89 protein-coding genes, 5 tRNA genes, 6 rRNA genes, 1 other RNA gene, 3 pseudogenes and 1 riboswitch (2 of these 105 running past the window's edge) are annotated in these 115,343 nt (G+C 54.2%); of the genes and pseudogenes, 30 read left to right on the top strand and 74 right to left on the bottom strand.

Annotation, left to right across the window (positions count from 1 at the left end):
• The 17 genes from WG219_05700 to WG219_05620 all read right to left on the bottom strand — a co-directional run.
• Positions 1-2,194 carry the 5' portion of an MlaD family protein gene (locus WG219_05700; GenBank protein ID WXL26957.1) on the bottom strand. It extends 110 nt beyond the left edge of the window, so 2,194 of the gene's 2,304 nt are visible here — the first part of the coding sequence; its start codon is at positions 2,192-2,194; the stop codon falls past the left edge of the window.
• Complete coding sequence (locus tag WG219_05695; GenBank protein ID WXL26956.1) at positions 2,187-2,810, bottom strand: paraquat-inducible protein A; 624 nt, start codon at positions 2,808-2,810, stop codon at positions 2,187-2,189. Before WG219_05695 ends, WG219_05700 begins: the two co-directional genes overlap by 8 nt.
• Positions 2,797-3,456, bottom strand: coding sequence for a paraquat-inducible protein A (locus WG219_05690; GenBank protein WXL26955.1), 660 nt, complete (start codon positions 3,454-3,456; stop codon positions 2,797-2,799). The genes WG219_05695 and WG219_05690 overlap by 14 nt, the downstream gene beginning before the upstream one ends.
• A gap of 243 nt (positions 3,457-3,699) precedes the next feature.
• Positions 3,700-3,815 (bottom strand): 5S ribosomal RNA (rrf, locus tag WG219_05685).
• Between the two features lie 128 nt (positions 3,816-3,943).
• Positions 3,944-6,833: ribosomal RNA gene (locus WG219_05680) — 23S ribosomal RNA — on the bottom strand.
• Between the two features lie 233 nt (positions 6,834-7,066).
• Positions 7,067-7,142: transfer RNA gene (locus WG219_05675), tRNA-Ala, on the bottom strand.
• 30 nt (positions 7,143-7,172) lie between these two features.
• Positions 7,173-7,249, bottom strand: a tRNA-Ile gene (locus tag WG219_05670).
• A 65-nt stretch (positions 7,250-7,314) separates the two neighbouring features.
• Positions 7,315-8,849 (bottom strand): 16S ribosomal RNA (locus tag WG219_05665).
• A gap of 360 nt (positions 8,850-9,209) precedes the next feature.
• Positions 9,210-9,325 (bottom strand): 5S ribosomal RNA (rrf, locus tag WG219_05660).
• Positions 9,326-9,454: 129 nt separating this feature from the next.
• Positions 9,455-12,342: ribosomal RNA gene (locus WG219_05655) — 23S ribosomal RNA — on the bottom strand.
• A gap of 233 nt (positions 12,343-12,575) precedes the next feature.
• Positions 12,576-12,651: transfer RNA gene (locus WG219_05650), tRNA-Ala, on the bottom strand.
• A 30-nt stretch (positions 12,652-12,681) separates the two neighbouring features.
• Positions 12,682-12,758: transfer RNA gene (locus tag WG219_05645), tRNA-Ile, on the bottom strand.
• A 65-nt stretch (positions 12,759-12,823) separates the two neighbouring features.
• Positions 12,824-14,358: ribosomal RNA gene (locus WG219_05640) — 16S ribosomal RNA — on the bottom strand.
• Together the 16S, 23S and 5S rRNA genes with 4 tRNA genes alongside form the textbook arrangement of a ribosomal RNA operon.
• Before the next feature lie 627 nt (positions 14,359-14,985).
• Positions 14,986-15,798, bottom strand: coding sequence for a CDP-diacylglycerol--serine O-phosphatidyltransferase (pssA, locus tag WG219_05635; protein ID WXL26954.1), 813 nt, complete (start codon positions 15,796-15,798; stop codon positions 14,986-14,988).
• Positions 15,799-15,950: 152 nt separating this feature from the next.
• Positions 15,951-16,967 carry a ketol-acid reductoisomerase gene (gene ilvC / locus WG219_05630; protein WXL26953.1) on the bottom strand — a complete coding sequence of 339 codons (1,017 nt, stop codon included), beginning with the start codon at positions 16,965-16,967 and terminating at the stop codon, positions 15,951-15,953.
• A 44-nt stretch (positions 16,968-17,011) separates the two neighbouring features.
• Positions 17,012-17,503, bottom strand: coding sequence for an acetolactate synthase small subunit (gene ilvN / locus WG219_05625; GenBank protein WXL26952.1), 492 nt, complete (start codon positions 17,501-17,503; stop codon positions 17,012-17,014).
• 2 nt (positions 17,504-17,505) lie between these two features.
• Positions 17,506-19,236, bottom strand: a complete 1,731-nt coding sequence (locus WG219_05620) for an acetolactate synthase 3 large subunit (protein WXL26951.1) — start codon at positions 19,234-19,236, stop codon at positions 17,506-17,508.
• A gap of 411 nt (positions 19,237-19,647) precedes the next feature.
• Here WG219_05620 and WG219_05615 point away from each other — a divergent pair, with 411 nt between their 5' ends.
• Positions 19,648-20,088: a DUF4124 domain-containing protein gene (locus tag WG219_05615; GenBank protein WXL26950.1), complete on the top strand. Its 441-nt coding sequence runs from the start codon at positions 19,648-19,650 to the stop codon at positions 20,086-20,088.
• A 6-nt stretch (positions 20,089-20,094) separates the two neighbouring features.
• Here the strand turns inward: WG219_05615 and WG219_05610 are convergent, their stop codons facing one another.
• From WG219_05610 to mrcB, 3 genes are read right to left on the bottom strand one after another with little or no spacing between them, the layout of a single operon-like run.
• Positions 20,095-20,427, bottom strand: coding sequence for a YqcC family protein (locus WG219_05610; protein WXL26949.1), 333 nt, complete (start codon positions 20,425-20,427; stop codon positions 20,095-20,097).
• Entirely contained in the window at positions 20,427-21,134 is a 708-nt protein-coding gene (locus WG219_05605) for a tetratricopeptide repeat protein (protein WXL26948.1), read from the bottom strand. Before WG219_05605 ends, WG219_05610 begins: the two co-directional genes overlap by 1 nt.
• A 16-nt stretch (positions 21,135-21,150) precedes the next feature.
• A complete protein-coding gene (gene mrcB, locus WG219_05600) occupies positions 21,151-23,466 on the bottom strand; it encodes a penicillin-binding protein 1B (protein ID WXL26947.1) in 2,316 nt (771 codons plus the stop codon).
• Positions 23,467-23,581: 115 nt separating this feature from the next.
• Between mrcB and WG219_05595 the strand changes: the two genes are divergently transcribed.
• The 3 genes from WG219_05595 to WG219_05585 all read left to right on the top strand — a co-directional run bounded on the left by WG219_05595 (position 23,582) and on the right by WG219_05585 (position 25,968).
• Positions 23,582-25,144, top strand: a complete 1,563-nt coding sequence (locus WG219_05595) for an AAA family ATPase (protein ID WXL26946.1) — start codon at positions 23,582-23,584, stop codon at positions 25,142-25,144.
• 71 nt (positions 25,145-25,215) lie between these two features.
• Positions 25,216-25,572, top strand: coding sequence for a pentapeptide repeat-containing protein (locus WG219_05590; GenBank protein ID WXL26945.1), 357 nt, complete (start codon positions 25,216-25,218; stop codon positions 25,570-25,572).
• Positions 25,573-25,695: 123 nt separating this feature from the next.
• On the top strand, positions 25,696-25,968 hold the full coding sequence (locus WG219_05585) for a TfoX/Sxy family protein (GenBank protein ID WXL26944.1): 273 nt from the start codon (positions 25,696-25,698) through the stop codon (positions 25,966-25,968).
• A 458-nt stretch (positions 25,969-26,426) separates the two neighbouring features.
• Here the strand turns inward: WG219_05585 and WG219_05580 are convergent, their stop codons facing one another.
• From WG219_05580 to rlmE, 15 genes are all read right to left on the bottom strand, one after another.
• Positions 26,427-26,735 (bottom strand): BON domain-containing protein, encoded by a 309-nt coding sequence (locus WG219_05580; GenBank protein WXL27946.1) that lies wholly within the window; start codon positions 26,733-26,735, stop codon positions 26,427-26,429.
• A gap of 338 nt (positions 26,736-27,073) precedes the next feature.
• A complete protein-coding gene (gene pnp / locus WG219_05575; protein ID WXL26943.1) occupies positions 27,074-29,179 on the bottom strand; it encodes a polyribonucleotide nucleotidyltransferase in 2,106 nt (701 codons plus the stop codon).
• Between the two features lie 211 nt (positions 29,180-29,390).
• On the bottom strand, positions 29,391-29,660 hold the full coding sequence (gene rpsO, locus WG219_05570; protein WXL26942.1) for a 30S ribosomal protein S15: 270 nt from the start codon (positions 29,658-29,660) through the stop codon (positions 29,391-29,393).
• A 150-nt stretch (positions 29,661-29,810) separates the two neighbouring features.
• Positions 29,811-30,728: a tRNA pseudouridine(55) synthase TruB gene (gene truB, locus WG219_05565; protein WXL26941.1), complete on the bottom strand. Its 918-nt coding sequence runs from the start codon at positions 30,726-30,728 to the stop codon at positions 29,811-29,813.
• 3 nt (positions 30,729-30,731) lie between these two features.
• Positions 30,732-31,136 carry a 30S ribosome-binding factor RbfA gene (rbfA, locus tag WG219_05560; protein ID WXL26940.1) on the bottom strand — a complete coding sequence of 135 codons (405 nt, stop codon included), beginning with the start codon at positions 31,134-31,136 and terminating at the stop codon, positions 30,732-30,734.
• 108 nt (positions 31,137-31,244) lie between these two features.
• Entirely contained in the window at positions 31,245-33,767 is a 2,523-nt protein-coding gene (gene infB, locus WG219_05555; protein WXL26939.1) for a translation initiation factor IF-2, read from the bottom strand.
• Between the two features lie 29 nt (positions 33,768-33,796).
• On the bottom strand, positions 33,797-35,278 hold the full coding sequence (gene nusA, locus WG219_05550) for a transcription termination factor NusA (GenBank protein WXL26938.1): 1,482 nt from the start codon (positions 35,276-35,278) through the stop codon (positions 33,797-33,799).
• 47 nt (positions 35,279-35,325) lie between these two features.
• Positions 35,326-35,787: a ribosome maturation factor RimP gene (rimP, locus tag WG219_05545; GenBank protein ID WXL26937.1), complete on the bottom strand. Its 462-nt coding sequence runs from the start codon at positions 35,785-35,787 to the stop codon at positions 35,326-35,328.
• A 292-nt stretch (positions 35,788-36,079) separates the two neighbouring features.
• Positions 36,080-36,165, bottom strand: a tRNA-Leu gene (locus WG219_05540).
• 22 nt (positions 36,166-36,187) lie between these two features.
• Positions 36,188-36,580, bottom strand: a complete 393-nt coding sequence (gene secG, locus WG219_05535; protein WXL26936.1) for a preprotein translocase subunit SecG — start codon at positions 36,578-36,580, stop codon at positions 36,188-36,190.
• A 5-nt stretch (positions 36,581-36,585) separates the two neighbouring features.
• Positions 36,586-37,341 (bottom strand): triose-phosphate isomerase, encoded by a 756-nt coding sequence (gene tpiA, locus WG219_05530; protein ID WXL26935.1) that lies wholly within the window; start codon positions 37,339-37,341, stop codon positions 36,586-36,588.
• 65 nt (positions 37,342-37,406) lie between these two features.
• Positions 37,407-38,744: a phosphoglucosamine mutase gene (gene glmM, locus WG219_05525; protein ID WXL26934.1), complete on the bottom strand. Its 1,338-nt coding sequence runs from the start codon at positions 38,742-38,744 to the stop codon at positions 37,407-37,409.
• A gap of 14 nt (positions 38,745-38,758) precedes the next feature.
• Complete coding sequence (folP, locus tag WG219_05520) at positions 38,759-39,610, bottom strand: dihydropteroate synthase (protein ID WXL26933.1); 852 nt, start codon at positions 39,608-39,610, stop codon at positions 38,759-38,761.
• An 8-nt stretch (positions 39,611-39,618) separates the two neighbouring features.
• Positions 39,619-41,538, bottom strand: a complete 1,920-nt coding sequence (gene ftsH / locus WG219_05515) for an ATP-dependent zinc metalloprotease FtsH (GenBank protein WXL26932.1) — start codon at positions 41,536-41,538, stop codon at positions 39,619-39,621.
• A gap of 167 nt (positions 41,539-41,705) precedes the next feature.
• The gene (gene rlmE / locus WG219_05510; GenBank protein WXL26931.1) at positions 41,706-42,329 is read right to left on the bottom strand and encodes a 23S rRNA (uridine(2552)-2'-O)-methyltransferase RlmE; all 624 of its coding nucleotides are present in this window, start codon (positions 42,327-42,329) and stop codon (positions 41,706-41,708) included.
• A gap of 102 nt (positions 42,330-42,431) precedes the next feature.
• On the opposite strand from rlmE, the gene yhbY reads away from it, so the two are divergent.
• Positions 42,432-42,743 (top strand): ribosome assembly RNA-binding protein YhbY, encoded by a 312-nt coding sequence (gene yhbY, locus WG219_05505; protein ID WXL26930.1) that lies wholly within the window; start codon positions 42,432-42,434, stop codon positions 42,741-42,743.
• A gap of 56 nt (positions 42,744-42,799) precedes the next feature.
• On the opposite strand, the gene WG219_05500 is transcribed toward yhbY, so the two are convergent.
• The 8 genes from WG219_05500 to grpE form a co-directional block, all read right to left on the bottom strand.
• A complete protein-coding gene (locus WG219_05500) occupies positions 42,800-43,210 on the bottom strand; it encodes a DUF4149 domain-containing protein (protein ID WXL26929.1) in 411 nt (136 codons plus the stop codon).
• Between the two features lie 7 nt (positions 43,211-43,217).
• Positions 43,218-43,694 carry a transcription elongation factor GreA gene (greA, locus tag WG219_05495; protein ID WXL26928.1) on the bottom strand — a complete coding sequence of 159 codons (477 nt, stop codon included), beginning with the start codon at positions 43,692-43,694 and terminating at the stop codon, positions 43,218-43,220.
• The gene (gene carB, locus WG219_05490; protein WXL26927.1) at positions 43,691-46,912 is read right to left on the bottom strand and encodes a carbamoyl-phosphate synthase large subunit; all 3,222 of its coding nucleotides are present in this window, start codon (positions 46,910-46,912) and stop codon (positions 43,691-43,693) included. The genes greA and carB overlap by 4 nt, the downstream gene beginning before the upstream one ends.
• Before the next feature lie 36 nt (positions 46,913-46,948).
• Entirely contained in the window at positions 46,949-48,085 is a 1,137-nt protein-coding gene (gene carA, locus WG219_05485) for a glutamine-hydrolyzing carbamoyl-phosphate synthase small subunit (GenBank protein WXL26926.1), read from the bottom strand.
• A gap of 210 nt (positions 48,086-48,295) precedes the next feature.
• Positions 48,296-49,099: a 4-hydroxy-tetrahydrodipicolinate reductase gene (gene dapB / locus WG219_05480; protein ID WXL26925.1), complete on the bottom strand. Its 804-nt coding sequence runs from the start codon at positions 49,097-49,099 to the stop codon at positions 48,296-48,298.
• Positions 49,100-49,159: 60 nt separating this feature from the next.
• Positions 49,160-50,290 carry a molecular chaperone DnaJ gene (gene dnaJ, locus WG219_05475; GenBank protein ID WXL26924.1) on the bottom strand — a complete coding sequence of 377 codons (1,131 nt, stop codon included), beginning with the start codon at positions 50,288-50,290 and terminating at the stop codon, positions 49,160-49,162.
• Positions 50,291-50,412: 122 nt separating this feature from the next.
• The gene (gene dnaK, locus WG219_05470; protein ID WXL26923.1) at positions 50,413-52,329 is read right to left on the bottom strand and encodes a molecular chaperone DnaK; all 1,917 of its coding nucleotides are present in this window, start codon (positions 52,327-52,329) and stop codon (positions 50,413-50,415) included.
• Positions 52,330-52,427: 98 nt separating this feature from the next.
• Positions 52,428-53,000: a nucleotide exchange factor GrpE gene (gene grpE, locus WG219_05465; GenBank protein ID WXL26922.1), complete on the bottom strand. Its 573-nt coding sequence runs from the start codon at positions 52,998-53,000 to the stop codon at positions 52,428-52,430.
• Positions 53,001-53,152: 152 nt separating this feature from the next.
• On the opposite strand from grpE, the gene recN reads away from it, so the two are divergent.
• The gene (recN, locus tag WG219_05460) at positions 53,153-54,826 is read left to right on the top strand and encodes a DNA repair protein RecN (protein WXL26921.1); all 1,674 of its coding nucleotides are present in this window, start codon (positions 53,153-53,155) and stop codon (positions 54,824-54,826) included.
• Positions 54,827-54,887: 61 nt separating this feature from the next.
• Here recN and fur read toward each other — a convergent pair whose 3' ends face one another.
• Positions 54,888-55,292, bottom strand: a complete 405-nt coding sequence (gene fur, locus WG219_05455; protein ID WXL26920.1) for a ferric iron uptake transcriptional regulator — start codon at positions 55,290-55,292, stop codon at positions 54,888-54,890.
• 98 nt (positions 55,293-55,390) lie between these two features.
• Here fur and WG219_05450 point away from each other — a divergent pair, with 98 nt between their 5' ends.
• Positions 55,391-55,909 carry an outer membrane protein assembly factor BamE gene (locus tag WG219_05450; protein ID WXL26919.1) on the top strand — a complete coding sequence of 173 codons (519 nt, stop codon included), beginning with the start codon at positions 55,391-55,393 and terminating at the stop codon, positions 55,907-55,909.
• Between the two features lie 53 nt (positions 55,910-55,962).
• On the opposite strand, the gene WG219_05445 is transcribed toward WG219_05450, so the two are convergent.
• Together WG219_05445 and WG219_05440 are read right to left on the bottom strand one after the other, a co-directional pair.
• Positions 55,963-56,280, bottom strand: a complete 318-nt coding sequence (locus WG219_05445) for an RnfH family protein (protein ID WXL26918.1) — start codon at positions 56,278-56,280, stop codon at positions 55,963-55,965.
• A complete protein-coding gene (locus tag WG219_05440; GenBank protein ID WXL26917.1) occupies positions 56,273-56,707 on the bottom strand; it encodes a type II toxin-antitoxin system RatA family toxin in 435 nt (144 codons plus the stop codon). Before WG219_05440 ends, WG219_05445 begins: the two co-directional genes overlap by 8 nt.
• Before the next feature lie 267 nt (positions 56,708-56,974).
• Between WG219_05440 and smpB the strand changes: the two genes are divergently transcribed.
• Positions 56,975-57,457, top strand: a complete 483-nt coding sequence (gene smpB / locus WG219_05435) for an SsrA-binding protein SmpB (GenBank protein WXL26916.1) — start codon at positions 56,975-56,977, stop codon at positions 57,455-57,457.
• Between the two features lie 48 nt (positions 57,458-57,505).
• Here smpB and WG219_05430 read toward each other — a convergent pair whose 3' ends face one another.
• The gene (locus WG219_05430) at positions 57,506-58,135 is read right to left on the bottom strand and encodes a LysE family transporter (protein WXL26915.1); all 630 of its coding nucleotides are present in this window, start codon (positions 58,133-58,135) and stop codon (positions 57,506-57,508) included.
• 78 nt (positions 58,136-58,213) lie between these two features.
• Between WG219_05430 and WG219_05425 the strand changes: the two genes are divergently transcribed.
• The 3 genes from WG219_05425 (at position 58,214) to WG219_05415 (ending at position 61,034) form a co-directional block, all read left to right on the top strand.
• On the top strand, positions 58,214-59,179 hold the full coding sequence (locus WG219_05425; protein WXL26914.1) for a 2-hydroxyacid dehydrogenase: 966 nt from the start codon (positions 58,214-58,216) through the stop codon (positions 59,177-59,179).
• Between the two features lie 28 nt (positions 59,180-59,207).
• Positions 59,208-60,203 carry a class I SAM-dependent methyltransferase gene (locus tag WG219_05420; GenBank protein WXL26913.1) on the top strand — a complete coding sequence of 332 codons (996 nt, stop codon included), beginning with the start codon at positions 59,208-59,210 and terminating at the stop codon, positions 60,201-60,203.
• 37 nt (positions 60,204-60,240) lie between these two features.
• A riboswitch (yybP-ykoY riboswitch) is annotated at positions 60,241-60,373 on the top strand.
• A 76-nt stretch (positions 60,374-60,449) separates the two neighbouring features.
• On the top strand, positions 60,450-61,034 hold the full coding sequence (locus tag WG219_05415; GenBank protein ID WXL26912.1) for a TMEM165/GDT1 family protein: 585 nt from the start codon (positions 60,450-60,452) through the stop codon (positions 61,032-61,034).
• A 48-nt stretch (positions 61,035-61,082) separates the two neighbouring features.
• Here the strand turns inward: WG219_05415 and WG219_05410 are convergent, their stop codons facing one another.
• Positions 61,083-61,904, bottom strand: coding sequence for a M48 family metallopeptidase (locus tag WG219_05410; protein WXL26911.1), 822 nt, complete (start codon positions 61,902-61,904; stop codon positions 61,083-61,085).
• Between the two features lie 203 nt (positions 61,905-62,107).
• On the opposite strand from WG219_05410, the gene WG219_05405 reads away from it, so the two are divergent.
• Positions 62,108-64,258, top strand: coding sequence for a methyl-accepting chemotaxis protein (locus WG219_05405; protein WXL26910.1), 2,151 nt, complete (start codon positions 62,108-62,110; stop codon positions 64,256-64,258).
• Positions 64,259-64,324: 66 nt separating this feature from the next.
• On the opposite strand, the gene WG219_05400 is transcribed toward WG219_05405, so the two are convergent.
• On the bottom strand, positions 64,325-64,942 hold the full coding sequence (locus WG219_05400; GenBank protein ID WXL26909.1) for an SOS response-associated peptidase: 618 nt from the start codon (positions 64,940-64,942) through the stop codon (positions 64,325-64,327).
• A 37-nt stretch (positions 64,943-64,979) separates the two neighbouring features.
• Positions 64,980-65,240 carry a DUF2007 domain-containing protein gene (locus WG219_05395; GenBank protein ID WXL26908.1) on the bottom strand — a complete coding sequence of 87 codons (261 nt, stop codon included), beginning with the start codon at positions 65,238-65,240 and terminating at the stop codon, positions 64,980-64,982.
• Positions 65,241-65,453: 213 nt separating this feature from the next.
• Here WG219_05395 and WG219_05390 point away from each other — a divergent pair, with 213 nt between their 5' ends.
• Positions 65,454-66,620 carry a 1-acyl-sn-glycerol-3-phosphate acyltransferase gene (locus WG219_05390; protein ID WXL27945.1) on the top strand — a complete coding sequence of 389 codons (1,167 nt, stop codon included), beginning with the start codon at positions 65,454-65,456 and terminating at the stop codon, positions 66,618-66,620.
• 100 nt (positions 66,621-66,720) lie between these two features.
• Here the strand turns inward: WG219_05390 and WG219_05385 are convergent, their stop codons facing one another.
• Positions 66,721-66,987 carry a hypothetical protein gene (locus WG219_05385; protein WXL26907.1) on the bottom strand — a complete coding sequence of 89 codons (267 nt, stop codon included), beginning with the start codon at positions 66,985-66,987 and terminating at the stop codon, positions 66,721-66,723.
• Positions 66,988-67,192: 205 nt separating this feature from the next.
• On the bottom strand, positions 67,193-67,777 hold the full coding sequence (locus tag WG219_05380) for a YajG family lipoprotein (GenBank protein ID WXL26906.1): 585 nt from the start codon (positions 67,775-67,777) through the stop codon (positions 67,193-67,195).
• Positions 67,778-67,953: 176 nt separating this feature from the next.
• Here WG219_05380 and WG219_05375 point away from each other — a divergent pair, with 176 nt between their 5' ends.
• Together WG219_05375 and mqo are read left to right on the top strand one after the other, a co-directional pair.
• Entirely contained in the window at positions 67,954-68,193 is a 240-nt protein-coding gene (locus WG219_05375) for a hypothetical protein (protein WXL26905.1), read from the top strand.
• A gap of 434 nt (positions 68,194-68,627) precedes the next feature.
• The gene (mqo, locus tag WG219_05370; protein WXL26904.1) at positions 68,628-70,130 is read left to right on the top strand and encodes a malate dehydrogenase (quinone); all 1,503 of its coding nucleotides are present in this window, start codon (positions 68,628-68,630) and stop codon (positions 70,128-70,130) included.
• Positions 70,131-70,185: 55 nt separating this feature from the next.
• On the opposite strand, the gene WG219_05365 is transcribed toward mqo, so the two are convergent.
• Complete coding sequence (locus WG219_05365; GenBank protein ID WXL26903.1) at positions 70,186-70,605, bottom strand: DUF4124 domain-containing protein; 420 nt, start codon at positions 70,603-70,605, stop codon at positions 70,186-70,188.
• 63 nt (positions 70,606-70,668) lie between these two features.
• Complete coding sequence (locus WG219_05360; GenBank protein ID WXL26902.1) at positions 70,669-71,043, bottom strand: tetratricopeptide repeat protein; 375 nt, start codon at positions 71,041-71,043, stop codon at positions 70,669-70,671.
• Positions 71,044-71,192: 149 nt separating this feature from the next.
• Here WG219_05360 and WG219_05355 point away from each other — a divergent pair.
• Positions 71,193-72,011: pseudogene (locus WG219_05355) on the top strand (outer membrane assembly lipoprotein YfiO).
• Between the two features lie 105 nt (positions 72,012-72,116).
• Entirely contained in the window at positions 72,117-73,568 is a 1,452-nt protein-coding gene (gene pyk / locus WG219_05350; protein WXL26901.1) for a pyruvate kinase, read from the top strand.
• Positions 73,569-73,787: 219 nt separating this feature from the next.
• On the opposite strand, the gene WG219_05345 is transcribed toward pyk, so the two are convergent.
• The 3 genes from WG219_05345 to WG219_05335 are packed head-to-tail and all read right to left on the bottom strand — an operon-like array spanning position 73,788 to position 76,660.
• Complete coding sequence (locus WG219_05345; protein WXL26900.1) at positions 73,788-74,561, bottom strand: enoyl-CoA hydratase; 774 nt, start codon at positions 74,559-74,561, stop codon at positions 73,788-73,790.
• Positions 74,562-74,607: 46 nt separating this feature from the next.
• Complete coding sequence (locus WG219_05340) at positions 74,608-75,546, bottom strand: iron-sulfur-binding ferredoxin reductase (protein WXL27944.1); 939 nt, start codon at positions 75,544-75,546, stop codon at positions 74,608-74,610.
• On the bottom strand, positions 75,539-76,660 hold the full coding sequence (locus WG219_05335; GenBank protein ID WXL27943.1) for a GGDEF domain-containing protein: 1,122 nt from the start codon (positions 76,658-76,660) through the stop codon (positions 75,539-75,541). The genes WG219_05340 and WG219_05335 overlap by 8 nt, the downstream gene beginning before the upstream one ends.
• Positions 76,661-76,921: 261 nt before the next feature.
• On the opposite strand from WG219_05335, the gene WG219_05330 reads away from it, so the two are divergent.
• The gene (locus WG219_05330) at positions 76,922-78,445 is read left to right on the top strand and encodes a fumarate hydratase (GenBank protein WXL26899.1); all 1,524 of its coding nucleotides are present in this window, start codon (positions 76,922-76,924) and stop codon (positions 78,443-78,445) included.
• 60 nt (positions 78,446-78,505) lie between these two features.
• Here WG219_05330 and ybaL read toward each other — a convergent pair whose 3' ends face one another.
• Complete coding sequence (gene ybaL / locus WG219_05325; GenBank protein WXL26898.1) at positions 78,506-80,221, bottom strand: YbaL family putative K(+) efflux transporter; 1,716 nt, start codon at positions 80,219-80,221, stop codon at positions 78,506-78,508.
• A 383-nt stretch (positions 80,222-80,604) separates the two neighbouring features.
• Positions 80,605-80,946 carry an FKBP-type peptidyl-prolyl cis-trans isomerase gene (locus WG219_05320; protein ID WXL26897.1) on the bottom strand — a complete coding sequence of 114 codons (342 nt, stop codon included), beginning with the start codon at positions 80,944-80,946 and terminating at the stop codon, positions 80,605-80,607.
• A gap of 157 nt (positions 80,947-81,103) precedes the next feature.
• On the opposite strand from WG219_05320, the gene WG219_05315 reads away from it, so the two are divergent.
• On the top strand, positions 81,104-82,138 hold the full coding sequence (locus WG219_05315; protein ID WXL26896.1) for a DUF4917 family protein: 1,035 nt from the start codon (positions 81,104-81,106) through the stop codon (positions 82,136-82,138).
• Here WG219_05315 and WG219_05310 read toward each other — a convergent pair.
• The 4 genes from WG219_05310 to WG219_05295 form a co-directional block, all read right to left on the bottom strand.
• Positions 82,135-82,434, bottom strand: coding sequence for a ribbon-helix-helix domain-containing protein (locus tag WG219_05310; GenBank protein WXL26895.1), 300 nt, complete (start codon positions 82,432-82,434; stop codon positions 82,135-82,137). The two genes, WG219_05315 and WG219_05310, sit on opposite strands and share 4 nt — an antisense overlap.
• Positions 82,435-82,467: 33 nt before the next feature.
• Entirely contained in the window at positions 82,468-83,049 is a 582-nt protein-coding gene (locus WG219_05305) for a DJ-1/PfpI family protein (GenBank protein WXL26894.1), read from the bottom strand.
• Positions 83,050-83,145: 96 nt separating this feature from the next.
• Complete coding sequence (locus WG219_05300; GenBank protein WXL26893.1) at positions 83,146-83,559, bottom strand: hypothetical protein; 414 nt, start codon at positions 83,557-83,559, stop codon at positions 83,146-83,148.
• Between the two features lie 103 nt (positions 83,560-83,662).
• A complete protein-coding gene (locus tag WG219_05295; protein ID WXL26892.1) occupies positions 83,663-86,569 on the bottom strand; it encodes an ATP-binding protein in 2,907 nt (968 codons plus the stop codon).
• 141 nt (positions 86,570-86,710) lie between these two features.
• Between WG219_05295 and ssrA the strand changes: the two genes are divergently transcribed.
• The 4 genes from ssrA (at position 86,711) to WG219_05275 (ending at position 92,087) form a co-directional block, all read left to right on the top strand.
• Positions 86,711-87,096: a transfer-messenger RNA gene (ssrA, locus tag WG219_05290) on the top strand.
• 184 nt (positions 87,097-87,280) lie between these two features.
• Positions 87,281-88,537, top strand: a complete 1,257-nt coding sequence (locus tag WG219_05285) for an integrase domain-containing protein (GenBank protein WXL26891.1) — start codon at positions 87,281-87,283, stop codon at positions 88,535-88,537.
• Positions 88,538-89,416: 879 nt separating this feature from the next.
• On the top strand, positions 89,417-91,708 hold the full coding sequence (locus tag WG219_05280; protein ID WXL26890.1) for an AAA family ATPase: 2,292 nt from the start codon (positions 89,417-89,419) through the stop codon (positions 91,706-91,708).
• 91 nt (positions 91,709-91,799) lie between these two features.
• On the top strand, positions 91,800-92,087 hold the full coding sequence (locus tag WG219_05275; protein ID WXL26889.1) for a hypothetical protein: 288 nt from the start codon (positions 91,800-91,802) through the stop codon (positions 92,085-92,087).
• Between the two features lie 27 nt (positions 92,088-92,114).
• Here WG219_05275 and WG219_05270 read toward each other — a convergent pair whose 3' ends face one another.
• The 4 genes from WG219_05270 to WG219_05255 form a co-directional block, all read right to left on the bottom strand.
• The gene (locus WG219_05270) at positions 92,115-92,855 is read right to left on the bottom strand and encodes an MBL fold metallo-hydrolase (GenBank protein WXL26888.1); all 741 of its coding nucleotides are present in this window, start codon (positions 92,853-92,855) and stop codon (positions 92,115-92,117) included.
• A gap of 38 nt (positions 92,856-92,893) precedes the next feature.
• Complete coding sequence (locus WG219_05265) at positions 92,894-93,691, bottom strand: sulfite exporter TauE/SafE family protein (GenBank protein WXL26887.1); 798 nt, start codon at positions 93,689-93,691, stop codon at positions 92,894-92,896.
• A 63-nt stretch (positions 93,692-93,754) separates the two neighbouring features.
• Positions 93,755-94,282, bottom strand: a complete 528-nt coding sequence (locus tag WG219_05260; protein ID WXL26886.1) for a rhodanese-like domain-containing protein — start codon at positions 94,280-94,282, stop codon at positions 93,755-93,757.
• 2 nt (positions 94,283-94,284) lie between these two features.
• Positions 94,285-94,602: a metalloregulator ArsR/SmtB family transcription factor gene (locus WG219_05255; GenBank protein ID WXL26885.1), complete on the bottom strand. Its 318-nt coding sequence runs from the start codon at positions 94,600-94,602 to the stop codon at positions 94,285-94,287.
• A gap of 182 nt (positions 94,603-94,784) precedes the next feature.
• On the opposite strand from WG219_05255, the pseudogene WG219_05250 reads away from it, so the two are divergent.
• The 7 genes and pseudogenes from WG219_05250 (at position 94,785) to WG219_05220 (ending at position 99,263) form a co-directional block, all read left to right on the top strand.
• Positions 94,785-95,066 (top strand): annotated as a pseudogene (locus tag WG219_05250) (glutamate--tRNA ligase family protein).
• A gap of 47 nt (positions 95,067-95,113) precedes the next feature.
• On the top strand, positions 95,114-95,341 hold the full coding sequence (locus WG219_05245; protein ID WXL26884.1) for an antibiotic biosynthesis monooxygenase: 228 nt from the start codon (positions 95,114-95,116) through the stop codon (positions 95,339-95,341).
• A 278-nt stretch (positions 95,342-95,619) separates the two neighbouring features.
• Positions 95,620-95,949, top strand: a complete 330-nt coding sequence (locus WG219_05240) for a hypothetical protein (GenBank protein WXL26883.1) — start codon at positions 95,620-95,622, stop codon at positions 95,947-95,949.
• Between the two features lie 97 nt (positions 95,950-96,046).
• Positions 96,047-97,015, top strand: coding sequence for a DUF932 domain-containing protein (locus WG219_05235; GenBank protein ID WXL26882.1), 969 nt, complete (start codon positions 96,047-96,049; stop codon positions 97,013-97,015).
• A 74-nt stretch (positions 97,016-97,089) separates the two neighbouring features.
• Positions 97,090-98,094, top strand: a complete 1,005-nt coding sequence (locus WG219_05230) for a YqaJ viral recombinase family protein (GenBank protein ID WXL26881.1) — start codon at positions 97,090-97,092, stop codon at positions 98,092-98,094.
• Between the two features lie 91 nt (positions 98,095-98,185).
• Positions 98,186-99,130: a hydrolase or metal-binding protein gene (locus WG219_05225; GenBank protein ID WXL26880.1), complete on the top strand. Its 945-nt coding sequence runs from the start codon at positions 98,186-98,188 to the stop codon at positions 99,128-99,130.
• A pseudogene (locus tag WG219_05220) lies at positions 99,102-99,263 on the top strand (DNA repair protein RadC). The gene WG219_05225 and the pseudogene WG219_05220 overlap by 29 nt, the downstream one beginning before the upstream one ends.
• 296 nt (positions 99,264-99,559) lie before the next feature.
• On the opposite strand, the gene WG219_05215 reads toward WG219_05220, so the two are convergent.
• The 7 genes in view from WG219_05215 to WG219_05185 are tightly spaced (at most 54 nt apart) and all read right to left on the bottom strand, a layout consistent with a single transcriptional unit that may run on beyond the window.
• Positions 99,560-105,844, bottom strand: a complete 6,285-nt coding sequence (locus WG219_05215; protein WXL26879.1) for a DEAD/DEAH box helicase — start codon at positions 105,842-105,844, stop codon at positions 99,560-99,562.
• 9 nt (positions 105,845-105,853) lie between these two features.
• Positions 105,854-109,156, bottom strand: coding sequence for an STY4851/ECs_5259 family protein (locus WG219_05210; GenBank protein WXL26878.1), 3,303 nt, complete (start codon positions 109,154-109,156; stop codon positions 105,854-105,856).
• Between the two features lie 48 nt (positions 109,157-109,204).
• Positions 109,205-112,393 (bottom strand): type I restriction endonuclease, encoded by a 3,189-nt coding sequence (locus WG219_05205; GenBank protein WXL26877.1) that lies wholly within the window; start codon positions 112,391-112,393, stop codon positions 109,205-109,207.
• A gap of 54 nt (positions 112,394-112,447) precedes the next feature.
• Positions 112,448-113,113, bottom strand: coding sequence for a PIN domain-containing protein (locus WG219_05200; protein ID WXL26876.1), 666 nt, complete (start codon positions 113,111-113,113; stop codon positions 112,448-112,450).
• Positions 113,114-113,130: 17 nt separating this feature from the next.
• On the bottom strand, positions 113,131-113,631 hold the full coding sequence (locus WG219_05195) for a hypothetical protein (protein WXL26875.1): 501 nt from the start codon (positions 113,629-113,631) through the stop codon (positions 113,131-113,133).
• Between the two features lie 21 nt (positions 113,632-113,652).
• Positions 113,653-114,600, bottom strand: a complete 948-nt coding sequence (locus tag WG219_05190) for a GIY-YIG nuclease family protein (protein ID WXL26874.1) — start codon at positions 114,598-114,600, stop codon at positions 113,653-113,655.
• Positions 114,597-115,343 carry the 3' portion of a restriction endonuclease subunit S gene (locus tag WG219_05185; protein ID WXL26873.1) on the bottom strand. Its footprint extends 597 nt past the window's final position, so only the last 747 of its 1,344 coding nucleotides appear in the window; its start codon lies beyond the right edge, outside the window; it ends in the stop codon at positions 114,597-114,599. The genes WG219_05190 and WG219_05185 overlap by 4 nt, the downstream gene beginning before the upstream one ends.

The following is a 115,343-nucleotide window of genomic DNA, read 5'->3' as shown; positions in this document are numbered from 1 at the left end:
CCGGTGAAGCAAAGGCAATACCGCCCTCGATCAGCGCTTCAAGGGACTCAGTGCGCACCTTAACGCCCTTAAACAGCCCTGCATCCACACCGATGCCACTGGCATTCCAGAAACGGCTGCCAGAACGCACCAGAGGCGCATAACGGGGCTCAATCAGGATATGAATCAGCACACGATCAGAAGTAGGACCGAGTTCGTAACCGGTGACCTTACCCACCGGAATCTCCCGGTAGCTGACCAGTACACCCGGCTTAATCGAACCACGACGCTCAGTGCTTAACACCAAACGCAGCCCCTCTTCACGTACGTTCTCCGCTGGAGGCGCAGCCAGCGCAATAAACTTAGTCTGCACCTGGCCTGGGCGTGCAGCTGGGCGCACCTCAAGATACTGTCCGGTTACTAAGGTACCGAGATTAGCAGCACGGGTCAGGCTCACCTCAGGCTTAACAACCCAGAACTGGGTACCTGCCTGGGTGATCTGCTTCTCAGCCTGCGTAATGCGGGCATGCAGCAATACCGCCTGCAAATCATCGGTGAACTCGACTTTGTCCACCTTACCGACATCAAGCCCTTTGTAGCGGATCGCAGTCCCAGGACGAAGCCCGTCACCATCAGGTACGCGGATGGTGACTGCAGTACCCTTCTCCTGAGCTTTGTCTTGGCTTTCATACAGGTTGAAACGTTGTACACGCTTGGTGATCGGCGCTGCCTTAGCATCTGGCGTGTCGAAAGAAATCCCTCCAGCCAACAATGTCTGCAGCGATTCAGCCTTGACCTCAACACCCGATAAACCACCCTTGAGGGTAATTCCACTGGTATTCCAGAACCGGGTACTCATGTTGATCAAGTGCACATACTCAGGCTCGATATGAACACCGAAAGCCACCTGTGAATTATCACGAGAAAGCTGAACACTCTGCACTGAGCCGACTCGGATTTGTCGGAACAAAATCGGGCTTCCTACCTCCAGCGAACCCCGACTGTCGCTATATAAAGCCAAGTGCATTCCAGGCGCTGAAAGATCGAGCGGTGGCGCCTTGGCACGTGCCACAAACTCACGCCGGGCCGCGCCTCCTTTTTTTCCTGGCCTTACGGCAATGTAATTTCCTTTAACAAGGGCTTCTAGACCGGTAATACCGGCCAAAGAAATCGACGGTTTTACGGTCCAGAACTCGGTACCCTCTATGAGGTAATCCTCGGTACGTGGGTCAAGCAGCAACTCAACGTGGGCACTGGTCAGGTTATCGTCGATCTTGAAGGTTTTCATAAAACCAACCTGTATACCCTTGTACATCACCGGAGTGCGTCCAGGTTCCAGACCATCAAAATCACTCAACTGGAGCGAAACCTTAATCCCAGCCTGCGCAGCCTCAAAATCGTCATATAAACGGAACGGGAACTGAGGATCAGTCGCCGGGCTGTCCTTACGGTTATCAGGAGTGGCAAACGCAATACCACCGGCCACGATGGTGGCCAGCGACTCCGTACGTATGCTGACGCCTGACAGGCCCGCCTGCACAGTAACGCCACTGGCATTCCAGAAGCGTGTGTGTTTACGAACTAGGGAAGCGTACTCAGGCTGGATGAAGATTTTCACTTCAACCTGCTGATGGTCATCCATCAACCTGTAGCTTTTCACCCGGCCAACTTGTATTTGCTTGTAGAAAACAGGACTGTCACGGTTCAGAGATCCAAGCCGCTCAGCTTTCAGTGTGAGGTGCAAACCTGGCTCAGTATCAGCTAATGGCGGCTCGTCTGACAGTGCAGTGAACTTGCGCTTGGACTCACCAGTACCTGGAGTTACAGCAATGTAGTTACCTGACATCAAAGTCTCAATACCGCTGATACCAGCGAGTGAAACCCTTGGTTTGACAAGCCAAAACTGAGTATTTTCACGTAAGTGAGTTTCACTGCTCTTACTCATTTCAACCGTGGCACGAACCCCCTGACGACTACCATCTTCATCCAGTTCAAGCTCAACAACTTTACCCACCGACATCCCTTTGTAGATGACTTCGGTCTTACCTGCTTGTAACCCTTCCCCTGTAGGAAAGGTCACCTCAATCATGATGCCCGCGTCGTTATAGGCCCTCCAGCCCAACCACCCACCGATAGCCAGTGCAATCAGCGGCAATATCCAGATAGCCGACCAACTTGATGCAGGACGAGCTTTAGCCATGGGTAGATCATTCATGCGGGTCATCCAATTCCGTGTTATCCCAAATCAATCGAGGGTCGAACGTAAGAGCAGCCAACATAGTGAGCACCACCACGCTGGCAAAAGCTGTTGCACCGTATCCGGGCAAGATACTGGCGAGGCTGCCGAAATTAACCACGGCAACCAAAACAGCGATCACAAAGATATCCAGCATCGACCAACGCCCAATCCACTCGATAAAGCGGTACATAAGGATGCGTTGCCGTGCGGACATCGGTTGATGACGCTGAACCGAATACAACAACAGCGCGATGCCTACCAACTTAAACGTAGGCACCAAGATACTGGCAATAAAGACCACGGCAGCAATAGGGAACATCCCCAAGTGCACCAACTCAAGCACCCCTGACATGATCGTGTCTGACTGGCCACTGCCCAGTGAATTCACCGTCATGATCGGCAACAGATTCGCTGGTATGTACAGCACAGCCGCGGTGATGAGCAGCGCCCATGTCCGCACAAGGCTATTAGGGCGCCGCGCATGCACATGAGCGCCGCACCGAGTACACAGCTGAGGGTGCGCCTCAGGATCATGGCGGTTAAGCTGGTGACACTCATGGCAAATAAGCAGCCCTGCATCAATGGCTCGCATGCGAGTCCTCCCCAGCCAATGCCTGCCAGATTTGCTGCGGCGACATTGTCACTTCAAGCCAAATCTGCACCAACAACAGCGCCACGAAGCAGCCAAGCCCCAAACCAATACTTAGCTCTGCAAGATCCACTAACTTAACAATAGCCACCAAAATGCCCATGAGGTACACCTCAAGCATCCCCCACTCACGTAGCTGGTGGTAAATCCTATAAAAGAGAAGTCCGTAACTGCGGCCGAAATCCAGCTGGATGCTTAGCAACACCGCAAACTGACAGAGCAGCTTAAGCAGTGGGATAGCCATGCTGCAGAGGAAGACCAAAGCCGCAATTTCACGCATGCCACTATCATAGAGGCCTAATACACCAGACCAGATGGTGTCTTGAGTAGATTGGCCCAACAAACTGAGCTGCATGATCGGTAAAAAATTGGCAGGCACGTACAGCAGAAGCGCAGCGATTACCAACGCCAAACTGCGTTTAATAACCTGGACACGATGGGTATACAGCTCGAAACCACAGCGCGGACATTCCACTCGCTGTCCCACCTCAAACGGCGGCTTACGCAGCAAAAGGTCACATTCGTGGCAGGCGATTAGTTCGTTGAGATTAAGCTCTGAAGTAGGCTCAGGTGTTGCCTGATCAGCCATAGAAGAATCTCTAATGACGGCGTGCTCCTTATGATAGCTGCACACTGACCAGATTACCTGTCGTAACTGAATACAGCAGCAGACAAACGTCCTATTTGATCATGCTAGAACGCACGACTCTATTACGTATTACATCGAACTCGTCATTGCGAAGAACAGAAAAGCTTTTTCAGATGTTGGCGTTTATTCGCAGACAAAGTAAAACCCCCGATCAGTTACCTGATCGGGGGTTTCGGTATAGGTGCTTGACGATGACCTACTCTCACATGGAGAAACTCCACACTACCATCGGCGATGCATCGTTTCACTTCTGAGTTCGGGATGGGATCAGGTGGTTCCAATGCTCTATGGTCGTCAAGCGATTCAGCTGGGATACCGCAGTTAAGCGCTATCCCGAATTGGGTATGTGATTGCTTTGCAGTTGCTGCAAATTTTCGGATTGTTGTCGACTTCAACCGTCTGACACCACAAATTGTTTGGGTGTTATATGGTCAAGCCTCACGGGCAATTAGTACTGGTTAGCTCAACGCCTCACAACGCTTACACACCCAGCCTATCAACGTCGTAGTCTTCGACGGCCCTTTAGGGAGCTCAAGGCTCCAGTGAGATCTCATCTTGAGGCAAGTTTCCCGCTTAGATGCTTTCAGCGGTTATCTCTTCCGAACATAGCTACCCGGCAATGCCACTGGCGTGACAACCGGAACACCAGAGGTTCGTCCACTCCGGTCCTCTCGTACTAGGAGCAGCCCCTCTCAAATCTCAAACGTCCACGGCAGATAGGGACCGAACTGTCTCACGACGTTCTAAACCCAGCTCGCGTACCACTTTAAATGGCGAACAGCCATACCCTTGGGACCGGCTTCAGCCCCAGGATGTGATGAGCCGACATCGAGGTGCCAAACACCGCCGTCGATATGAACTCTTGGGCGGTATCAGCCTGTTATCCCCGGAGTACCTTTTATCCGTTGAGCGATGGCCCTTCCATACAGAACCACCGGATCACTAAGACCTACTTTCGTACCTGCTCGACGTGTCTGTCTCGCAGTCAAGCGCGCTTTTGCCTTTATACTCTACGACCGATTTCCGACCGGTCTGAGCGCACCTTCGTACTCCTCCGTTACTCTTTGGGAGGAGACCGCCCCAGTCAAACTACCCACCATACACTGTCCTCGATCCGGATGACGGACCAGAGTTAGAACCTCAAGGTTACCAGGGTGGTATTTCAAGGATGGCTCCACGCGAACTGGCGTCCACGCTTCAAAGCCTCCCACCTATCCTACACAAGTAAACTCAAAGTCCAGTGCAAAGCTATAGTAAAGGTTCACGGGGTCTTTCCGTCTAGCCGCGGATACACTGCATCTTCACAGCGATTTCAATTTCACTGAGTCTCGGGTGGAGACAGCGCCGCCATCGTTACGCCATTCGTGCAGGTCGGAACTTACCCGACAAGGAATTTCGCTACCTTAGGACCGTTATAGTTACGGCCGCCGTTTACCGGGGCTTCGATCAAGAGCTTCGCTTGCGCTAACCCCATCAATTAACCTTCCGGCACCGGGCAGGCGTCACACCCTATACGTCCACTTTCGTGTTTGCAGAGTGCTGTGTTTTTAATAAACAGTCGCAGCGGCCTGGTATCTTCGACCGGCGTGGGCTTACGTAGTAAATACTTCACCCTCACCGGCGCACCTTCTCCCGAAGTTACGGTGCCATTTTGCCTAGTTCCTTCACCCGAGTTCTCTCAAGCGCCTTGGTATTCTCTACCTAACCACCTGTGTCGGTTTGGGGTACGGTTCCTAATTACCTGAAGCTTAGAAGCTTTTCCTGGAAGCATGGCATCAACCACTTCGTCATCTAAAAGATAACTCGTCATCAGTTCTCGGCCTTGAACGCCCGGATTTACCTAAGCATTCAGCCTACAACCTTAAACACGGACAACCAACGCCGTGCTGGCCTAGCCTTCTCCGTCCCTCCATCGCAGTAATTAGAAGTACGGGAATATTAACCCGTTTCCCATCGACTACGCATTTCTGCCTCGCCTTAGGGGCCGACTCACCCTGCGTCGATTAACGTTGCGCAGGAAACCTTGGTCTTTCGGCGTGCGAGTTTTTCACTCGCATTGTCGTTACTCATGTCAGCATTCGCACTTCTGATACCTCCAGCAAGCTTCTCAACTCACCTTCACAGGCTTACAGAACGCTCCTCTACCGCTCAACTTACGTTGAACCCGTAGCTTCGGTGTATGGTTTGAGCCCCGTTACATCTTCCGCGCAGGCCGACTCGACTAGTGAGCTATTACGCTTTCTTTAAAGGATGGCTGCTTCTAAGCCAACCTCCTAGCTGTCTAAGCCTTCCCACATCGTTTCCCACTTAACCATAACTTTGGGACCTTAGCTGACGGTCTGGGTTGTTTCCCTTTTCACGACGGACGTTAGCACCCGCCGTGTGTCTCCCGTGCTGACACTTGCTGGTATTCGGAGTTTGCATCGGTTTGGTAAGTCGGGATGACCCCTAGCCGAAACAGTGCTCTACCCCCAGCAGTGATACACGAGGCGCTACCTAAATAGCTTTCGAGGAGAACCAGCTATCTCCGAGCTTGATTAGCCTTTCACTCCGATCCACAGGTCATCCGCTAACTTTTCAACGGTAGTCGGTTCGGTCCTCCAGTCAGTGTTACCTAACCTTCAACCTGCCCATGGATAGATCGCCCGGTTTCGGGTCTATACCCAGCGACTAAACGCCCTATTAAGACTCGCTTTCGCTACGCCTCCCCTATTCGGTTAAGCTTGCCACTGAATATAAGTCGCTGACCCATTATACAAAAGGTACGCAGTCACCTAACAAAGTAGGCTCCCACTGCTTGTACGCATACGGTTTCAGGTTCTATTTCACTCCCCTCTCCGGGGTTCTTTTCGCCTTTCCCTCACGGTACTGGTTCACTATCGGTCAGTCAGTAGTATTTAGCCTTGGAGGATGGTCCCCCCATATTCAGACAAAGTTTCTCGTGCTCCGTCCTACTCGATTTCATTGATAAGAGATTTTCGTATACGGGGCTATCACCCACTATGGCGGCACTTTCCAGAGCCTTCTACTAATCTCAAATCAACTTAAGGGCTAGTCCCCGTTCGCTCGCCACTACTAAGGGAATCTCGGTTGATTTCTTTTCCTCAGGGTACTTAGATGTTTCAGTTCCCCTGGTTCGCCTCTTACACCTATGTATTCAGTGCAAGATACTCAGCTTATGCTGAGTGGGTTCCCCCATTCAGAGATCTCCGGATCAAAGTCTGTTTGCCGACTCCCCGGAGCTTATCGCAGGCTACAACGTCTTTCATCGCCTCTGACTGCCAAGGCATCCACCGTATGCGCTTCTTCACTTGACCATATAACCCCAAGCAATCTGGTTACTGTCTCAAACGTGAAGACGACATTCGCCGAAAATTTGCAATTGAGAACTACAAATTTTGCCTTGACCAAACTAATCACCAGTGAAAGTAATTAGTCAGTCACTTCTATCACATACCCAAATTTTTAAAGAACGATTCTTCTAGCCAAAGACCAGAAATCAACATTTCATGCTAAGCATAAATGTTCATTTCTGAACTCTAGTAGAGAGTGGTGGAGCCAAGCGGGATCGAACCGCTGACCTCCTGCGTGCAAGGCAGGCGCTCTCCCAGCTGAGCTATGGCCCCAATGTCTTGAAGCCTGCGCCCCATGAACATTGGTGGGTCTGGGCAGATTCGAACTGCCGACCTCACCCTTATCAGGGGTGCGCTCTAACCAACTGAGCTACAGACCCAATCGTCTTCTGCAATGAATCAAGCAATTCGTGTGGGAGCTTATGAGAAAGCTGATGTCGTCGATTAAGGAGGTGATCCAGCCGCAGGTTCCCCTACGGCTACCTTGTTACGACTTCACCCCAGTCATGAATCACACCGTGGTAACCGTCCTCCCGAAGGTTAGACTAGCTACTTCTGGTGCAACCCACTCCCATGGTGTGACGGGCGGTGTGTACAAGGCCCGGGAACGTATTCACCGTGACATTCTGATTCACGATTACTAGCGATTCCGACTTCACGCAGTCGAGTTGCAGACTGCGATCCGGACTACGATCGGTTTTATGGGATTAGCTCCACCTCGCGGCTTGGCAACCCTTTGTACCGACCATTGTAGCACGTGTGTAGCCCTGGCCGTAAGGGCCATGATGACTTGACGTCATCCCCACCTTCCTCCGGTTTGTCACCGGCAGTCTCCTTAGAGTTCCCACCCGAGGTGCTGGTAACTAAGGACAAGGGTTGCGCTCGTTACGGGACTTAACCCAACATCTCACGACACGAGCTGACGACAGCCATGCAGCACCTGTGTCTGAGTTCCCGAAGGCACCAATCTATCTCTAGAAAGTTCTCAGCATGTCAAGGCCAGGTAAGGTTCTTCGCGTTGCTTCGAATTAAACCACATGCTCCACCGCTTGTGCGGGCCCCCGTCAATTCATTTGAGTTTTAACCTTGCGGCCGTACTCCCCAGGCGGTCAACTTAATGCGTTAGCTGCGCCACTAAAATCTCAAGGATTCCAACGGCTAGTTGACATCGTTTACGGCGTGGACTACCAGGGTATCTAATCCTGTTTGCTCCCCACGCTTTCGCACCTCAGTGTCAGTATCAGTCCAGGTAGTCGCCTTCGCCACTGGTGTTCCTTCCTATATCTACGCATTTCACCGCTACACAGGAAATTCCACTACCCTCTACCGTACTCTAGCTCGGCAGTTATGAAAGCAGTTCCCAGGTTGAGCCCGGGGCTTTCACTTCCATCTTACCGAACCACCTACGCGCGCTTTACGCCCAGTAATTCCGATTAACGCTTGCACCCTTCGTATTACCGCGGCTGCTGGCACGAAGTTAGCCGGTGCTTATTCTGTCGGTAACGTCAAAACAGCAAAGTATTAATTTACTGCCCTTCCTCCCAACTTAAAGTGCTTTACAATCCGAAGACCTTCTTCACACACGCGGCATGGCTGGATCAGGCTTTCGCCCATTGTCCAATATTCCCCACTGCTGCCTCCCGTAGGAGTCTGGACCGTGTCTCAGTTCCAGTGTGACTGATCATCCTCTCAGACCAGTTACGGATCGTAGCCTTGGTGAGCCATTACCTCACCAACTAGCTAATCCGACCTAGGCTCATCTAATGGCGCGAGGCCCGAAGGTCCCCGCTTTCTCCCGTAGGACGTATGCGGTATTAGCGTTCCTTTCGGAACGTTATCCCCCACCACCAGGCAGATTCCTAGGCATTACTCACCCGTCCGCCGCTAAATCCAGGAGCAAGCTCCCTTCATCCGCTCGACTTGCATGTGTTAGGCCTGCCGCCAGCGTTCAATCTGAGCCATGATCAAACTCTTCAGTTCAATACTGCTTGGGTTTTGAGAAAACCCTAAACTTGGCTCAGCAATCGCAAAAACTCTCGAATTCACGAGTGTTACTTGTGATGCTGATAATCATTTGACTAACAGTCTTAACTCACAAGCACCCACAAGAATTGCTTGATTCAGTTGTTAAAGAACGGTTGGTTAAGTCTTTCGTCTCAACCGAGGCGCGCATTCTACAGCAGCCTCATTTCGCGTCAAGCTATTTTTCGAAGAATTTTTCTTTCTACTCAATGACTTACAAGTGACGCTCAACCACTAGGTTTTGCCTTTAGCAAAACATGGTGCTTGTACAAATAGGAAACCCCGATCAGTTGCCTGATCGGGGGTTTCGGTATAGGTGCTTGACGATGACCTACTCTCACATGGAGAAACTCCACACTACCATCGGCGATGCATCGTTTCACTTCTGAGTTCGGGATGGGATCAGGTGGTTCCAATGCTCTATGGTCGTCAAGCGATTCAGCTGGGATATCGCGGTTAAGGCGCTATCCCGAATTGGGTATGTGATTGCTTTGTAGTTTCTGCAAATTTTCGGATTGTTGTCGACTTCAACCGTCTGACACCACAAATTGTTTGGGTGTTATATGGTCAAGCCTCACGGGCAATTAGTACTGGTTAGCTCAACGCCTCACAACGCTTACACACCCAGCCTATCAACGTCGTAGTCTTCGACGGCCCTTTAGGGAGCTCAAGGCTCCAGTGAGATCTCATCTTGAGGCAAGTTTCCCGCTTAGATGCTTTCAGCGGTTATCTCTTCCGAACATAGCTACCCGGCAATGCCACTGGCGTGACAACCGGAACACCAGAGGTTCGTCCACTCCGGTCCTCTCGTACTAGGAGCAGCCCCTCTCAAATCTCAAACGTCCACGGCAGATAGGGACCGAACTGTCTCACGACGTTCTAAACCCAGCTCGCGTACCACTTTAAATGGCGAACAGCCATACCCTTGGGACCGGCTTCAGCCCCAGGATGTGATGAGCCGACATCGAGGTGCCAAACACCGCCGTCGATATGAACTCTTGGGCGGTATCAGCCTGTTATCCCCGGAGTACCTTTTATCCGTTGAGCGATGGCCCTTCCATACAGAACCACCGGATCACTAAGACCTACTTTCGTACCTGCTCGACGTGTCTGTCTCGCAGTCAAGCGCGCTTTTGCCTTTATACTCTACGACCGATTTCCGACCGGTCTGAGCGCACCTTCGTACTCCTCCGTTACTCTTTGGGAGGAGACCGCCCCAGTCAAACTACCCACCATACACTGTCCTCGATCCGGATGACGGACCAGAGTTAGAACCTCAAGGTTACCAGGGTGGTATTTCAAGGATGGCTCCACGCGAACTGGCGTCCACGCTTCAAAGCCTCCCACCTATCCTACACAAGTAAACTCAAAGTCCAGTGCAAAGCTATAGTAAAGGTTCACGGGGTCTTTCCGTCTAGCCGCGGATACACTGCATCTTCACAGCGATTTCAATTTCACTGAGTCTCGGGTGGAGACAGCGCCGCCATCGTTACGCCATTCGTGCAGGTCGGAACTTACCCGACAAGGAATTTCGCTACCTTAGGACCGTTATAGTTACGGCCGCCGTTTACCGGGGCTTCGATCAAGAGCTTCGCTTGCGCTAACCCCATCAATTAACCTTCCGGCACCGGGCAGGCGTCACACCCTATACGTCCACTTTCGTGTTTGCAGAGTGCTGTGTTTTTAATAAACAGTCGCAGCGGCCTGGTATCTTCGACCGGCGTGGGCTTACGTAGTAAATACTTCACCCTCACCGGCGCACCTTCTCCCGAAGTTACGGTGCCATTTTGCCTAGTTCCTTCACCCGAGTTCTCTCAAGCGCCTTGGTATTCTCTACCTAACCACCTGTGTCGGTTTGGGGTACGGTTCCTAATTACCTGAAGCTTAGAAGCTTTTCCTGGAAGCATGGCATCAACCACTTCGTCATCTAAAAGATAACTCGTCATCAGTTCTCGGCCTTGAACGCCCGGATTTACCTAAGCATTCAGCCTACAACCTTAAACACGGACAACCAACGCCGTGCTGGCCTAGCCTTCTCCGTCCCTCCATCGCAGTAATTAGAAGTACGGGAATATTAACCCGTTTCCCATCGACTACGCATTTCTGCCTCGCCTTAGGGGCCGACTCACCCTGCGTCGATTAACGTTGCGCAGGAAACCTTGGTCTTTCGGCGTGCGAGTTTTTCACTCGCATTGTCGTTACTCATGTCAGCATTCGCACTTCTGATACCTCCAGCAAGCTTCTCAACTCACCTTCACAGGCTTACAGAACGCTCCTCTACCGCTCAACTTACGTTGAACCCGTAGCTTCGGTGTATGGTTTGAGCCCCGTTACATCTTCCGCGCAGGCCGACTCGACTAGTGAGCTATTACGCTTTCTTTAAAGGATGGCTGCTTCTAAGCCAACCTCCTAGCTGTCTAAGCCTTCCCACATCGTTTCCCACTTAACCATAACTTTGGGACCTTAGCTGACGGTCTGGGTTGTTTCCCTTTTCACGACGGACGTTAGCACCCGCCGTGTGTCTCCCGTGCTGACACTTGCTGGTATTCGGAGTTTGCATCGGTTTGGTAAGTCGGGATGACCCCTAGCCGAAACAGTGCTCTACCCCCAGCAGTGATACACGAGGCGCTACCTAAATAGCTTTCGAGGAGAACCAGCTATCTCCGAGCTTGATTAGCCTTTCACTCCGATCCACAGGTCATCCGCTAACTTTTCAACGGTAGTCGGTTCGGTCCTCCAGTCAGTGTTACCTAACCTTCAACCTGCCCATGGATAGATCGCCCGGTTTCGGGTCTATACCCAGCGACTAAACGCCCTATTAAGACTCGCTTTCGCTACGCCTCCCCTATTCGGTTAAGCTTGCCACTGAATATAAGTCGCTGACCCATTATACAAAAGGTACGCAGTCACCTAACAAAGTAGGCTCCCACTGCTTGTACGCATACGGTTTCAGGTTCTATTTCACTCCCTCTCCGGGGTTCTTTTCGCCTTTCCCTCACGGTACTGGTTCACTATCGGTCAGTCAGTAGTATTTAGCCTTGGAGGATGGTCCCCCCATATTCAGACAAAGTTTCTCGTGCTCCGTCCTACTCGATTTCATTGATAAGAGATTTTCGTATACGGGGCTATCACCCACTATGGCGGCACTTTCCAGAGCCTTCTACTAATCTCAAATCAACTTAAGGGCTAGTCCCCGTTCGCTCGCCACTACTAAGGGAATCTCGGTTGATTTCTTTTCCTCAGGGTACTTAGATGTTTCAGTTCCCCTGGTTCGCCTCTTACACCTATGTATTCAGTGCAAGATACTCAGCTTATGCTGAGTGGGTTCCCCATTCAGAGATCTCCGGATCAAAGTCTGTTTGCCGACTCCCCGGAGCTTATCGCAGGCTACAACGTCTTTCATCGCCTCTGACTGCCAAGGCATCCACCGTATGCGCTTCTTCACTTGACCATATAACCCCAAGCAATCTGGTTACTGTCTCAAACGTGAAGACGACATTCGCCGAAAATTTGCAATTGAGAACTACAAATTTTGCCTTGACCAAACTAATCACCAGTGAAAGTAATTAGTCAGTCACTTCTATCACATACCCAAATTTTTAAAGAACGATTCTTCTAGCCAAAGACCAGAAATCAACATTTCATGCTAAGCATAAATGTTCATTTCTGAACTCTAGTAGAGAGTGGTGGAGCCAAGCGGGATCGAACCGCTGACCTCCTGCGTGCAAGGCAGGCGCTCTCCCAGCTGAGCTATGGCCCCAATGTCTTGAAGCCTGCGCCCCATGAACATTGGTGGGTCTGGGCAGATTCGAACTGCCGACCTCACCCTTATCAGGGGTGCGCTCTAACCAACTGAGCTACAGACCCAATCGTCTTCTGCAATGAATCAAGCAATTCGTGTGGGAGCTTATGAGAAAGCTGATGTCGTCGATTAAGGAGGTGATCCAGCCGCAGGTTCCCCTACGGCTACCTTGTTACGACTTCACCCCAGTCATGAATCACACCGTGGTAACCGTCCTCCCGAAGGTTAGACTAGCTACTTCTGGTGCAACCCACTCCCATGGTGTGACGGGCGGTGTGTACAAGGCCCGGGAACGTATTCACCGTGACATTCTGATTCACGATTACTAGCGATTCCGACTTCACGCAGTCGAGTTGCAGACTGCGATCCGGACTACGATCGGTTTTATGGGATTAGCTCCACCTCGCGGCTTGGCAACCCTTTGTACCGACCATTGTAGCACGTGTGTAGCCCTGGCCGTAAGGGCCATGATGACTTGACGTCATCCCCACCTTCCTCCGGTTTGTCACCGGCAGTCTCCTTAGAGTTCCCACCCGAGGTGCTGGTAACTAAGGACAAGGGTTGCGCTCGTTACGGGACTTAACCCAACATCTCACGACACGAGCTGACGACAGCCATGCAGCACCTGTGTCTGAGTTCCCGAAGGCACCAATCTATCTCTAGAAAGTTCTCAGCATGTCAAGGCCAGGTAAGGTTCTTCGCGTTGCTTCGAATTAAACCACATGCTCCACCGCTTGTGCGGGCCCCCGTCAATTCATTTGAGTTTTAACCTTGCGGCCGTACTCCCCAGGCGGTCAACTTAATGCGTTAGCTGCGCCACTAAAATCTCAAGGATTCCAACGGCTAGTTGACATCGTTTACGGCGTGGACTACCAGGGTATCTAATCCTGTTTGCTCCCCACGCTTTCGCACCTCAGTGTCAGTATCAGTCCAGGTAGCCGCCTTCGCCACTGGTGTTCCTTCCTATATCTACGCATTTCACCGCTACACAGGAAATTCCACTACCCTCTACCGTACTCTAGCTCGGCAGTTATGAAAGCAGTTCCCAGGTTGAGCCCGGGGCTTTCACTTCCATCTTACCGAACCACCTACGCGCGCTTTACGCCCAGTAATTCCGATTAACGCTTGCACCCTTCGTATTACCGCGGCTGCTGGCACGAAGTTAGCCGGTGCTTATTCTGTCGGTAACGTCAAAACAGCAAAGTATTAATTTACTGCCCTTCCTCCCAACTTAAAGTGCTTTACAATCCGAAGACCTTCTTCACACACGCGGCATGGCTGGATCAGGCTTTCGCCCATTGTCCAATATTCCCCACTGCTGCCTCCCGTAGGAGTCTGGACCGTGTCTCAGTTCCAGTGTGACTGATCATCCTCTCAGACCAGTTACGGATCGTAGCCTTGGTGAGCCATTACCTCACCAACTAGCTAATCCGACCTAGGCTCATCTAATGGCGCGAGGCCCGAAGGTCCCCGCTTTCTCCCGTAGGACGTATGCGGTATTAGCGTTCCTTTCGGAACGTTATCCCCCACCACCAGGCAGATTCCTAGGCATTACTCACCCGTCCGCCGCTAAATCCAGGAGCAAGCTCCCTTCATCCGCTCGACTTGCATGTGTTAGGCCTGCCGCCAGCGTTCAATCTGAGCCATGATCAAACTCTTCAGTTCAATACTGCTTGGGTTTTGAGAAAACCCTAAACCTGGCTCAGCAATCGCAAAAACTCTCGAATTCACGAGTGTTACTTGTGATGCTGATAATCTTTTGACTATCAGTCTTAACTCACAAGCACCCACACGAATTGCTTGATTCAGTTGTTAAAGAACGGTTGGTTAAGTCTTTCGTCTCAACCGAGGCGCGCATTCTACAGCAGCCTCTTTCTCTGTCAAGCGATTTGTGAAAATTTCTTTTCAACTTCAACCACTTGCGCTTTCGATCGCCATTCAGCATCTCGTCAGCGGGAGGCGAATTCTACAGCGTTTAAAAACCCTGTCAACCTGCCTTTCTCACCGCTTTCGATCTACCTGACCGAAACCACCAACAGGATCAAACCACCACCCTGCCAGCCCGGCACATTCTACTCAGCTTTTGCTGAATTGCAACCTCTTAATTTTAATAACTTATTGATTTATAAGAAATTTAATCAAGGGCTAGCGCCGAAGAAGGGGCGCATTATAGAGAGCCAAACAGTAAGGTCAACCACTAATTGAGACCACCCGTAAATTCCCTCAACCTCAAAAGCAAAAGGCCGCTGGAGCTTACGCTCCAGCGGCCTTTTTAGTTCTGCTCAATAACAATCAGGCCGCTTTGTGCCGACGCAAACGCAGAAGATATTGTACCGGCCCCGAAACCGCGTACACCAAGAAGATGATCAACAGAATTCGTGGCGGATCACTGAACACTACGGCAAACAGCAGCACTACAACAAGGATAGCCACAAAAGGCACGCGCCCTTTCAGATCCAGATCCTTAAAGCTGTTGTACTTAATATTGCTGACCATGAGCATCCCGGCAGCAGCCACCAAGACAGCTACAACGAAAGCCATATTGGAGCCCTTGATACCGAAATCACTGAACGCCCAGACAGTACCCGCAACAACTCCCGCAGCAGCCGGACTGGCCAAACCAATAAAGTAGCGCTTGTCAGTACTGCCGATCTGAGTATTGAAACGAGCCAGCCTCAATGCCGCTCCCGCTACATAGATGAAAGCGACCATCCAGCCAACCTTACCCAAACTTCCAAGCGCCCACTCGAACGCCAGCAATGCCGGAGCGACACCAAACGCCACCATATCGGACAGCGAGTCATACTCGGCACCGAAGGCACTTTGGGTGTTGGTCAGGCGCGCAACACGCCCATCGATACCATCAAGCACCATCGCGACGAACACTGCGGCCGCCGCAACATAGAAGTTGCCGTTCATGGCGTTGACGATTGCGTAAAAACCGGCAAAGAGGTTGGCAGTGGTAAACAGGTTAGGCAGTAAATAGATTCCACGATGGCGGACCTTGCGGCCCTCGGCGTCATGGCCTTCTTCAATATGCTCATCAACAGGCAGCAGACTGTCTGCATCGGCACCAGACTGCGACTCATCAGGACGTTCGTTCATGAACTACACCTTGCAGCTAATTTTAAAAATCCACAGGCACTGACAACACATCCGCATCACAGTGCCCGTAACAGTATTGCCCTTTATACCAGAAGCAACGTCGCACCATGAAAAAACGCGGCCTAGGCCGCGTTTTTCTACTGCACCAAAAATTAGTTTTTGGTTTTGTCTACGATTTTGTTTGCCGCAATCCAAGGCATCATCGCACGCAGTTTCTCACCCACAACTTCAATGCCATGAGCAGCATTGTTGCGGCGATAGGCAGTCATGGAAGGATAGTTGGTAGCACCTTCGCTGATGAACATCTTCGCGTACTCACCGTTCTGGATACGCTTCAGAGCGTTACGCATGGCAGCACGGGACTGTTCGTTGATAACTTCTGGGCCGGTTACGTATTCGCCGTACTCAGCGTTATTGGAAATCGAGTAGTTCATGTTGGCGATACCGCCTTCGAACATGAGGTCAACGATCAGCTTCAGCTCATGCAAGCACTCGAAGTAAGCCATTTCCGGCGCATAACCAGCGTCGACCAGCGTTTCGAAACCAGCTTTAACCAGCTCAACGCAACCGCCACACAGAACAGCCTGCTCACCGAACAGGTCAGTTTCAGTTTCATCTTTGAAGGTGGTTTCGATGATACCAGTACGGCCGCCACCAACACCCGAAGCGTAGGACAGAGCAACGTTTTTAGCGTTGCCGGAAGCATCCTGATAAACAGCGATCAGATCAGGAATACCGCCGCCTTTTACGAACTCGCTACGAACGGTGTGACCCGGAGCTTTCGGCGCGATCATGATTACGTCCAAATCAGCACGTGGCACGACCTGGTTGTAGTGGATCGAGAAACCGTGAGCAAAAGCCAGAGTTGCGCCTTTTTTCAGGTTAGGCTCGATTTCGTCACGGTACAGACGGCCCTGGAACTCGTCTGGAGTCAGGATCATTACCACATCAGCAGAAGCAACAGCTTCTTTAACTTCGCTTACTTTCAGGCCATGAGCTTCAGCCTTGGCAACAGAAGTGGAGCCAGCACGCAGACCAACAACGACATCCACGCCTGAATCTTTCAGGTTGCAAGCGTGAGCGTGACCTTGAGAGCCGTAGCCAATGATGGCGACTTTTTTGCCCTGGATGATCGAGAGGTCACAGTCTTTGTCGTAATACACTTTCATGGAAAACTCCTGCTTACCTGGCCTTACAGCCATACATTAATTGGTTAAATGCTAAGTACTTTATCGCCACGAGCAATGCCCGTTACGCCACTGCGTACGGTTTCCAGAATCGACGTCGTGCCGATGGCCTGGATAAAGCTGTCCAGCTTGTCGCTAGTGCCGGCCAACTGGATGGTGTACACGCTGCTTGTCACATCAACGATCTGTCCACGAAAGATGTCGGTAGTGCGTTTGACCTCAGCACGCTGAGCGCCAGTGGCCTTAACTTTTACCAACATCAATTCGCGTTCAACGTGAGCGCTTTCCGACAGATCAACCAGCTTTACTACCTCAATCAACTTATTGAGGTTCTTGGTGATCTGCTCAATCACTTCATCTTGACCAACAGTGGTCAGCGTCAGACGCGACAGCGTCGGGTCTTCAGTCGGTGCCACGGTCAGGCTTTCGATGTTGTAGTTACGCTGGGAGAACAACCCCACAACACGAGACAACGCACCTGGTTCGTTTTCCAGCAGCAGAGAAATAATGTGTCGCATGATCAGGTACGCTCCGTCTTGCTCAGCCACATGTCACGCATTGTTCCGCCGCGAATCTGCATTGGGTAGACGTGCTCACTGGTATCTACTTGGATATCAAGGAAGACCAAGCGGTTTTTCAGAGAAAATGCCTCTTCCATTTTCGGCTTCAGGTCTTTCAGATCCGTAATACGGATACCGACATGACCATAAGCCTCAGCCAACTTGACGAAGTCAGGCAGGGATTCCATGTAGGAGTGGGAGTAACGGCTGTTGTATTGCATGTCCTGCCATTGGCGAACCATGCCCAGCGCACCATTATTCAGGTTGATGATCTTGACCGGCAGATCGTATTGCAGGCAAGTCGACAGCTCCTGAATATTCATCTGGATACTGCCCTCACCCGTCACACAGGCTACGTCAGCATCCGGGAAATTCATTTTAACCCCCATGGCCGCAGGGAAACCAAAGCCCATGGTGCCTAGACCGCCCGAGTTGATCCAGCGGTTTGGCTTGTTAAAACGGTAGTACTGAGCAGCAAACATCTGGTGCTGACCAACATCAGAGGCAACGAATGCATCGCCGTTGGTGACTTCACACAGTGTTTCGATAACAGTTTGTGGCTTGATGATGCTGCCATCGCCCTTGTTGTAAGGGAACAGTCCGCGATCACCGCGCCACTCATCAATTTGCTTCCACCAGGCAGCCTGCACTTCTTTATTCGGGGTTTCACCGATTTCTTTAAGAATTGCGACCATCTCGGTCAGCACGCTGTCGACTGGACCAACAATTGGAATGTCGGCTTTTACCGTTTTGGAAATGGATGCAGGGTCAATGTCGACGTGAATGATTTTGGCATTCGGGCAGAACTTGGCCGCTGTCTCGCCATTGATTACACGGTCATCGAAACGAGCACCGACTGCAAAGATAACATCAGCATGGTGCATGGCCAGGTTCGCGGTGTAGCTACCGTGCATCCCCAACATACCAACGAACTGACGGTCAGTACCCGGATACCCACCCAAGCCCATCAGGGTGTTGGTTACGGGTACATTGAGCATACGCGCAACTTCTGTCAGCGGCTCAGAAGCATTACCCATAATCACGCCGCCACCGGAGTAGATGATCGGGCGTTTAGCCGCCAACAGCATTTCAGCCGCTTTGCGAATCTGACCTGAATGGCCACGCAGGGCTGGGCTGTAGGAGCGCAGCTTCACTTTTTTCGGATACGAGTACTCGAACTTTTGAGTCGGATCACCCATATCTTTTGGAATATCAATCACCACAGGACCTGGACGGCCAGACTGGGCGATATAGAACGCCTTTTTGATAACTTCTGGGATTTCCGAAGGATGCTTGATGATGAAGCTGTGCTTCACGATCGGACGGGAAATACCGACCATGTCGGTTTCCTGGAATGCATCCGTACCCACCATGCTGCTATTCACCTGCCCCGAGATGATAACCATCGGGATGGAATCCATGTAGGCAGTGGCAATACCTGTGATGGCATTGGTCGCACCCGGGCCAGATGTCACCAGTACAACACCGGCTTTACCGGTTGCACGGGCATAACCATCAGCCATGTGAGTAGCAGCCTGCTCGTGACGCACCAGGATGTGAGTTACTTCATCCTGTTTGAACAGAGCGTCGTAAATATGCAGAAGGGCACCACCTGGATACCCATAGATGTACTTAACGCCTTCGTCACGCAACGAGCGGACGACCATTTCAGCGCCAGATAAAAGCTCCACGTTGTTCACCTCTAAAACGCTAGAAAACCGCTCACTCAAAGAGACGGCCCAAGATAGGTTTACTGCCAGCAAAGCATGAGCGACGGTGGTCGCCGACTACGTCAGCTACTACTGAGCAAGTATTGGGAATGCTCCTAGGTGTTGCGGAGCTTTCCCACCCAGCGCGAGGTAACGCGTTGCGGGTGTAACAGGTCGGCGCGGGTAGCACCTCATGTCTACTGAGCTAAAGCCTGCTTGCGGCGGACTCCACTACAGCGAATATAGAATTGTTCGGATTCGACACACTCAAGTCAAGTAATCCTTGCTGAAATCTGAATTATTCTGAAGTGACTCAGCGCATGATGACGAAATGATGTTTTTCGTTATAGTTAGCTGAACCCTAGCCAGCCTAGCCATCATTAAGGAATCACCATGCGTCGCATGATTGTTGTCAGCAGCCTGCTACTGAGTCTGAGCGCCAGTGTCATGGCCGGACAGGTTTACAAATGGGTGGATGCACAAGGTGTAACCCACTTCGGCGCACAACCACCCCAAGGGCAGGCGTCAACTAGCATCAATGTGTCTGTGCCACAGCCTAAACAGCCTACGCTCGAACCCAAAGCGGCGCCGACATTCGACGAGATTGCCGACCCGCAGCAAGCCGAAATCGACAAGAAGGTCAAAGCTGAGGTTGCCGCCAAAGAAGCTGAGCGCAAGCAATACTGCCAGGATGCCCGACAGAATCTGGCGCAACTTGAGAATAATCCCCACCTACGAATCGATGTGGGCGGCGAGATCAAGCGACTCAGTGAAGATGAGCGTCAATCCCGCATTAGCGATCTGCGCAAGTCAATTGGCGAGCACTGCAAATAAGCAGTGTTAGCCAGCCCCGCCTGTAATGATCTGATCAAATTCCCCAAGCAGACGGATCAGCTCCGCCGCGCGTGACGGCTCCTCAATGAATACCTGCTCTGCCATAGGCTTGATTCCGGATACCGATGGCAGAGCCTCTCCCGCCTCAATGATTGACTTCATGCGAGGCAGGAAAATCCACTGTAGCCACTGATCAAAATCCATGAGATCAACACAGAATGGCTCAGGACTAGCAAGCGCCTCCTCATCAGGAGACTCCTCTTTCCACCAGCCCTGTACGCGTAACTCTCGCTCGATGAGCAGCAACTGATCCGTGATTTGCTGTATACGCTGATCCATTAGGAGCTTACCCGCGCTTGTTCACGTGCCTGAGCCGCCCCTGCAGCATCGCCCTGGCGTTCGCGGGCTTGGGCGATAAGATTCCATAGGCTGGCCTGCAAAGCCGGACGCCCATTGGCGTAGCTCAGTCCACGTCGAGCAAACTGTTCAGCTTGGGCCGCATCACCCTGCGCTAGCCGAACCTCCGCCAAGTGATAAAGCACTTGCGGCTCACGGGGAGCAATACGCTGAGCACGCTCAAGGTTCGAGGCAGCGCCATCCAGGTCACCACTGCCTTGCAACTGCTGAGCGGTGGTCAACAAAGCCAGAACCGGCCCATCAAGCTGTTCGTCAACAGCGAGTGCCGTACTAGGGATACCTGTCGGCGCAGGCGCGCTGTAATTGCTTGCAGGCGCTGCAGATGTACCGGCAGACCACGGCTGAGTGGTTGAACCCGCATCCAGCGGCGCACCACTGGTAGCTGCTGGGAAAGTCTGAATCGGAGCAGTGCTAGTGCCACCTGGCACCATGACAACCACACCAGAATCTTCAGGTATCGACTGAGACTGAGCTTGCGACTGAGCGGCGGTATAACCCGTTGAAGAGGAGCGCTGAGCGCCCGATACCGGCGTACTTCCATCCACCACAGGAATAGATCCGGGCGGGACACTGCTACAGCCCGCCAGAACCAACGAGGCCGTCACTACTGGAACCAACCATTTACTCACAGCTCATCCTCTCTATTTAGTCCAACCAGCCGCGAACCCAATCCATTACCTCATTCACAGGCGCCTGAATACCACAACCAGGCCCGGCCGGCGGCTGGCTGCCGCGAATGTAAGGCATCTGCACTGCATTTGGGCAACTTTGATCACTGCCTTGCCCGGTATTTGCATCTACCCACGCCATCACGACATTATCAGGTAGCGGCATATCCAGCGGTAGTGGGTCTGCCCTACGCATAAAATCTGTCCAGACTTGTAGCGCCCCGGTTGCACCGGTCAACAGTGTCGGACCGTTGTCATCACGACCAAGCCAAACCACTGCGAGCAAATCCTGACTAAAGCCAGCAAACCAACTGTCACGGGAATCGTTACTGGTACCCGTTTTACCCGCCAACGCTACAGATCGTGGCAATTGGTTGTATACCGATCGCCCAGTGCCCTCTGACATGGTTTTACGCATGGCGTTCTGTAATAAATAGATTGCACCACTATCGAAGCGTTGCTGAATCTGAAACGGATAACGCTTAAGCGGTTCACCATTCGCCGTTAACACACTCCGGATACCACGCAGAGGCGTATTGAAGCCACCATTAGCCAGTGTCTGATACATGCCAGCCACACCAATCGGACTCATGCCCCCGGCACCCAACAACATAGACGGATAGGCCGGCCAGTCCTGTTGCGCCCCCATTCGGCCCAGGGTTTTCAGCACCTCAGGAACACCCAACTCCATCCCCAATCGGGCAGTAGAAAGGTTGTAAGAGTTGACCAGCCCCTTATACAAAAAGATCGAACCATGCGCCTTGCGGTCGTAGTTCTGTGGCGTCCACGACTGACCGCCCGACTTGATAGTAAACGGCTGATCCTCAACAAAACTGGTTAAGGTGTAACGACTAGGACGCTCAAGTGCCGTGAGATAGATTGCAGGTTTAATCAAAGAACCAATCGGCCGTACAGCATCCAAAGCACGGTTGAAGCCTGCGAAGCGCGGTTGACGGCTACCAATGACAGCCTGAATTTCACCACTCTCTGGGCTTGTTACCACCATCCCTGCTTCTACATGCTCGACACCTTTGCGACCGGCCAAACGCTTAAGCGTATCAGCCAGAGCAGCTTCAGCTTTGAGCTGGATAATGGGGTCAAAACTGGTAAAGATGCGCAAGCCTTCTTCTGTAAGATCCTGCTCCTGATAGTCCTCGCGTAGCTGACGCTTGACCAAATCAAGAAAGGCTGGGAACGAGCTGTCGGCCATGCTGCCACGGGGTGTAATGCCCAGCGGTTTTTGTTTTGCTGCGTTGACCTCTTCAGCGCTGGCAACGCCCTGCTCAGCCAGAAGGTCGAGCACCAAGTTACGCCGTTCAAGCGCGCGCTCTGGATTACGCCGCGGATTGTAGTAAGTCGGCCCCTTAACCATACCAACGAGCAGCGCAACCTGATCCAGCTTCAACTCGGATAACGGCTGACTGAAGAAGTATTGGCTGGCCAGACCGAAGCCATGCACAGCGCGTTGCCCGTCCTGACCGAGGAACACCTCATTCAAGTAGGCCTCAAGAATTTCTCGCTTGTCGTAATGCAACTCAAGCAACACCGCCATCATGGCTTCTGTGGCTTTGCGACTGAGGCTACGCTCATTGGTCAGGTAGAAGTTCTTAACCAACTGCTGAGTCAGGGTACTACCACCCTGACGAAGCTGCCCTGCTGTGGCGTTAATCCACATGGCACGGGCGATTCCCTTGGGTGAAACACCAAAGTGGTTGAAGAACTCCCGGTCTTCGACAGCCACCAGTGTTTCGATTAGATAAGGGGGTACCTGATCCAACTGAATCAACAGCCGATCTTCCTGATGAGCCGGATACAGCCCACCAATCAACATCGGCTCTAGGCGGGCTACCGCTAGGTTTTCACCATTAGCCTTAGTTAACCCCGCCACATAGTCGCCTGAAAAACGAACTCGCACACGTTGAGACGGCTCCATACCGTCATAGAACTGAAAACCACGGGAGTGCAATTCAATGGCGTTGCCAGCCACTGAAACACCACCCGGCCCTGAGACAGATGCTTCGCGCCGGTAGCCTAGGGCATCCAACTCTTTCAGGAAGTCATCCTTGGCGAGCTTCTCACCTACAAAGAGTTCAAGAGGTCGGGCATACACCTTTGCAGGGACAGTCCACCGCTTGCCGGAAAACTTTTCCTGCACAACTGCATCGAGATAAACCGCAAATACGGCGAGCACCACCAAGCCTACCAAGCCGAGTTTTAAAAACCAGCCAAGCCAAGGGCGCATGCCGCCTGAGCGACGTTTAGATTTGGGACGGGAAGATCGAGTACGTGTCATGGCGCGGCATTATACGCACTTTGATCTCAGACCAGCAGGCATAGGCCAATGTTTGCAGACAAGCGTCGAACGGCCATAATGGCGTTCTATTATCAGCAATTGCCAAGGATCGACCGTGAGTCAAGCACTGATCGCCTCATTGCAAAACCCGGCTCTTTACCCTCACCCGGTTGAAGAGTTCCAAGTCATCGAGACCCATATTTCCTGGGTTATTCTCACCGGTCCTTTTGTTTACAAAATCAAGAAACCGGCGAATTTCGGCTTCCTTGACTTCACCTCATTGGATGCACGGCAGCACTTCTGCAAAGAAGAGCTACGCCTCAACCAGCGCCTGACCAAGGACCTCTACCTGGAGGTCCTGCCAATTACAGGCAGCATTGATAACCCCATCATTGGCGGCGACGGCGTTGCTATCGAATACGCGCTAAAAATGCGCCAATTCTCGCAAAGCCAGCTCTTGAGTGCCGTTCAGGCCCGTGGCGAGCTGAATGAAAATCACATCGATGATCTGGCTCGACAAATCGCCGAATTCCATAGCAGCACACCGGCAGTCTCCCCTGATCACCCACTGTGCAGCCCTGAAGCAATCATGGCGCCGATGCGCCAAAACTTTGCTCAAATCCGTCCTATGCTCAGCGATGCGGCCGACCTGCAACAACTGGATGCATTGGAAAGCTGGACAGAAGACAACTACGAACGACTTCTGCCGGCGCTGAAGAAGCGCGTCAGCGATGGCTCGATCCGCGAATGTCATGGCGATATTCATCTCGGTAATGCAACCCTGCACAACAACGAAGTTGTGCTCTTCGACTGCATCGAGTTCAACGAAGAGTTCCGCCTAATTGATGTTGCACTGGATGCAGCCTTCCTTGCTATGGACCTCGAAGATCGTGGTCTGAAAGCTCATTCCCGGCGCTTCATCAATGCCTGGCTCGAACACACAGGCGATTACGACGCCCTGGAGCTGCTGAACTTCTATAAAGCTTATCGCGCGCTAGTCAGGGCCAAAGTTGCCCTGTTCAGCCTTGCTCACCAGACCGATGCCGTTCAGAAAGCCGTGACACTGCGCCAATACCGCAACTACGCCAACCTGGCTGAAAGCTACAGCGCTATTCCAAGCCGCGTACTGGCTATCACCCACGGCGTATCCGGCGTTGGCAAAAGCCACGTCGCAATGCGTTTAGTAGAAGCGCTAGGCGCTATCCGACTACGTTCAGATGTAGAACGTAAGCGCCTACTTGGTGAACAGCCCGCCGACGCGAAAGACACGCTCGGTGCAGGCATTTATAGTGATCAGGCCACCACTGACACTTACGCACGCCTGCATCAACTTGCACAGAAAGCATTACAAGCGGGATTTCCAGTAGTCATTGATGCAACCTATCTGAAGCTGGCCCAGCGTCAAGATGCTTGCAAAGTGGCAGAGGCGTCCGGTGCGCCCTTCCTGATCATTGAATGCCAAGCCCCTGATGAAGTTATCAGCGAATGGATCAAGCAACGCCAGATCGAAGCCAATGACCCATCCGATGCCACCCTGGAGGTTGTTCACGCTCAGCAAGCTAGCCAGGAAGCTCTGACCGACGAAGAACGGCCACAATCCCGAAACGTTCAAACCCATATAAGTAACAGCCTGGACGAGCTGGTAGCCCAGATTCGTCAACGCTTGCCCGGCATTTAACGGACAGGGTAAATAAGGCAGTTTCTACCTACAGCTCTATACTCATGGGGACGGCTCCTAGGAGAGTTCCCATGAGTACACCACGGCAATTGAATAGCCAACTCTATGTGCTCATTCGTGATGAGGAATTAGGGGCATTCAACACGCAGCGCCCCCATAACGTCGACCTAAGCAACGATGACTTTCGAGGCTTGGATCTGCCTTCCCTAAACCCAAACAATATCGATTTTAGCAATGCCTATTTCAGCGGTGCCGATCTGCGCGGGTTTGATCTGCGTACCTGCCTACTGGAAGGCGCCAGCCTTGCTCAGGTACAGATATTAGGCACTTACTTTCCTACTGCAGTGACTGCAGACGAGATCCTAATATCAGTCAACTTCGGCACACGCCTTCGTTACCGGACGCATCAGCCATTCAAACGCCATTAATTCGTCACACAGCACGCAACAGGATTTCAAAAAAGGCAAAACGCCACAATTCTGGCACCATCGTTTATAATGAAAGCGTTTGCCAACACCTATTCAGAATAAGTCCTGCTGTTGAGATGTCAGATGAGTGACGAATTGATCAATTTGAAGAATCTAGGAAAAACTTCCGTCCTTTGGCTGCACGCCGTTGGTATCCATAATGCCAACGACCTACGTCGACTCGGCCCCGTCAGTGCTTATCATGCTGTACGTGCACGTGGGTTCAGGGCGTCAAAAGTCCTGTTGTATGCAATGGAAGGGGCTCTGCAAGACATTCATTGGAACGACCTGTCCCCGCAGCAGAAAGCAGACCTCGACAAGCAGCTGGAAAATCTCACTGCACGCAGTAAAGCCTGATAACTATGACTATCGGCGAATACACGCAGGAAGATGCTCGCAACCACCTCCATCCATCAGCCCCTCCCATGCGCCGCAAAGGGCTGTACGAATCAATGCGCAAAAAAGTGTGTACTTTGTGTTGACATGCAAATGAGAATTGTTATTATTATCTCAACTGGTCGCGAGATCAGCCGATAAGCTCTAGAGACCTTCAGTCGGACTCTTCAGGTTATCTCCTCATCAGGCTAATCACGGTTTTTGACCCGGCACTTTGCCGGGTCTTTTTTTGCCTGTAATAAAGCCCCTTACGCCTAAATTGCCCACCGACAGCTGTTAAGACTGCCGCAGAGGACACATGGAGGCACTTTTGTTTATATGAGTTTATAACTTGAAATGAGGCGGGCATTCGAACCGGCTAGGCGGTCTAACTTACAACGGGGGTCAGAGCCAGGTGTATGCCTGGCTCATTCTTGCTTTTAATCTGCGGTCTTCAGAGCGTCAGCTGCGACAGCTTTAACACCTTTAATTTCAGAAGCCTTAGCGATTGCCAAATCGCGCTCAGCTGAAGTTGCCACAACGCCAGACAAAGAAACCACACCTTTATTGGTTTCGACTTTGATATCGATGCCGCTCAGGTTGCTATCTGCGAGGAATGTCGATTTGACCTTGCTGGTGATCCAGGTATCGGTCACTGCGTCTTCCGCTTTGTTCAAAGTCGTCTCTGCGGCCAGCATGACCGGCTGAGCGGCGCGTGTACCCTCAGCCATCGCTTGCCCTGCCAACATCACGCTTATTAAGCCTGAAGCAATAGTAACGGCTGCGTATTGTTTGATTGGTAATTTCATGACTGTCGCCTCCTGCATGGATTGATCAATCTACCGAATCCCAATTCGGCAGTTCAGAATCTCTATCGCAAGTGGCATGCCAACCAAATGAATATATTTTTCTTTTAAAAAACAGATGGTTGTAAAGCAACATGCAACACCCAAACATTGCACTCTGCACGCTTGAACAAACTAGTCAGGCAGATTGCACGAGTGCCACTGCTAGGCCATACCCTATTCAAAAGCAAAAAAAGAGGGCCTCAAGGGCCCTCTTTTTATGATCGCCAGTTTAGACGCGATCAGACGCCAGAAGCTTTGGCAGCAGCCACATCTTTGATGGACAGCTTGATACGACCGCGGTTGTCCACGTCCAGAACCAATACTTCAACTTCTTGACCTTCTTTAAGCACGTCAGTCACTTTCTCAACACGAGCATCGCTCAGCATGGAGATGTGCACCAGACCGTCCTTACCTGGCAGGATGTTTACGAACGCGCCGAAATCAACGATACGCTCGACTTTACCCACATAGATCTTACCGACTTCAGCTTCAGCAGTGATGCTGAGAACGCGTTGGCGAGCAGCCTCAGCAGCATCTTTGGTTTCACCGAAGATCTTGATCGAGCCGTCATCTTCGATATCAATCGAAGCCTTGGTTTCTTCACAGATGGCACGAATGGTTGCACCACCCTTACCAATCACATCACGGATCTTGTCTTGGTCAATCTTCATCGCCAGCATCGTCGGAGCGTTTTCTGACAGCTCGCTACGGGACTGAGCGATCACCTGGTTCATCTGACCGAGGATATTCAGACGCGCTTCGAGCGCCTGACCCAAGGCGATTTCCATGATTTCTTCAGTAATGCCCTGGATTTTGATATCCATTTGCAGTGCAGTCACGCCATTAGCGGTACCGGCTACTTTGAAGTCCATGTCGCCCAGGTGATCCTCGTCACCCAGAATATCGGTCAGAACGGCGAATTTCTCACCCTCTTTCACCAGCCCCATCGCGATACCCGCAACCGGTGCTTTCATCGGTACGCCTGCATCCATCAGCGCCAGAGATGCACCGCAAACAGAGGCCATAGAAGATGAGCCGTTGGACTCAGTGATTTCAGAAACTACACGGATGGTGTACGGGAACTCATCAGCCTTAGGCAGCATTGCAGCCACACCACGGCGTGCCAGACGACCATGACCGATCTCACGACGGCCAGTAGCGCCCATACGACCACACTCACCCACCGAATACGGAGGGAAGTTGTAGTGCAGCATGAAGCTGTCTTTCTTCTCACCTTCAAGGGTATCCAGCAGCTGTGCATCACGGGCAGTACCCAATGTGGCAACGACCAAAGCCTGGGTTTCGCCACGGGTAAACAGTGCTGAACCGTGGGTCTTGTCCAGAACACCAACTTCGATGTTCAGAGGACGGACAGTGCGCGTGTCACGGCCATCGATACGTGGCTTGCCATTTACAATGTTCTCACGAACAGTGCGGTATTCGATTTCACCGAAAGCGTCTTTTACTTCACCGGCAGAAGGCTGACCCTCTTCACCTGACAGCTTAGCCACGGCCGCTTCACGCAGCTCACCCAGGCGGGCATAACGCTCTTGCTTGACGGTGATGGTGTAAGCCTGAGAAATCGCGTCGCCGAACTCGCCACGAATTGCGTCGAGCAGTGCAGTGTTAGCTGCAGCTGGTTGCCAATCCCAAGTTGGTTTACCCGCCTCGGCAGCCAACTCGTTAACAGCGTCGATCACAACTTGGAATTCATCGTGGGCAAACAGAACAGCGCCCAGCATTTGGTCTTCGGTGAGTTCCTGAGCTTCGGACTCAACCATCAGTACCGCATCTTTGGTACCGGCAACCACCATGTCCAGGCTCGAAGCCTTGAGTTGCTCGTAATTCGGGTTCAGCAGGTAGCCTGTCTCAGGGTGGAAGGCTACGCGTGCTGCACCGATCGGGCCATTGAATGGAATACCCGAAATAGCCAGAGCAGCTGATGTACCGATCATCGCAGCGATGTCCGGATCAGTTTTCTTGCTGGTGGAAACGACAGTACAGATCACCTGTACTTCGTTGTAGAAACCTTCCGGGAAGAGCGGACGGATTGGGCGGTCGATGAGACGGGAAGTCAGCGTTTCTTTTTCAGAAGGACGAGCCTCACGCTTGAAGAAACCACCTGGGATCTTGCCTGCAGCGTAGGTCTTTTCCTGATAGTGAACAGACAGCGGGAAAAAGTCTTTACCTGGGTCGGCAGACTTGGCGCCTGTTACTGCAACCAGAACGGTCACGTCATCATCAATGGAAACCAGTACAGCACCGGATGCCTGACGGGCGATGCGACCAGTTTCGAGGGTAACGGTCGACTGACCGAACTGGAACTTCTTAATTACCGGGTTCACGGTTTTTTCCTTCTCTTTGTTGCCTTTGGGGGAAACGGTTCTTACCTACCGCAGCTGTGCCACCACCCGCTGCGGGTCTTACAGAATTCGTGGGCGATTACGGGTGTCGGACCCGCTGTCGTCCAAAAACAGCAAAAGCAGAAAAAGCAAAAGCTGGAAGCGGGGCACTCCCCACTTCCAGCTTCGGCAGTCAGCTACGCTTAAGCATTGCTTAGCGACGCAGACCCAGGCGACCGATCAGGGCGCTGTAACGGCTGGTGTCCTTACCTTTCAGGTAGTCCAGCAGCTTACGACGCTGGTTAACCATGCGGATCAGACCACGACGGGAGTGGTGATCTTTACCGTTGGCTTTGAAGTGACCTTGCAGCTTGTTGATGTTTGCAGTCAACAGAGCAACTTGTACTTCAGGGCTACCAGTGTCGCCTTCAGCTTGTTTGTAATCGTTAACAATCTGGGCTTTTTCTTCAACGCTGAGTGCCATGGGGCAATCCTCTCAGTTAAGCAACTGCCGAAGCAGCTGCAATAGGCCGGGAATTACTTCCCGTGTTTAAAAATGAGAGATGACCGTGCCTATTAACAGCCACCCTCGATTCCCGCAGGCAGGAGCCGAAACCCCGAACCTGCGCAACGGTCATGCAGACCGAATAAGTCGACGTGGCGCAATGCGCCCGTCATCAGTCACTTCCCCTATACCCAGGAAGCGACCGTTATGATCTTGCACCCGAACCATCCCATACTTGGGAGCATCCGTAGCGCGAACTGGCTGGCCTTGCAGCCAGTAAAACGAACTGTGTTCTGTAAAGCTAAGCAGCGGCCAATCTTGCAAACCGCTGTCTACAGGGAGCAGAAACTGATCAACAGCTTCATTACCGCCCTCAGCATGTACCCGCTCAAGCTCTTCAAGGGTCACTGTGCGCTGTAAATCAAACGGACCGGCTTTGGTTCTACGCAGCTCTGCTACATGCGCCCCACAGCCTAATTCTCGCCCGATGTCCTCGACTAGCGTACGAATGTAGGTTCCTTTGCTGCAATCTACAGCCAGACGAACCTGGTCACCTTCACAACTGAGCAGTTCCAGCCGGCTAATAGTAACAGAACGCGGCTCACGCTCCACTACCTCACCTGCACGAGCGAGCTTATAAAGAGGCTGCCCATCGCGTTTGAGTGCCGAGTACATCGGAGGTATCTGACTGATTTCACCACGAAAACCCGGCAGCAGCGCCTCAATCTCAGTGCGACCAACGGTAACAGGGCGGCGCTCAAGCACCTCCCCTTCAGCATCTGCAGTATTAGTGGTGACACCTAACTGCATCAGCGTTTCATAGCCCTTGTCAGCATCCAACAGGTACTGTGAGAACTTTGTGGCTTCACCAAAGCACAATGGCAACACACCTGTCGCCAGAGGATCCAGACTACCGGTGTGCCCAGCTTTCTCAGCATTTAGCAACCAACGTACTTTTTGCAATGCAGCGTTGGAGCTAAAGCCACGGGGCTTATCGAGAAGAATGATGCCGTCAACAGAACGGCGAATACGCTTAACCTGTGCCACCGCTTACTCCTTGGACTCAGCACCATCGCCATGCTGACGATCTTCACTGACAGCCCGCTCAATAAGAGCCGAAAGCTGAGCACCACGGACAACGCTTTCGTCGTAATAAAAACGCAGACTCGGCACGCTACGGAGCTTCATCACTCGCCCCAGCTGCATACGCAGGAAGCCGCTGGCGTCATTCAGCACTTTCATGCTTTGCGCAAGCGCTTCTGGGTTCTCCTCAATCTCTCCGCCCATAACAGTCACAAAGACCTTGGCATGACTGCCGTCTCGGCTTACATCAACAGCGGTCACGGTAACCAGACCACCCAGACGTGGGTCTTTGACTTCCATACGGATCAATTGCGCTAGTTCACGCTGAATTTGATCACCGATGCGCTGGGCGCGGCTAAATTCTTTGGCCATTTCGATTACCTTCATTCATCGCACAGCCTGAAAATGCTGTGGACTTATAAGCGGCAAACGCCCGGCCTCGCGGAAGCGGGACCGGGCGCTGCATAGAGCGGCTATAGCTTACAGGCTGCGAGCCACCTGGACTTTCTCGAAGACTTCGATCTTGTCACCGACCTTGACGTCATTGTAGCTCTTCACGCCGATACCACATTCCATCCCATTACGGACTTCGGAAGCATCGTCTTTGAAGCGGCGCAGCGACTCAAGCTCACCTTCGAAGATCACCACGTCTTCACGCAGAACGCGAATCGGACGGTTACGGTACACAGTACCTTCGATCACCATGCAACCGGCAATCGCACCGAACTTCGGCGAGCGGAATACGTCACGAACTTCAGCAACACCCAGAATGTTCTCGCGAACATCACTGCCGAGCATGCCGGTGAGGGCTTTCTTCACGTCCTCAATGATGTCGTAGATTACGTTGTAGTAACGCATATCCAGACCTTCTTGCTCGACGATCTTACGAGCACCTGCATCAGCACGCACGTTGAAGCCGAACAGAACAGCATTCGAAGCCAGAGCCAGGTTGGCATCAGACTCAGTGATACCACCTACACCGCCCGCTACGACGCGAACTTGAACTTCGTCATTACCCAGATTGCTGAGCGAGCCTTGCAACGCTTCCAGAGAACCACGCACGTCGGCCTTAAGGACGATGTTGAGGGTTTTCTTCTCTTCTTGACCCATGGTCTCAAAGATATTCTCAAGCTTGCCAGCCTGCGCACGGGCCAACTTGACCTCGCGGAACTTGCCTTGACGGAACAGAGCGATTTCACGCGCTTTCTTCTCGTCGGCAACCACAGTCATGTCGTCACCAGCATCTGGAGTACCGTCAAGACCCAAGATCTCGACCGGGATCGACGGACCAGCTTCTTTGATGGTCTTGCCGTTTTCGTCCAGCATGGCACGGATACGGCCATAGTTGGAGCCAACCAACACCATGTCACCCTGGCGCAGAGTACCGTCCTGTACCAGCACGGTTGCAACCGGACCACGGCCTTTATCAAGGCGTGATTCAACAACAACACCACGACCTGGAATGGATGGCATGGCCTTCAGTTCGAGAACCTCAGCTTGCAGCAGAACAGCTTCAAGCAGTTCATCAATACCGGTACCCTGCTTAGCAGAGACAGGGATATATGGCGCATCACCGCCCCACTCTTCCGGGATCACATCAAGGGCCGCCAAGCCGTTCTTGATGTTGTCCGGATTCGCTTCAGGCTTGTCGATCTTGTTGATTGCAACAACGATCGGCACACCAGCTGCTTTAGCATGCTGTACCGCTTCTTGAGTTTGCGGCATGACACCATCGTCAGCAGCCACAACCAGAATCACGATGTCGGTGGCCTTGGCACCACGGGCACGCATAGCGGTGAACGCCGCGTGACCCGGAGTGTCGAGGAACGTGATCATGCCGCGATCAGTTTCTACGTGGTAAGCACCGATGTGCTGAGTAATACCACCAGCCTCACCGGAAGCTACCTTGGCACGACGTATGTAGTCGAGCAGCGAGGTCTTACCGTGGTCAACGTGACCCATAACGGTAACAACCGGTGCACGGGCAATAGCCTCACCCTCAATTTTGAGGGACTCAGCCAGCTGCTCTTCAAGCACGTTATCGCTAACCAGCTTGACCTTGTGCCCCAGTTCCTCAGCAACCAACTGGGCAGTTTCCTGATCCAGAACTTGGTTAATGGTTACCGGGGTACCCAGCTTAAACATGAACTTGATGACTTCAGCAGCCTTCACAGACATCTGCTGCGCCAACTCACCAACGGTAATGGTTTCGCCAATCACCACGTCACGAACGATCGGGCCAGTTGGGTTCTGGAAACCATGTTGGTTGCGCTTTTTCAGCTTAGCCTTGCCACCACGGCCACCACGACGGAAGCCATCGCTTTCTTCGTCGATAGTACGTGGGGCTACGCGCGGAGCTGGCGCCTTTTCTTTAACCGAAGGACGATGCTGAGCCGCTTTGCGCTCGCCACCACGACGATCTGCATCGTCATTACGGCCTTTTTCAGCACGGCGGGAATCATCCTTCTTGCGCTCTTCAACTACAGGCGCAACAACTTCAGGTACTTCATCCACAACAACAGCTGGGGACTCAACAACTGGAGCCTCAGCCGCAACTGGTTCAGCCTGCTTAGCCGCAGCACGCTCAGCTTCCTCTGCCTCGCGACGCTTAGCCTCTTCTTCAGCCTTGATACGGGCGCGTTCTGCTTCAGCGGCTTCAGCAGCGGCACGCTGCTCGGCCAGCTCACGCTGTTTTTCTGCTTCAAGCTCTTCAGCACTGCGCTTGACGAATGTCTTTTTCTTGCGCACTTCAACACTGATGGTCTTGCTACCTGCTACACGTAACGTACTGGTAGTTTTGCGCTGCAGGGTAATCTTGCGCGGCTCTTCCACCTTATCACCATGACTACTTTTGAGATGGGCCAACAAGGCCTGCTTCTCACTATCGGTGACCGTCTGTTCAGCTTTAGTGTGCGGCAAACCCGCTTCACTCATTTGCTGCAACAGACGCTCAACCGGAGTATTGACCACTTGGGCCAGTTCTTTAACCGTGACTTGCGTCATGCATTCCTCTCCTCAGGCCGCTACAGCGCTTACTCGAACCAATGGGCTCGAGCGGCCATGATCAACTTGCCAGCTCGCTCTTCGTCGATACCTTCGATATCGAGCAGATCATCAATAGACTGCTCGGCCAGGTCTTCGCGGTTGATTACGCCGCGCACCGCCAGTTCATGGGCAAGTGCCTTATCCATCCCCTCGAGGGCGAGCAAGTCGTCGGCTGGGTGGGCATCTGCCAGTTTCTCCTCATTGGCGATGGCTTTAGTCAGCAAACGATCTTTAGCGCGGGCGCGCAGCTCGGTCACGATATCTTCGTCGAAACCGTCGATGCTGAGCATTTCTTCCATCGGCACATAGGCAATTTCTTCCAGGCTAGTAAAGCCCTCTTCGACCAACACCTGCGCCAGTTCTTCATCCACCCCGAGTTCATCAATGAAGCACTGAAGGATGTCGCCGGTTTCTGCCTGCTGCTTAGCCTGAATATCAGCCTCAGTCATCACGTTCAGGGTCCAGCCAGTCAACTGACTGGCTAGGCGAACATTCTGACCTCCACGACCAATGGCCTGGGCTAAGTTGTCTGCAGCAACCGCGATGTCCATAGCATGGGCATCTTCATCGACGATGATCGCGGCAACTTCTGCCGGCGACATGGCGTTGATCACAAATTGCGCCGGGTTTTCATCCCACAGCACAATGTCTACACGCTCACCCGCCAGCTCACCGGAAACGGCTTGCACGCGGGAACCACGCATACCAATACAGGCACCTTGCGGATCGATGCGCTTATCTTTAGAACGCACGGCCAATTTGGCCCGCGAACCCGGGTCACGGGACGCCCCCATGACTTCGATCAGGCCTTCAGCAATTTCCGGTACCTCAATGCGGAACAACTCAATCAGCATTTCAGGCGCAGTACGGGAAAGGATCAGCTGAGGACCACGATTCTCTGTACGAATTTCTTTCAACAGTGCACGCAGGCGTACACCAACACGGAAGGTCTCGCGGGAAATGATGTCCTCACGTGCCAGCAAGGCCTCTGCATTGTTGCCAAGATCAACAATTACGCTATCACGCGTAACCTTCTTGACCGTCCCGGAGATAATTTCACCCAGCCGCTCACGATAGGCGTCAACAACCTGAGCACGCTCGGCCTCACGGACCTTCTGTACGATCACTTGCTTAGCGGTTTGCGCAGCGATTCGACCAAACTCAATGGATTCAATCTGCTCTTCGAGCACATCCCCCAGTTTAGCCTTCGCTTCCATGGCGCGAGGCATATCAACAGTGACCTGATGTGCAGGGTCATCAAAATTACTGTCATCCACTACTGTCCAGCGGCGGAAGGTCTCGTAGCTACCATTGTGGCGATTGATCACCACACGCAGATCGACCTCGTCCTCAAAACGCTTCTTTGTAGCAGTGGCCAGAGCAAGCTCCAGGGCCTCAAAAATAACGCCTGCCGGTACACCCTTTTCGTTGGATACCGACTCAACAACCAGCAGTACTTCTTTGCTCATCGTACGCCTCGCCTTTCGCAATCCGTTGGATCCGCGGGATCCGCGTCTCAGTCAAACCTTGGGATAATGTTGGCCTTGTCGATCATTTCGATCGGCAACAGAAACTCGTGGTCATCCACTTGCACCACTACATCCTGCTCTTCGACACCACGAAGAAGCCCCTGGAAGTTACGCCGCCCCTCAAAAGGAGAGCGCAACTTGATCTTCACTTGCTCACCCGCGTGGGAAGCAAACTGTTCAAGCGTGAACAGTGGTCTGTCCATGCCTGGCGATGACACCTCAAGCGTGTACTCAGAGGTAATCGGATCCTCTACATCCAGTACAGCGCTGACTTGGCGACTGACGATCTCGCAATCATCAATAACCACGCCATCGGGTTGTTTATCAATATAAATTCGAAGCAGAGAATGTCGTCCCTGCGACAGGAACTCGACCCCCCAACACTCGTAGCCAAGTGCTTCGATAACCGGGGCCACCATGGCCTGCAACTGTTCTAGCTTGCTCGACACTTGAAGCCCTCGCGCATGCTGTAAAAATAAAAAATGGGCGAAACGCCCATCGTCAAACCAGCTATAGAAGCTGGAAAAGCTATGACTCAGCTAGCAAAAAGCCCCTATCGAGGGGCTCCTTTGCAATTCAATGCGGTGACCGGAATCCAGTCTCAGGGTAAACCCTTGGAACAACCTAAATTGCCATATCCCACATTAAAACTGATTTAGGGATTATACGACCCAAGACAAAGGAGGGTCAATCTAAGCCCAGTAACAAGAAGGCCCGCAAACTGCGGGCCTTCTTGTAGATTGGTACCGAGGAGGGGACTCGAACCCCTACAGCCTATGGCCACTACCACCTCAAGGTAGCGTGTCTACCAATTCCACCACCTCGGCAAAATCGTTTGAAACCTAAACCTTACTTACTGCCTGCATCTTCAGACTGAGGTACATCTTGAGCTTCTTGAGCAGGTTTTTGCGCTTCAAGAACCGGGACATCCTCAACAACCGGTGCAGCTTCTTTCTTCACTTCCAACACTGCCGGATCAGGTAATCCTTGCTGAGAGATTACATCAGATTTCTCTTTAGCAAAATAGCCTAAACCCAAGCTAGTAATGAAAAAAGCGGTTGCCAGTATAGCAGTAACTCGACTCAAAAAGGTAGAGCTACCTTGGCTACCAAACACAGTTGCCGAAGCACCTGCACCAAACGATGCACCTGCATCAGCACCCTTACCCTGCTGCAGCAAAACCAGCAGTACAACACCAATTGCAGCCAGCAGATGAAGAACAACAATTACTGTTTCCAGCATTTTTTTTAGCTTCCTGCGGCGCGACAAATCGCACCGAACTCATCCGCATTCAGAGAGGCACCACCTACAAGCCCCCCATCTATATCTGGCATACCGAAAAGTTCGGCAGCATTGGCGGCTTTAACACTTCCACCATAAAGAATTCTCACACCACCCGCTAAAGCTTCATCCCTCGCCGCTATTTGCGAACGAATATTGGCATGAACCTCCTGGGCTTGCTGCGGTGTAGCAGTTAGACCAGTCCCAATAGCCCAGACTGGCTCATAGGCGATGACTGCATTAGCCAGCACACCCACCCCCAACACACCGACAACAGCTTCCAACTGCGCAGACACAACAGCTAACGTCTCACCAGCATTACGCTGATCAAGCGTCTCGCCTACACAGAGAACAGGCACCAGCCCTGCTGCCTGGGTTGCTGCAAACTTCTTGCAGATCAACTCGTCACTCTCACCGAGAATAGATCTCCGCTCCGAGTGACCAACCAGAACAAAGCCACAGCCTAGATCCGCCAACTGACCCGAGGAGACCTCGCCAGTAAGGGCCCCCTGCTCATATTGGAATGCACAATTCTGCGCCCCAATTGCAACACCCTTAGCTTTAAGCCCATGATGAGCCTGCTCAAGATGTACATATACAGGAAACACTGCTACATCCACCCCAGCGGGCAAAGCCTGCTGGTTAAGACCACCAATCAGCTCTGCGACGCTAGCGCGGGTACCGTACATTTTCCAGTTACCAGCTACCATTGGGCGACGCATGCTTTACCTCGTCGGTCAAAGAGGCCGCAGATATTACTCAAAGCTTTTATAACTGGCAAGTAAAATCAAGCACATACATCAGTAACTACTTTGGCGAGACTCTCGGCATAACCACGCACCTGCCCTTCATCGTCACCTTCGACCATTACTCGAACCAGCGGCTCCGTGCCGGATTTGCGCAACAAGACACGCCCCTTACCAGCCATGGCGTCTGTCACCCGAGCGCTCGCATCCTTAACCGCCGGATGCTCCAACGGATCATGTGCCCCCGAGTAGCGAACATTCACTAGCACCTGCGGACACTTACGCATACCTAGTCGAGCCTCACCCAGTGTCTGACCGCGACGCTTAAGCGCCATCAGGACCTGCAGAGCTGCAATAATCGCATCCCCAGTGGTCGTATGCTGGAAGCAAACCAAATGCCCAGAGTTTTCGCCACCGATCAGCCAACCACGCTCAAGCAGCTCAGCAATCACGTAGCGATCTCCAACCTTGGCGCGAACAAATGGCACACCCAAATCAGCCAACGCTAATTCGAGGCCAAGATTGCTCATCAAAGTACCGACGACCCCACCCTGAAGCTTTCCGCGCTCATGCATATCGCGCGCAATAATGAAGAGCAGCTCATCCCCATCAACAACTGCCCCAGAGTGATCAACCATCAATACACGGTCAGCATCACCATCGAAAGCAATCCCTAAATCTGCATGCTGCGCCAGGACGGCAGACTGTAACGCTTCAATATGTGTTGAACCGCAGCGATCGTTGATATTCAGGCCATTTGGCTCGGCGGAAAGAACAGTAACGCTAGCCCCAAGCTCTCTAAATACACTCGGGGCCACTTTATATGCCGCACCATTGGCACAATCTAGAACAACCTTCAGCCCAGCAAAGCTGGTACCCGTCGGTACACTCCCTTTACAGAACTCGATATAACGACCTGCCGCATCCACAATCCGGGAGACTTTACCCAGCTGCTCAGACTCAACCACCGTCATCGGCGAATCCAGCAGTTCTTCAATCATCAATTCAATTTCATCAGGCAGCTTGGTGCCCTGCCCGGAGAAGAATTTGATTCCGTTATCGTGGTGCGGATTGTGCGAAGCACTGATGACGATACCCGCCTCAGCATGAAAGGTGCGTGTCAAATAAGCGATCGCTGGAGTCGGCATCGGCCCCAACAGCATTACATCCGCACCTGCAGCAGAAAGCCCTGCCTCGAGTGCGGACTCAAACATATAGCCAGATATACGGGTGTCCTTACCGATTAGAATTCTGCATTTGCCCTGTTTGCGGAACGCCATCCCCGCTGCCCAACCAAGCTTAAGCATAAAGTCAGGAGTAATTGGGAAGTCACCGACGCGACCACGAATACCGTCAGTTCCAAAATATTTTCTACCCATTTTCCACCCCTTTCTTATTCTGCCGCTTGAACTGCAGCAATCATCCGGACAACGTCCATTGTTTCTGCAACATCATGCACCCGTATGATGTGCGCTCCTTTTGCCACCGCCAACGCAGCCAGTGCAAGACTGCCATAAAGACGCTCGCCAATTTCATTAGCCAGCACCTTACCGATCATGCTTTTACGCGAAACACCCACGAGTAGAGGCCGCCCCAGCTCATGCAGAGCGTCCATCCGCCTAAAAAGGGAAAGATTGTGCTCCAGCGTCTTAGCAAACCCAAACCCGGGATCAAGAATAATCCGCTCATCCGGAATACCGGCCTTCGCACAGGCCGCCATACGCTCAGACAAAAAATCACGAACCTCAACCAGCACATCTGCGTACTGAGGGTTGGACTGCATACTGTCGGGCTCGCCACGCATATGCATTAGACACACAGGAAGCGCCGTATCAGCGACAGCATCCAGTGCACCATCGCGCTGCAGAGAACGAACATCATTGATCAATCCGGCCCCCAGTCGTGCAGCTTCGCGCATAACAGCCGGCGTGGACGTATCAACCGAAATAATGACATCCAGCTCAGCAGCAATAGCCTCCACCACTGGCGCAACGCGCTCAAGCTCTTCTAATGCAGAAACATGACGCGCCCCAGGACGAGTCGATTCCCCTCCGACATCAATCAGTGTTGCGCCAGCTCGACACATCGATTCTGCATGGCGCAATGCCGCATCAATCTGTGAAAAGCGGCCACCGTCAGAAAAGGAATCAGGCGTGACATTAAGGATACCCATTACATGCGGGCGCCCTAAATCAAGAAACCGGCTGCCACAAGGCAGCCGGTTGGAAGTTACAGCAACGGACATGTCTAACCTTAGTGCTCGGCGGCAGGGCCACCTATAGGCTTCTCAGGAGTCTCAACAGCTTCAACCGGTGCAGATGGCGTACCACCAGAAGAACCGTTGCCACCCTGCCAACCCTTAGGCTCGCGTACCGGCACTCCATTCATGATGTCGTCGATCTGTTCAGTATCAATCGTTTCATACTTCATCAGCGCTTCAGCCATCGCATCCAGCTTATCGCGATTCTCAACGAGCAGGCGTTTGGCTGTGTCGTAGCAGCTATCGATGATGCTACGAACTTCTTCGTCGATCATTTTGGCCGTTTCTGCCGACACATTACTCTGCTGGCTACCCATGCTGCGCCCCAAGAAGACCTCCCCCTCCTCCTCGGCATACATCAGCGGCCCAAGCTTTTCGGACAAGCCCCACTTGGTGACCATGTTTTTGGCCAACTGAGTGGCACGCATAATGTCGTTAGATGCGCCGGTAGTAACACCGTCGAAGCCCAAAGTCATTTCTTCGGCAATCCGACCACCAAACAGTGAGCAAATCTGGCTGGTAAGTGCGCGCTTGCTGAGGCTGTAGCGATCTTCTTCCGGCAGGAACATGGTTACACCCAGCGCGCGACCACGGGGAATAATGGACACTTTATAAACCGGGTCATGCTCAGGCACCAGGCGACCGACGATGGCATGGCCAGCTTCGTGGTACGCAGTGTTGAGCTTTTCCTTATCAGACATAACCATGGTTTTGCGCTCTGCGCCCATCATGATCTTGTCTTTTGCCAGCTCAAACTCTTTCATTTCAACGAGGCGTTTACCGGCGCGTGCCGCAAACAGCGAAGCCTCGTTCACCAAGTTAGCCAAATCGGCACCTGAGAAACCAGGCGTACCACGTGCAATCACAGCGGGCTCAACATCTTCACCCACAGGCACTTTACGGATATGCACGTTGAGGATTTGTTCGCGACCGCGGATATCCGGCAGCCCCACTACAACTTGACGGTCGAAGCGACCTGGGCGAAGTAACGCTGGATCGAGCACATCCGGACGGTTAGTGGCGGCGATAACAATAATGCCGTCATTCATTTCGAAACCATCCATCTCCACCAGTAACTGGTTAAGAGTCTGCTCACGCTCATCATGACCACCGCCCATGCCAGCACCACGATGGCGACCAACGGCGTCAATTTCATCGATAAAGATGATGCAAGGCGCGTGTTTTTTTGCCTGATCAAACATGTCACGCACACGGGAAGCACCGACACCCACAAACATTTCCACAAAGTCTGAACCGGAAATGGTGAAGAACGGTACTTTTGCTTCGCCAGCAACAGCCTTTGCCAACAAAGTTTTACCCGTGCCTGGCGAGCCGACCATCAATACGCCACGCGGGATGCGGCCACCCAAGCGCTGGAATTTGCCCGGATCGCGCAGAAACTCTACCAACTCGCTGACTTCCTCTTTTGCCTCGTCGCAGCCGGCAACGTCCGCAAAAGTGGTTTTCACTTGGTCCTCTGACAACAGGCGCGCCTTACTTTTCCCGAAGCTCATCGGGCCGCCTTTACCACCTGCACCACCCTGCATCTGGCGCATGAAGAACATGAACACAGCGATAATGACGAGAATCGGGAAGCTGGCCACCAACAGCTGAGTCCAGATGCTCTGCTGTTCAGGCTGCTTACCAACGATTTCAACGTTATTGTCCATCAGGTCTTTGATCAGGCCGTTATCCTGAATAGCCGGACGCACGGTCTCGAACGCAGAGCCATCTACGCGTGTACCGCTGATGATGAAGCCATCCACCGTCACGCGCTTAACGCTACCGGTTTGAACTTGCTGAATGAACTCAGAGTAATTCAGCTTGTTAGATTCCCCGGAGCTGGAGAAATTGTTCATCACCGTGACCAAAACGGCGGCGATGATCAGCCACAGGACCAGATTCTTTGCCATGTCGTTCAATTAACTACCCTCTGAAGCAGGCCCCGTGCTGAAGCGCGCTTCGCATGACGACCAGTTATCTACCGGCCTAACTTACTACACAACACCCACACCTTGCAGATGCTGTCTGTAACCCTATTTGTAGCACTTACTCGTTCGACCGTCTTTACGCCTACGAGTTACATCCCACGAAATCCTCTTGCCAGAAGGTATTGCTCCCGGGATCTATCCCGTGATGACAGAGGCTTACGCATCTGAACCTTCTCGAACATCTGTCTCACTTGCTTGTGATATTGATCAAAGCCTTCACCTTGGAAAATCTTGATCAAAAAGTCACCGCCCGGACGCAGAACACGGGTGGAAAGATCAAGGGCCAACTCACACAGATACATCGCTCGCGGCTGATCAGCTTCCCTTACACCACTCATATTGGGGGCCATATCGGAAATCACAAGGTCTACCGGCTTTTCTCCGATCGCCTCAAGCAAACGATTGAAGACTTCATCATCCGTGAAATCCCCCTGAATAAAGGTCACATCTGGGATGCTGTCCATCTCCAAAATATCTGACGCAATCAGACAGCCTTTATCGCCGATCACACGACTGGTGACCTGCGACCAACCACCTGGCGCTGCGCCAAGGTCTACCACGGTCATTCCAGGCCGAAGGATGCGATCCTTTTCCTGAATCTCCAGCAACTTATAACTTGCACGTGAACGATAGCCGTCCTTTTGCGCCATTTTGACGTAAGGATCATCAAAGTGTTCTTTCAGCCAACGCTGACTGGTCTTGGAACGTGCCACGCAATACCTCTATCTGTGCAACGCATGAATAGCTGGGCGATCCCGAGGACGCTCGGGTAAACTACCTGCTGTTTTTACCAGATTAAACGCAGGAACATGATTATGCCGCTCACTCAAGAGCAGAAGAAACAATTCAAATCTATCGGCCACCATCTAAAACCTGTATTGATCGTGGCAGATAACGGTTTGACCGAAGGCGTTCTTGCTGAGCTCGAGCGCGCACTTAGTGATCACGAACTGATCAAAGTTCAACTGCGCATCATTGAGCGCGAAGATCGCCTTACTGCCATCAATGAACTCTGCAAAGCAGGCAACGCTGAGCTTGTACAGGTTATCGGCAAGATGGCTCTGATTTATCGCAAGAACCCGAAGGTGAATAAAAACCTGTCTAACGTTCAGCGTTATCAGGCCTGATCCCTCCGCATCAGCAAGGCGCAATCTCACGATTGTAGCCTTGCCACTCAAAGACATTAGCGCGAGTTCGCTACCGTACCTGGCACCGGCTGCAACACCAACATCAAGCCAGCAAACGCCATGACTAAATAGCTAAACATCAGCCAGTACTGCGCGCCCACAAACCATTGCTGAGCGACGAAATAGCTTGCAGCCATAACGGCTACTGCCAGCAATAACTGCCCCCTGACATCACGCAGCAGGCTGACTAACCCTTGCGCACGTACCAGTACTACGAGCTGGATCAGCACGCACACAGCACTGAGCCCTACAACCAGCGGTCGAAGCGTGTATCCCAACTCCTCAACCAGCAAGGACGCCATACCGCTCTTGGCAATTGCAGGCAGAACAAGAAAATGCAGCAACCAGAGGCCACCGACCCAGAGCGTCTGAGCCAGCAGCCAACTGATTGATCCTGCAGTACGCATACCTGAGTTAGATATGGCGAACTTCGACAATTTCGTACTCGACTGCACCACTTGGCGTCTGTACCAGCGCGATATCACCCTCATTTTTACCAATCAGGGCACGAGCAATTGGCGAAGTAACAGAGATCTTACGCTGCTTAATTTCAGCCTCGTCTTCACCCACGATCTGGTAAACAACCGTTTCGTCGGTTTCACAGTTTGCGATCTCAACCGTACTACCGAAAATCACCTTGCCAGTGTGCTCGATGGTGGTGACATCAATCACCACCGAGTTCTGCAGGCGTCCTTCGATATCACGGATACGCGCCTCGACCATGCCCTGCTGTTCGCGGGCAGCATGGTATTCAGCGTTCTCCTTAAGGTCACCCAGCTCCCGAGCCTCACCAATGGCTTGGCTCAGTTGCGGACGCACCACCTTGGTCAGATGGGCCAGTTCCTCTTCCAGGGCGCGAGCGCCCTGAACGGTCATGGGGTACTTGGTCATGCCTTGATTCCTGCGTGCAGATCCTGCAGGCGGCGCACGGTCTTCTCCGGACCGAACTTCAGCGCCTCACAGATAGCCTGCCCCGCCGCGATGGTGGTGGTGCAGTAAATCTTGTGCTGCAGAGCGTTACGACGAATAGAGAAGGAGTCAGCGATCGACTGACGACCCTCCGTAGTGTTGATGATGAGTGTAACCTCATCATTCTTGATCATGTCGACGACATGCGGACGGCCTTCGGTCACTTTATTGACCTTACGCACCGGCAAGCCTGCCGCTTCGATCACGCGCGCGGTACCGGAAGTGGCGACCACTTCGAAGCCCAGCTCAATCAGATCACGCGCCACTTGTGCAACCAGCGGCTTGTCATCCTCACGGACACTAATGAAAGCACAGCCGCTGCTCGGCAGGATTTCACTAGCGCCTAGCTGAGATTTAGCGAAAGCTTCACCGAAGGTATCACCCACGCCCATCACTTCACCGGTGGACTTCATTTCTGGGCCGAGGATCGGGTCAACACCCGGGAACTTGGCAAACGGGAATACCGCCTCTTTAACGCTGAAGTAAGGCGGAATCACTTCTTTGTTGTAACCGGCTTCGCTCAAGGACTTGCCAGCCATAACACGGGCAGCCACTTTCGCCAGGGACTCACCGACGCACTTAGACACGAACGGTACGGTACGGGAAGCGCGCGGGTTCACTTCGATGACGAAGATATCCTCACCCTGAACGGCCATCTGCACGTTCATCAAACCGACAACACCAAGCTCCAAGGCCATTTTCTTGACCTGATCACGGATCTCGTCCTGGATGTGCATCGGCAGCGAGTAAGGCGGCAGCGAGCACGCGGAGTCACCTGAGTGAACGCCAGCCTGTTCAATGTGCTGCATGATCGCACCGATCACCACGGTCTCACCGTCACACACCGCATCCACGTCCACCTCGATGGCGCAGTTGAGGAAGTGATCCAGCAGCACCGGGCTGTCGTTGGACACTTTTACCGCTTCACGCATATAGCGCTTGAGTTCGTCTTCCTGATAGACGATCTCCATAGCACGACCGCCAAGCACATAGGACGGACGCACTACCAGCGGGTAACCGATGGTTTTGGAATGTGCCAAAGCTTCGTCTTCACTGCGAGCAGTGGCGTTAGCCGGCTGACGCAGACCAAGGCGCTGCACCATCTGCTGGAAGCGCTCACGGTCTTCCGCACGGTCGATGGCGTCAGGCGAAGTACCGATGATTGGTACGCCCGCCTCTTCCAGTGCACGGCAGATTTTCAGCGGAGTCTGACCGCCGTACTGCACGATCACACCTTTCGGCTGCTCAACGCGGACGATTTCCAGTACGTCTTCCAGGGTCACTGGCTCGAAGTACAGACGATCGGATGTGTCGTAGTCAGTCGACACGGTTTCCGGGTTGCAGTTGACCATGATGGTCTCGTACCCGTCTTCACGCATCGCCAGCGCCGCGTGTACGCAGCAGTAGTCGAACTCGATACCCTGACCGATACGGTTCGGGCCACCACCGAGGATCATGATCTTCTCGCGGGTGGACGGATTGGCTTCGCACTCTTCCTCATAGGTGGAGTACATGTAAGCGGTATCGGTGGCAAACTCAGCAGCACAGGTATCCACACGCTTGTAGACCGGCAGGACTTTCAGCTTGTGGCGGTGGCTGCGCAGGTTCTTCTCAGTTACACCCAGCAACTTGGCCAGACGCGCATCGGAGAAGCCTTTGCGCTTGAGTTTGAACATCAGGTCGCGATCAATATTCGACAAGCCCAGGGTTTTCACCTGCTCTTCGATCTTGATCAGCTCTTCGATCTGTACCAGGAACCACTCGTCGATACGGGTCAGATCAAAGACTTCAGCAACAGTCTTACCGGCACGGAAGGCATCAGCCACGTACCAGATACGCTCGGCGCTCGGCACTGTCAGTTCGCGACGCAGGGTGCTTTCGGCTTCCGGATCATTCAGATCCAGCTTCGGATCGAAACCGACAGCGCCCACTTCCAGACCGCGCAGGGCTTTCTGCAGGGACTCCTGGAAGGTGCGACCGATGGCCATTACCTCACCCACAGATTTCATCTGCGTGGTCAGGCGAGCGTCGGCTTTCGGGAATTTTTCGAAGGCGAAACGCGGGATCTTGGTCACAACGTAGTCGATGGACGGCTCGAAAGAAGCCGGGGTACGGCCACCGGTGATGTCGTTCTGCAGCTCATCCAGGGTGTAACCTACAGCCAGCTTGGCGGCGATCTTAGCAATCGGGAAGCCTGTCGCTTTGGAGGCCAGAGCCGAAGAGCGAGATACACGCGGGTTCATTTCGATCACGACCATACGGCCAGTGTTCGGGCAAATGCCGAACTGAACGTTGGAGCCGCCAGTTTCAACACCAATCTCACGCAGCACTGCCAAAGAGGCATTACGCATGATCTGGTATTCCTTATCGGTCAGCGTCTGTGCTGGCGCAACAGTGATGGAGTCACCGGTGTGCACACCCATCGGATCGAAGTTCTCGATGGAGCAGACGATGATGCAGTTGTCCTTTTTGTCGCGGACAACTTCCATTTCGTATTCTTTCCAACCGATCAGGGATTCGTCGATCAGCAGCTCGCTGGTTGGCGACAAGTCCAGACCGCGGGCACAGATTTCTTCGAACTCTTCACGGTTGTAGGCAATACCGCCGCCGGTGCCGCCCATGGTGAAGGACGGACGGATGATGCAGGGGAAACCCACCTGATCAAGCACGCCGTAAGCTTCTTCCATGTTGTGTGCAATACCAGAGCGCGGGCAGGCCAAGCCGATGTCCTTCATCGCTTTGTCGAAGCGCGAACGGTCTTCAGCTTTGTCGATGGTATCGGCATTGGCACCGATCATTTCTACGCCGAATTTTTCCAGCACGCCGTGCTTTTCAAGATCCAGTGCGCAGTTCAGAGCAGTCTGACCGCCCATGGTCGGCAGCAGTGCATCTGGGCGCTCTTTCTCAATGATCTTGGCAACGGTGGCCCATTTGATCGGCTCGATATACGTGGCATCAGCCATAGCCGGGTCAGTCATGATGGTGGCTGGGTTAGAGTTCACCAGAATGACGCGGTAGCCTTCTTCTTTCAGGGCTTTACATGCTTGAGCACCGGAGTAATCAAACTCGCACGCCTGGCCGATAACAATCGGGCCAGCGCCGAGGATCAGGATGCTTTTTATGTCTGTACGTTTTGGCATTTTCTCTCTCTCGAATCCTTGGGTCAGTCGGCTGGCTTAACGGCGCTTGGCCATGGCTTCGATAAAACGGTCAAACAGCGGAGCAACGTCGTGCGGGCCTGGGCTCGCCTCTGGGTGCCCCTGGAAGCTGAAGGCAACCTTGTCGGTACGTTCAATACCCTGCAGGGTGCCGTCGAACAGCGACTTGTGCGTGGCGCGCAGGTTAGCCGGCAGGCTCGGCTCATCAACAGCAAAACCGTGGTTCTGGCTGGTGATCATGACAACGCCAGTGTCCAGGTCCTGAACCGGGTGGTTGGCACCATGGTGACCGGTAGCCATTTTCACGGTTTTAGCGCCAGAGGCCAGGGCCAGCAATTGATGCCCCAGGCAAATACCGAATACCGGAACCTCGGTCTGGAGAACTTCCTGAATCGCCTTGATCGCGTAATCGCAAGGCTCAGGATCGCCTGGGCCGTTGGAGAGGAATACACCGTCCGGGTTAAGGGCCAGTACTTCACTTGCTGGGGTTTGCGCAGGAACCACGGTCAGGCGGCAACCACGAGCAACCAGCATGCGCAGGATGTTCAGCTTCACACCGTAGTCATAGGCTACGACATGGTAAGGCAACTCATTGGCTGGGATCTCTGGATGGCTGTCGCTCTCCAGATTCCATACGCTGGAACGCCATTCGTAGCGCTCTGAGCAGGTCACTTCCTTGGCCAGATCCATACCTTTAAGGCCTGGGAAGCTGCGTGCCAGCTCCAGCGCTTTTTCTTCAGTCGCATCATCACCAGCCAAAATGCAGCCGTTTTGCGAACCTTTTTCACGCAGGATGCGGGTCAGGCGGCGGGTATCGATACCGGCAATGGCGACGGTGCCATTTTCTTTCAGGTACTCATCCAGCGGCTGCTTATCACGCCAGCTGCTGGAAATCAGCGGCAGATCGCGAATAATCAGGCCAGCAGCCCAAACGCGATTAGACTCGGCGTCTTCCGGCGTTGTGCCGGTGTTACCGATGTGCGGATAAGTCAGCGTAACAATCTGCTGCGCATAGGATGGATCAGTCAGGATTTCCTGATAGCCGGTCATGGCAGTGTTAAACACCACCTCTCCAATTGTTTGGCCATCGGCTCCGATGGCCTCGCCGCGAAAAATGCTGCCATCAGCAAGGGCGAGTATGGCTGGCTTACTCAAGAAGACCTCCCGTAGATCGATGCTTGAAGCAAACGCAGATTGTAAAAAAGCGGGATGACGTCTCGACCGTCACCCCGCTTTTTTAATTCATTCATTCTGCGTAACTTTTAGTGGACACACTAAAGCGAGAAGCTTACAGGAAAGTGCCTTTTTGGTCCACCTTTGCGACGCCAAAGTCTTAGACTCAAGCGCCAAGTGCGACACAATGACTCAGTTAAGCCCCAGAACATCCTGCATGTCGTACAACCCCGCCTCACGTGACTGCAGCCAGAGTGCCGCTCGCACAGCTCCCTTGGCAAAGGTCATGCGGCTGGATGCCTTGTGGGTAATTTCGACTCGCTCACCTTCTGCAGCAAACAGTACAGTGTGATCACCGACTACATCACCTGCACGAACAGTCGCAAAACCGATAGTTTCACGTTCACGAGCCCCAGTCTGACCTTCACGACCATAGACCGCTACTTTCTGCAAATCGCGCCCTAAGGCGTTAGCAACCACTTCCCCCATACGCAAAGCCGTACCGGACGGAGCGTCTACTTTATGACGGTGATGAGCTTCGATGATCTCAATATCAACATCATCACCCAGCACACGGGCAGCAGTGTCGAGTAACTTGAGACAAAGGTTAACCCCAACACTGAAGTTTGCCGCAAACACGATAGGAATCTGCTTGCCAGCTTCTGCTAGCAACTCTTTTTCCTGCGGGGTAAAACCGGTGGTACCAATCACCATAGCCTTGCCCGCCTGACGACAGATTTCGAGGTTCTTCAAGGTCACTGATGGGTGAGTAAAATCAATCAGCACATCGAACTGATCCAGCACCGCATTCAGGTCACCGGACAGATGCACCCCCATCTTGCCCTGGGCAACCAACTCACCAACATCAGCACCAACAAGGCTGCTGTCGGCACGATCAATAGCTGCCGTCAGGCTCGCAGAGTCAGCCAATTGCACCGCTTCAATAAGGGTCTTACCCATGCGCCCGGCGGCGCCCATCACAGCAATACGTTGCATAAGATTCAATTCCAAACTGCCATGTCAGGCTGCCCTTAGCGGGCAGCCTGACATGCACGATTACAGATCGCCGAAGAAGCGCTTCACACCTTCAAACCAACCACTGGCCTTAGGCGAGTGAGAGCTGTCACCTTCTAGGGTTTTGCGGAACTCTTCAAGCAGTTCACGCTGGCGGCGATCAAGATTAACTGGGGTTTCGACCGCCACACGGCACATCAGGTCACCCGCACCACCACCACGCACAGGGGCCACGCCCTTGCCGCGCAGGCGGAACATTTTGCCAGTTTGCGTGCCTTCTGGAATTTTCAACTTAACTCGACCATCAAGTGTCGGCACTTCCAACTCACCACCCAGCGCAGCATCAGCAAAACTGATAGGCACTTCGCAATAAAGATGCTTGCCGTCACGCTGGAAGATCGCATGCTCGCGCACGTTGACTACAACGTACAAATCACCCGATGGCCCACCGTGTGCACCCGCCTCGCCCTCACCGGAAAGACGGATACGGTCGCCAGTATCAACACCTGCCGGCACTTTGACCGACAGCGTTTTGCTTTCCTCAACACGACCCTGACCATGGCAGCTGCCACACGGATCAGTGATCATCTTGCCGCTACCATGACAGCGTGGGCAGGTCTGTTGAACTGAGAAGAACCCCTGCTGCATACGCACCTGACCGATACCACCACAGGTCGTACAGGTCACGGGGGACGTACCCTTCTTGGCGCCAGAGCCATCGCAGGTCTTACAGTTGACCAGGGTTGGCACGCGAATGGTCACCGTAGTGCCACGTACAGCCTCTTCCAGATCAAGCTCTAGGGTGTAGCGCAGGTCACTGCCACGCTGCGGGCCGCCGCGCTGACCACCACGGCCGCCACCACCGAAGAAATCACTGAATACATCACCGAAAATATCGGAGAAGTTCGCCCCACCGAAACCGCCTGCGCCACCGCCACCCATGCTCGGGTCAACTCCCGCATGGCCGTATTGGTCGTAGGCCGAACGCTTGCCCGCATCGGAAAGCACTTCGTAAGCCTCGTTGGCTTCCTTGAACTTCTCTTCTGCGTCCTTATCGTCCGGGTTGCGGTCTGGGTGATATTTCATGGCCAAGCGACGGTAGGCCTTTTTCAGCTCCGCTTCGCTGGCACCGCGCTCGACACCGAGCACCTCGTAATAATCACGTTTAGCCATAAGTCCTCAACACCTCGAATTCGTCAGCCCCAGACACGCCAACGCGGGAGCAAGCCCCCGCGCGACGGTTCAAGCCGGATGCAGGCTTAGCTGCATCCGTCAGGAGCGGTATAAGCTTGCGCTTACTTGTTGTCCTTGACCTCTTCGAACTCGGCGTCGACGACGTCGTCAGCCGGATCCTTGGACTTCTCGCCTGCGTCAGCCTGCGCACCAGCCTGAGGCTGTTCGGCGTACATTTTCTGAGCCAGCGGTGCAGTCACTTCGGACAGAGCGGTCATCTTGGCTTCGATTTCAGCCTTGTCGTCGCCCTTCACAGCCGCTTCCAGCGCAGCGACTGCGCTTTCGATGGCAGCTTTCTCGTCAGCAGTTGCCTTATCACCCGCTTCAGTCACCATCTTGCGAGTCGCGTGTACCAGCTGATCACCCTGGTTACGGGCACCGGCCAGCTCTTCAAACTTGCGGTCTTCCTCGGCATTAGCCTCGGCATCACGCACCATTTGCTGGATTTCTTCCTCGGACAGACCGGAGTTGGCCTTGATCACGATGGATTGAGACTTACCAGTCGCCTTGTCTTTCGCGCTGACGTGCAGGATACCGTTGGCGTCGATGTCGAAGGTCACTTCGATCTGCGGAACACCACGCGGAGCCGGCGGAATCTCGGCCAGGTCGAATTTACCCAGGGACTTGTTGCTGCTCGCCTGCTTACGCTCACCCTGCAGCACGTGAATAGTCACAGCGCTCTGGTTGTCATCAGCGGTAGAGAACACTTGCGACTTCTTAGTCGGGATAGTGGTGTTCTTCTCGATCAGAGCAGTCATCACGCCGCCCATGGTTTCGATACCCAGGGTCAGTGGGGAAACGTCCAGCAACAGTACGTCTTTTACGTCGCCAGCCAGCACAGCGCCCTGAATCGCAGCACCCATGGCCACAGCTTCGTCCGGGTTAACGTCTTTACGCGGATCTTTGCCGAAGAAATCGCTAACAGTCTTCTGCACCAGCGGCATACGGGTCTGGCCACCGACCAGAATCACGTCATTGATTGCACTAACGTCGATACCAGCATCTTTCAGTGCAATTTTGCACGGCTCAATGGTGCGCTGAACCAGGTCTTCAACCAGAGATTCCAGCTTGGCGCGCGAAATCTTCACGCTCAGGTGCTTAGGACCGGTGGCATCTGCAGTGATATACGGCAGGTTCACGTCAGTCTGCTGGCTAGAAGACAGTTCGATCTTGGCCTTTTCAGCAGCTTCTTTCAGACGCTGCATCGCCAGCGGATCACCCTTCAGGTTCATGCCGGTTTCTTTGTTGAATTCGTCAACGAGGTAGTCGATCAGACGAATATCAAAGTCCTCACCACCCAAGAAGGTGTCGCCGTTGGTGGCCAGCACTTCAAACTGATGCTCACCGTCTACTTCAGCGATTTCGATCACGGACACGTCGAAGGTACCGCCACCCAAGTCATAAACGATGACAGTGTGGTCGCCCTTAGCCTTGTCCATACCGTAAGCCAGAGCAGCAGCAGTCGGCTCGTTGATGATGCGCTTAACGTCCAGCCCGGCAATACGGCCGGCGTCTTTAGTAGCCTGACGCTGACTGTCGTTGAAGTACGCTGGAACGGTGATTACCGCCTCAGTTACAGCCTCACCGAGGTAATCCTCAGCGGTTTTCTTCATTTTCTTCAGGACTTCGGCGCTGATCTGCGGCGGAGCCATTTTCTGGCCATTAACTTCAACCCAAGCGTCGCCGTTGTCGGCCTTGGCGATTTTGTAAGGAACCAGACTGATATCTTTCTGCACGACGTCTTCGTCAAAACGACGACCGATCAGACGCTTAACTGCGTACAGAGTGTTATGCGGGTTGGTGACAGCCTGACGCTTAGCCGATTGGCCCACCAGAATTTCACCGTCATTGGCATACGCAATGATCGAAGGGGTAGTACGCGCACCTTCGGCGTTCTCAATAACTTTTACCGAACCGTTTTCCAAAATGGAGACGCAAGAGTTGGTGGTCCCCAAGTCAATACCGATAATTTTACCCATGTTCACTCTCCCGAAATTTTGAAGATTTCGCCGCTGTAAGCTTCAGCCGCGATAGCACTAAAACGCTTGACTGCTTAATGGGGGCAGTCGGAAAAAATTCAAGCCTGCTCGTCAATCGAAGGCACAGGAGCTGCAGGTGCCTTGCTCACCACAACCATTGCTGGGCGCAGCAGACGGCCATTCAACAACCAGCCTTTCTGGAACACCTTGAGCACACTGTTAGGCTCTACATGGGTGCTCTCTTCCATGGCCATTGCTTGGTGGTGCTCCGGATTGAACGGCGCCCCGTGCGGATCAACCTGCTCGAGGTTGAAACGCTTGAGGGTGTCGAGGAACAACTTCAGTGTCAGCTCCATGCCCTCACGAACCGCCTTGATCGACTCATCATCAGGACGGGAAAGCTCCAGCCCGCGCTCGAGACTGTCCACGACAGGCAGCAAGTCATTGGCAAATTTTTCCAGCGCGAACTTGTGCGCCTTTTCGACATCCTGCTCGGCGCGACGACGTACGTTCTGCAAGTCGGCAGCCATGCGCAGCGACTGATCCTGCGCAGCAGCCAGTTGCTCTTCCAGCGTTTGCACGCGGGCAACCAGATCATCTCCTGAAGTTTCTTGTGCAGTATCGAGTTGCTCTTCAGGGTTCTGCGTATCCAGGGTCTGTTCGTCAGCCATGCCTATCTCCTCTTAACGTTCGATGTGAGTCATGCCCACTTGCTTACACCCTATATGGGAACGTTTTTTCCGATTTCAAGGTCGCGCAATGGATTGTCTTTCACCCAAAAAGCACTGTATAAATAACCAGACAACAATTTGGAGGCCTTGTCATGCTGGTCCACCTGTCAGTTCACAACTATGCCATCGTGGAACACCTTGACCTTGAGCTGGACGCCGGCATGAGCGTGATCAGCGGTGAAACCGGTGCGGGCAAGTCGATCATGCTCGACGCCCTCGGACTAACGCTAGGCGACCGAGCTGACAGCGGAGTAGTTCGCCCCGGCGCAGACAAGGCCGACATTCTAGCCAGCTTCGACCTGAGCGATATTCCTGAAGCCCGCGCATGGCTTGCCGAGCGCGATCTTGAAACAGATGGTCCGTGCATTTTGCGCCGCGTCATCACCAGCGAAGGTCGCTCTCGCGGCTACATCAATGGCAGTCCATGCCCTCAAGGAGACCTAAAGGCCCTCGGTGAACTGATCATTGACATCCACAGCCAACATGAACACCAATCACTCCTTAAAAGTGAAACCCACCGGCGTCTGCTGGATGAGTTTGCTGGCAGCCAAGAGCTTGCCCGCCAAGTACAGCTTGCCGCTCAACGCTGGAAACAGACGCGCCACGAGCTGGAGCGACTCTCCAACCAGAGCGATGAACAACGCGCTAGACATCAGCTACTGAGCTATCAACTTGAAGAGCTGGAAAACCTTGCCCTAGGCGAAGATGAACTCGAACAACTGGAGCAGGAACACAAAAACCTGACCAATGCCGAGAGCCTGCTCAGCGCCTGTCGTTTGGTCATCGAGCTGTGTAGCGAAAGTGACTCCGGCAATGTGCTATCCGCACTGACCAGCGGCCTGAATCGCCTGAGCGCATTTCAAGGACAACCTGGAGCTTTAAATGAAGCGATCAACTTGCTGGCCAGCGCACAAATTCAGGTTGAAGAAGCAGTTGGAGAACTGAATCGCTTCCTTGACCACTTTGATGCAGACCCTCAGCGCCTGCAATACCTTGAAGAGCGGCTAGACACCATCTACACCCTCGCTCGCAAGCACCGAATTCAAGCGGCCGACTTGGGCAGCCTGCAACAGCAGCTCTTTGAAGAACTGGAAAACCTCAACGCTGACGACCAAGCCCTCGAGCGACTTGCCGAAGAACAGCACGCATATGCGCGCCACTACCAGGACAAAGCCGCCGAGCTGAGTGCCATTCGTAATGATGCTGCCCAGCGACTGGGAAGTGCTGTGGAAAGTGAGATGCAGAGCCTGGGGATGCCGGGCGGTCGTTTCAACGTCAAACTTACCCCTAACAGCAGTGATGAGCCGCATCCGAATGGCCTGGAACAAATCGAGTTCCTGGTCAGTGCTAACCCAGGTCAGCCCCTGAAGGCTTTGGGCAAAGTAGCTTCAGGAGGCGAGCTTTCGCGGATCAGCTTGGCGATTCAGGTCATTACCGCACAAACCTCACGCGTGCCGACACTGGTATTTGATGAGGTCGATGTGGGTATTGGAGGCCCAACTGCAGAAGTCGTCGGGCAATTGCTGCGCCGCCTTGGGGAACGTGGCCAGGTGCTTACAGTAACGCACCTGCCACAGGTCGCTGCGCAAGGCCACCAACACCTGTTCGTGCACAAGGTTCGCGAGAACAACGCAACCCGCACAGCGGTCAGCAAACTCAGCCCGGCACAACGAGTAGAAGAGATAGCCCGCATGCTCGGCGGCGTAGACCTCACCGAAGAATCTCTCGCCCACGCCCGGCAAATGGTCAGCCGCGCTCAGGGTTGAAACAATAAAGGCGACCTTAGGTCGCCTTTATTTCAGATCAGATACAGCCCAACGTTTGGGCTCAGATCTTCTTACGCACGTAAAGCACCAGATTGTGGTCAACCAGCTCAAAACCGTGCTCACGAACGATTTCGCGCTGACGGCGCTCGATTTCCGAGTCGATGAACTCGATCACTTCGCCCGTCTCCACGCAGACCATGTGGTCGTGGTGCTCACCGTCTGCCAGCTCGAATACAGCGTGACCGCCATCAAAATTGTGACGCACGACTAACCCAGCAGCCTCAAACTGCGTGAGAACGCGGTAGACAGTCGCCAAGCCGACATCATCACCCGCCTCCATCAGAGACTTGTAAACGTCTTCAGCGCTCATATGGCGCTGGCCCGCAGAATCCAGCATTTGCAGGATTTTAACGCGTGGCAAGGTGACCTTCAGGCCCGCCTTGCGTAATTCATTATTTTCAACCATGGTTTGCTTTCTCAAAGGAAGCGTCTTCGCAGCTTCCTTTATTGCGGGTATGATCCGGTAATTCGTTGCCCAGACAAGATAGTGGAAGTCACCCTCCGATGCAAAAAGCCAAGCTCCTGCTGACCAGCCTCTCCCTTACGGGGCTCTTCGCACTCGCCGGTTGTTCATTCCCCGGGGTTTATAAAATCGACATCCAACAGGGTAATGTCGTCACTCAGGATATGATAGACCAGTTGCGTCCAGGAATGACCCGAAAACAAGTACGGTTTATCATGGGCAACCCGCTGATCACCGATACATTCCACAGCAACCGCTGGGATTATCTGTACAGCATCCAGCCTGGTGGCGGTCAACGCTTGCAGGAGCGGGTCACCCTGAACTTCAATAATGACGACCAACTGATTGGTCTCAACGGCGATTTCATGCCGGGTGTCAGCCGCGACCAAGCGATCTTGGGTGAAAGTAGCGATGTCACCACTCCGACTACTGCCGCACCGCAACAAACGGAAGAAAAACCGGCGCCCGGTTCACTGCTTGAGCAGATCCAGGGCGAAGTTGACGATGTTCAAGTTGTGCCAGTGCCGACACCAGAACCTCTGGATCCGTCGCCGCAGTAATCTCTATCGCAAAAAAGCCCGGTCATTACCGGGCTTTTTTGTATCAGTCGAAATCATTCAGCACTTTCGGCTTTGGCCTGCGCAGCTTTTGCAGCCCGCTGTTTGCGAACCTCTTTAGGATCGGCGATAAGAGGGCGATAAATTTCGACCCGTTCTCCCTCTTCCAGCACTCGCTCGTCGGCCTTGGTGACCGCCTTACCAAAAATCCCCAACGGACTGTTCAACAAATCAAGGTCAGGGAAATGGCTGTCCATTCCAGACATCAGCGCGGCCTGACGAACAGTCGTACCGTAAGGTACATTCAGGCTTAAAAGCTTTTGTTTATCAGCCAAGGCATAGACGACCTCGACCACGATGGTGCGCTTATCCATAGAGTTCCTTGGCGCGCTGGCAAAAAGCATCCACCATGGTATTGGCGGCCTGATTGAATAACGGCCCAAGCGTTGCACGCACCAACGACCCAGCGTAGTCGAATTGCAGGTCGAGGCTGATTTTGCAGGCTTTGTCGCCTAACGCCTTGAATTCCCAGCGACCGTTCAGCTGAGTAAAAGGCCCTTCAGCCAAATTCAACTCAATCGACTTACCCGGCTCAAGGGTATTTGAAGTCACAAAACGCTGGCTTAACCCGCCCTTCGCCACTTCAAGACTGGCGCGCATATGAGTCTCGGAGACCTCGATGACTTCACTGGCGGAACACCAGGGCAAGAACTCCGGATACTTGGCCACATCATTAACAAGATCGAACAGCGCCTGAGCCGGATACGGCAATAGCGCAGAACGCTGAATATGGGTACTCATAACTCGACCATTCAATGAACCAATGCGGCCCGACCACTCGCGGCACCGCTGAAAACAGCCCGGGATAGCCCAGACCACAATAATACTATGCTGGTGACTCTAGCAGGCATTCGCCTTTCCGGAAGGGAGGCGCTTAGCTGCATCCCACAGCACGCGCAATAATACCGGGCTGTGCCGCCTATAACCATTTCCATCTGGAAGACGGATCAGCGAGTAGGTACTAGACACATAGCGCAGTCGCTTCAGAGCCCCTATAATGCGCGCCCTATGGCTAAACAAAAGAAACATCCGCAAGGCACCATCGCGCTGAACAAAAAGGCGCTGCATGACTATTTCGTCGAATCTAAGTTTGAGGCGGGCTTGGTCCTGTCTGGCTGGGAAGTGAAAAGTCTGCGCGCTGGCAAGGCTCAACTGGTCGACAGCTACGTATTGCTTAAAGACGACGAAGCCTGGCTGATGGGTTGCCATATTACCCCCCTGAAAACCGCCAGCACTCATGTGATTGCCGACCCGACTCGCACGCGCAAGCTTCTGCTCAATAAGCGCGAGCTAGACAAACTGTTTGGTGCCGTCCAGCAAAAAGGCTACACATGCGTTGCGCTGTCGCTGTACTGGAAAGCCCACCTGATCAAGTGCGAAATCGCACTGGCTAAAGGTAAGAAAGACTTCGACAAACGCCACACCATGAAAGAGCGTGATGCCGATCGTGAAGTCCAACGTGCCATGCGCACGAAAGGCAAAGGCGAATAATTCGCCTACTGAAAGCCCCGCTGACGCGGGGCTTTTGCATTGTGCACCCTACCCTAGTTGGGTGAATGCCAGTTTTATACCTAGCCCAACCAGCACCGCCCCCATCAACCGATCAAACCAGTGCCCCATGCGAGCAAAGCCGGAGCGCACTCGCTCATGGCTGAAGACTTGTGCAATCAGGGTAAACCAAAGCGCAGTTGCTAAAACCAAATACAGACCGTAGCTAGCCTGCATATGCAACGGGGTGTGGGGATCAATTACCACGGTAAAGAGTGACAAGAAGAACAACGTCACTTTGGGGTTCAACCCATTGGTTACAAACCCAGAGACGAATGCTGCACGCGGCGAACGCTCGCCTTCCTCTGCATACAGACGCTCAGCGTCCCCCGCCGCAGGCTTGGCCTGAAGCGCACGGATACCGATATACAGCAAATAAGCGGCTGCGAGCCATTTCAAGGCATTGAACAGAACGACCGACTGCGAAACGATCAGGCCGATCCCCAGCAACGAATACAGCACATGGATGGAAATTCCACAGCCGACCCCCCACGCACAATACCTCCCAGCCTTACGACCGTGGGTAACGCTCTCTTTCACTACCACAGCAAAGTCCGGCCCCGGACTTGCAACTGCCAGCAGATGAATCAGCGCCACGGTAAAAAATTCTGCCCAGTACATGCGCCCCTCGCATTACGACCGTTTCTGATAGTCTCAACACAATAGCTCACGCTCAAACACGCAGGATAGAGGCAGCTGATGACCCATAGCATAAAAGCGGTATTTCTTGATCACCACTCTCTTGATCTCGGCGACCTTGATTTCAGCAGCTTGGAATCCTGCTTTAGCGAACTAGTCCTGTACCCACAGAGCAGCCCTGAACAGATCGTTGAGCGATTGCAGGGCGCACAGGTTGCGATCAGCAACAAAGTGCAGCTAAGTGCCGAACACTTCGCTGCGTGTCCGGAATTGAAACTAATCCTTGTTTCAGCCACAGGCACCAACACCATAGACTTGGCTGCTGCTCGCAGCCATGGCATTACGGTGTGTAACTGCCAAGGCTACGGCACACCATCGGTAGCACAACATACATTGATGCTACTTCTGACACTGGCCACCAGCTTACCGGACTATCAGAAGGCTATCCGCGCCGGACGCTGGCAACAAGCTACACAGTTTTGCCTGCTGGACTATCCAATTATGGAACTCAGTGGAAAAAAACTGGGCCTGCTAGGCCATGGTGAGCTCGGCGCCGCTGTAGCCAAGCTGGCTGAAGCCTTTGGTATGACGGTATTACTGGGGCAACTCCCAGGCCGCCCAGCCCGCCCGGACCGCGTCCCTCTTAACGAGCTGCTGCAACAGGTCGATGCTCTGACCCTGCATTGCCCGCTAAACGATGATACCCGGGACATGATCGGCGCAGCCGAGTTAAGCCAGATGAAACCCGGTGCATTGATCGTCAACACCGCACGTGGGGGGCTAATCAATGAACAAGCCCTGGCTGACGCCTTGCGCAGTGGCCACCTCGGCGGTGCAGCCACAGATGTACTGACTCAGGAACCGCCACGCAATGGCAACCCGCTACTGGCTGATGATATTCCACGCCTGATCGTCACTCCACACAGTGCCTGGGGCAGTCGCGAGGCTCGCCAGCGTATTGTCGAGCAGCTCAGCCAAAACGCACAGGCCTATTTCAGCGGCGCAGCCATCCGCGTAGTCAGTTAAGCTACGCGACTTTTTCCAAGGAGCGCTTATGGACCCGCGAAGCGAAGTATTGTTGCGCCAGGCCGATTTGTTCGGAGGCCCGCTGTTATTAGCCGGCCTGCCTGCCGACGACCTGCTCAGCCACCTGCCTGAAGCTGAGGGCTGGAGCTGGCATGCAGGCGACGCTGCGCAACTCAATACACGCTTCCCCGGTCGCACTCACTTCGGTACAGCACCCGCCAGCAGCGGTTTTCAGGCTGCGGTCGTGTTCCTACCAAAATCTCGCGAATTGACCGAATACCTGCTCAACACCCTCGCATCTGAGCTAAACGGGCTGAATCTGTTTCTGGTCGGAGAAAAGCGCGCCGGTGTCGAGCGTGCCGCCAAACAATTGGCCGCGTTTGGTCAGGCCCGCAAGCTGGATAGTGCCCGGCACTGCCAACTCTGGCACGTAAAGGTCGAAAACGCTCCTACTCGGCCCGAACTGCACGACCTGGCCCAGCACTACGAGCTGGAGCTGAGCGATGGCCCGCTGAAGGTCCTCACCCTGCCGGGGGTATTCAGCCATGGCCGCCTGGACGTTGGTAGTGCCCTGCTACTCGAACATCTGGATGGCTTGCCGGACGGGCATATTCTTGACTTTGGCTGTGGCGCCGGGGTCCTCGGCGCCAGCCTCAAACGGCGCTACCCATCATCCCGCATTACCCTGCTAGACGTGGATGCCTTTGCTGTTGAGAGCAGCCGCCTAACCCTTGCAGCCAACGGCTTACAGGCTGATGTTATTGCCGGTGACGGCATTGATGCTGCTCCGCACAATCTCACCACCATCCTCAGCAACCCACCGTTCCATCAAGGTGTGCACACCCATTATCACGCCACGGAACATTTGCTGCGTCAGGCCAAGGTGCACCTGACAGCCAAAGGCGAGCTGCGTCTGGTCGCCAACAGTTTCCTAAAATATCCGCCACTGATTGAACAGCACCTAGGCCCGTGCCAGACACTGGCCGAGAAAAACGGCTTCCGCATCTATCGTGCCCATAAATAGTTCAGGCTTGCCCTTATTGGATTGCATAGGCAAAATGCGCCCTGTCCTAGGGGAGTAGTCTCCCGCGAGCCCCACGCTCGCCCGGTTCGCGTCAACATACTTGCTCCGCAGAGCATGGCGCGAACGACCCGAAGCCCACGCAGTTGGGCCTGTGGTTTGACAAGACCTATGACACGCACAACCTTACCCGGGGTGGGGAGGCTGTACGTGTCATAGCCGTGTCTACCCGCCCCCTAAGGAAGCCTGATGCTTGAATCCCTGCTCGTACCTACTGGTATTGTCGCCTTGGCTGAAATTGGCGATAAAACCCAACTGCTCGCACTATTGCTTGCCGCCCGTTTTCGCAAACCTTGGCCCATCATCTTCGGCATCATTGTTGCCACCTTGGCGAATCACTTTGCCGCAGGTGCTGTTGGTAATTGGGTCGCCAGTTTCTTCTCTGCAGCGACACTGAGCTGGATTCTGGCCGCGAGCTTTGTCGCCGTTGCTTTATGGACCTTGGTGCCGGACAAGCTGGATGATGATGAAAGCTCGAGCCTGAAACGCTATGGCCCATTCCTCACCACGCTGATTGCTTTCTTCCTGGCTGAAATGGGTGACAAGACCCAAGTAGCGACGGTGATGCTTGCCGCACAGTACCCATCATTTGTGATGGTCGTGATCGGGACAACATTGGGTATGTTGATTGCCAACGTGCCAGTGGTGCTGGCTGGTAACTTTGCCGCTGACCGTTTGCCGCTGACGCTGATCCGTCGTCTCGCGGCCACAGCGTTTGCCCTTCTGGCAATTTATGCTGCGTACCAAGCCATGAAGCTCAGCGGCATCATATAACAGGCTCCTAAGTGCATTAAAAAAGCCCCGTTACCGGGGCTTTTTTACTTAGCCGTTGTTTTTTGCTTGTTCGTACAGCGGCATCACCTTAGGGATTGCCTGCTGCAGTGCTGAAATACGACTGGATGACGACGGGTGCGTGCTCATGAACTCTGGCGGCGCCCCCTCATTGGCTGTGGACATCTTCTGCCACAAGCTGATGGCAGCGTTCGGGTTGTAACCAGCACGTGCGGCAAGCTCAAGGCCGATCAGGTCCGCCTCATTTTCATTGCTACGACTATTGGGCAAGGTCATACCGTACTGCACGGCAGCATCGGCTAGAGCCATGCTATCAGCCCCCAGACCCAGCAAGGCGCCTGCGCCCTTTTTACCCAGCTCAATGCCATAGGCCTTGGACATAGCCTCACGTCCATGTTCACGTAAGGCGTGGGCAATCTCATGCCCCATGACTGCGGCGATTTCGTCATCGCTGAGGTTCAGCTTTTCGATGATGCCGCTGTAGAAAATAATTTTTCCGCCGGGGCCACAATTAGCGTTCAGCTCATCGCTTTTGATTAAGTTGACCTCCCAAGCCCACTGCGCAGCGTCTTGCCGGAAGTTAGGCGCCTGTTTAATCAGACGATCAGCAATGGTCCGCAATCGCTTGGCATTCGCACTGGTGTTATCAAGAACACCCTTACCAGATGCTTCATTTAGGGTTTGCTGATACGACTGTGCATACATCTGATCAACTTCAGCAGATGACAGCATGCTGAACATGTACTGCTTACGCTCCACGCCAACTGCACCGCCGCTGGTGGTATTCACCGCCTGGCAACCCGCCAGCAAAGCTGCCGTTGCTACGCAGCCCACAATACCCGCCTTAAACATCAACCGACCTCCTTGAATGGCAAGCCCCTATGCTAAGTCGCCGTCATATGTGGGGCAACCGACACACAAATGATGTCAACGCGCTATCAATCAGCAAAATTTACAGCTAAAACTGTCCGGCGTGATCGAGTTGACATTCCATCTAAGGTTTTCCCCAGAACAGCCGAAACAACTCTCAGGCTAACTCCGGGTTTGGAGCCATCATGAAATTCAGATCTATTCAGTTTTCTGTCGTTTTACTTGCTGGAGCCAGCGTACTGGCAGTAGTGGTAGCTCTGGTCTTATACGCGCTCTTTGCAAGTAACCGCACCCAAAACCTCGTTGAACAGCGAACGCAAACTCTGCTTGAACACGTGCTGGAACAACGCCTCTCGGCCTTGGTCCTAGCCCAGGCCAATAACATCCAGCGCGAGCTGGAGATGCCGCTGCAAATAACGGCTGACTTGGCAAGGGTGAGCGCCATGCTCGGTGAAACCGATGCCAATGGCTCAGCACTGATAAACGTTAGCCGGGAAGAACTGGCCAACCTGCTACACAAAACCACAGAACAGAACCCGAAAATCCTAGGCTCATATTTCGGCTGGGAGCCCAATGCCTTTGATGGCAGCGATGATCTCTATGCCGGTGAGAAGGGTAACGGCTATGACGGCACGGGCCGCTTCCTCCCTTGGTGGTATCGCAATGCGGATGGCTCACTGGGTATAGATGCCATCAGCATGATGGAAAGTGACAAACTGCTGCCAACTGGAGTGCGCGAGGGCGAGTACTACCTGTGCCCCAAAGAGCAAAAACGCCAGTGCGCGATTGATCCAGCGCCCTATGAGGTAGGTGGCAAAACAACAATGCTTGCGTCTTTCACCTCCCCGATTTTGGTGAAGGGCCAATTCATGGGCATTGCCGGTGCTGATTTGGCTCTGGACTTCATTCAGGACTTACTCGTCCAGGCCGATAACCAGCTGTATGACGGCGCTGGAGAAATGGCACTGATCGCCAATAACGGCCGACTAGTCGCCGCCACCCAACACCCTGACAAATTAGGTGAGCCTGCCAGCTTGCTGCTAGATGAGCAGGAAACCCGGGACATCGCCAAGCTCGAATCCAACAAACTGCTGTATTCCGTCGACACGACCAGTGATGCCAATAACCACCATATTGAGCTGTATTACAACTTCACAGTAGGGCAAACATCTACCCGCTGGACGCTCATGCTGATCCTCCCGATGAAAACGGTCATGGCTGACTTGCATGCCCTCCAGAAGGACCTAGCAACGCAGCGTGACACGGATGCCATGGGCATGACTTTGGTCGGCCTTCTGATTGCTGGGCTTGGCCTGGTTGTCATTTGGTTTGTAGGCCACGGCATTGCCCGCCCGCTGCGGCAAATGGTCGGCATGCTGGATGATATTGCCAAGGGCGATGGAGATCTGACTGTCCGCCTGAAGGTTGATCGCGAAGATGAACTGGGCCAGATTGCCCAAGGCTTCAATGCTTTCCTCAGTAAACTGCAGACCATGATTGCTCAAGTGGTAGGTTCTGTTCAGAAAGTCAGTGACTCTTCCGAGCACACTGCTGACATTGCCATTCGCACCAATCAGGGAATGCAGAAGCAGCTGGCGGAGATTGAGCTGGTTGCCACCGCCGTTCATGAAATGACAGCGACCGCGCAAGATGTAGCACGCAATGCCACATTTGCAGCCGAATCAGCCAATCACGCCGACCTTGCTGCCAATCAAGGTAAGCAAACAGTGCAAGAAACTGCGACCGCTATTGGCGCCCTGGCCGAAGAGATTGGTCGCGCCGTTACCGTGGTGCAAACGCTGGCCAAAGACAGTGAAAACATCAACGCGATCCTTGTGGCCATTCGTGGTATCGCCGAGCAGACTAACCTGCTGGCGCTCAACGCGGCGATTGAAGCGGCACGAGCCGGCGAACAGGGTCGCGGCTTTGCTGTAGTGGCAGATGAAGTGCGAAACCTTGCACAGAAAACCCAGCAAGCCACTGAAGAAATTCAGGTCATGATCCAGCAGTTGCAGAACGGTACCCGCGAAGTTGTACGGGTGATGGAGCAGAGCCAGGCCAAAACCAACGACAGCGTTGAACATGCCAACGAGGCTGCCAACTCTCTGGAAACCATCACCCAGGCGGTCTCAGTGATCAACGATATGAACACCCAGATCGCCAGTGCTGCCGAAGAGCAGAGCGCGGTGGCTGAAGACATCAACCGCAACGTTAACAACATTGGTCAGGTAGCAAATGAAGTGGCCAGCGGAGCTGATGAGGCCAGCCAAGCCAGCGCCGAGCTGACACGACTAGCGGAGCAACAACGCCGCCTGATCAATCAGTTCAAGGTCTGATCGCGGTTATAAACTCAAAGGCCCGGCACTTAACAGACTGCCGGCCCTTTGCATATGCGCCACATTTTATGCTGGTGTTAGGCATTCAGGCCCATTGAGTTTGGGATCATTCACCAGCGTAGCCAGTACCCGCTCACGCATAATTGGCTGTGGTGCATCCAGCAAAGCCTGCAACTCTTCAGGTGTCGCATCATCCGCTAGCCACCGAGCCTGCGCGGCCTCATCCATGATCACAGGACGACGCAAACTCGCCGCCGGTAGCGTGATCATCGCGCAACTGAGATAAACGTGGCCTTCGACCGGGTAGGCCTCCCAAAGCGCTGCAAAATACAGCAGCGAGCTTTCAGCCGTAATCCAGTAAGGGCGCTTACGTGCAGACCCACGCCACTCATAGAAACCATTAGCGGCTATCAAGCCACGACGCTGGCGGAATGCATCACGAAACATCGGCTGGCTGGCCAACGTCTCACTCCTGGCATGGGCAGGTGTACGGGTCATATCTGTTAACCAAGGAGGCGTCAGCCCCCAACGTGCCCGCGCCAATTGCCTTTGCCCGTCCACATTACGCAGCAACAAAACCTGATGGTGCGGGGAAATATTCCAGTGAGGTGCTTGATCTGCCGGAAAACCAGGCAAGGCTGCAAATGCCTGTGTCCAGCGAAATAGCGCAAATCGTCCACTCATGGAATAACTCGGAGCACTCGGAAAATTGGAGCGATGATCAACACAATAACGAGCCTGGCACGTTCAAGGGTTCGTCATCTGGTATAGGTTGCGCCGCATTGTAACCAGCAATCAGCGTCTGCGCCCGGTCGACATCAGCATCGTCCACCATAAGCCTTAACAAACCACTGACCGGCAGCTCGCCAACAGCACCGAGTAAGTGCTGCCCAGCCAGATAGGCATCAATACCCTCACTGGCCAGCATTGACCTCAACAATTCACCTTCCATCATGTCCCGCGGTTCGTAGACGCTTTGCATGTCCCCCTCCTACGACTCATCAGGCCCATGAATCATCTTGGCTACGCATGTAGCCAAAGATTCCCATCATCCAACACCTGTTTAACAGCCAAGATAAAAGTTACGCGTATAATGGGACCATCGGGTTCTGTCCTTGGTTTAATGCGCATGCCAGCTCCACGCAGCTGCCGTCTCCAGACAGTGCCGCTTTACAGTCACCCACAACAAGAGATGATGATGGGCGAATTTGATGCCATCCGACCTTATGCCGATGCAGAGGTACCTGCTGTACTCGCACGTCTTTTGTCAGACGATGCATTTTTAAACATTCTGACCCAGTTTCGTTTCCCGCGCCTGGCAAGCTCTCTGGGCTGGCTGCTCAAGCCACTGATTGCTTACCGTTTGCGCGCCAAGTTCCGTGACGTACACAGCGTCGCGGATTTGCAGGTGCATGTTGAAGGTTACGTTGACCGCACGATTGAGCGCGCCACAGATGGTGTGACCTATACCGGCATTGAGCACCTGCAAAAGGGCAAGGCGTATCTGTTCCTTGCTAACCATCGCGATATTGTCATGGATCCGGCTTTCGTTAATTACGCCGTCTACCATGCTGGCTTAGAGACACCCCGCATTGCCATCGGTGATAACCTGCTGCAAAAGCCTTTTGTCAGCGACCTGATGCGCCTGAATAAAAGCTTTATCGTCCACCGTTCCCTCACTGGGCGACGTGAAAAGCTCGCGGCGTATCAACTGCTTTCAGCCTATATCAATCACTCGATACTCAACGACGGCCAGTCGATCTGGATTGCTCAGGCTGAAGGACGCGCAAAAGACGGCGACGACCGCACCGACTCTGCGATCCTTAAGATGTTCCACATGAGCCGTAAGGATGAGCCGTTTGCAGAGGTGATCGACAGCCTTAGGCTGATCCCGGTGTCCATCAGTTACGAATATGATCCTTGCGATCTGGCCAAGGCCCGCGAACTCTATATCCGCGCCACAACCGGCAGTTATACCAAGGCCCAGGGCGAAGACGACTTGAGCATCGCCCAAGGCATTACCGGCTATAAAGGACGCGTTCACATCCATTTCAACGAGCAGGCCCGTCATAACCTTGAGGACAGCAAATTGCTCGCCACTGAGGTGGACCGTGAGATTCTGACGGGTTATCGGCTGTTCCCGGTGCACTACCTGGCGTACGCCATGTGGGCAGAACGGGACCCTGCACTCAATGTCCCGGCGGCCAGCGAGCTGTTCCCAGCGCAAGAGTTGGAAAAAGCCGAAGCCGAATGGAAACGGCGCCTGGACAGCTGCCCGGCAGAACAACAGCCTTACCTTGTTCTGCAATACGCGACACCGGTGCGTAATCAGTATCGGATCAAGGCAGGCCTAGCTCTTTAAGCCCCGCCTTATTCGCTCATAAAAAACGGCAGCTCTAAAGGCTGCCGTTTTTGTTTGCCTGCCAGTAAGGGCTGACTGGCCAAATCCACACGCTTTACACCTACAACGAAGTGCTGACCCATGAAAGCATCAGGGCGAGCATCAGCGTGGCGAAGGCAAAACAATAAAAGAAGCGATTCAGGCGCTGCGTGGGGTCATCACCCGACCAAGCCTGCAACGTAACCTGCTCAGCCAGACCAGCACGCTGTACACGTGCACGTGTTGCAATCGCCAACCAAGAACCTGCAAGTGCAAAAAATAATGCCAGACCATTGAGCCATTGGGCCGCATACCCTTGGATCATAACCCACAGAACTTGCAACGACATAGACAACCTCAGGTAATGCAAGCCACCAGCCCGGAACGGCCAGCGCGTTAAAAAAGCGGGCATCTTACAGAGCCAGCACTGCTACATCAGAAATTTCCGACGAGTCGCGAGGACCACAGTCACAGGACTTTGTATGCCTCATAAAATGCACATTTCGGACATAAAAAAACCCGGAAGATTCCGGGTCTTTTTGTCGCGCAAAGGCTTACTGCCCCAGCATCTGACCGATGGTTGGGTCCTTAAATGCGCGAGTCAGGGCATCGCTCAACACATCACTGACCAGCTTGTTGTTGGTGGCCTGATTCGGCGCCATACCGAAGCGCTGATTCAGCGACGCACCATAACGCCCGGTATAACGGCGGCTGCTGTTTTGTACGTCAACGCGAATATTGGCCGTCATGTCAGCCTCGGTCACATACAGCTTGTCTTTAGGCGACTGATACTTCAGCTCAGCCAAAGTCAGCGTTAGCTGGGGTGCATTGTAGGCATTTGGGGTCGGGGTAAAGCCCAGCAGGCGAACTGCCATCTCAGCCTGGGCCTGTAATTTCGGCACAACAGCATTGCTGGATACGCTGATTGCGCTGGTTTCCGGATAAAGACCACCGCGTGTCCCCAGCACTTGGGATGGACGGCCATCAACCACTTTAACAACCACCGGCTGACCGTGACCTACAGCAGTCAGAGGGGTATTCAGCTTCGGTTCAGGGCTCAGTTGCTGCGGGCTATGCGCACAGCCCACCAGAGAAATACTGGCAACAGTCAAAAGACCCAACAGCAGACGACGCAGCATGCTTATTTCTCCTACCCAACTCAGTAAGTCTTAATTGGCGCGCAGTATAACGACCTTGTGAAATGCCGCCCAGCACAGCCTGTTAGTACATTTGTTGCGCATGAGGTTCCCGTCATAACCCTGTCACCCAAACATGGGATAAAGGTCATGTCTGCACGAACAAGGGGGAAAAACACATGTCATTGCTGAAACGCCTGCAATCGCTGCTCAACCCTGTACGCACCTTTGCGCTGGTCGATCAGCAGGGTGTTTGTCGCGCCCTGCGCCAGTCTGCACAGCTTCCTCAAGGCGCGCAGTGGGTTGAAATTGAAGAGTACAGTCTAAGCTTACTCAGCCGCCCATTACCGCTGAATGCTCGCCGCAGAGCTAGCCAACAGGCAGATAAACACTGCGCTGCGGTGACCGCCCGCGCCTGATTTGAAGAAATGTCACTTCAAACGACCCATTTTCCCTCTTTACCCTTATAATCGCGCCCGATTATAAGGTCGCCTCCTGAACCGGGCCTGCCGTAGCGCTGATGCACCTTCATCGGCCGCGCCCCAGAGAGTCGCCCGCTTCACTCAGCTGACAAAACCTGTTCCCGAAACGCCGGTCAAATTACACAGTTTGCCCAGCAAGATCGGAAAACAGTTGTAGCTGCTGTGATTTGAGGTTCACGACTCCAAAAGAGCGTGAAAAAAACGGTTGGAAAAACTTCAAAAGAGTGTGGCGAAAATGAACAATTCTATGGTTGTTAACAGCCTGAAGAAGTCTGCCTCCTGCACCTATGAGTATCTCGTCGACTGCTGATCGGCGGTGTGAATACACGCTCGTTTACGTCTATTGAGTACAGGTTTGCGGAGAAGTGGTAATGGCGCAGAACGCTTACGAAACAGTGGATGTGGTGCTGGTTGGTGCCGGCATCATGAGTGCGACCTTGGCCGTACTGTTGAAAGAGCTCGATCCCAGCATCAAGCTGGAAGTGGTCGAGATGATGGCCTCCGGGGCGCTGGAAAGCTCTAACCCGTGGAACAACGCAGGCACCGGCCACGCCGCCCTATGTGAGCTGAACTACACACCAGAGTCAGCTGACGGTTCGATCGACATCAAGAAGTCGGTCACCATCAACACACAATTCGAAGAATCCAAGCAGTTCTGGGCCTATCTGGTCGAGAAGGGTCACTTCAACTCACCCAAATCCTTTATCAACCCGGTTCCGCACATCAGCTTCGTGCGCGGTCCGAAAGATATCGCTTACCTGAAAAAACGCCACAGTGCGCTGACAGCTCACCATGCCTTCGAGGCCATGGAGCTGACTGAAGACCGCGCCACTATGGCTCAGTGGATGCCACTGATGATGTCAGGTCGCGACGCTAACGAACCTATTGCCGCCACCCGCGTGGAGGCTGGCAGCGACGTTAACTTCGGTCGCCTGACCCTGAATCTGCTGGATCACTTGGGCAAGCAGGAAAATGCCCGTGTTTCCTGCAACCAGAAAGTGGTCGGCCTGCAACGCAGCGGAAATGGCTGGCTGGTCAACGTCAAAGACCTGAACAGCGGCAACACCCGCGAGATCCAAACCAAGTTCGTTTTCCTTGGTGCTGGCGGTGCGGCGCTGCCGCTGCTGCAAATGTCAGGCATCCCTGAAGGCAAAGGCTTCGGTGGTTTCCCGGTCAGCGGCCAGTGGCTGCGCTGCGACAACCCGGAAGTGGTCAAGCAGCACCAGGCCAAGGTGTACAGCATGGCTGCGGTAGGCTCACCGCCCATGTCGGTTCCGCACTTGGACACCCGCGTGGTAGACGGCAAAACCTCTCTGCTGTTCGGCCCGTACGCGGGCTTCACCACCAAGTTCCTTAAGCGCGGCTCGTTCCTTGATCTGCCAATGTCGGTGCGTCTGAACAACATCGGCCCGATGCTGGCGGTTGCCCGTGACAACTTTGACCTGACTAAGTACTTGGTTAAAGAAGTGCTGCAATCTCAGGATCAACGTTTGGAAACCCTGAAGGGCTTCTACCCAGAAGCTAAAGCCTCAGACTGGCGCTTGGAGATTGCAGGTCAGCGCGTGCAAATCATCAAGAAAGACGCCAAGAGTGGTGGCGTTTTGCAGTTCGGTACGGAGCTGGTGGCCGCGCAAGACGGTTCCATCGCCGCACTGCTGGGCGCCTCACCGGGCGCATCGGTGACTGTTTCCATCATGCTGGACCTGATCAAACGTTGCTTCGGTGACAAACTCAAGTCTGAGCAGTGGAGCAGCAAGCTGAAGGAAATTTTCCCGGCCAGCCGTACCGAAATGGCCGAGGATGCAGCGCGCTACAAAGAGGTTCAGGCCCGCTCCAACGAGCTGCTACAGCTGAACATCAGCAGCAACGTTTGATCGTCAGCCATAAAAAAACGCCCTTCGGGGCGTTTTTTTATGGCGCACTAAAGGCTCAACAACGCTGAGCGAGTTTTGCCTGCAGCTGTTTACGTGCCGTATCCACTTGGTCATCGCTGTAATAATTGCGCGTACCGTCTGCCTCCTGACGGAAGTAGCGACGACCTTCAGGAATGGAGCTCAGGCGCTGACGCAGTTGCTGGCACTCTTGCGCGCGCCTGCCTTGAGCTTCACGTGCCTTGGCATCATCACGGGCTTGCTCTTGTCTGCGCGCATCATAAAACTGGCTGGCCCGGGCCTCCCGATCACGAGTAAGTTGATCGCGCTCCACCACCTGAGGCCTCACCTGAACCTGCTCGGCCCCCTGCCCTGCTGGACGCTGACCGAAGTGCACTTGTCCATTAGCGTCTGTCCAGCGATAGATTTCAGCTGCAGCCAACCCCGGCAGAATCAAGAGGCACCATAAAATGCGCATCACACAAGCCCTGTGCATATAAGAGCTGCCGAGCATAGCTGGCCACCCGCCAAACTTACTAGATCAGGGCTTAACCGGCGTGACTTTGACCGCAGGTTCTCCGCCATGGCCCAGTTGACGCAGCGTCTCGATCCTAGCGCGGGCACGGAAGGCGTACTCACTGTTCGGATAGTAGGCAGCAATAAACTGGTAAGTCTGCACGGCATCAACGTACAGCGCCTGCCGCTCAAGGCATTGCCCGCGTAACAGGGAGATTTCCGGCTGGATATAACGACGGGAACGGCTATTACGCTCGGCCTTGGACAGATACAAAATCGCCGCTTCACAGTTGCCTTGATCGTACGCCTCATAGGCCTTGTTCAAATTACTGTCGAGATTATGCCGTGTGGTGCAGCCCGCCAAGCCTGCAAGCAGCAAAGCCATTACTAAAATTCGCATGTGTTCTCTCCTCCGATGGGCACGTTATCGGCCATGCTGCAAAATTCTTCAGGAGCATAACCTCCGTTGGGTCTTACCTGATCGACGATGACCGCTGGGCAGCCGTCCAAATACACTCAAAACCTCGGTCCGTGTGCTCTGGAGCAATCATGCTGCCATTTTTCCGCTTGCCCTTACTGGCCTGCACACTGCTATTGAGTGCTTGCTCGCCTACGACCCCGCTATTCATTGCACAGATAACCACCAATGAAGTGGTGGAACACAAAGCAATGAAAGAACACCGCATGCAGGCAGCCCTCGAGGACGAAGGCGATCTGCTGACCTACAGCGCCCTAGCCATGCGCGATGCAAAGACAGATCAGGCTCAATAGCTATACCTCACAGGCTACAAAGACCGGAATCTGGGCGACGATGTACGGGCCATCGCGCTGTATCAGATCGGCCTGATGTATATGAACCGCTTTAATGACCAACGCAATGACACCGTAGCACTCAACTATTTCTACAAGGTGCTCAATGAGTTCCCTGCCAGCCGCGCCGCCGAACGGGCATAAACCCGCATTGTGATGATGCGTCAGCGCTCCGGAGAGGCCGCACAAAAAACCTCTCGTGAGCTGCTTGCCAACTGGCAGCCCAACCAGGAGCTGGACCTGTACAAGCCCAGCTTGGATCAGGGTATGACCTTGTTATCGCGCAGAGCGGTACTCAAAAAGCGTGTGGATGAAGCCGAAGAGCTATACCTACTGGCCTTGAGTGATCCCGGCATTCCCGCCGATATAAAAGAAAAGGCCCTTTATCAATTAGGCCTAATGTTCATGGCAAGTGACAACCCACAACCTAGCCGGGAAAAAGCCATCACCTACTTACGGCGCCTATTGGTGCAATACCCAGAGAGCAGCCTGCGCGAGAAAGCTGCCAGGCACCTGGATCAAGCCCTAAACCGCCGGATAATGGCACCAACGTATTAAATAGAAGCAATTTTGCTAGCTTTTGCGTAAGTAGCGCTCCGGAACAATGACTACATCACTTGAGCGTAGTAGCCTCCCATGCAGTTGCTACTCAGGAGTTTGTGCATGTCCATACGCCGTACCAAAATCGTCGCTACCCTTGGCCCATCCAGCAACAGTCCAGAAATTCTTGAACAGCTGATCATTGCTGGTCTGGACGTAGCTCGTCTCAACTTCTCGCACGGCACTCCGGATGAACATAAAGCACGCGCTCAGCTGGTGCGTTCTTTGGCTGCAAAAAACGGTCGCCATGTAGCGCTGTTAGGTGACCTGCAAGGGCCGAAAATCCGTATCGCCAAATTCGCCAATAAGCGCATTGAACTGAATGTTGGCGACAGCTTCACCTTTTCCATCAGCCACCCGCTGACCGAAGGCAACCAGCAGGTTGTTGGCATCGACTACCCCGATTTGGTCAAAGACTGTGGTGTTGGTGACGAGCTGCTGCTGGACGATGGCCGCGTGGTGATGCGCGTCAAAGACGCCACTGCAACCGAACTGCATTGCGAAGTGCTAATCGGCGGCCCGCTCTCAGACCATAAAGGGATCAACCGTCGAGGTGGTGGCCTGACAGCTCCGGCACTGACAGAAAAAGACAAGGCCGACATCAAACTGGCGGCAGAAATGGAGCTGGATTACCTGGCCGTTTCCTTCCCCCGCGACGCCTCTGACATGGAATACGCCCGCACCCTGCTTAAGGAAGCTGGTGGTACTGCCTGGCTGGTGGCCAAGATCGAGCGCGCCGAAGCGGTTGCTGATGACGAAGCCCTCGACGGCCTGATCCAAGCCTCTGACGCCGTGATGGTTGCCCGTGGCGATTTGGGTGTGGAGATCGGCGACGCAGAACTGGTTGCCATCCAGAAGAAAATCATCCTGCACGCACGCCAGCACAACAAGGCTGTGATTGTGGCCACGCAGATGATGGAATCCATGATCCAGAACCCGATGCCAACCCGCGCCGAAGTGTCCGATGTGGCCAACGCCGTACTGGACTACACCGATGCGGTCATGCTCTCGGCCGAAAGTGCCGCAGGCGCCTACCCGCTGGAAGCCGTGCAGGCCATGGCGCGTATTTGCTTGGGGGCGGAAAAACACCCGACCAGCAAAACTTCCGGACACCGGATGGGCAGTGAGTTTGAGCGCTGCGACGAAAGCATCGCCCTGGCCTCCATGTACACCGCCAACCACTTCCCGGGTGTTAAGGCGATTATTGCCCTGACCGAAAGCGGCTACACCCCGCTGATCATGTCGCGTATCCGTTCCTCGGTGCCGATCTTCGCCTTCTCCCCGCACCGCGAGACTCAAGCGCGTGCGGCACTGTTCCGTGGCGTTTACACCGTACCGTTCGATGCAGCTGCGCTGCAACCGAGCGAGGTGAGCCAAGCTGCGGTAGATGAACTGCTCAAGCGTGGTGTGGTTCAGGCCGGTGACTGGGTGATTCTGACCAAAGGTGACAGCTACCACACCATTGGTGGCACCAACACCATGAAACTGCTGCATGTAGGTGAAGCGCTGGTCTGATCAGCCAACACTCGCTAAAGGGCCGCTCACTGAGCGGCCTTTTCGTATTACAGGGATACCACATGTGTATCGCAGTGTTGGAGCGACTTCAGTCGCGAATGACTGGACAGAACCGCACAGCGGTGTCGGTCACAACGTTCCCGGATTACGCCTGCGGCTAATCCAGGCTACGGACTGAGCCAGGTCCTATAGCCAAACAACTCCAGCCCCAATCACCGACTAGGCAAACTTGCTGAAATCCGGCTCGCGCCGCTGCATAAACGCGGTCAGCGCTTCAATGGCTTCGGGTGAGCGCAGGCGCTGACCAAACAGTGCGCCTTCTTCTTCGATCACCTTTCGCAATTCTTCCCGCCCCGGTTCACGCATCAAGCGCTTGCTGTCGCTAACAGCTGAGGGCGCCAGCTTAAGGAAGCGCAGAGCCGCCTCACGCGCCGTATCCAATACGCTAGGACCATCTTCCAGCGCATGATTGGCGATCCCCCACTGCGCGGCCTGTTCTCCGGTAAAACTCTGCCCCAACAGCAGCAACTCAGCAGCTCTCACATGGCCCAGCAGACGCGGCAGAATTAAGCTGGAACCATACTCAGGGCACAGCCCCAAGTTGACGAAGGGCATTTTGAGCGTTGCATTGCGCCCGACATAAACCAAATCACAGTGCAGCAGCAGGGTTGTACCAATCCCAACTGCCGGGCCGTTCACTGCCGCAACAACTGGTTTGCTGAAGTCAAACAACGCCTTCATAAACTGGAACACTTCACTGTTCAGCCCAGTTGGCGGTGCCTTGATAAAATCAGCAACATCGTTACCGCTGGTAAAGCAGCTGTCTCCGCCGGTAATCAGCACAGCCCGCACGCTCTTATCCTGATCAGCCTGTTCCAGAGCGTCAGCCATAGCACTGTACATGGCGCGGGTCAGGGCATTTTTTTTGTCAGCACGGTTCATACGCAAGGTAACCAGACCTTGTTCGCGCTCGACCAACACATGTTCGCTCATGGCACATCCTCAAGGCTGTTCGGCCACCCACCGGCAACCGATCGGTCTAGGCGTGCGGCAAGAAGCTGTCAGCGAAAATCTGGCTGCGCGGCAAACCTGCAAGGTAGAGGCGGCGCGCAAAACTTTCGACATTGTCAGGGTGGCCGCAGAGTAAGGCGATGCTCTGACGCGGAACAAGGCGCAGTTCAGCCAAAGCAGCGGTCAAGTCGGACGAAACTATTAACTCGACCTGTAGATTGGAGTGGATTGCTTCCAGTGCTTTCAACTCATCCCTGAGGTAGTGCGAGGCTGCATCACGCGCCACATGCAACAAGCGAACAGCGCCCTGGTGGTCATTGCGTATGGCTTCGCGCAATACCGAATATAGAGGCGCCAATCCAGTGCCCGAAGCCATCAGCAGCAACGGCCTACTCTGCCATTCAGGGTCATAGTGCAGTGCCGCGCCATGAAGCTGCCCAATGCGTAATTCGTCCCCCACACTCAACTGGCGTGCAACACTGGCAAAAGCGCCGTCTCGACTGCAGTCGATATGGAACTCCAGCCATTCGTCTTCCGCTGGCAAACTGGCAACCGAGTAAGGTCGGATAACACCACTTAGGGCACAAAGCGAAACATGCTGCCCCGCCCTATAACGCAATGCACGCTCAGGCCTAAGCCGCAAGAGAAGCACATCCTGGGCAGGCCAGTCGCAACTGATTACACGGGCAGGCAGCGCATCTTGGGCAGGGTCAAACACCTCAATGGACGTGTTCTCAACAACCGCGCACTGACAGGCCAAGCGCCACCTCTGCTCCAGCTGTTCAGTGCTCAATGCATGGGGTTTATTGTCCAGTAGCGTGCCAGTCAGGCACCGCACCAAACAGGCGTGACAGCTCCCGGCCCTGCAGCTGTAGGCTACAGGCACGCCAGCGCGCAAGAGACTATCAAGAAGATTGGCTCCCGCTTCGACGACCAAACTGCGGCCACTGACACGCAAATCAGGCAATTGCATTCCCCCAATTAGCCATGCAGCGATTACGCCCTTCCCGCTTCGCCCGATACAACGCCTGATCAGCACGCCGCAAAGCACTGTCCAAAACATCGCCATGGCCGAGCAACGTCATTCCGACTGAGAGGCTCAAAGCGCCCGCCTTCATTCCCTCGGGATGGACCTCGTTGAATGTTTTACGTAAACGCTCGCAGCATGAAATGAGCTGGTCTGGATCACTATTAGGCAACAAGAGGACGAACTCCTCGCCACCATAACGCGCCAGAACATCGCCCTCGCGCAGACAGCCTTTGGCAACCTTTGCAAACAGCTGCAAAACAGTGTCACCCGCAGCATGCCCGTACTCGTCGTTGATGATCTTAAAGTTATCCAGATCAATTACTGCGATACCAAACAGCTGGTCGCTCCCCACACTCTTGAGGGATTCGTTCACGACAGTTTGAAAATGCCGCCGGTTGTAAAGCCCCGTCAGCTCATCAGTGGCAGCCAAGTTTTCCAGCTTGCGCATCATGTCGCGCAATGCATCTTGGTTAGCCTTAAGCTCGTGACGCCGCTGGCGCATACGGGATCGCAGTCTGAATACGTAGTGTGCAAACAACGTCATCCACACCAGCGTTCCGGCGAGAATGCAGCCCTGCACAAGCACCTGCCGTGTGTCGACTACATTCTCGACAACGTACTCATACAAATGCGCACAGACGAACCCAGCAAAGGCAAACAGCGCACAGCCGACAAATGCTTTGGGCTTTAGCTGAAAAAGCCCAAACAATAGAACCTGGCTGTAAAGAACCAGCAAACTACTGCTGACCTCATCCATGACAACCAATAGCAGGCTGACCCAAAAAAGTCCGAAAAGGACTTGGGCAAGGGTCAAACTTGGGTCTTTAAAACGCAGATTAAGCCGTGAAATAAAAAGCGCCAGAAATATTGACTGACTGAAAACCAGTATTCCGACAGCCAGCAACGCACGATCCTGAGAGAGGGTAATAAGCCCGACTGAAGTCGCTAAAAAGCTAATGGCGCATATCAGCAGATAGGATATCTGCGCCATTGCAAATCGCCTCAGCAGCAAAGACTGAAACGAGAACTGCGAATGTGGCGGAGAAAGCATCTTCATGGCGTCACGGGCTCCGTCCCATGCTGGCACAAAGATTTCACTTTAAGCCAATTACCCAATAAAAAACCAGCGTAGACCGCTAGCCAATAGCCTCTGCCTATTGGCGCTTAAAAGCCCTTGAAGGTGTCCGCATAAGGGCTTGCAGGGTATACTAGACGCCCTTTTTATCCTGAGCCTCCGGCCCTGATAAAGTTGTGCGCTGGGGCTGCCCGGCGCTCTTCAAAGTTCCTGCCCTATTAAAGGAGCGCGCCTAGCATGACCGTGATTAAGCAAGATGATCTGATCCAGAGCGTTGCCGACGCCCTGCAGTTCATTTCCTATTACCATCCCGTGGACTTCATCCAGGCCATGCATGGGGCCTACCTGAGAGAAGAATCCCCGGCTGCACGCGACTCTATCGCGCAGATCCTGATCAACTCGCGTATGTGCGCCACTGGCCACCGTCCGATTTGCCAGGACACAGGTATCGTCACTGTATTCGTCCGCGTAGGTATGGACGTACGCTGGGACGGCGCCACCATGGGCGTTGACGACATGATCAACGAAGGTGTTCGCCGCGCTTACAACCTGCCAGAAAACGTTCTGCGTGCCTCCATCCTGGCCGACCCAGCTGGCGCACGTAAAAACACCAAGGACAACACGCCTGCGGTTATCCACTACTCCATCGTCCCTGGCGACAAAGTGGAAGTGGACGTTGCAGCCAAAGGCGGCGGCTCCGAGAACAAGTCCAAGATGGCGATGCTCAACCCGTCCGACTCGATCGTTGACTGGGTGCTGAAAACCGTTCCGGAAATGGGCGCAGGCTGGTGCCCGCCTGGCATGCTCGGCATCGGCATCGGCGGCACCGCTGAAAAAGCAGCCGTGATGGCCAAAGAAGTGTTGATGGAGTCCATCGACATTCACGAACTCAAAGCACGTGGCCCACAAAACCGCATTGAAGAGCTGCGTCTGGAGCTGTTCGAGAAGGTTAACCAGTTGGGTATCGGTGCCCAGGGCCTGGGCGGTCTGACCACCGTTCTGGACATCAAGATCAAAGACTACCCGACTCACGCCGCCTCTCTGCCGGTGTGCATGATCCCGAACTGCGCAGCCACCCGCCATGCACACTTCGTGCTTGACGGTTCCGGCCCTGCTGCTCTGGAAGCGCCGGATCTGGACGCCTACCCGGAAATCGTCTGGGAAGCAGGCCCAAGCGCCCGCCGCGTCAACCTCGACACCCTGACCCCAGAAGATGTACTGAGCTGGCAGCCGGGTGAAACCATCCTGCTCAACGGCAAGATGCTGACTGGCCGCGACGCCGCTCACAAGCGTATGGTCGACATGCTGAACAAGGGTGAACAGCTGCCGGTAGACCTCAAAGGCCGCTTCATTTACTACGTTGGCCCGGTCGATCCGGTTGGTGACGAAGTGGTTGGCCCTGCTGGCCCGACTACTGCGACGCGTATGGACAAGTTCACTCGCCAGATTCTGGAAAGCACTGGCCTGCTGGGCATGATCGGTAAATCCGAGCGCGGACCGATCGCCATCGACGCAATCAAGGACAACAAAGCCGTTTACCTGATGGCTGTTGGCGGCGCGGCCTACCTCGTGTCCCAAGCGATCAAAGCGTCGAAGACTGTTGCCTTCCCGGAACTGGGTATGGAAGCGATCTACGAGTTCGAAGTGAAAGACATGCCGGTTACTGTGGCAGTCGACACCAAAGGCGAGTCGGTACACATCACTGGCCCGGCGATCTGGAACAAGAAGATCCACGAAAGCCTGGCCGTCGAGGTCAAGTAATCGTCCCAATAAAAAACCCGGCTCAGGCCGGGTTTTTTATTGTCTGTACAGACTCGGTTGTCAGTGCCCTTTGGGCACCGCAGCCTGATCAGCGAACTTGGACAGAATGTGCGCTTTCATACCGCGTGCCAGTTCTTCCTCATCAAAGAACACTTCACCCAGCGAATCCTTACGGAATATCTCCACTGCGTCAGGGCTGTGAGTACGAATCACCACCTCAATATCCGGGTTGAGCATGCGCGCAGTTTCCACCATGCGCTGTACATTCATCGGATCAGGGGTGGCAATCACTAGCATCGCTGCGTCAGCGATGTGAGCCTGGATCAACGTGCCCGGCTCAGCCGAGTCACCACTGACCGCAACCATGCCCTGATTACGAATCTGCTCTACCCTTTCACGGTTTTGCTCAACCACTACAAATGGGATATGCCGCTCCAGCAAGCTTCGCGCAATACGACGACCGACACGACCGTAACCCACCATCACCACCTGGCCTTCAAGGTACTTCCTCTCAGTGCTCATTGGCAGCACAGCCAGCGGGTCTTCTCGGTGTTCAAGGCGGCGGGCAAACGAGGAGCGACGCAGCGCCAGCTCTTTCAGTGGTTTAACCGCCGCAAACACGGCCGGGTTCAGCGCAATGGAAATCAGTGCACCTGCCAGCACCAGGCTCATGCCCTCTTGTGGCATCAACCCTAGAGTCAGACCAAGCCCAGCGAGGATGAACGAGAACTCCCCGATCTGCGCCAAGCTAGCCGCCACCGTAAATGCGGTATTGAGCGGATAACGGAAGGCCAACACCAGCGCCGCAGCCGCCAGGGTCTTACCGATGACAATAATGCCCACCACCGCCAATACATGCAGCGGTTCTTTGAGCAGCACCAGCGGATCAAACAACATACCGACCGAGACGAAGAACAGCACCGCAAACGCATCGCGCAGCGGCAATGATTCTTCAGCCGCACGGTGACTGAGATCCGATTCACGCATCACCATGCCAGCAAAGAAGGCCCCCAGTGCAAACGACACTTGGAACAAAGCAGCCGCACCATAGGCAATACTGATCGCCGCCGCCACCACCGAGAGGGTAAACAGCTCGCGGGAGCCAGTCTTGGCCACATGCATCAGCAACCACGGAATCAGGCGGCGTCCGGCTACCAGCATGACCGCCAGGAAGCCCGCCACCAGCAACAGGGTTTTGCCCAGTGTGTACCACAATGGATCACTGCTGGTTTCGGTGACAGTGGTACTGCCCAGCACACCTGCCAGTGGCGGCAGCAACACCAGCACCAGCACCGTAACCAGATCCTCGACGACCAACCAACCCACGGCAATACGGCCATTCATCGAGTCGAGAATACCCCGGGACTCCAACGCCTTAAGCAATACCACCGTACTGGCACAGGACAGTGAGAGGCCGAATACCAGCCCCGCCCCAAAACTCCACCCCCACCAATGCGCAACAGCCATACCTAATGCAGTGGCCAAGCCCATTTGTACCACCGCTCCGGGCAGAGCGATCTTTTTTACTGAGAGCAAATCATCCAGAGAGAAGTGCAGGCCAACACCAAACATCAGCAACATCACACCGATCTCAGACAGCTGTGCAGCCAGCGCCATATCGGCGACAAACCCCGGCGTTGCGGGGCCTAAGATGATGCCGGCGCACAGGTAGCCGATCAGCGCTGGCAACTTAATCTTTTCGGCAATAAAGCCGAAGATAAGCGCCAGACCAAAACCGCCGGCAAGGGTGGTGATCAGGGAGATGTTGTGCTCCATCCAGGATCCTCATGTTGAGTTGTAAATAAGGTGGTGCCCGTAATGCATGGCAAGTACCACTGCCCAGAGGCCGCAACAACTTCCACGATGGAGCACTGTAGCGTCCGGCAAAGAAACCGGAGCCAGAAAAAAGGATACTGATGCGCCCGCGGAGGCAAATCACCAGCGATCATTCACTAATGCCTTCAGTGAATAATAAAACGTAGCTTTAGATCAATAAAAAATATTTATTACTGACTTTGTGTGGACAAGCGGCGCCAGCCTTTTACACAAAAATGTGGCCACCGCTCATCTGGCTATGCACGTTCAACGAGACGCTCTAGCCACACATATTGCCAATGTAGAGCAAGATCGCTGCCAAACTTGAAGCAAGTGCCTGACCATCAGTCATCCCGCGTCAGTACTTCCAGTAACTCTACTTCGAAGATCAAATCTGAGTTCGGCTTAATGTAGGCGCCAAACTCACGTTCGCCATAGGCAAGAGCGGCGGGAACATAGAGTTTGCGCTTACCGCCAACTCGCATCCCCATCATGCCGATGTCCCAGCCCTTGATCACACGCCCCGTACCGATCACACACTGAAAGGCCTTACCACGATCATAAGATGAGTCAAACGTGCGGCCATCCTCAAGGAAACCCACGTAGTTAGTGGTGATCAATGCACCTTTCACGACTTCCTTGCCGTCGCCCACTTTGATGTCTTCAATACGCAGTTCGTCAATCATTGCTCGTCCTCACTGGTTCACCCGTTTGGGGGTTACACGCACAACTGCCGCACAGCCGTGCCATCCTGCTAGGTGAGAAGCTCGAAAGGGGCCGTCGAGACACGTTTAAGGCGTGATAAAGTCCGCCGGTATTTTCAGCTACCCAATGAGAGTAATTATGGAAGCCCTGGCAGCAAACAGCGAACTTGAACATTGGAATACGCTGCGCGCCAGGCAGGCATTTCCTGACCTGCTGCTCGGAAATGGTGCAAGCTTGGCCATATGGCGCAACTTTGCCTACTTCTCACTGTTCGACGAAGCTCAAACCACCCGCAATCGCCCCCTGAGTCCCACCGAACTCAGCGTGTTTCGTGCGCTGGATACCAGTATTTTCGAACAGGCCCTGAGCGCTCTGCGTAACAGCATTCGGGTCAACGCAGCGCTAACCATCAACGCGTCGTCACCGCGCCATCGCTATTTCGCAATTAAAGAAGCCCTCATCCATGCGATCCGCAGTGTGCATATTCCCTGGAGTCAAATGCCAGGTGAAACATTGGCCTGTATCAACACAGAGTTGAGAAGCTACCGTACCGTCTATAGCGGTAATTACGACCTGCTGACCTACTGGGCCGAGCTTCACGCGCCAGAGGGCTTTGACAACCTGTTCCGTGGTGCCGACGCCACCTTCGATCCCACTGATGTGCGGCCTGCTGACAATGCAACACGCGTCCTTTATCTGCATGGTGGCCTGCATTTGGTGAAAAACGCCGATGGCAGCACGCGCCTGCTCAACTCATCGGAGAGTACTCTCCTGGCAAGCTTTGCCATTAACCAGTTAGGCGATATTCCGCTCTTCGTTAATGAAAGCAGCAGTGAGGATAAGCTCAAATCGATTCGCGGCTCGGACTACCTGTCCTATGGACTGGGACAACTGGCTCAGGCCTCAGAGGGGTTATGCATCTTCGGTCACAGCCTGGGCAAGCAGGACCGTCATTTGCTCCAGGCGATACAGTCTGCCAGCCCTAAAGCCCTGGCCATTTCAATTTATCCCCACAACAGCGCCTTCATTCAGCAACAGAAAGACTATTACCGGAAGCTGTTTGCAGAGCAGCCCCAGACTGAGCTGTACTTCTTTAACGCGTTAAGTCACCCGCTCGGTGACCCACAGCTGCGAGTAGCGATCCCCAAGCAGGATCAAGCTGCCACTCACTAAGTGGCAGCCCGCACTAAACTCAATTCGACTGGCGAGCGTTTCTGGCTGAGGTAGCGGGTGCAACTCACCCGCAGAAAAGAGGCGAAATTCACCACCTCGCCGCGATAGTCCATAACTTCATCATAAAGCTTGGTAATGAGTTGATTGGTGGTCATGCCGTCCACCTCGGCGATCTCACGCAAGATGTCCCAGAATTGATTCTCCAGCCGCAGCGTGGTCACCACGCCGCGAATACGTAGAGAGCGCGAACGGGACTCATAGAGTATCGGATCGGCTTTGACGTATAGCTCACACATTCTCGCTCTCCTTGTGGATAACAGCCTAAAACCTTACAGGCTGATCTGAGTTCCCAACACCTTCAAAAATCCCGCCAGCCAGTTCGGGTGAGCTGGCCACGCAGGGGCGGTGACAAGATTACCCTGCACATGAGCCTGATCCACCGGAAGATCAATATAGCGCCCACCAGCCAAACGCACCTCAGGGGCGCAGGCTGGATAGGCACTGCACTCGCGCCCTTCCAGCACACCAGCAGCGGCTAGCAGTTGTGGGCCGTGGCATACAGCTGCTATAGGCTTGCCCGCTGTATTGAATGCTTGCACCAGCGCGAGAACTTCCGCATTCAAACGCAGGTATTCAGGTGCGCGCCCCCCAGGAATCAGCAGGGCATCGTATGCATCGGCCGTCACCTGTTCAAAATCAAAGTTCAGGGCAAAATTATGACCGGGCTTCTCGCTGTAGGTCTGCTCGCCCTCAAAATCATGAATAGCCGTACGCACTGACTGCCCAGCCGCCTTGCCAGGACAAACGGCATGAACCTGATGGCCAACCATCAGTAACGCCTGAAACGGCACCATGACTTCGTAGTCTTCGACATAGTCGCCGACCAGCATAAGAATCTTTTTCGCGGACATCTGCGTACTCCCTTCCTGATGTTGAGGTACGCAGAGTGTCAACCGTACACGCAAGGTAGGGGTAATACCCCGATACTACAGTCGCGTGCGTGCGCTTTAGTCCAGGGACTCTTCATCACGCTGAAGCACATACAGGCAGCCATCGTCATCTTCCAGATAGTCATGCACGTAGTACATGACAACCTCTCCCAGGCCAGGCATGGTCGCGACATAATCATTGATGTCAGGCGTAAAATGCACTTTGCTGCCGGGCTTGGCCTCACTTTCAATGCGGGCAGTGACAAACAGCTCCTCCGCATACCCGGCAAAATACTCTTTTCGCTCTGCTGCGTCCCAATCCGCCGGTGCCTCAAATGGGCCGCAGAACACAATTTTACCGTCACCAAGATCCTGCTCTTCAGCGTCAGGATCATTCTCATCAGCCCGGTAAACCGTGCAGTCCTGAGCATCCGGGTGTTGCAATACGGCCTCTCTGGCGGCCAGAAGGTGTTCGGTATCCAAGGATGGCATTTGCGTCTCCACGCCACTGGCGTCTGTTGTCGTTATGGGCACAGGCTAAGCGCTTACTACTTATTTAGCGACCGTTTTGGACATAAATCCTACCCTTGTATTGTTACAAAGCCTGCCCCAGCAAACTGATCGCCACACGCCTTAGCTGGTGCAGATCAACCGGCTTACTTAAGCAGGCCTGAGCCCCACGCTTGCGCGACTCTACAAACAGTTTTTCATCCGTTACTGCACTGATGACCAAGACAGGCACACGGCTCAGGCGCGGTGTCGTGCGCATGAAATCCAGCACCTGATGGCCGTCACCATCTGGCAAATCCAAATCCAGAACCACTAATGCAGGCGTATAGGCCTCTAGCTCTGACTGAGCCTGCATGACAGTTGAGACACCTCTGACCTGAGCAAACTCACGCAAAACTTCCTTCACAACCTTAAGGCTCGCCGGGTGATCCTCAACACACAACACTTCAGCTAACAAAGGTGGGTGTGCGGCTACCGGCTCAACCGTGGTCTCAGCCACAGCACAGGGACTTGCAGCTCCCGGCAAGTCTATCCAGAACCGGCTGCCGCGCCCTGTAGAACTCTCGAAGCCAATTTCACCGCCCATCAACGTGGCTAGCTCGCGACTCAACACCAAGCCTATACCGGTCCCCGGAATGGTTGAGTTTTCTCGTCCCAAACGCTGGAAGGGCTGGAACAGATTGGCCTGCTGCTCCGGACTTAGTCCTGCACCATTGTCTTCAACCCACAAACGAACAGCATCAGGTCGCACCTCATAACCCAAATTTACCAAGCCATTTGGGCTGCTGTACTTAATCGCATTGGACAGTAGATTGAGGATGACTTGGCGAATGCGGCGCATATCCGCCTGCACATACAACCCCGTGTCGTTCTCTGCCAAAACGTGCAGTTGCAGCTGGCGCTTTTGAGCCTCGGGCAGCACCAGCTCAGCGCAGCCATGCAACAGCGCACCTATCTCAACGGGTTGCAGCTTTAACTGCTGGCGGCGATTCTCGATACTGGACAAATCAAGTATGTCATCCACCAGAGACGTGAGGTGACGGCTAGCATTGATGATCTCTCGCGCATAGTCCGCTTCAGCCCGAGCATCGGTACGCCCTTCTGCTTCCATCTCAATGAGCTGACCAAATCCATGGATCGCATTCAGTGGAGTACGCAGCTCGTGACTCATGCTTGAAAGAAAGCGGCTCTTGGCCTGACTGGCCGCCTGCGCATCCAAGCTGGCCCGACGTAATTCCTCCTGCACCTGCTTCAAGCGGGTGATATCGACATGCGTCCCCGCAATACGCAGGGCATGTCCATCTGCATCGCGCTCCAGTACTCGCCCACGGCTGAGAAGCCAGACATAGTCACCATTTGGATCAGCATACCTGTACTCAGCCTCGTACCGCTCCTCCTGACTGCTACCGAAGAGTTGACGCAAATGCCGCACACGCTCCAAATCATCCGGGTGCATGCGTTGATTAAAGTCTGACAGGGTCATTTTGTCGGGGGACAGACCGAATCGGGTAACGAAACGCTCACTGAGTGTGATGCTCAACGTGGTTATATCAATGGTCCACAGACTTTCAGTCGTGCTTTCCATGACGAGGTCGAGAATATGCTGGGCCTCAAGCCGCTGAGCTTCACTGCCCTGTAACTGCTTTCCTGTCTCAACCACCGCTCTTGCCATGCTGTGGATTTCCCTGATTGGGCTGTTAGGTAGCTCGGATGGGTAATCCCCACGCCCCACCCCTCGCATCATCCCGACAACCTCTTTAATCGGGTCAGCCAACTGCTCGCTTAAACGGCGCGTACGCATCCACATCAGAGCAAAGAACAACAGATAGAACAGCACGAGCCCAGCAATCAGCATGTACCCAACGTTTAAGTAGTGCTGAGCAAGACGATGGGTCTCAGTAAAAATATTCTCCTTGTCGACCACCATTAGGAGTTTCCAGCCGGTCTGCGGGATCGTCGCCCAAGACACCAACTTTTGTTTGCCTTCCAGCTCGACCTCCACAACGCTTTCCTGCCCTTCTTTCATCGCAGTCAGCAGCGGTTGCAGATTCGGATAGAGTGACAAGCTGAAATCCTTTGGCTTTAACACCTCACGACGCACAGCCTCCGCGTAGGAATATCCCAGCAACTCGGTCAAGCCAAAGTCGTCCTCTCCATCACGCGGTAACACCAAAATGTTCCCATCGCGGTCTACCAACATGGAGTAGCCATCCCAAGGCACTTGCAACGTATCGATGCCCTCTAAGATTTGGCCGACCGTGAAATCCATCCCAACGACCCCCTCCAGGAAGTCATCGGTATACACAGGCGCAATGGAGGACAGCATCCATCCCATCCCGGCAGGGTCCAGATAGACATCGGTCCAGACTACCTTGCGCTCGGGGTTGTGCTTCGCATCGGCCAGGTAATAGAAGTTGTAATCCGGTATCACCATGTCATGGGGATACTGCTTGGGTGTCATAAAAAATGGATAGATGCGGTTATAGCTGTCCCAGCTGTTGAAATAGAGCGAGGCTATTCGCGGAGTAGATGCATGAAACGACTTCATCAGAGGGTCTAGCTGAGACAAGCGCAGAGCTTTGCCATGGTCCTGCTTGGCTAACGGTGTGCTATTGGCATAAAACGACGCAGCACGCCCGTTATCAGTCGACGTATAGAAGACACCATCCTCGGTCACAGCATGCCGCTCGCGCTCGACCTCATCAGGCGTAAACGTTGTGTCATGCAACGCCTGCCAGGTCATGTCACGAAACACAGCGACCTGAGACTCAATTGACTGCAGACGCCTGGCCATCAGATTACTTTCACGCAGCGCCGCGGTGGACAGATGCTCCAACGCACTTTGCTGCAAGTATTCAACCTGAGAATCGCGGATTTCTGCATTCGTAAGCATGTAGGCCGCAATCAGTACAGACTCAACAAGCACCAACGGTATCAAGGCACTCTGAACAAAAGCTCGCCAGATCCACTGACGCAGGGGGTATCGCGGCATACGGCAAAGTAATCCTAAATAGACTCTGCTTCAGAGCAAAGCACAGCCCCACCTACACACGCAATGCATAAGCGTCTGATAGAGTCGACGAAGAGGAACCTTTCACGTACACTTGTGTCTGAACAACTGCACGAAAGTTTTGGGGCCGATTAGGATTCGACGCCGGTAGCGAAACTTGAGGGGCATGCCGAGTGGGTAACAGAACTCGTAAATCCACTGTTGCAAAACTTATAATTGCCAATGATGACAATTACGGTGCTCAACTAGCTGCGTAAGCAGCCTAGCGCACTTCTGGTAGCTTCGGCTCCAGCAATCACTAGGGGATGTCTGTAAACCCGAACTGATTGTCAGATAGAACAGAATCGTCGCCTAGTATGTTGTGGACGAAGCGACTAAATCTTACACAACTCGCCCAAAGCACCCTGCCCGTCGGGCGGCCAAGGGTTAACTTAGTAGACACGGCTAAGCATGTAGAACCGATAGCGGAGAACTGGCGGACGGGGGTTCAAATCCCCCCGGCTCCACCATTACAACATCTAGAGACGTCCACGGACGTCTTTTTTTGTGCCTGAAACCCAGTGAATACGGGGCTTTCAGCGTCGTCACGATCCGATAGCGTCCGACTGGATCCGCGAAACCCGGTATTCCAAATGGTATTCCAAGCATTCAGGTGGTAATTTTTGGAATACCAAAACCTCTCATGGAATACCAATGTGCGCTCAAGCCTCTCGCCTTTCTGAGCTCAAGCTCAAAGCTGCCAAGCCCAAGGAAAAGGATTACATCCTGGTCGACGGTGATGGATTACAAATGCGAGTGAGAAGCAATGGCTCTAAGCTGTGGAATTTCAACTATTACCACCCAGTAACCAAGAAGCGCATCAACATGGGGCTTGGTGCATACCCTGAGCTGTCACTTGCCCAGGCAAGGAAAATGACCGTTGAAGCAAGGGAGCTTCTTGCCACCGGCATCGACCCCAAAGAAGAGCGGGACAATCTGAAGCAAGCCAAGAGGGCTGCAACAGAACACACGTTTCAGAACGTAGCTACCGCCTGGTATGAGCTGAAAAAAGACTCCGTGACACAGGCTTACGCCGAGGACATCTGGCGCTCACTGACGCTGCACGTTTTCCCGGACTTAGGTACGGCTCCGATCTCAGCCATCAATGCACCACAGGTCATCAACCTGCTTCGGCCGCTCGAAACCAAGGGCAGCCTTGAGACCGTTAAACGGCTGACGCAACGGCTCAACGAGATCATGACCTACGGGGTCAACTCGGGACTGATCCATGCCAACCCGCTCAGCGGCATCCGCTCTGTCTTCAAGAAACCAAAAAAGAAAAACATGGCGGCACTGCCCCCAGACGAGCTGAGCGAGCTCATGTTGGCAATTGCCAATGCCAGCATAAAAAGAACGACCCGTTGCCTGATCGAATGGCAGCTTCACACCATGACCCGACCAGCGGAAGCAGCTACCACTCGATGGGCAGACATCGACTTCGAAAAGAAAATCTGGACGATCCCGGCTGAGCGGATGAAGAAACGCCGCACGCACATGATTCCGCTCACGGAACAGGCCCTCGCGTTACTGGAAGCAATCAAGCCTTACAGCGGCCATCGTGAATACGTATTCCCCGCAGACCGGAACCCTCGCACCCACTGCAACAGCCAGACCGCCAATATGGCGCTGAAGCGCATGGGTTTCGAAGGGCGATTGGTCAGCCATGGCATGCGTTCAATGGCCAGCACCATCCTCAACGAACACGGCTGGGATCCTGAACTGATCGAAGTAGCGCTTGCCCACGTCGACAAGGACGAGGTTCGCAGCGCTTACAACCGGGCGGACTACATCGAGCGCAGACGCCCGATGATGGCTTGGTGGAGCGGACACATCCAGGAAGCAGCTACCGGCAACCTTTCGATGTCAGCTATCAAGGAAAATCGGGACAGAAAGGTAGTTTCGATACGCTGATTTGTGCCAAATACCGTAAAGCAGACGGTAGTAACAGGCAGAAACCGGCCAGAAGCGGCCACTAATTTCTTGGCAATCAACAGCAGAAAAAGCATTATGGAAACAACTTCTCACGCGCAGTCCCATCTTCGGCGGCATGGATGCCTTGCTTATCTCACACAAGCATTCATTCCTGCTAGCTTTGGCGACATGCTGTGAAGCGCGGGCTTATGCCGCATTCGGCTATAACTGGCTTATACCGCGTTCGATATAACGTCGCAGCAGAAGGGAGTGAAAGATGCATAAAACACTGATCCGCAAGAGAAAAGTCAACATTGTTAGCGAAATGTTAGGCTGCGTATTAGTCGAGCGTTCGGTCTAATCACTGTTAGATTTGCATGAAGACACCTTGCCCACATTGCCATCAGCCTACTATTTCGGGCTGGAGAAAAATAAACGCGACAAGCATCCGCCCTGCTAAATGTTCAAGCTGTGGGGAAAAAAGCTATGTGTCGGGTTGGAGTCATGCGCTAGTTGCCATATCTTTCGAGGTGGCATTTTGGGGCAGTATCATGCTTGCTGTTATTTTAAAAAGCTGGTACCCCTTACTGCTTTCTCCGCTAGGTATAACAATCGCTCTTTTTACACATAGCTCCAACGCAAATCTTATACCCACAGATTCGAAAAAAATATCACGGGCACGCATTAGGGCAGCGCTCGAACTTCTTATAATTGTGTCTATAGCAATTGGCGGTTATCTTCTTTTCGGGAACGGTGCAAATGCAATCTAACAATTGGTTCAAATCACTCGCTTCGCTCACTGGGACGGGCTAAAGCCCGCCCCTTAACCAAACGTTATACGCAAATTTAGTCCGGAGAGAATTTTAGGTCAGGGGTGTCATGTCAATAAAAAGTATACAAAAATTAAAGCAATTCGGTATCTTCCAAGATCATACGAACAGCAATGCTAAAGATTTCGGAAAATACAATTTGTTCTATGGGTGGAATGGAAGCGGAAAATCTACGCTTTCGGGTTTGTTTCGGTGTATCGAGAATAAAGTCACGTCAAGTAAATTTCCTTCTTCGGAATTCTCGGTAAGCGTAGACAGCGGCACGCCTATCACACAAGCGAACGTGGCGAATTCTGAGCTAAACATATACACCTTTAACCATGACTTTATTGATGAAAACATTTCATGGAACAGCACTGTAAAAAGTATATTGCTTGTTGATAAAGAGAAGATTGAAGAACGTGAAAAACTAGAACGGTTAAAAAAAGAACAGGAAGTCGATAGCAAATCACACGGCATAGAAGCTGAAGCAATAAAGAAACTTGATAGCGCTGTTTCAAAATTTGAAACCGATAGCGCGCGACATATGAAGACAAGTCTTCAATCCATTGACACTACAGACAGTTACTACCTTAACTACGATAAGCGTAAATTTGGAAAATTCATAGAAGACCACCTTGAAGAAAGCAAGTCGGACGACTCGCTTCTTGATGACCAACAAATTGTTGAATTAACCAATGCCGCGAAGCCTGATCAAAAGTCCTCGATCACCTTTAATCAACAGACCATTAATCAAGAAATCTTCACCAAAGCAAAAGAACGTCTTGATGATCTTTTAAAAACCAGCGTGGTTAGTCAAACAATCCAGCGGCTTGTTGAACATGGCGATATAAAGTCTTGGGTTGAAACTGGTCTTGATCTTCATAAGCGTCACGATACAAACCAGTGCGAATACTGTGGAAACACCATCACGGAAGAACGCACCAAACAACTTGAAGCCCACTTTAATGACGATTACAAAGCCTTTCAAGCCCGGCTTGAAGGTGCTGATGGCTGGCTTGCTGGTCAATATATTCAGCCCCCAACATTACCCGCTACAAGTGATTTTTACGACGAATTCAAAAGCGGGTACGGTGAAGCCTGTACAGCATTAGAAAAAGCTATCACAGCCTTAAACGGAGAAATAGCAGTGTGGCACACTGCGCTAAAGGAAAAGACTGCCAATCCGCTTGAAACTGGTCTAACGGTAGAAGTTATCAGTGAATCATCCGTTAAGGCGTTTAACGATGCAATGACCTATATTGGCGCGGCTGTTGATAAGCACAACCATAAGTCAGGAAATTTCAAAGAAGAAACTGATAAAGCTAAAAAGCGACTTGAACTTCACTACGCAACTACTGAAGTGAAATCATTCGGGTATCACGAGAAGAAAAAAGAAGTCGTTGATCGCACTGCCGCAAATGAAACGCTAAAAACAACAATTAACACTAGAAACACAGAAATCCGAACGCTTGAAGATTCACTATCAAATGAAGGCCTGGGCGCTGACCAGTTTAATGAATCACTTCATAAGTTTCTTGGGCGCAGTGAATTGACCCTTCGATTCAATCCGGTTAAAAAAGGGTATGAAATACTTCGGAACGATTCGGAACAGGTTGACGGTAATTTAAGTGAAGGTGAAAAGACAGCTATTGCTTTCGTCTACTTCATAACCAAGTTGAAAGAAAATGACAACAACATTGAAGATACTATTGTTGTTGTAGATGACCCCATTTCAAGTTTTGACTCCAATCACCTTTTCCACGCTTACTCATTTATGAAGGTGAACTGTGAAAAAGCAAAGCAACTGTTTGTTCTTACCCACAACTTCACGTTCTTCAAGTTGGTTCGTGATTGGATTTCACGGAAGAATAAACGTGACAATCAGAATATCGCAAATTTCTACGTTGTTAAGGCAAACAACGGAGTGCCACGAACTTCAACTTATACAAACGCCGAACCAGCATTAACCTTATATAATTCAGAATATCATTACATATTTTCACGGCTGAATTCGTTAAAAAATCAACAGACGCTTGAAACGGACGATCATTTTCTTGCCGCCAATTTATCCCGAAAACTACTTGAATCCTTCTTGTCATTCAAATTTCCAAAGAACCGGGGCAATTTCGCCAACTTGTTTAATACGGCCGTTTCAGCAAGTCAGAACCCTGAAGACGAAGGGAAGGAAAAGATTAGAAAGTTCATCAATGAATATTCACATAATGACCTTATTGAAACCAATGAAGACTTTGTTGAAAACCTGATTGGTGAAGGCGTTTCAGTCATTTCAGATATTTTTGACTGGATAAATGAACTGGACGAAAAGCACTATCAAGAAATGATGGAAGTCGTGTCTTGAGTAGGAATGCGTATAACAAGGCGCTGCTGTCGGACAATTTTTCCGCTGCGCTCCAAAATTGCCGCAGAGCGCGGCGTTAAATTGGAACGGTATGACCACCACAATATTACTCACCATTTTATCTTGCTGCGCTGGTTTTGTTGCGTCGGCATGTTTTGCTTTCGGTTCAACATTCAACAATGCGCGGAAGCTTGCCGCACTATCACGCCAGACATGGAAAGCAAATGAGCAGCTTCTTGAGTCTACTGTAATGCAGTCCGCTCAATACATGACCGGCTCAATTTTTTGCAGTTTTCGGGCATTGGCTTCGCTATCGCTCCGCAACTGCGCACTGTCAAAAGCCGGGTTGCAGCGCCCTGTTTTACAAGAAGTAAATTAGAGGCGTAAAAAGGTGAGAGAATTTCTCTCACCCTCCCTGACTGCGATCAGCAGGCTGCGTCAGCGTTTGTTGCTCCGGCTGCCCACAGGCGCGATTAGCGGGTACGGCGACATCCATCATTTTGGGATTCGGTAGATTCAGATTGCTCATCAACTCCACGTAGGCCTGCACATCCTTCACTTGCAGGCGCGGGTTGTGCGCCTTTTCTTCATCAATCGTACTCATGGTCCAGCCCTTATAGTCATGGGCGGGATACACCAAGGTATCGCCGGGCAGTTGCAGCAGTTTGGCAAATAAGCTGTGGTATTGATCTACCGCGCTGCCGTTTTGAAAATCCGTGCGACCGGTGCCGCGAATCAGCAAGGTATCGCCAGTAAATGCGTAAGTTTGTCCCTGATGACGCAACACAAAGGTGTAAGAATCGTCGGTATGACCCGGTGTAAACATCGCTTGCAGCGTGAGCTTGCCAATCGTTACTTCATCACCATCGCTCAGCAATTCAGATACGCAGCTGGATTGCGCTTTTTCACCCAGCAAGGTGATACACCCGGTAGCATCGCGCAAATCACCGGCACCGGTTACGTGATCGGCGTGCGTGTGCGTATCCAGAACATAAACCAGTCGAAGATTCAGCTCGTCCAGCAACTGCAGATATTTGGGCACCTCTTCTTTGACGGTATCAATCAGTGCTGCCTCGCCGGTTTCGCGGCAACCAATGAGGTAAGTGTAAGTGCTGGATTCTCGTTCAAACAGTTGGCGAAAAATCATAAGTCACCTCATGCAATATCAATAACAGGGTTTAGTCTTCAGCTGGGTGTAAACATCACTGGCGCCAGCTTTTGTATCAACGTTAACAGCGCAATCATTAACAGCGTCAGGGCAAATAATTTTTGCAGCAGTGCGTTAGCGATTCGGTGACTGACCTTCTGCCCTGACCACATTCCAATCACCCCGCCAAATACCACCAGCGCCAGCAGCGAAACATTATTTTGCTCGCTCAACAGCAGGTGACTAATAAACCCCGAGCTACTGACCAGCGCGATAACCATCAGCGATGTGTTAACCGCCTGCGCCATACTGATAGGGCTTAACGCCAATAACAGTGGCACGATCAGAAAGCCACCACCGACACCGAATAAACCGGACAACAAACCGACCACCACACCGCCGATCAACAATCCACTGACGCATCGCGGCCGTAATTCAAACTGTCCACTCTGACTCAGGTTACACAGCAGCCCCGGCCGCTCGGTGTGCGAAAAATCACCGGCGCGAACGATGGTCGCCGCTTCAGGATCACGCACCGCGCTGTACCACATACGCAGCGCAATAATTAGCGCCAGCACACTGAAACCCACTACGAGCAGCTGTTCATCAATCCGCAATCCCAGCCATTTTCCGAAAGGTGCGGTGAGCGCACCCACCGTGGCCAGAATGACGCCGGGCTTCCATAAAATCGGATGCTGCTGAAACCCGCCCCGCAGGCTGCCATATAAGGTACTGGCGGCGACCGTGCCTAATGACAGGCCCACCGCTTCGGTCATAGGCAAACCGGCGAACATCAACAAAGGCACCGCAAAAACCGATCCGCCTGCGCCGGTCAAACCCAGCACCAAACCAATCACCAGCCCGATCAGGATCAAGGTCATCATGACTCGACTCGCTGCTTATTTATTCCAGGGCGCGCGGGCCAGCAATTTGCCCATCAGGCAGGCATTGGTTACGCCCGCAAAAATCAGCCCCGCGCCGACAAATGCCGAGAGTCCGTAAAAGCCGGCGTGAACCCAGGTTCCTAACACGACACCCACTAAAACCAGTGTTCCCGCCACAATACGCACCTGCTGTTCAAGTGACATTGGCTTTGTTGTCGCGCTCTGCGTCACGGCGATATTGCACTTTTGCACTTCGTTCATGCCGCCTTCAATCACGCACAGTTCCAGATCAACTTTGCCTGTCAATTGCTGCGCCGCCTGTTCCGCCCGCTTACCGCCCTGGCATAACAGATAAACACAAGAACCCTGCTTGCCCGATTTTTCGAGCTCGCTGCGCAAACGCTCCGGCGTCAACTCGTGTAGTGGAATATGCAGCGCTCCGGGCAAGCCCGCCGCCGCGACTTCGGGTGCGGTGCGCACATCTAACACGCACAGCTCGGCAGAGGCATTGGTTAACAAATCTCTCGGATGAATACGTTTCATACTTACCTCTCCTCGGTGGGACAATAAATGGATTGCAACACCGTAATAATTTTGGTCGCGGCATCACCCTTCAGACGGTAATACACCGTTTGCGCTTCTTTGCGCGTCTCGACCAATTCAGACTCGCGCAAACTGGCCAGGTGCTGAGACAGAGCCGACTGACTCAGCGGCACCCGCTCATTGAGTTCGCTCACCGACATTTCGCCACCGACCAGCGTGCACAAAATCATCAAACGATTTTCGTTCGACAGCGACTTCATCAGCGCCGCCGCAGCGCGAGCGTGCTCACGCATAGCGGCCAGACTTTCACTTGTAATCATCAATGCACTACCTCAGCGTAAATCGACATTTTTAGTATATTAGAAATAAATAAATTAGCAAGTACTAATGTATTGATCTGCATCAAGCCAGTGCTAAACAGGGCAATTTACTTTCTCGCCACCTTGCGCGGGACTCACTCCAAACCCGGCCGCTAAAGCCGTATAATGCCCGCCTTTTCTCGATGACTGTTCGCACCCGCATTGCTCACTCTCCCACCGGCGATCCACACGTCGGCACCGCTTACATTGCACTGTTTAACCTGTGCTTCGCGCGCCAGCACGGCGGCCAGTTTTTACTGCGCATCGAAGACACCGATCAGACCCGCAGCACGCCAGAATCGGAACAGGCAATATTTGACAGCCTGCGCTAGTTAGGTCTGGAGTGGGATGAAGGGCCAGACATGGGCGGCCCACACGGTCCCTATCGCCAAAGCGAACGCATGGACATCTACGGTAAATACGCCCACGGTTTACCTCACACCGTACTGTCGGTGATAAAGGACACGGATTAATGGCAGATAGGATGGTTGAGCTGGCTTCTTCACAGCCTGGGTTTCTCGGCATTGAGTCCGCAAGAGAAGAGGTCGATATAACCGTTTCGTACTGGGCCGATATCGAGTCAATCACAGCATGGAAGGCTAATGTTGAGCATCGGGAGGCACAGGAGAAAGGTCGTAGAGAGTGGTATTCTGATTTTAGAGTAAGAATATCCAAGGTTGAGCGCGAATATGGCATTTAACAAGCGCAAGCAGTCAGAAATATTTTCCGTTCCTTGTTTTGCGGTTTAACGCTACGCTACCGCAAAACAATCCACTCCAAATATTCCGCTGTTGCGGGCGTTAGGTTATCCGAGCAAAAGTGACCCGCCCCTCATTCCTCAGTCACTGTGAATGTCCGCTTCTGGCCGACTCCAGCCCGCTCGCACCTAGTTAGCACTGCTGCGAAGCAGCCATTCGATTCAAAAAAATCTCAGCCACACATTACCGCAATGACATAGCCAACAAGGAGGATCTCCCCATGTCATTGCAGTGCCCTCGCTGTCACTCTCCCAAAGTCGCTTCTTTCCATCACGCCATGAAAGCCGGCGCTGCTATCGGCGCGGTCGGTGGCCTCGCACGTGGCGTTAGCGCTGCTCTGGCAGGCGGCAAGGCCGGTGCAGCACTCGGCGTTATCGCCGGCCCTGTCGGTATCACTCTAGGCTCGGTATCCGGTGCCATTCTCGGTGGTCTGGCCGGAGGTGTAGGCGGCTGTGCGCTGGGCGCTCAGCTCGGCGAGTCGCTCGACCGCCATGTACTGGCCCACAACCTCTGCCTGCTCTGCGGTCACCGCTTCAACCTGCCGGCCTGATCAGGCCACCGTTCTCTTCTTTCTTACCCATCACTGATTGCCGGTGCTGCGCCATGCGCGGCGCTTTATGCCGGCCTGCACCCAAAGGAAATTCGTCATGGCTCATCAAATCGAACAAATGGCCTACGTTGGCGCCACTCCGTGGCACGGCTTGGGCAACAACCTGCCGCAGAAACAACCCATCGAAGTCTGGCAACGCGAAGCCGGCATGGACTGGCAGATTCTAGAAAGCCCCGTGCATTTCAAATCGGACGCCATCGGCCACCTGGGCGCGATCCACTCATTCCCAGAACAGAAGGTGCTCTACCGTTCGGACACCAAGGCACCGCTTTCGGTGGTCTCGCAGCGATATCACACCGTGCAGCCAAAGGATGTCCTGGAGTTTTACCGCGACCTGACCGAGGTCTCCGGCTACGAGCTGGAAACCGCTGGCGTGCTCAAGGGCGGGCGCAAGTTCTGGGCGCTGGCGCGAACCGGGCAGGGCGCTGCACTCAAGGGTAACGACCAGGTGAATGGCTACCTGCTGTTGGCCACTTCCTGCGACGGCACTCTGGCCACCACGGCAACGCCCACCACCATTCGCGTGGTCTGCAATAACACCCTCACCATCGCCCTGGACGGCACCAGCCGTGCGATCAAGGTGCCGCACAGCACCCGCTTCGACGGCGATCTGGTGAAGAAGCAGCTCGGCATAGCCGTCTCGCAATGGGACGACTTCATGTACCGCATGCGCCACCTGGCGGAACGCAAGGTGCAGTGGCATGAGGCACTGGGCTTCTTTATGAACGTGATGTGTGAGACCAGCCCGACCGGTCCGCTTCCTGAACAGCTGCCGAACGAGCGCGCTCTGCGCAAAGTGCAGGAGCTGTACGAAGGCCGTGGCCGGGGCAGCCAGCTCGACTCAGCACGCGGCACTGCCTGGGGCCTGCTCAATGCCGTGACCGAGTACGTCGATCACGAGCGCCGGGCACGCAGCACGGAGTACCGCCTCGACTCCGCATGGTTCGGGCAAGGTGCCCAGATCAAGCAGCGCGCCCTGGATACAGCCCTGCAACTGGTCGCCTGACCTTTTACCCACCCCATAACGCCCGACCCGCTTCGTTGCAGGTCGGGCGTTTCTATTTCTGCAAGGTGAACACTATGAAAGCCACTTCATTGAATCGCAGCACCAGCAAAATCCGTCCCGCTCTGCGCCTGGTTAGCACCAAGGAGCTACCCCGCGAGGACTGGCTGCAGATCCGCAAGCAAGGCATCGGTAGTTCGGACGCTGCGGCGGCGGTCGGTCTGAACCCCTATAAGTCGCAGCTGGAGCTGTGGCTGGAAAAGACCGGGCGCGATGCTGGCATGCCCAAGGCTGATCCTCAGGATGAGGAAAGCCCGATGTACTGGGGCAACGTGTTGGAGCCCATCGTGGCCTGGCACTACAGCAAGCGCACTAAGAACAAGGTACGGCGCATCAACGCCGTGCTGCAGCATCCTGATCCGGAGTTGCCCTGGATGCTGGCCAACATCGACCGCGAGGTGATCGGGGCCGACGATGTGCAGATCCTTGAATGCAAGACAGCCGGCATAAACGGGGCACGCCTCTGGAAAGAGGGCGTGCCGGAGTATGTACAGCTGCAGGTAATGCACCAGCTCGCCGTCACCGGCAAGCAGGCGGCGGATGTGGCGGTACTGCTGGGTGGTCAGACGCTGGAGATCCACCGTATCGAGCGGGATGAGCAGATGATCGCTAGCCTGATCGAGCTGGAGCGCCAGTTCTGGCACTACGTGGAGACTGATACGCCGCCACCGGCTGATGGCACCGCTTCGGCAGAGTCAGCACTGCGCTGCCTCTACCCGGAGGACAACGGTCAGATCGTCGACTTCAGCCAGCATGCCGGGCTCAGCGCGGCTTACGTCGAGCTGAAGGCTGTTCGTCAGTCGATTGCCGACAAGGAAAAACGCGAGGCTGAGCTAAAGCAGATGCTGCAGCAGGCCATGGGCGATGCCAGCCGGGCGGAGTTCTCCAACGGTTACATCACCTGGCGCAAGGCCAAAGACAGTGTCGGCTTCGACGTCGCGCAACTGCTCAAAGAAAAGCCGCACCTGCAGGCCAAGTACCCACTGCTGAAAACGGGTGCACGGCGCTTCCTGGTCGGCTGAAACCCAACTACTACATCCCTTCCCTCCCCTTGGCCAGTCCATGCAGTTCGCGCTGCGTGGCTGGCCTTTTTTCATTTCCAGGAGACTCTCCATGCTCAAAGGTCTGGCTATCACTCCACCGGTACTCGGGCGGATTTCCATCGGCAAGGTCATCGAGAAGAACGGCAAGCGCCTGCCGGAGAAAGATGACCAGTTCACTATCACGTCCCAGGTGCAAGGCAAGGATGGCTGGCTGCTGCACCCGCTCAATGACGAACTGCGTCAGGGCAAGGACGACAAGCTGCGCAGCATTCCGGTACGCCTGCTGTTCAACGAGCCGGAGCTGAATTTCCGAGCCGACTACACGCTGTTCGACCGACAATCCGGACGCCCCGTCTGCGTCGGCAATGGCGAGACCTGCAAGCGGGTCACTCAGGATGGTATGCAGTCGTTGCCCTGCCCTTCGCCGGATGCCTGTCCGCTGGCCAAGGGAGGCGCTTGCAAGCCCTACGGCCGACTGAATGTGGTGATTGGCGATGAGGATCCGCTGGGCAGCTTCGTGTTCCGCACCACCGGCTTCAACAGCATCCGCACCCTGGCCGCTCGTCTGCATTACTTCCAGGCCATTTCAGGCAACCGCCTGGCCTGCCTGCCGCTGGAACTGCGTCTGCGTGGTAAGTCGACACGCCAGAGCCATGGCACGCCGATCTTTTACACCGACCTGACGGTACGCGGCGGTATGGACATGGCGGAGGCATTAGTAACTGCCAGTGAACTCGACTCACGGCGTCAGGCTGCAGGCTTCGATCAAGCCGCTTTGGATGAGGCAGCACGGCGTGGCTTTGGCAACGGTGCGTTCGAAGACAGCGAGGAGGATGCCAGCACCATCGTCGAAGAGTTCTACTCGGAGGGCGAAGCACCTGCAGCAGCGCCCACCGCTTCACTCCACCCCACCAAACCCAGCCTGGCTGAAAAGCTCGATGCACAGGCTGCTCGTCAAACCCCACCCACAGACCAAGGAGGCCGCCATGCGCCTGCACAAGCTGAAAGCCAGTGACACGACCGGCACCTACCTGGTCGATTCGCCGGTGACGGAAAACGACATCCTGCAGATGGCCAAGCAACTGGCCAGCCTGCGTCTGCGCAAAGGCCGTGAACTGACTTCACCTAAGGAAGTGTTCAGACACCTGAGCGCGGCTACCTGTAAGGAGATGCCAATGAAACTGCTGTTACGGACTGTTGCCTCGGCATTCATGTTTGCCGGGATCTTGGCCGGTTGTCTGGCAATATTACTGTTGGTGATTCTGATGGTGCGCTTTCCACCATTGCTGATTGCCGTGGTGTTGGCGTGCTGGATCTACCGGAAGCAGAAAGTAAAAATGAACCCTTGAACGGAGAGCCAGCGTGGGTAGTCGAAAGACTGTCTGCACGGGCTCCCACTTTTTCTTTTCATTGATACTTGACGCTTAGCAGAAGCGGAGGCAAGTCAATCAATAACGCAACTGACATAGGTCGGCCACTCCCCACCCTGTTGCATTTGAACGTATCCATATCTATCGCACAAAAGCTCTTTCTGATCATGGGGTGAAGCATTGAAGTCAAAGTTCATCTGATCCCTGTATGGCATCCTTCCGCGCCAGTAGCCCATACCTTGATCCAATAGGATCTTACTGGTGCTACCTGATGCCCATCTGGTTGTAATAACCCGGCTGTGCAACAAATCTCGAGGGTTATTCATTACAGTAATGTCCGGCTCAATATCAAATTGCTCCATCAGCCAGAGCCTGAGAATCGTGACCTGGTCATCCCTCCGCATCCAATCATGACTGAGCAGATAGCTTGGTTGGTTACCACTCGGCGCTAGCGTCTGTATCGATAAAGACTGAAGCTCATCATTTTGAAACAGCTCCAGGAAACCTGTAAGGAACATCACCGACAAGGGTGATTTCAGGTAGCGATCTGAGTAGCTGACCGAAATTGCCCGATCATTGCGGATCAAAGCTGCCAACTCCGGCATCTGAGCATCGATCATCGCTTTGAGGCGGTTTGTTAGGGTGTTAACAGGCCCGTCAAGCTGCGAAGAAATTTCAACGATACGCGCCCCCTGCGGCGGTTGGTGCCAGGCTGCACTGTCTATGGAGTTACCCATAACAGCTGGCATCAATTTGCTGGATGCCCAAACCACATCGGTATGTCCTTGTAGCCAATCAGATCCGGGCACCGCGACGTTGTTCATGTTGCTGTATAGGCTCCGGGCACCAGCCTGGGATGACAGTTGGGCAACCATATACGGGGCTTGCAACGCTCCGGTTTGCCACTCGACTAGCTCAACGCCCAGACGGGCAAGCAGTGCCAGGGTTTCCTTTTGCTCCGAGTTCAACAGCGCTGGTTCAGCAATGCCGAGACGAACCTTGATTCGTTCGGAAATGGCCCAGGTCAACACCTGTTCCCGGAACCGGGGATGGTCAAGATCCCAATCCCTAGGGTCGCCGTGGAGGCACAGCAGAATCGATGTAGTCTGATCGCGGCGATCCAGCGAGTTGATGGCGGCACTCAGTTCGCGTAGCGGACCAACTGAGCAATAGCGCGCGCCATGCAGGCCAGCAAATACATCGGGCAGCCTCAGATGCTCAACCAGTCGGCATTCGCTCAGCCAACGCAGCGCCAACTTGCGATCCAGCTCTTCACGCTCGACACGGCTATCCTGACTGGCCAAGCATTGCGAGCAGACATTCTCGCAGTTGGCCGGACATTGCAGCCGATCCAGAGCCTTACCCAGCAGCAATGCGATATCGCTCAGGCCAGCCAGCACGAAACCCGCCCCCCCGCTGACTTCATCGAACAGCTGGATGACAGAGCGGCCTTGCCGTGTGTCACGGTCGCGATCGAGGCGATGGCTGAAGCCCATTTCACTGCTGGCAATACCGAGTCGGTCGGCGATCACGTCCCGCATGGCAACGCCGAGCGTTGTTGCAATCAGCCGGCCCTCGGGATTGTCAGGAAGCCATTCCCCCGTAAGGGGATTCCTAAGGGTGAGCTCCAACACATCGGTACGGATCTGGTAGCCCAGGTGCAGACTAGCCTTGACCGCCTCCCCAGAACAGTCATGCTCCTTGCGGCTGCCGGCCAGCCCGCCAACCGGGCGGTGAGCTTTATCGGGTTGCAGATCTCTGGGCACTTCGCCCGAGGCAAGCATGGATTCCGCGCGGCCACAGGTCATGCATACGGCATAACCCATTTCATGTTCGCCGGACGAATGATGGAATACGCTGCCGTCATGACCGAAGCGCACGAAGCCACAGCGCTGATCAGGTAAGGCAATGCTTTCGCCGTACAGCTGGATGCGCGGTCGCTCAACGCGGATGTACTTCTGCGAAGTGACATCGTTGGTGGTTTCCTCGTAGAAATCGCTCACAAAGCCGCCCGGACGTAACACCATGCGGCGCTCGCTGGGTGGAATCGGTGTTGTGCAATGCGAGCAGCACAGTCCTTCGTTATTGGCATAGGCGTTTTCGATCACCCCCGTGTTGCCGCATTCCGGGCAGCGCCAGGCAATGTCGAATTTCTGTGCTTCGTTAACTTGGCCGTCGGCATGCCACTGCAGACTGACACCGGCAGAGCGGTAGACGCGACCATCTATCACCACCTGAGCGCCGGGGGCATATTCGCGAATGGCGATGTTCAGGCTGCGCGAGGGCATTTCCTTATTGTCGAAGATGCTATCCTCGCGACTAGCATCGCTTTTCCGCTGCTGATGCAGGAAATCCTCGACGTTGTATGTCTTGAGGCTCACCACGTCAGTCGGGAAGCCATAGCCCGGTAGGAATGCGGACGACGCCAGATAGCGGAGCAGGTACTCATTTTCATGGCGCTGCTTTTCCAGCATCAGGGCCTTCTTGTATGGCCCGTCGCTGCCGGTCTGGAGCTTGTGGTTGATATTGCGGTACTCACCAAGCCAACGCTCCTCGAGGTCGCGCAATGCCAGCCGGGTTTCACCGGTTATTGAGCTAAGCGAGCGACCTTCCAGGCAGGTGCCGCGCACCAGCTGCTTAACGGCGCCCTCATAATCATCCGGACTTGCCGTGAGCCAGGCTACGAACTGCTGAGCAGGTGATTCGTCCGAGGCGAAGAACCTGTGCAGGGTCAGCTTGGTACGGTCGCCATCATTGCTGCTGTGCATGCGCAGGAATAGAGCCAGCAGCAGCGAGTTGACATGCCGCTGTACGATCCGCGCGGAGCTGAGGGTGATGCTTGGTGCCGGAATGGCAGTCACGAACGGCCATTTGGGATTGGTGAAGGCACGCTGGTTATGCGGATCAGCCTTGCACAGCGTATAGGCGATGGCCCGAGCCTCACTGCGTCTCCCGGCTCGACCGGCGCGCTGAAGATAGTTGGCCGGATGTGGCGGCAGGTTGTTCATCACCACAGCAGAGATACCGCCGATATCCACGCCCATCTCCATAGTGGTGGAGCAGTTCAGCACATTTATATCGCCGCGCTTGAATTCCTCGACATAGTCATCCAGCCGTTTTGCCGACTGCTGCGCCGAGTGCTCTGCGGTTCGGTAGTAAAAACCGCCCTCGACCGTTCGGTCGCTGATATCCGTCCACAAGCTTTCCTGGCGCAGCTGGGTAATGACAGGATCTTTTGCGGCCAGCTGACGGATCTGCACCTGCTTGGCTACCGGGGAGCCATCCGGCATCAGGCTGCTCAAGGCGGGAAGCTGTATCTTCTGGCAGCGGTAGTCCTGGCTCAGCAGCTTTTGTGGCAGATAGGGGGTCAGACCACGGAAGGTGGTATCGAAGATGCGCCGGGTCAAGGGGCAAACCCAGCCCTCGTTAGGCAACGAGAATGTGAGGCTCTCCAGGCGCAAACGATGTCCGGTATCGGAGGACTCCAGAATGCCGGCATTGATCAACGCCAGCCACGCCGCTTCGAGCCAGCTGTTGATCTTGTCGGCATCCGCATTCATGGTGCGATTCATGCCGGTTGCCAGCTCGAGCAGCTTGATCAGACGGTGGGGTGTGCCCGGCTTGATCTGCGGCCACTTTCGGATAGTGCTGCTTTCCTGCACGTCGCTCTTGGGCGAGAAAAGCGACTTTGGACTGAAGCGGCTGCCCATCCAGCGGCGCATCTTGTTTTCCATTAGGATGAAGGTGTTCTCCCGTATATAAAAGTCGAGTGCCACCTTGAGAAAGTCGCGCCAGTCATCCAGCGTCAGAGCAGTTCTGGAATCATCTGCAGCGCCCATTGCGGGAATGGCGCGGGTATCGACCCACAGAGGTGGAGATGTCGTCACCTTCTCCAGCCCCTGGTAGCCGACCTTGATCAGTCCCAGCGTTTCCGTGCTGTTCTGGTTCTTGGGACGCCGGGAGAACTCGCGGGCCAGCAGCAGGCGCGCCATGGTCAGACCGCCTTCACTGCCATCGAACAGCGCCGGATTGGCATAGCGGTTGTAGCGCAGGATGAACTTGTCGATATCCCTGGCTGCCGCGATGGTGTCGGCCATCTGCGGCCAAGGAATGGTCTCGGTCTGATTGGCAGGCGCTGCGCCGCTATGCAAAAGTTCAGCTTGCTTTCGCAGTTCTGCCGCCATGCCAGCCATGCCTATTTTTTCCAGGTTTTCTGCCTGGGCAAGAAGCTCGGCAGGATTTCCGCTGGGGGTGTCCTTGGGTGCAGCATCGGCCTTGGCCTGCGCATTCCTCAGTTTTTCAAATACCAGCCCGCGTAGCCGTGAGCGCTCCGCTTCCTGCTGCATCCTCACCGCCATGCGCGCGGTGCCCTGGCGGCTGTCGGTGAAGGTGATCAGCTTGCGCCCGCGCCCCGGCAGCTCTTCGGGAGAGCGGCCTTCGCAATCCGCCTTGTCAGGATCGGGACAGAATTCCAAGACGGTCGGCACGGCGTTGGCAATGTAGAACGGTGCACCGAGGTAGGCTTTTCGCAGGAAGTCGCTCGACCCCCAAGTCGAGTGCTCACAGTGGCTGCAGCAGGCGAAGTCTTTTTCTTTTTTGTCTGTACCCTCTTTTCCTTCTTTAACTAGACAGAGATTGATATTGCGGGCGGCATTGACTGCACCTAGCTTTTGGCTCTCAAGATCCAGAGTGATTGAGACGTAAGGCTCATGCGCCGCAGGCGATCCGGCAATGATCAGGCGATCACTGGCGGCATTCGCCTTCAACAGTTCGGCTGCCGCATCCTCGCCACCGCCTTCGTGATTGAGCGCGAACTCATCGCCGGCGTAAGGGCTGGGCTGGTGCAGTTCGCCATTGCGATCTTCTGCTAGCAGGTGCGGCGTCTTGCAATCGTCACAGAAGCCCAGTTCGTACACCGGGGCATGGCACTCGCAGCGCGCACGCTGGGTCACATAGACGTTACCGAAGGGCCAGTCCTGCAGATGAGCTGATTTGGCACTGCACTGCGGGTCTACGCAGGCCCAGAGGCCATGCAGCATGCGCTGGAACAGGTGGATGCGGAGTTTGAGGAACGGCGGCTGGCCTTCGGCCGGATGCGTGCCGGTTATGGTGTCGAGCCAGTCGAGCACCTTCTGCTGCTGTTCGAGGGAGCTGCCTCCCTGCAACTGCTCGGAAACTGTACCAATCAGGTCATGCAGGTCGAGGGGCTTGTCGGAGCTGACCACCGCATGGCGCAGGCTCCTGGCGATGGTGCTGTCGCACAGGGCCTTGAAGCGTGCGGCGGATACTGCCGTTTCCGGTTCGATATCCCGGATGGCCTGCAGGCCGATATCGTTGCCTGCAGAGTCGAATGCCAGATCGGGCCAAACGCGCGAGCCGCCAATCACTTCGACCTGGTCGAGCGGAACGCCCGCCAGGTCGGCCAGATAGCGTTTCAGTCGCTCCTGCGCATCGGCTCCGGCGATGGTGGCCGAGGTGGCGATGAAGCGAATCTGCTCGGACTGCCTGCCGAAGGCCTGGACCACCCTGCGCAGCAACAGAGACATTTCCGCCGCCTGGGAGCCCACATAGGTGTGTGCCTCATCGAGGACGATCCAGCGCAACGATTTCTGCTGCCTGGAAATCTCCAGGATCGGGTTGTCGACCTGACGCACCAGCATGTACTCCAGCATGGTGGCGTTGGTCATCAGGATCGGTGCCGGTTCCTTGCGCAACAGTTCCCGCGACAGGATCTGGTTGGGCTTCTGCTGCTGTTCCTTGCGAACCTTGTCGGCGCGTTCTTCAGTCTTGCCGTTGTACAGGCAGAAGCGAATGTCGCTGCCGTACCTGCGGGTCCAGGCGTCGAGGCGCTCCTGCTGCGAGTTGATCAGGGCATTAAGCGGGTAGAGAAAAAGGGCACGGACACCGACCAACGCAGTCTTGCTACGCTCATGCTCGCGGATCAGATCCTCGAGGATCGGCACCATGAAGCATTCGGTTTTGCCCGAACCAGTTCCGGTGGTGATGACCGCTGAGCGGGGCTGTTCGTCGAGCAGGATGCGCCAGGCCTGCAACTGATGAACATAGGGGTGGGCTGTTTTCGGAAAGCGGTAGGCTGGTGCACTGGCCAACGTGTCAAGCAGGCTGGGCGATAGCAAGCCCACCGACGGCAGATCCTGCAGGCGCAGTTCAGCTTCACGCCAGCCAAAGGTGTGCTCGAAAACTGGCGGCGCAAGGAAGCAGCCCTCGGCGCCCAATGTGTTCACCATGCTTTCGCTCAGGTGACGACGCAAACCCGGATGATTGATGCCCAAGACGCCGAGCGTTGCCTCACGGGTACGCTCAAGGCTTTGCTCGATTAGGTCCCTGAAAAATCGCATCGCCACTCCTTATGCCTCGTCCTGCGAGGCGAGCAAATAAGACACCATCAGGGCGTGTGCAGGCACGAACCATCCCTGACGGTCGAAGTCGGAAATCAATCGTATCGCAAATTTCAGATAGGCTGGTGTCGCCGGCAGGTCAGTAATTCTTGCCCGACCGGCTGTGACATAGGCCATGAATATGGGCAGATAGGTGACCGCATCAGTGAACTCAGCCAATGAAAGAGCCTTTACCAAAGGCGGCAGTTTCTGCCCGTCAATCCAGTTGGAAAGCTCGCGACCCAAAAGAGTTGGCCAATTCCGGTTAGCTTCATGAAATCGGCGCAGCTCCTGATACCAGATCGGCAGAACATTTTCTGGTGGCAGTTTTATCAATGAGCTTCGGCTACCGGTGCTCAGGTAATCCCCAAGATATTCAAATCCGGAAACGATGAAGCGCAGTACACTGGCACGATTCGATACAAGATTGTTGACCAGAACCTCGGGAAGCCCAGTCAAGCGCATAGCGTTGTGGAAAAGCCGATGCGCCCGTACCCATAGAGGAAGCGGGATGGTTTCCCAAATAACTGCGAGCTCGTCACGGATGCGAAGGCAGAAAGATTCATCCATCTCAAGACGGAAAACTGCGAAGCTCAATGCCTCTTGGTTGCGCGATAGAGCCTTCCAGGTCTCGAACGATGATAGCGGCAGGTGATGGTAGTTCTGCTTCAAGTCGGCTAAGTACTGCCAGCCACTGTGGTTAAAATCGTCCGCCATAGCAGCAACCTGCTGCTCGATGACATACGGATTGCGCCAAGGGTGAAACAGCTCAGCGGCCCGGTGTAGTGAAATAACCTCTCCTGCGGTATCCAGACTGTTTTCAGGCAGCAAATACAGCGCTGGACGAAAACGAATGCCTGAGTTGTCTGCAGGGTAGATCAGCCACGGCCCACGAGACTGCATAGCCTGTGGTATCTCGAAGCTACCAGTACCAACTGATTCACTGGTCTTCTCGATCAACTGCAAAGGGGCTCGCTTGGGATCGGACAGGAGCATAGCCTCTGCCTTCACACCATCCAGTACAGCTTTATTGGAGACGCCGCCTATATGGAAGGCATAGCGACCTTCCCACTCAAGCTGGCCACCATATCGGCGAATATCGAATTTAAGCAGTGGTTTTTCGGCCTCAACAGAAAGCCTGATATAGGCATCCTGCTCATCTACTGCTCCAAGCATGTTCTGCATGTCAGCTAGGTAGCTGAACAGGTTGAGCATCACAGGTGCCGAACCTACCCGAATGCTGTACGTGCGTTGCGGATGCGGCTGCTGCTCCGCGCTCACCAGTTCCAACTGCATGTGGAAGGTCTGTCCTTGGGTTAACCCTGAGGTCAGTGAGATGCGATACCCCATCAGATCAACCAGTAACAACTCTCTGGCTCGCGACGGATTGCCGAATTGGTCCAGCAGGCGGGCCCCCTGGTAGGGATAGGGCAAGTGCAACTGCAGCGTGGGCAATCCTTGACCTACTTCGATCATAAAGGTCGAAGGCGGTACGTCTCCTCGATGGCGCAGATACAGCGAATTTTCTGACTGCTCCACTACCAAGGCATTGCTGACAATATGCGGATCAAGCTGCGCAGCCCCTTTGATCTCGATACGTGCAGGCTGTTCGCGTACTTCGGGGAACAGCGAAAGACCAAAATCTCTAGGCAGCACGCCGAAACGGCGCTGCATGAGTGTCTTTCCCGATCGAGTGCGCAGGGTGTAACGCACCGAGCCGTATTGGCCGATAAGTCGTCGGTCAAGAAGCTTGCCATTGACGAACTCGAACAAGTCATCTCTGGAATAAGGGTAACCTTCAGGCAACTCAAGGTTGGGCCACCCCAGGAAGACCATCGAGGGGGTGCTTTCGTAAAGTGCAAACACACCCGAGAGAGTTGGTTTAGAGTCATCGCTGTCCGCCTGATTAAGCGCGACTAGATAGCTATCCTCCCCCTTTACCAGCGTGAAGTTGGAGTTTGCATCCATCCAGAGGCCATTTTCTTGGTCCTCGGCCAAAGGCTTTGCAGCGTCACCTTCGCAACTGGTCGAAAAGCCCTTGGGAACTCGAAGTCGAACCAGTCCAGATGACAGCGAGCAACTAGACACAGCAACCAGTTGCCAGCGCTCGGAGCGACTCTCGAAAATCAAAGGTACATCGTGATAATCGAGGGCGCTGCCATCGAAGTATTGGCAATGCACCACACGCCCGTTGTCCAACAAGCGAAGACTCACCGGCTCGCCAGGTTTGCGACGTTCGAGCGTGACTTGAGGATTGGAGAAGCGCGCCTTGATACCTTTTTCAGTAAGCTGTCCGTAAACGGCGGGCCCTCTAGCTAGGAGCCTTTCGCCCTCGTAGTAGGCCAGCTCAAGTCGGGTACTACTCAGACTTGTCGAATCAACCGCAAACTCTGCCTCATGAGGCAGGATCAATTCGGTGCGTATCAACCATTGCGGCAATGTGCCATGCAGAAAATGTTCGCAAGTGAAGGCCCTCGCCCTCTCCAAGGACTCTTGACGCTCCTTGCGCTTCTGCCCGGCGTCGCGGAGCCAGTCATTGAGCAGCGTGCGTGCATTGCTTTCATCTAATGGAATTGGGAAGGCATCTGTCCATCCTGGGGCTGCCTGATCCAGATAACTGACTGGATCCTGTTGATCCTTGAGTGGGTGATGCTCAACCAGATACATGAGCTGATCAACGATGCCCGCTAAAAGCCGACGCGTTTCGAGGTTGCGAAAAATGAGCGGTAGGTCATTTTCGAAGTCCGCCATTAGGTCCGCGGTTGTCCTGCGGTTACCTTCAGTTCGGTAGAAATGCTTAATACCCCTGCGCACAGCGCGCCCGAACCCGTGTGACTCACTTTGAACCAATGGCCACGGAAGCCCGCCCTCAGCGAATAGCGAGCCAAGCCAGTCGCGCCCATTCTCCCGGAGTCGAATCGGCCGTTTCCAATAGGCCAACCCAGTGGCCGTTAGGCTGGCATGCTGCTGCGGAGACAAGGATGCCTCCAGCAAAGACTCAGGTCCTGACCATGACCAAGAGCTGTTATAGGCGCGCCGATACTGCTCGCTCACGAATAGACAAAAACATGCCGCCAGATGAGCGGAACTGTTTGCCACAGCACCACGCTTGAAGTAGGAACGAAGTAGCTCAACAAGCGACCGGAACTCGTCCTCTGTAACGTGATAACTATAAAGAGGTGTACCGTCAGGCCCCTTGAACATCTCACGGTTAAACAGAAACTCACTCAACCATGCCTTCGCAGCACTGGTAACAGGTGCAGTCACGTCCATTGCAAACTCCTTTTGACTCCCTAGCCGCTTTACCGACAACAACGTCTCTTAAGCACTTGGCCTGGTAGAGCCGAGCAAATCCGCCCCCGCATCCTTCTTCAGCAGCTCATACACCACCGTCAGAAACACATCGCGCGTCGACTCGTCACTGAGCAGCTTGGTCGCCATGCTGGTGTGGCTGTTCATGGCGGCGGCGATGGCGGAGATGGCTTTCGTGGGCAGGTCGGCCTTCATGGCCTGCTCCATGGTGTTGTTCTGCACCTGGGCCATCACCACGCTGTCGGCGCGTAGCTTCTCGGAAACGTGCACAGCAAACGCCACCTGATCGGTATCGGTGATGTCCTTACCGAAGGCGTTGTTGAGCTTCTCGATCAGTTCGGTAAGGTACTTCTTCTCGCGGTCGCGGGCGTCGCGCAAGCCGTTGTCGGTCATGCCGTAGAGGCCAGGTGTTTCCGCCTGCACGCCTACGCCGCTGAGGTTGTCGCCTTTCTTGATCTTGTAGTGGCTGAGCTTGAGGTCGCCCAGATCCACCTGCTCCGCCGTGATGCCCTTGAGCCGCTTACGCAGCAGGCGGGCATAGCTGGCGAAGGCCTCTAGGCTTGGGTCGGCGAAGTCGATGAGCTGAGCGATGTACTCGTAGCTGCGCACAAACTTGGTCAGGCTCTCGCTGAAGATCATCAGCTCGTCGCGCGCCTTGCAGTACTCCGCCCGCTGCATATCGGCGTATTGCTTGGCCTGCTCGTTGCCCTCCTCATCAGCCTTCTCCCAGTCCTTTTCCCACTGATCGATAGCGTCGTTGAGTGTCTTCAGCTTGCCGTTGAAACGGTCCGTAGCAGATTGCGTCAGCGAGAACAGTTTCTGGTGCGTCACCTTAGGATCGACGATGGCATCGCCGAATGCCTCGACCTCAGCCTGCTCGTAGATGAACATCCCATCCAGGCGCTGCTTGATGTCGTAGACGATGTTCGGATCCTGGATATCCGCCACCTGGGCATCGCGGTAGAAGGTCTTGAACGATGCGAGGATCTCTTCGGCCTTGTTGGCGAAGTCGATAACGAAAGTCTTGTCCTTACCGGGGAAGGTACGGTTCAAGCGCGACAGCGTCTGCACCGCCTCCACGCCGGATATTTTTTTGTCCAGGTACATGGCCACCAGCTTCGGCTGATCGAAGCCGGTCTGGTATTTATTGGCAACGATCATCACCCGGTAGTCCGGGGTATCGAACACCTTGCGCATGTCACGGCCATGCAGGCCGGTGTTCAGGTTGGTTTCACTGAACTGGTGATCCTTGGGCAGACTGGGCTCCTGCACATCCGTGTTAGGTACCTCACCGGAGAAGGCCACCATCGCCTGCACGTTGTCGTAGCCCTTACGCTTGCAGTAATCCTCTAGCGCCAGGTGGTACTTCACCGCTGCCGCACGCGAGCTGGTCACCACCATGGCCTTGGCCTGACCACCTAGCAGGTGTGCGACGTTCTTGCGGAAGTGTTCAACGATCAGCTCTACCTTCTGCCCCACGTTCACCGGGTTAAGCGACAGCCACTTGGCCAGCTTGCGCCCGGCGCTCTTCTCATCCACGCGCTTGTCATCGACCATCTCGCTGCCGATTTTGAACGCCACCTCGTAGCTGGTGTAGTTCTTCAGCACATCGAGGATGAAGCCCTCGTCGATAGCCTGCTGCATGGTGTAGAGATGGAACGGTGCCGGGGGGTTGTCGGTGCTCACGGGCTGCGCCGGGTTGCGCGGGCGTCCGAACAGACTCAGCGTCGAATGCTTGGGCGTGGCGGTGAAGGCGAAGTAGCTGGCATTGCCCGGCCGCGAACGCGAGCTCTGCCAGACGGACAGCCGCTCCTCCTTGGAAAGCGTTTCCCACTCCGCCTCGCTCTGCCCGGTCAGCACATAGCGCAGGTCATCCGCCGTACTGCCTCCGGTCGAGCTGTGCGCCTCGTCGATGATGATGGCGAAGCGGCGGTTGCGCAGGCTCTGCTCGCCGAGAATGGCCTTCTGCGCATATGGGAAGGTCTGCAGGGTACAGACGATGATCGGCACGCCATCAAGCATGGCCTTAGCAAGCTGCTGGCTCTTCGGCAGGCTCGACTGCTGACGGTCGATGGCGCAGACCACGCCGGCCTGGTGCTCGATCTGCTGGATAGCATCCTGCAGCTGTTGGTCCAGCACCTGGCGGTCGGTCACCACTATCACGCTGTGAAAGTACGGTTCGCCATCAGGACGGCGCACACGGATCAGCGAATGCGCAGTCCAGGCAATGGTATTGGTCTTGCCCGAGCCGGCACTGTGCTGGATCAGGTACGGTTGCCCTGCCCCCTCAACCCGCACCGCGTCGATCATCTTGGTCACGCCTTCCCACTGATGGAAACGCGGGAAGATCAGGCCTTCCTTGAAATAGGTCTTGCCGTTGACGTCCTGGGCTTCCTTACGCTCCTGCAGCACGAAACGATGGAAGATGTGCAGCCAGTTGTCCTTATGCAGCACCCGCTCCCACAAGTAGCTCACCGGATACTGACCTTTCTCGCCCGGCGGATTGCCGGCGGCGCCATCGTTGCCCCGGTTGAAGGGCAGGAAGAAGGTCGAATCCCCTGCCAGCTTGGTAGTCATGCGGATGTCGCTGTCGCTCATGGCGAAGTGCACCACCGCGCCGCGCTTGAAGCTCAGCAGCGGCTCCAGGCCGCCGTTCTTGCGCTCGGGCTTGCGATCCATGCGGTACTGCTGCATGGCAGCCTGCACCGACTGGGTGAAGTCGGTCTTCAGCTCCACCGTAGCCACCGGGATGCCGTTGATAAAAAAGGCCAGGTCGATCTCATCCGCCTTGTCCAGCGAGTAACGCAGCTGCGGCACCACACGCAGGCGGTTGACCGCATAGCGGGCGATCACCGTGTCATTGCGCTCGTCTTCGGGCAGTGCCTGGCTCATGGCGAGGGTGCCACCTCCCGCCACGGCACAGCCATAACGCAGCACATTCACCGTGCCGCCATCGACCTTGTTCTCCAGCTGTTTGACCAGCCGATCCAGCACCACATCACGTGTACCGGTACCGTTCATGGCGCGGAGCTTGTCCATAGCCGCTGATTGACTGTCCTCCAACCAACCCAGCACATCCTCGGGGAACAGTGCGCGCCCCTGGTCATAGTCGGCGGACTTGCCAACCAGCCACCCGGCAGCTTCAAGCTGCTCGACGATATGGCGTTCCAGTTCGCATTCGTGGTGGATTTGGCTCATGGTTTTATCCTTAAACTTCTCGGCCATCCCTGGGAACGGCACATCAAATACTGTCTATCGGGCGTAAGCGCTGATACAGCCTGGGCACATCCACTCACCGTCGTCGTAGATGCCACCACTCATGTCGGTTCTCTGGTGGCACCAGGCACAGGTCCCCATTAGCGGTTCGTAGCTGTAACTGTCTTTTTTCTTTTCGCGATACTTCGTCTGGCGAGAAGGCATCTGCTGTGGATCCGGCGGGCTGGAGAAATGGCCGCAATGGCTACACCACTGGCCACCCAGGTGCTCCACGCAACTGGCCTTGCCGCAGCGTCCGCATGCATTTTCTGGGGCTAGAGCTACTGGCTCAGGCAGTTCTTCCGCCAACAATTCTTCAAGCGCAGCAATGCGCTGGCACGCCAAGCCGTTCTTGTTCAGGTAGGCCAGGAGCGGGTCGAAACCCTTATCCTTGGAAAGGACGATGCACTGCGTTTCCGGCGCAGTCTCAAAGGTACGCCCCAACTGAAAGGCGATATGAAAATCCAGCGCGTTCTTACCCACGCCCTCAATCTTCTGGAAGTCCACACGTGAAAAGCGATGCGCAGTGGACGGCTTGCGCGAAGCCTTGGGCGTGTTCTGCCTGGCCCCTACAAAAATGATGGCCTTATAGGAAGCATCAAGCAGCGACAGGTCGATCTTACCGATGTTCTCGTAGTCCACCAGGATCAGACGCTGCTTCATTTCATCATCCGAATTGATCAATTTCTCTTGCCCGCTCCGTAGCTGCCAGGAAGCCGAGCCCAAGAATCCAGCATATCAACACGCTTAGGCAACGGTTTTTTCTTCTCCGCAGCGGAGGTGTCTTGCGATGAGCGCTTCAAGCCTCGCTTAAAAAACTCAGAGACTCCTTCCTTGAACCGCAAGTCAGGCTTGGCCGGTTGCCCAGTGGCCTTGAAACGAACTTGCCCTTTGTCCATCGAGCACTTCAGGCCTAGGCGCTCACTGAGCCAATAGGCGATAAACAGCTGGTTATCCCGGACATCGAAAAGATCTACCAGAACACCCAAACGGCTGAATTCACGGTGCTTCTCGCTATGCGAAATGACGTACTGGAGGGCCTGGTAGAACAGATCAGAAGCCAGCAGCTTCCTCTCATCCAATAGAGGCCTCAGATCACTGCGCTTAATCGCGGCACACTTGCCATAACAAGACTTCTGAAACTCCAGCTCAGCAGCCTTACTCAACATAGGCTCACTCATAACGCCTCCTGCGCTCCGTCATCAGTCATCACTTGATGGACTGCTTGCTCCAGATACCAGGCTATTCAACTGCGAATCCTGCCAAGCGGCATACGTCTGCCCTGTTTCCTCAACCACCCAAGATGTACGCCCATTCGCGGCGCGACCACAGACCACCGCCGCTGCCGCACTGGGGCTGCTGAAGGCGTAGTCGTCGCTGAAGTTCAGGTGCTCGCCGCCATCGGCAACCAGTACGCCCTCGTCGACCAGTTGCTTGAACAGGCCCTGATAGCCGCGCTCGGTGCCCACCCATTCGGCGCGGGCCTTGGAGCCTTTGAGTACAAAAAATTCACCGTCGATTTCCTGGCCCTGGGCGCTCAAGCGGTAGCGTGGAACCTCCAGACTGAAGCGCGGAGATCGGCTGACCGGTGCCGCCGTGCTGGCAGCAGCGGGCGCGGAAGGTTTGGTCAGCTCACGCAGGAAGTCGAAGCCCAGCACCGGCAGCACGGTGCGGATCTGCTCCAGAAAAAAGGCCATATCGGCGCGGTCGGACTCGGGCAGGCTGACGTATTCATGCGCGGTACCGTTGACCAGCTCGCAGCGGCCCAGATTGCTGGCGATGCCGATCAGCAGGCTTTCCAGGTACTTCACATGAGCCTTGGTCAGGTTCTGGTCCTTGCTGGTCACCAGACAGACGCGCTCCCAGAAGTCCTTGCCGCCAGCCTCTTCCGGGCGGTTATGGCTTTTCAGTCGTTTGGCCACATCGTCCGACTCGCCGATATACACCTGCGAGCGCAGGCTGTTATCCGGGTCGGGGCCGACCAGAAAGTACACGCCGGTGCGCGCGCACTCGGGGCGCTGCACCAGTTCGGCCAGCTTGGAGCGCGGGCCGGTCAGCACATGGCCGGTCCAGTTCATGATCTCGGCGGTGAGCAGGCCATTGGGCGTGCCATCCACCAGAAACAGACGCAGGCTGCGGCCCTGGCTCATACCGCCTCCCGCAGATCGATCTGACCGGTGACGGCGGCGGTGATCAGGGCGGAGCGGCGTTCTCTCAGGAGTTCGATACTGCGCCCGGTCTTATCAATGACAGATTTGAAGCGACCAAGCTGGCCACTCAACACACTGACGATGCCTCGCTGCTCATCAACTGGCGGACGAGCAATTCGAATAGCCTCTATATCCGGCATGTAGATGGTCTTGTGGGTCGAGCCCATCATCAATCGATCAAAATCCGGTTTCATGCCCAGCAGTACGTAGTAGAGGTACTCGTTAAATAGCTCACTAGTACATGTCCACACTGCGAAGTCCTGGGAGGTTGCCATGTCGACCGCCATGATGCCCGTAAAGCCCACAGAGGCAGTCCGGGACAAGAACACGGAGCCGGCAGGCAGCAAACGGGCTGATGAATTCTCCAGGCCTAGCTGACTAACCATCTCAGATGTCTCGGATACGTACTTCTGCTCACCACTACGAACCTGCCAGACATCTGCGAGCGTGAACCACGGCACAGTGCAGTCGACCCAGTATTCTGGCTTTGAGCGACTGGGTGTATGGCCTGACTCCAACCGAGCAGTATGTCGTAGCTGCAATACCTCCCAATGCTCCGGCACCTCCCCCAGCCACTCCACGCCGGAGTCTTTCATCTTCACATTGGGATCGAGGCCCTTGGTGACGGCATGGGTGATCAGCGCCTGGCGCTTTTCGCGCAGCAGTTCGATAAAGCGGGTTTT

The sequence above is a fragment of the Pseudomonas mendocina genome (assembly GCA_037482215.1).
GTDB classification, from domain to species: Bacteria; Pseudomonadota; Gammaproteobacteria; order Pseudomonadales; family Pseudomonadaceae; genus Aquipseudomonas; species Aquipseudomonas mendocina_E.
Note: the sequence above shows the minus strand (reverse complement) of the source record. Positions and strands in the feature narration are given on the sequence as shown.

What these genes read in the sequence shown, in the direction of transcription:
- nusA (WXL26938.1), bottom strand. Translation starts at nt 35,278, where the DNA reads ATGAGCAAAGAAGTACTGCTGGTTGTTGAGTCGGTATCCAACGAAAAG.
- WG219_05500 (WXL26929.1), bottom strand. Translation starts at nt 43,210, where the DNA reads ATGCGTACTGCAGGATCAATCAGTTGGCTGCTGGCTCAGACGCTCTGG.
- WG219_05410 (WXL26911.1), bottom strand. Translation starts at nt 61,904, where the DNA reads ATGTTTAAGGCGGGTATTGTGGGCTGCGTAGCAACGGCAGCTTTGCTG.
- WG219_05245 (WXL26884.1), top strand. Translation starts at nt 95,114, where the DNA reads ATGGCAGATAGGATGGTTGAGCTGGCTTCTTCACAGCCTGGGTTTCTC.
- WG219_05330 (WXL26899.1), top strand. Translation starts at nt 76,922, where the DNA reads ATGACCGTGATTAAGCAAGATGATCTGATCCAGAGCGTTGCCGACGCC.
- WG219_05195 (WXL26875.1), bottom strand. Translation starts at nt 113,631, where the DNA reads ATGAGTGAGCCTATGTTGAGTAAGGCTGCTGAGCTGGAGTTTCAGAAG.
- ybaL (WXL26898.1), bottom strand. Translation starts at nt 80,221, where the DNA reads ATGGAGCACAACATCTCCCTGATCACCACCCTTGCCGGCGGTTTTGGT.
- WG219_05360 (WXL26902.1), bottom strand. Translation starts at nt 71,043, where the DNA reads ATGCGAATTTTAGTAATGGCTTTGCTGCTTGCAGGCTTGGCGGGCTGC.
- dnaJ (WXL26924.1), bottom strand. Translation starts at nt 50,290, where the DNA reads ATGGCTAAACGTGATTATTACGAGGTGCTCGGTGTCGAGCGCGGTGCC.
- WG219_05415 (WXL26912.1), top strand. Translation starts at nt 60,450, where the DNA reads ATGCTTGAATCCCTGCTCGTACCTACTGGTATTGTCGCCTTGGCTGAA.
- WG219_05270 (WXL26888.1), bottom strand. Translation starts at nt 92,855, where the DNA reads ATGATTTTTCGCCAACTGTTTGAACGAGAATCCAGCACTTACACTTAC.
- tpiA (WXL26935.1), bottom strand. Translation starts at nt 37,341, where the DNA reads ATGCGTCGCCCAATGGTAGCTGGTAACTGGAAAATGTACGGTACCCGC.
- WG219_05690 (WXL26955.1), bottom strand. Translation starts at nt 3,456, where the DNA reads ATGGCTGATCAGGCAACACCTGAGCCTACTTCAGAGCTTAATCTCAAC.
- WG219_05260 (WXL26886.1), bottom strand. Translation starts at nt 94,282, where the DNA reads ATGAAACGTATTCATCCGAGAGATTTGTTAACCAATGCCTCTGCCGAG.
- WG219_05215 (WXL26879.1), bottom strand. Translation starts at nt 105,844, where the DNA reads ATGCGATTTTTCAGGGACCTAATCGAGCAAAGCCTTGAGCGTACCCGT.
- WG219_05230 (WXL26881.1), top strand. Translation starts at nt 97,090, where the DNA reads ATGAAAGCCACTTCATTGAATCGCAGCACCAGCAAAATCCGTCCCGCT.
- WG219_05405 (WXL26910.1), top strand. Translation starts at nt 62,108, where the DNA reads ATGAAATTCAGATCTATTCAGTTTTCTGTCGTTTTACTTGCTGGAGCC.
- rbfA (WXL26940.1), bottom strand. Translation starts at nt 31,136, where the DNA reads ATGGCCAAAGAATTTAGCCGCGCCCAGCGCATCGGTGATCAAATTCAG.
- WG219_05450 (WXL26919.1), top strand. Translation starts at nt 55,391, where the DNA reads ATGCAAAAAGCCAAGCTCCTGCTGACCAGCCTCTCCCTTACGGGGCTC.
- WG219_05385 (WXL26907.1), bottom strand. Translation starts at nt 66,987, where the DNA reads ATGTCGTTGCAAGTTCTGTGGGTTATGATCCAAGGGTATGCGGCCCAA.
- WG219_05610 (WXL26949.1), bottom strand. Translation starts at nt 20,427, where the DNA reads ATGGATCAGCGTATACAGCAAATCACGGATCAGTTGCTGCTCATCGAG.
- WG219_05420 (WXL26913.1), top strand. Translation starts at nt 59,208, where the DNA reads ATGGACCCGCGAAGCGAAGTATTGTTGCGCCAGGCCGATTTGTTCGGA.
- WG219_05205 (WXL26877.1), bottom strand. Translation starts at nt 112,393, where the DNA reads ATGAGCCAAATCCACCACGAATGCGAACTGGAACGCCATATCGTCGAG.
- greA (WXL26928.1), bottom strand. Translation starts at nt 43,694, where the DNA reads ATGACCAAGTACCCCATGACCGTTCAGGGCGCTCGCGCCCTGGAAGAG.
- WG219_05380 (WXL26906.1), bottom strand. Translation starts at nt 67,777, where the DNA reads ATGCTGCGTCGTCTGCTGTTGGGTCTTTTGACTGTTGCCAGTATTTCT.
- WG219_05255 (WXL26885.1), bottom strand. Translation starts at nt 94,602, where the DNA reads ATGATTACAAGTGAAAGTCTGGCCGCTATGCGTGAGCACGCTCGCGCT.
- WG219_05335 (WXL27943.1), bottom strand. Translation starts at nt 76,660, where the DNA reads ATGCTTTCTCCGCCACATTCGCAGTTCTCGTTTCAGTCTTTGCTGCTG.
- rpsO (WXL26942.1), bottom strand. Translation starts at nt 29,660, where the DNA reads ATGGCACTCAGCGTTGAAGAAAAAGCCCAGATTGTTAACGATTACAAA.
- WG219_05240 (WXL26883.1), top strand. Translation starts at nt 95,620, where the DNA reads ATGTCATTGCAGTGCCCTCGCTGTCACTCTCCCAAAGTCGCTTCTTTC.
- WG219_05320 (WXL26897.1), bottom strand. Translation starts at nt 80,946, where the DNA reads ATGATTGACGAACTGCGTATTGAAGACATCAAAGTGGGCGACGGCAAG.
- WG219_05280 (WXL26890.1), top strand. Translation starts at nt 89,417, where the DNA reads ATGTCAATAAAAAGTATACAAAAATTAAAGCAATTCGGTATCTTCCAA.
- yhbY (WXL26930.1), top strand. Translation starts at nt 42,432, where the DNA reads ATGCCGCTCACTCAAGAGCAGAAGAAACAATTCAAATCTATCGGCCAC.
- mqo (WXL26904.1), top strand. Translation starts at nt 68,628, where the DNA reads ATGGCGCAGAACGCTTACGAAACAGTGGATGTGGTGCTGGTTGGTGCC.
- pyk (WXL26901.1), top strand. Translation starts at nt 72,117, where the DNA reads ATGTCCATACGCCGTACCAAAATCGTCGCTACCCTTGGCCCATCCAGC.
- WG219_05285 (WXL26891.1), top strand. Translation starts at nt 87,281, where the DNA reads ATGTGCGCTCAAGCCTCTCGCCTTTCTGAGCTCAAGCTCAAAGCTGCC.
- carB (WXL26927.1), bottom strand. Translation starts at nt 46,912, where the DNA reads ATGCCAAAACGTACAGACATAAAAAGCATCCTGATCCTCGGCGCTGGC.
- smpB (WXL26916.1), top strand. Translation starts at nt 56,975, where the DNA reads ATGGCTAAACAAAAGAAACATCCGCAAGGCACCATCGCGCTGAACAAA.
- infB (WXL26939.1), bottom strand. Translation starts at nt 33,767, where the DNA reads ATGACGCAAGTCACGGTTAAAGAACTGGCCCAAGTGGTCAATACTCCG.
- WG219_05440 (WXL26917.1), bottom strand. Translation starts at nt 56,707, where the DNA reads ATGAGTACCCATATTCAGCGTTCTGCGCTATTGCCGTATCCGGCTCAG.
- secG (WXL26936.1), bottom strand. Translation starts at nt 36,580, where the DNA reads ATGCTGGAAACAGTAATTGTTGTTCTTCATCTGCTGGCTGCAATTGGT.
- WG219_05345 (WXL26900.1), bottom strand. Translation starts at nt 74,561, where the DNA reads ATGAGCGAACATGTGTTGGTCGAGCGCGAACAAGGTCTGGTTACCTTG.
- pssA (WXL26954.1), bottom strand. Translation starts at nt 15,798, where the DNA reads ATGAACGAACGTCCTGATGAGTCGCAGTCTGGTGCCGATGCAGACAGT.
- folP (WXL26933.1), bottom strand. Translation starts at nt 39,610, where the DNA reads ATGTCCGTTGCTGTAACTTCCAACCGGCTGCCTTGTGGCAGCCGGTTT.
- WG219_05315 (WXL26896.1), top strand. Translation starts at nt 81,104, where the DNA reads ATGGAAGCCCTGGCAGCAAACAGCGAACTTGAACATTGGAATACGCTG.
- WG219_05210 (WXL26878.1), bottom strand. Translation starts at nt 109,156, where the DNA reads ATGGACGTGACTGCACCTGTTACCAGTGCTGCGAAGGCATGGTTGAGT.
- fur (WXL26920.1), bottom strand. Translation starts at nt 55,292, where the DNA reads ATGGTTGAAAATAATGAATTACGCAAGGCGGGCCTGAAGGTCACCTTG.
- WG219_05200 (WXL26876.1), bottom strand. Translation starts at nt 113,113, where the DNA reads ATGAAGCAGCGTCTGATCCTGGTGGACTACGAGAACATCGGTAAGATC.
- WG219_05430 (WXL26915.1), bottom strand. Translation starts at nt 58,135, where the DNA reads ATGTACTGGGCAGAATTTTTTACCGTGGCGCTGATTCATCTGCTGGCA.
- WG219_05395 (WXL26908.1), bottom strand. Translation starts at nt 65,240, where the DNA reads ATGCAAAGCGTCTACGAACCGCGGGACATGATGGAAGGTGAATTGTTG.
- ilvC (WXL26953.1), bottom strand. Translation starts at nt 16,967, where the DNA reads ATGAAAGTGTATTACGACAAAGACTGTGACCTCTCGATCATCCAGGGC.
- WG219_05300 (WXL26893.1), bottom strand. Translation starts at nt 83,559, where the DNA reads ATGCCATCCTTGGATACCGAACACCTTCTGGCCGCCAGAGAGGCCGTA.
- WG219_05580 (WXL27946.1), bottom strand. Translation starts at nt 26,735, where the DNA reads ATGTTGGCAGGGCAAGCGATGGCTGAGGGTACACGCGCCGCTCAGCCG.
- WG219_05305 (WXL26894.1), bottom strand. Translation starts at nt 83,049, where the DNA reads ATGTCCGCGAAAAAGATTCTTATGCTGGTCGGCGACTATGTCGAAGAC.
- WG219_05190 (WXL26874.1), bottom strand. Translation starts at nt 114,600, where the DNA reads ATGAGCCAGGGCCGCAGCCTGCGTCTGTTTCTGGTGGATGGCACGCCC.
- WG219_05425 (WXL26914.1), top strand. Translation starts at nt 58,214, where the DNA reads ATGACCCATAGCATAAAAGCGGTATTTCTTGATCACCACTCTCTTGAT.
- ftsH (WXL26932.1), bottom strand. Translation starts at nt 41,538, where the DNA reads ATGGCAAAGAATCTGGTCCTGTGGCTGATCATCGCCGCCGTTTTGGTC.
- WG219_05615 (WXL26950.1), top strand. Translation starts at nt 19,648, where the DNA reads ATGCGTCGCATGATTGTTGTCAGCAGCCTGCTACTGAGTCTGAGCGCC.
- WG219_05375 (WXL26905.1), top strand. Translation starts at nt 67,954, where the DNA reads ATGTCATTGCTGAAACGCCTGCAATCGCTGCTCAACCCTGTACGCACC.
- WG219_05590 (WXL26945.1), top strand. Translation starts at nt 25,216, where the DNA reads ATGAGTACACCACGGCAATTGAATAGCCAACTCTATGTGCTCATTCGT.
- WG219_05365 (WXL26903.1), bottom strand. Translation starts at nt 70,605, where the DNA reads ATGCGCATTTTATGGTGCCTCTTGATTCTGCCGGGGTTGGCTGCAGCT.
- WG219_05235 (WXL26882.1), top strand. Translation starts at nt 96,047, where the DNA reads ATGGCTCATCAAATCGAACAAATGGCCTACGTTGGCGCCACTCCGTGG.
- WG219_05390 (WXL27945.1), top strand. Translation starts at nt 65,454, where the DNA reads ATGATGGGCGAATTTGATGCCATCCGACCTTATGCCGATGCAGAGGTA.
- grpE (WXL26922.1), bottom strand. Translation starts at nt 53,000, where the DNA reads ATGGCTGACGAACAGACCCTGGATACGCAGAACCCTGAAGAGCAACTC.
- WG219_05400 (WXL26909.1), bottom strand. Translation starts at nt 64,942, where the DNA reads ATGAGTGGACGATTTGCGCTATTTCGCTGGACACAGGCATTTGCAGCC.
- WG219_05445 (WXL26918.1), bottom strand. Translation starts at nt 56,280, where the DNA reads ATGGATAAGCGCACCATCGTGGTCGAGGTCGTCTATGCCTTGGCTGAT.
- WG219_05275 (WXL26889.1), top strand. Translation starts at nt 91,800, where the DNA reads ATGACCACCACAATATTACTCACCATTTTATCTTGCTGCGCTGGTTTT.
- dnaK (WXL26923.1), bottom strand. Translation starts at nt 52,329, where the DNA reads ATGGGTAAAATTATCGGTATTGACTTGGGGACCACCAACTCTTGCGTC.
- WG219_05585 (WXL26944.1), top strand. Translation starts at nt 25,696, where the DNA reads ATGAGTGACGAATTGATCAATTTGAAGAATCTAGGAAAAACTTCCGTC.
- WG219_05295 (WXL26892.1), bottom strand. Translation starts at nt 86,569, where the DNA reads ATGCCGCGATACCCCCTGCGTCAGTGGATCTGGCGAGCTTTTGTTCAG.
- WG219_05225 (WXL26880.1), top strand. Translation starts at nt 98,186, where the DNA reads ATGCTCAAAGGTCTGGCTATCACTCCACCGGTACTCGGGCGGATTTCC.
- glmM (WXL26934.1), bottom strand. Translation starts at nt 38,744, where the DNA reads ATGGGTAGAAAATATTTTGGAACTGACGGTATTCGTGGTCGCGTCGGT.
- ilvN (WXL26952.1), bottom strand. Translation starts at nt 17,503, where the DNA reads ATGCGACACATTATTTCTCTGCTGCTGGAAAACGAACCAGGTGCGTTG.
- dapB (WXL26925.1), bottom strand. Translation starts at nt 49,099, where the DNA reads ATGCAACGTATTGCTGTGATGGGCGCCGCCGGGCGCATGGGTAAGACC.
- recN (WXL26921.1), top strand. Translation starts at nt 53,153, where the DNA reads ATGCTGGTCCACCTGTCAGTTCACAACTATGCCATCGTGGAACACCTT.
- mrcB (WXL26947.1), bottom strand. Translation starts at nt 23,466, where the DNA reads ATGACACGTACTCGATCTTCCCGTCCCAAATCTAAACGTCGCTCAGGC.
- WG219_05695 (WXL26956.1), bottom strand. Translation starts at nt 2,810, where the DNA reads ATGCGAGCCATTGATGCAGGGCTGCTTATTTGCCATGAGTGTCACCAG.
- WG219_05310 (WXL26895.1), bottom strand. Translation starts at nt 82,434, where the DNA reads ATGTGTGAGCTATACGTCAAAGCCGATCCGATACTCTATGAGTCCCGT.